The following is a 95,831-nucleotide window of genomic DNA, read 5'->3' as shown; positions in this document are numbered from 1 at the left end:
TTATTCGAACGCCCAGATTCTGAGCAACCTCACTCATACGACGATCAAGGGTAATCAGTGGGCATTTCAATGAAATCGCACAAACCAGGAAATAAGCATCATACGCATAGATATTATACTCAGAGGCGATTTCAAGTGCCTTACGAATATCAACCGGCCGTAAATCAACGGGTATCTGCCGAGTTGCATCCCAAATACCAAGGGCGTCATCAGGTGTAAGCTTGCGCCGTTTCACCATCGCAGACAACGCATTGCCCATTTCAAACGGCAAAACATCAGGGGCGATCAGCTCGTGACCCAGCGTAAGCCGGATGATGTCATCGCGTTGAGGCTCATGGAGCGTGACCGCCAGAAAGGTATTCGTATCGGCAACAATTTTCATACGTACAATTGTACTCATCGGCCTCCGTGATGTCAACGCATGAATTCAAAAGATGTTTTTTTTCCTGTTGAATGTCCGGAGGCGATGGCGTATACCTCCCTGCATGAAAGACTCATGGACCCTTACCGAAACCGATGCCGATCTTGTTTCCGAAATAGCGTTGAAAACAGGGCTTTCGCCTGTCCTGTCGAATATCCTGGTCCAGCGGGGGTTCGACACGCCGGAAGCGGTCAAGGCGTTCCTGACACCCTCACTGGGTGCCCTGCGCTCGCCCTTTCTGATGAAGGGTATGGACCGTGCCGTTGAACGCATCATCGCCGCCATCGACCGCCATGAAAAAATCCTCATCTTCGGCGATTACGACGTGGACGGCATCACCGGCACCGCACTGCTTTACAATTTTCTTAACGACGCCGGGGCCGATGTGACCTATTACATTCCCCACCGGATCAGGGAGGGCTACAGCTTCAAGGCCCACCATGTCCCGTCGGTGCTTGTGCCCCGGAAAATCAACCTGGTTATCACCGTGGACTGCGGCTCAGACAGCAAAAAAGCGGTATCAGACGCAAGGGCCCAGGGCATCGACGTGGTCATCACCGACCATCACAGCGTGCCCGACACGCCGCCCGCGGCCTTTTGCATGGTCAACCCCAAGCAGTCCGACTGCCCTTCGGGCCTCAGCCATCTGGCCGGGGTGGGCGTGGTCTTTTACCTGCTGATGGCCCTTCGAAAAACCCTGCGGGACAAGGCCTTCTGGACAGACCGTCCCGAACCCGATCTGAAAACCGCCTGCGACCTGGTGGCCCTGGGCACCATCGCCGACATCGTTCCTTTGGTGTCGGAAAACAGAATCCTGACCCGTCACGGCCTTTCGATCATCAACCGCGCCCCGAAAACCGGCATCAAGGCCCTGATCGACACCAGCAAGATCAACAAGCCCCTGCTCACCACCGAGGACATCGCCTTCAAGATCGCGCCGCGCCTCAACGCCGCCGGACGGATCGAGCATGCGGACCTGGCTTTCGGTCTTCTGTCCGCAACCAGCATGCAGGAGGCCAAACAAAGGGCCCTTTCGCTCGATCGCCTGAACAGCAAGCGCCAGTCCATTGAACAGCAGATCCTTGACGAAATCGAGCGCCACCTGACCGACCACCCCCATGTCCTCGAGCAGGCGGCACTGGTCCTTCACCGCCAGGGCTGGCACCTGGGCGTTTTGGGGATTGTGGCCGCCCGGCTGTGCCGCCGTTATGACAAACCCGTGGTCCTGATTTCGTTGGAAGGGGACAGCGGCAAGGGGTCGGGCCGCAGCGTTTCGGGTGTCGATCTGTATGAAGCCCTTGCGGCCTGCGAACCCTTTCTCGAAGGATTCGGCGGCCATTCCATGGCGGCGGGCCTTGAAATCCGGACGGCAAATCTTTCTGAATTCCAGAGAACCTTTAACCGTCATGTGAAAGGACTCGGACCCCAGATCAGCGAAAACCTTCGCCTGTCCATCAATAGCCGCATCGATTTCGACGACATCTGTCCCGAACTGATCGATCATCTGGAAAAAATGGAGCCCTTCGGCAGCCACAACCCCGAGCCCCTGTTCCTGACCGATGACATCAGCGTGGTCTCATCCACACCCGTAGGCACCCGTCACCGGCGACTGATCGTCCGGTCCGCCGCAGGCCGGACGGACACCAGCCTGATGGCCATGCATTTCAACATCGATCCGAAAGTCCCCTGCCCCAGCCACTTCCGCCACCTTGTCTTCCGGCTCCAGTGGAACCGCTGGAACAACGCCAAATCCGCCCAGCTGATCATCGAGGATTATCTCTGACACGCGTTTCGCACTGATCAGTAAATTGGGTATAGCGCCGAATGACGGCTTCGAACACACCCTTATCCGCGAGGGCTCGATAGGCTGCCTCAAGTCGCAGAAGCATTTCCGACTTTAAGGCTCTGCTAACACCGAAATAAACGGGATGGGGCTTAAAAAACGGTACCTTGACCATGACCAGGTCCTTATAAAGCGGGTCCGTCTTGATCTGATACCCTGTAAGAAGGCAGTCGCCGATACACCCGGTCAGGTGGCCCATCTTTACGCGTTTCAGGTTGATATCGATCTGAGGGACGGCAATGAAATGCTTTCGAAACGATGCATCCGAGGACAAACGGCTGTTGAAGTCCTCCGAATAAAAAAAGTTCTGACGGATTCCAAAAACGAAATCGTCTTTGACCAGATCGTCCAGCGTCTCCACAGCGATACCGGCATTTTCCTTCCGGACAAACAGAGCATAGGTTTGATAGGTCGAAACGCCAAGAAAATGTGTAAAAACTTCACGTTCCGGGGTTCTGGACATGGTCATCAAAACATCAAGCTTTCCATGTTTGAGCATCTCAATCGCTCTGTTCCAGGGATAATCGACAAATTCGGCCGCATAACCCGCCTCGTCAGCCAGAGCACTGGCCATATCAACCTCTATCCCCGAAATTGTGTCCCGACTGTCCCGGAATGTATAGGGCGCCATGGGAAAGGTGCAGATGGTCAACGTTTCGGGTTGTGCAAAAACAGACCCTGTAACAACCAGTGACATCAGCAAAACGACAGTCGGCCATTTCATCAATGTATATCACCCCGATTAAAAAAAATACGCATCAGCCTTGCGGATTCGCGAGCCTTGATCACGAACACATTATAAAGCCCTAAAACATGACTTTTTACGTGACCGTCATTATTGCAACGGCTACTCTTTTCATTTGATAGTCAACGCGACATCATCATAGTGACTTGCGGACGTTTGTCAAGGCAATAACCTGAAGAGGTTCATTTCATTGGATTCGGATCGGACCGATTTATTAACGGATGCGGGAAGAGAACACGGATCGGCCGGTGTCAGGCAACCTCTAAGCGACCTGTGCCGGAAAAAAAAAGGGTGAAAAAGAAACGAGCCGGTCACAAGCGTGACCGGCTCGAAATCAAGCATAAAAGACATATGAACCGGTGAGGCCGCCACCGGTTCATATGGACAAAACGCTATCAGATCACGCCGTAGGCGATCATGGCCTTGGCGACCTTGACGAAGCCGGCGATGTTCGCTCCGGTCACGTAGTCCCCATTTTTCCCGTAGGCTTCGGCGGCATCCAGACAGGATTTGTGAATGCCTTTCATGATATTGAGAAGCTTGCCGTCAACCTCGTCACGCGACCAGGACAGTTTGGAGCTGTTCTGGCTCATTTCCAGGCCGGAGGTGGCCACGCCGCCTGCGTTGGCGGCCTTTCCGGGACCGAAGAGGAAATTGCTCGCCTGGAACACACGAACCGCCTCAGGCGACGAGGGCATGTTGGCGCCTTCGGCCACGCAGAAGCAGCCGTTGTCGGCCAGACCCTGTGCGTTGGCTCCGTCGATTTCGTTCTGGGTGGCGCAGGGAAGAGCCACATCGATCTTGATGCCCTGTTCCCGAATGACATCCCAGACGTTCTTGCCTTCGAAGCAGTCGGTCTTGTATGTGTCGGCGTATTCACTGACGCGGCCGCGCCGGAGATTTTTCAGTTCCATCAGGTAGCGGAGCTTGTCATTGTCGATACCCGCTTCATCGATGATGGTGGCGCTGGAATCACAGACGGAAATGACCTTTCCGCCCAGCTGGTTGACTTTTTCGATGGCGAACTGGGCCACGTTGCCGGCGCCGCTCACGGCCACGCGCTTGCCTTTGAAATCATGGCCCCGGGTTCCCAGCATTTCCGCCGCGAAATACACCGCGCCGTAGCCGGTGGCTTCGGGACGGACCAGGCTTCCGCCGTATTCGATGCCTTTGCCGGTCAGAACACCCGTATGGTCATTGCGGATTTTTTTGTAATAGCCGTACATGTAACCGATCTCACGACCGCCAACGCCGATGTCGCCGGCGGGAACGTCGGTTTCAGGGCCGATATGACGGAAGAGTTCACGCATGAACGACTGGCAGAACCGCATGATTTCGGCATCGGATTTGCCTTTGGGATCGAAATCCGATCCGCCCTTGCCGCCGCCCATGGCCAGGGTGGTCAGGGAGTTCTTGAAAATCTGTTCAAAACCCAGAAACTTGATGATGCTCAGGTTCACCGAAGGATGAAAGCGGATGCCGCCCTTGAACGGTCCGATGGCGTTATTGAACTGAACACGGAACCCCCGGTTGACATGGACGTTGTTCTTGTCATCCGCCCAGGGCACGCGGAACATGATGGTGCGTTCCGGCTCCACGATCCGCTCGTAAATGTTGTTTTTCACGAATTCGGGATGGCGCTCGGCCGTGGGTTCGAGGGTTTCCATGACCTCTTCCACGGCCTGATGGAACTCTTTCTGTTCAGGGTCCATGTGCTTGACTTTCTCGATAACGCTTTTGGTGACGGACATGTCGCAAGTCTCCTTGGTTTTGCAGGGTTACAGGTTAAGGATTCAAATTCATCGTAAGATCAACGCGACGCAGGCGGCAGGAGTATTCACTTCACGCAGCGCCTTCGTTTTTTCTGAAATAATGGAAATCGTCCGGAGAAACGCCGTCGATCCCGACAAATTCCTTCCTGAGATCCTCCAGGCTGTCAAAGCCCGCCCCCAGAAAAGGAAGTTTCGAAAAAAACGGCCGATCGCTCTTTTGATTGGCAAGCACGGCGACATGGACGGGATAGCAGGGATCACCCACCACCAGAAGATAGGTCCCGTTGCTTTGGGTAATATGATAGTCGTCGGGAACGGCGTCTTCGCTCACGAGGGTAAACGAGTCTTTGAGGATCCGGGCCACCTCGAACCCATCCACATCATCAAAGGCCATCAGATCCGGACAGGCCGTCAGGCCGGCCGGGCAGCCCAGGGTGTAGAGGGCCACCGTGAAGGAACTGATTCGGTCGTAGATCGGATGGTCCCGATGGCACATCGAAAGGATTTCCTCCATCCGTTCAATGATTGAAAGACGTTCACGATTCATGACCAGCCCCACATGGACCATGTCCAGAGCCGTCGTGAAAAATGCACCGACTTCATAGAGAGAATGATGTTTCATCGATAAGACCTCCCTTTGCGTGAGTTGTGTGACCAGACAGCACCCATACCCATGTATGCGCTCTCACGAGGACATATCAAGACATGTGCCAACAACGGACGCCAGGGGTTTGTTTAATTTAACACTCTGAAATTAAATGAAAAAATCAATCATTATCCGGGGAGGGATCCGGCAGGCGAAGCGGCTTTTCGGTTCAACAATACACCACACGATTTTCAGGAACACCCTGTCGAATCATGGGAACCAATTGAAATTATGAAAGAAGTTCAAGAAAAAAGGGGCTGCTCAAACGTTGAACAGCCAGGCGGAAAAAACGGGGGGACACGTGCAAAACCAAGTCAGGCGGACTCGTCCTGATGTTTTTTCAGTCGCTGGCGCAGGGTGTTCCGGCTGATGCCGAGCAGACGGGACGCCTGAACCTGGTTTCCCTCGCACAGGGCCAGGGTTTTTTCAATCAGCTGACGTTCGACCAGATCCATGATGTTGGCATGGATATTCTGCTCGAACAGACGGCAGATATCGGGAAAAAGACGGTCGATCTTGCGTTCGATGCGGTCGATCAGCTGTTCGCGGGTCAGGGCCGGGGTCGCCTCGGCCTGAACGCCCGACTCGTCGATCATCAGATTGCCTTCGGGAATGATGTCTCCGGGGGTAAGAAGCACGGCCCGCCTCAGACAGTTTTCGAGTTCGCGGACATTGCCGGGCCAGGAATGATCCATCAGCTTGTCCAGTGCCTTTTCGGACAGATAGGACGGGCGGCCCTTGTATTCGGCGCTGTACCTTGCAAGAAAATAATCGCACAGCAGCGGTATGTCGTCTTTTCTTCGTCGCAGGGGGGGCAGTTCAAGGGCAATGACCTTGAGCCGCCAGAACAGGTCCCGCCGGAATCGTCCGGCGTCGATTTCCTGCTCCAGATTCGTGTTGGTTGCGGCCAGAATGCGGACATCGACCGTGATGGTCTGGCTGCCTCCGACCCGTTCAATCTCACCTTCCTGAAGTGCCCGCAGCAGTTTTCCCTGGACCGAGGGATGGAGTTCATTGATTTCGTCGAGAAAAAGCGTGCCCTTGTCGCAGCGTTCGATTTTTCCGATGACGGTGCGGTCCGCGCCGGTAAAGGCACCCCGCTCATGGCCGAACAGTTCGCTTTCGAAAAGATGCTCGGGAATCGCCGCGCAGTTCAGGGCGATAAAGGGCCGGTCCTTTCGAAGGCTGTGATGGTAAATGGCCCGGGCGGCAAGCTCCTTGCCCGTCCCGCTCTCCCCGGTGATCAGGACGGGAATATCCTTCTCGGCGATCTGGCCGATAACCTTGAACACGTCCTGCATCCCCTTGCTGTTGCCGATGATGCGGGTTTTCGTTTCGCCGGGGTTTTCGACATCGTGGCCGCAGGTCGGCAGATGGACGATTTCCTTCATCTGACGGTTGACCACCAGGGCCTCCCCCACGATCCGGGACAGGTCCCGACTGTCAAAGGGCTTGGTCAGGTAATCGTAGGCGCCCCGTTTCATGGTTTCGATGGCCAGATCGGTTGTGCCGTAGGCGGACATGACGATGACGGGTGTCTTGACCTCGATGGACCGGATCTGCGACAGGGTGTCCAGCCCGTTCATACCCGGCATTTTATAATCCAAAAGAATCAGGTCAAAATCGGTCGCACGGAGCTCTTCAAGGGCGTCGGCGCCTTTGAGGCAACAGGTGACCTCATACCCTTTTCGCTTGAAATACCGGCTCAGGAAATGCACCAGTCCTTCATCGTCGTCAATGATCAGTATCTTTTCCATAATCCTCGTCCGGGTGGTCCGGGGCACAGGGCAGAAACACGGAAAAGCATGCACCGGAACCCGTGATGCTGTTCACGTCCATAAAGCCGCCGTGGGCCTCAACGGTTTGTAGCACAAGGGGAAGGCCCAGTCCAGTTCCCGAGGCCTTGGTCGTAAAAAACGGCTCGAAAACATGGGCGATACGGTCCTCGTCAATGCCCTGGCCCGTGTCGTTCACATCGATCCTTACAAATCGCCCGTCTTGGTTCTCAACCACACCCACCTTCACACGGACCGATCCCTGGCCGTCGACGGCTTCGATGGCGTTGACCGCCAGGTTGATCAGGGCTTCGGCCAACTGTTTCCGGTCGCCGCGGACCGGGGGGATAGTCTCATCCAATGCCGTATCCAGCATACAGTCCTGCCGGTTGGCCAGGGGCTTGACCATCAGAAGCACCTCGTTGATCAGCCCCGCCACATGGATCGTCGCAACCACAGGATCACGGGGTCTTGCGTAATCGAGAAAACGGTTGATCGTCCCTTCCATGCGCCGGATCTGGCCCATGGCGATATGATAATCCTCCACATCCTCCCGGCTTGCTTCCACCCGGTTCTCCACCGATTCCAGATAAAGCTTAAGGGAGGTCAGAGGCGTCCGGATTTCATGGGCCACGGCCGACCCCATCCGCCCGAGGGCGGCGAATTTCTCAGACTGCTCCGCGATCGAACGGGTCTTTTGAAGGATGATGTCCGTTTCCTTGAGTTCCGCCTCTTTCCGTTCGACCTTCATCTCAAGAACGTTCTGGCGCTCCTTGAGCCGGGTGTACATGTGAGCGAAGGACCGCGCCAGCATGCCGATTTCGTCGTTCCGCCCCACGCCCTGGATCGCCCCGTCTTTCGGCAGTAGCCCGGCCTGTTCATCCCCGATGGCCGCCGCGTGACGGCTTAAGGTCCGGATGGGCCTGACGATGTGCCGGGACACGATGCCCGTCAGCATCATGGCGCTGACCATACCCAGACACAAGGTGACAAACACGATGAACTTGATCTTGGCCGAGTATTCGAGGATTTCGCTGAGATCCTGCTCGACCACGATATACCAGTCCGTCCCGCGAACACCCAAAGACGTCCCCACCACCTCGATGCCCCGATAATCGAGATAGGCCCGGGTCCCCTCTTTTTTTTCGAAAATATTCCGAAAGCTTCCGGTCTGGGTGATATTCTCCGAAAGAATGCGCGAAGGCTCACGATGGGCAAGAAAACGCCCTTCCCGGTCAACCAGATAACATTCACCGGTCCTGCCCAGGGACACATTGAGGATGATGTAGACAATCCGGTTGGTGCCCACCCGCCCGAACAGCGTACCCAGGAAGAGTCCGTCGTCGGAAAAAACCGGTACGGACAGGGTGAAGGTCGATTCCTTTTCCTGATCAATATAAGTGATATCCCACAGGGCAAGGGAATCCCCGCCGCATCCCCCCTCGGGAACGATGCTGTCTCCGCAGGTGGTAAACACAATCTCCCCGGACGCCGCCACCAGGGTAAAGTCTTTGTACACGCCGTATTCACGACGCATCAGATGAAGGTAGGGAGCGATTGTTTCAGCATCCATCGAACGGACCAGCGATGTTTCCGACACCACGGTCAAATCGGCCTTCCGTTCATCGAGCCAGTGCTCGAGAAGAGACATCTTGTCCACAGCCACATTCTGAATCTGCCGGATCACCATCCGCACCACCAGATCCTCGACGGCATTGACCAGAAACCAGCCGAACACCAGAAGCGGAACAAGCACCAGCACAAAAAAAATCAGAAGCAGCTTGGTTCTCAGCTTGAATGTAAACGATTCCAAAACGATCGGTGCCCTCCCCTTTCAGTGCGCCGCCCCGTCGATCAGATCAGATCACGGATTCAAATATTCGAACGATCAGGCAAAACACTACACCATTCGATGCGCCATGCCCACGCTTTTTTCCGACCCGCCCCCCGATCCGTTGATCGACGAACCGTTTCAGGCCTATGGCATCGGCTATATCGTGATGTTTCAGGATGTTCTCTCCGTCGTGACAGATAGTTGCACCATAAATTGCCTTGACTTATCGTTTCAAAAATTATAGTTTGCATGCGAAAGGTAATCAGACATGGATAATCGCATCAAATACAACGACTGCATTGTTTTTCTTATCGCCAAAGCCAACCAGAACGCCCAGCGAATTCTGAAAGAACGGTTGAAAAAATACGGACTGACCACGGTTCAGGGCCTTATTCTCGGTGAATTGTTCGAAGAGGACGGTGTGACGGCCAGCGACATCGGCAGCCGCCTCGTGCTGGACAACGCCACGGTGTCCGGCGTGCTCGACCGCCTTCTGGAAAAGGGATGGATCAAAAAAGTGGCGGACACCAAAGACAAGCGCGTTCAGAAAATCTATCTCACATCCAAGGAAGACACCCAGTTGATCCGACAGTTGTTCGATGCTCGCAAGCAGGCCAACGAAGCCGTGCTGAAAAAGCTCTCACTGGAGGAGCAGCTCCTTCTCAAACGTTTCCTGAAGGATTTGGCCTGAACCGTGACATTATTTGCGTACAACATAAACCGGGAAACCGTTCATGCGGATGACCGGGCATGTCAACCAAACATTATAAAGGGGTAAAATGGACTTCACTCTTTCACCACTCAACAAGATGATCATCAAGGCTGCCAAGGATTTCAGCGAACGAAAAATCCCGGCAATTGACGCGTACATGGCCAAGCACAACGATTACCCGCCGGATCTCATGCAGATCTACGCCAAAAACCGCATGCTGGGTTTCAACGTGCCCCGTGAGTACGGCGGCATCGGCACCTCGAACTTCAACATGATCCTTTACATCGAAGAGCTGGGTAAAACCGCCTCCACCAGCTTCCTTCCTTTCATGATGAACAACAGCGTGGCCGAAACCATCTGCCACTGGGGCAGCGAAGAGGTGAAGAAAACCTTCGTTCCGCCGCTGTGCGACGGCAGGGCCTGGGCCACCATGGCCTTCACCGAGCCGGACACCGGTTCCGACCCCCGCATGCTGACCACCACGGCACGCCCCGACGGTGACGACTTCATCATCAACGGGACCAAACGCTTCATCAGCATGGCCAACAAACCCGGATACGGTATTTTCATCTGCAAAGACCTGTCCGTGGAAAACCAGAAAAACAACACCACCGCCTTTATCATCGACAAATCCTCTCCGGGCATCACCTGCTCGAAGCACTACGAGCTGACCGGACTCGAAGGCGCAGATACCTGCGACATCACCTTTACCGACGTCAGGGTCCCCAAGGCGAACATTCTGGGCAAACAGGGCGAAGGGTTCAACATCCTCCTGCGCTGGATCGCGGGCGAGCGCATCCAGCAGGCCGCCGGCATGGTGGGCGTGGGCATGCGGGCCTTCGAGGAAGCCAAGAAGTACTCCCTCCAGAGAAACGTCAACGGCATGCCCATGGGCTACATGCAGGGCTTCTACTGGATGCTCGGCGAAATGAAAATCAAGGTCGACGCCTGCCGCCTGATGGTCTATCAGGCCGTCTGCAAACAGGATGCGGGAAAATCATTTGAGGTCGATTCAGCCGAAGTCAAGGTGTTCACCACCCCGATGATCCAGGAAGTCACCCGTATGGCCGTCCAGTTCCACGGCTCCTACGGCTATTCCAAGGAATACGTCGTCGAGAAACTGTTCCGGCTGGCCATGCATCAGGGCGTTGTGGCCTCGAGCCTTGAGATCAACAAGACCATCATCGGGATGACGGCGCTCATGTCCAGAAGCAAGTAGGCGAACGGACGTCTCGAAAACGATTAACCAGGCGAAACCTTCATGATTTTTCGAACCGACAAATCAAAGGTTTTTTAAATAAAGGAAAAACTATGAATATCATCGTATGCATCAAACAGGTTCCGAATGTCACCAAAGTCAAGTGGGACGCGGACGGTTCCCTGATTCGGACCGGCCTGCCGACCATCATCAACCCCGTTGACAAAAACGCCGTCGAAGCGGCCCTCCAGCTCAAGGAACAGCACGGCGGCAAGGTCACCGTCATTTCCATGGGGCCGTCTCAGGTCGAAAGCGCCCTGCGCGAAGCCCTGTGCATGGGCGTTGACGACGTCATCCAGTTGTCCGACAGAAAATTCGCCGGCGCCGACACCTGGGCCACATCCTACACCCTGGGCGCGGCCATCAAGAAAATCGCCGATTTCGATCTGGTGATCACCGGTGTGGAAGCCATGGACGGGAACACCGCCCAGGTCGGCCCCCAGATCGCCGAATACCTCGGCCTGCCCCTCCTCTCCTATGCCCTGGGAATCGAGGTGGACGGGAAGAACGTCCGGATCAAACAGAAGCTCGGCGACGTTTCCAGAAAGCTCGAAGCCGCCATGCCCGCCCTGATTACCGTTGAAAAAGAAATCAACGACTACCGGGTCACCCCCATCGACAAAGTGATTGATGCCTTCGACAAAGACATTCCCGTATGGGGCGTTGACGATGTCCCCGCCGATGTGGTTCACCTCGGCCTGAAAGGTTCTCCGACCAAACTGCGCAAGGTCTATTCTCCCAAGCTGGAAAAGGGCCAGGTCGAAATGCTCCAGGGAACCCCCGAAGAGATCGCCCGTCAACTGGTGGACAAACTTAACGCAAAATTTCTTATTTAGAGGTGAATCATGGCTGATAAAGCTGATGTGACAAAACATAAAGGTGTATGGGTTTTCGCGGAACAACAGGATGGCAAATTGGCCAAAATCGCTCTGGAAATGCTCGGCAAAGGCCGTGATCTGGCCGACAAGCTCGGCGTGGACCTGACAGCCGTTCTTCTGGGAGCCGCCGTCAAACCCCTGGCCGACGATCTTGTCGCCTACGGCGCGGACAAGGTCATCGTGGCCGAACATCCGGAACTTGCCGAATACCGGACCGAACTGTATACAAAAATCGTCTGCGAACAAGCAGACAAAGCCAAGCCCGAAGTCCTGATCATCGGGGCCTCACCCATCGGACGGGATCTCACGCCCCGGGTATCGTTCAGACTGAACACGGGCTGCACGGCGGACTGTACCGAACTGGATATCGACCTGGATGAACGTCTGCTCGTGTCCACCCGCCCGGCCTTTGGGGGCAACGTCATGGCCACGATCATCTGCCCCGAACACCGGCCCCAGATGTCCACGGTCCGGCCCGGCGTCTTCGCCGTTCCGGAGAAAAAAGCAGGCCGCACCGGCGAGATAACCGTCGTCGATGTGACCATCGCCCCCACAGATATCAACGTGACCGTCCTTGAAAGCAGCAAGAGCGACAAACACGGCACCGATATCCAGGACGCCGTCAAGATTGTCAGCGTGGGTCTTGGCGCCAGCGACGACGTCTCGTTCAAAGCCATCCAGGAAATCGCCTCCCTGATCGGAGCCGAAGTCGGCGGAACGCGCCCGTGTGTTGAAAAAGTGTTGATAGACCATGGTGTGCAGATCGGTCAGACCGGTAAAAACGTTCGTCCGGAACTCTATATGGCCTGCGGCATCAGCGGCGCTGTCCAGCACACCACCGGTATCTCCAACGCCAAATACGTGGTGGCCATCAACAAAGACCCCAATGCCGAAATCTTCAAGTTCGCCAACGTGGGAATCGCCGGTGACGCCAAGCAGATCCTGACCGCCATCGTCAAGGAAATCAAGGCGGTTCAGCAGAAATAGCCCGCTTTGGATGGTACAGATACAAAAACCGGTGGGGCCGTCGGGTTCCACCGGTTTTTTGTTGTGAGCCCCTGCCCTTGCCCGTCCTCAAGACAAGGCCCGGCGGTGTTACCCATCCCAGAACCTCTAAAATGCGGCCGTTTCCGCGAAGACCCCGACATTTTATGCTTTTCATCGGTTTCGTCTTGTGTTAATGCTTGAGATCACACGTTCCGTCCGGAATGTTTGATCATCTCGTAAAAACATGGGTTTACACACGACCTGAGAGGATGCCTTTCCATGAAGAAAATGCTTGGCGGTCTTATCAATTTCACCACAGCCGGAACTGCGTCGGGCTGGGAAACCTTTGATCATGGGCTCCAGGTTTTTAAAACCGGTGACTATGCCGAGGCCTGGAATATTTTTTTTAAACTGGCCAAAAAAGGCGACGCCGAAGCCCAGAACAATCTGGCCTTCATGTATTACAAAGGCGAAGGCGTTCCCCAGGACTATCACAAGGCGGCCCAGTGGTTTATGGCCGCCGCTGAAAAAGGCCACCCGGATGCCCAGTTCAACCTGGGCAATCTTTATTATTACGGCCAGGGCCTCGCCAAAGACTACAAGGAAGCCCTTCACTGGTATCTGAAAGCCTCTGAAAAAGGAAAAACGGCCGCCCAGACCAACCTGGGCAACCTTCTTTACAGCGGCAAGGGCGTTCGTGCGGATTACGAACAGGCCGCCCGCTGGTTCCGGAAAGCGGCTGAAAGCGGCGACGTCAAGGCCCAGCACAACCTGGCCCTGATGTATTACAAAGGCCAGGGGCTCAACCGGGATTATCATCAGGCCGCCCGCTGGTACCGAAAGGCCGCCGAACAGGGGGACACCAAGGCCCAGCACAATCTGGGCATCATGTACTGCAACGGCCAGGGCGTCATTGTGGATTACGTGGAAAGTTATGCCTGGTTCAACTGTGCCAATGCAGGGGGCCACAGCGGATCTCTGATGAACCTGAACCACGTCAAGAAAAAAATGACCCCGGAACAGGTCGCCGAGGCCCAGATGCTGTCCCGAAAAATTTGGGAAACCATTCAGGCGGCAAAAGATTGACCCCGGGGCACCGCTCCCGTAAAAGCAACTCAAAAACCATATCAAGCCGTCCCTGCGTTGGATATATCCACCTGTTATCAAAACCGATTATGATTTAGACCTTGACGTGTGACCTGCGGTTGTTTATATTGTTATCAGACTTGAATCAAACAGCTGCCGACGGTTTTTCACGTTCCGTTTCACTTCTCAGACCTCCCGTCCGGATTCTCGGTATTTAAAAGTCGCGCAGTTGATCGCCATCAATTATCAGGGCAAGGAGATCTATCCATGGACGTCAACTCAGTCAACGCATCGGTTCCTGTTGAACGACAGACGATGAATACGGAAAATCAGGAAACCAGAAGGCCGGAGCCGGCTCAAACAGCTCCCCCGGCCAATACGGAGGCCTATCGGGTCGAACTTTCCGAAGACGCCCGGACGGCACAGGCCACAGGTACGGTCACACCGCCGGAAGGCATGGGCGCGGGAAGTTCCGAAGCGGTCCAGACATACACTCGAGCCGGCCAGATCGCCGGCTGATTCAGCCCCATGAGCCGATACCCCCGTCTGCCTTAACCGACCATGTAAAGGCAGGTGATTATGAATAACACCATCATGATTGGGTCGGCGCCCACGGCGTATACGACGGGCGCCGCACTTTACGCAACACGTCAGACCGGTGAGACCGGAAATCCGACGAAAGCCGATATCCCGACGGATGCCGCCGTGGTCGGCGCTTACCGCGTCAGCCTTTCAAGAGAAGGCCTTGATCGCTCCCAGGCCCGGTTTGAAGCGGGCCTTGAAAATGAACGGCGCGGCCTCGAACAACGGTTGACCCGGGAAAAAAACGCCAAGGAACGCGAACTCGATGCGGAACTCCGCCGGTTCGAACACCGGCAGGCGGCAGAGCGAACCCGGTTTGAAAACAGCCAACGAATCGAACGGATGCGACATTCCCGGCAGAATCTGATGTAGGGCCTCATGATGCTGTTTTTCGAGACACATTCCCTGTCCTTATCTTGAACCCGGAACCCATGATGCGGAGTTGACATGCCCAGGGAAATCACGTCGAACCTGATCGGGGACGACACGATCAAACGGCTGAAGAAATTCAAAATCCTCAAAAACTTAACCCTTGACCAGCTCCGAACCCTGCTTGGGACCGGAGAAACCGCTTATCACAAGCGCATCGCCAAGCTCGTCCGTTATGCCCCCCGGGAACCCGTGATCCGTGAAGGGGATTTCGACAGCTGGATTTTCTGGGTGGTTCAGGGCGAATTCGCGGTCATGAAAAACAATGTGCTGATCACGGTCTTTACCGAACCGGGCGAGGTTTTCGGTGAGATGAGCAGCATGGGAGAAGACTCACGGTCCGCCTCGGTCATCGCCCGAAAAGAAGGGATCTGTGTGAGCATCGACATGTCCATTCTGGACACCCTCACGGATTCAACGGTCAAGGACAAAATAAGATCCGGCATTTATCAGTTGAAATCCGAACGCCTCAATGAGACCACCGCCAAACTGGTTGCCGAGCGTCAGCGAATGCTCGAACAGCAGAAAGACCTGCTGATCGAACAGTTGAAGCTGATGGAAAAGGAAGACCGTCTGAAAAAATGGGAAGCGGAGCTTCAACTCAGGGAACAGGCTCTCAATCAGGGGAACGGACGCTGACCATCATGAACCATCATCGTCCGGCCACAGGCCCGGCTGGGGATCATGCCCTTCCCGGGCCACCCGGCACAGGTTCCGGTCACTCATCCGGGGCACCTCACGCAGACTCCGACCCGGCACATCCACGGTAAATTCGATGGGAATGCCGTTGGGATCGAAGCTGTACAGGGATTTGAAGTATCCGTGGTCCACCGTATAGGAGGCCTTGAATCCGGCGGCGGTCAGTTTTTTTCGCATCTGTTCCATGGCCGCCTCGTCTTCAAGGCCGATGGCCAGATGGTCAAAGCACAGAGGACGACCGGTGGGTTGGCCGTGATGCTTCTTTTCGGGGTTGACCGCTTCGGGCCACTGAAAAAATGAAATGATGCAGTTTTCGCAGATTTCAAAAAAATATTGGCGATTTTTTCCGTCGCCGGTGGCCGCAAGCATCCTCATCCCCAGAAGATCCCGCCAGAACCGGATGGTTTTATCCATGTCATCGGTGATCATGGCCAGATGATGCATTCCGGTATAGCGCATCATGCCTGCTCCTTGCGGCCGACCAGATCGCACAGGGCGCTGTCGATATCCGGGTAGGTGAAGGGAAATCCCAGCCGACTCAATTCCCCGGACGCCATGCGCTGACCGGCCAGAACGACATCACCCAGCTCACCCATGACCATCCGAAGCACAAAACCCGGAATGCAAAAAAACGCGGGGCGGTGAAAGGCCCGGCCCATGGCCCGGGTAAAATCGGCATTGGTCACCGCATGGGGCGCACAGAAATTCACCGGTCCCCGGGCCTCCGCCTTTTCGATCAGAAATAAAACGGCGGAAACCAGATCGTCGATATGCATGAAGGACATCCATTGACGACCGCTGCCCAGTGCGCCGCCCAGCCCCAGTGAAAAAGGTGTCCGCATCATGGGAAAGGCCCCGCCGTCCGGCCCCAGAATCATCCCGAAACGCATCAGAACGGTCCGGATGCCCATGGCTTCGGCAGCCAGGGCCTTTTTTTCCCAGGTTCGGCAGACATCGGCCAGAAAGCCCTGTCCGCCTTCGGCCTCCTCGTTCAGGGTCTCATCACCCCGGTCTCCGTAAAAGCCCGAGGCCGAGGTACTGAGAAATACCCGCACGGCTCCGCCTGTCATGCCTTCGACCAGATGGTCCGTGGTCAGGAACCGGCTTTGTTCGATCTCTCGTTTTTTATCCTCGTTCCACCGGGTAAAAATATTCCGTCCGGCCAGATTGATCACCACATCCATATCGGCCAGATGCTTCTGCCAGTCGCCCTTGACCGTGGTGTCACAGGCAATGCGGGTCAGGTGTTTCGGCCCGTCGTTTTTTTTCCCGGCGGACCTGCCGGTGATGGTCACATGAAAGCCGCGATCAAGAAGGAATCGTGTCAGATGCCTGCCCACAAAACCTGTACCGCCCGTGATAAATACATTCATGGATAGAATCTCCTGATAGGGTTTGCGATATGAAAAACGTGCGTCATTATATCGTATGACGGCTGAGAAATCATTTTTTTTCATAAAAATTGTTTTGCATAAACCGACGGAGGGTTGCTATACTCACATCGATTTTTTCACGGCCTCCCGGAAACCACGTGCATGATCCGGCCTATGAGCTTGAATGAATTGAGGATTGACTCGGGAAGACAGTCTTTCCGGTTCCATAATTGTTTGGATATAGACGGGCGGGACCTCCGGTCATCACGACCGGTGTTCCGGCTCATTCACTGAACTCACTTAACAATGGAGATGATCATCATGGCAAAACGAGTTGTAATCGACGAAGAAGAATGCATGGGTTGCGAAGCTTGTATCGAATTTGCTCCGGACGTTTTTGAATTTGACGCTGACAAAGAAAAAGCCATCGTCATCAAAGCCGAAGGCGGCGACGAAGACGCCATCCAGGAAGCCATCGATTCCTGCCCCGCAAGCTGCATTGCCTGGGAATAACGATTCCAAACCCCGTTTCCGGAGGCTCTTCCGGCAACGGGGTTTTTTCATCATTAGACCAGATACCTCAGATCCCGTTCCGAAAGAAGCCCCTTGCCGTTCAGATAAAGAAGAAAACGAACCAGATGACGCCGCTTGCCGCTGACCAGACCGGTGGCCACATCGAAGAGCGCCCCGTCAAAGGCAAACAGCCCGGGAAACACCCCGAACAGCGGATAGGATCTGGTGTTCCAGGTGAGATGTGCGGCCTGATCGGGATCGAAGGAGAAGACCTCCGAAAGGATCTCCCCGTCACGTCCGGCGGAAAGGGGCACCTGGCAGACCGGTTCCAGGGCCGGCCCGCCCGCTCTGATGATGTTCAACACACTGCTGTGGGACAATTCAACCGACGTAAGCGTATCGGCCGTCAGATAAACGGCGTCGTGATACCCGCCCCTCAGAAAATCCAGACAAAACACCTCGTCGTACACATCGGCGGCGTCTCTCAGGGAGGCATCCACGACGGCATCATCGACGATAGAATCGCCGATGAAGGGGGCCGCATACTCACGGAACACAGGGTCACCGTCCGGGCAAAGGCGGGGATGGATCGCGGCGGCCAGGTCTTCGGGCAGTTTGTCTTCGGCCCCGATCAGCATCTGGAAGCCCAGTTCCCGATAAACGGCCAGGCCCTCATCGGTAAACATGTCATGGGGGCTGACCCGCTTGAACAGCGAATGACGCCCCAGGTTCAAAAGCCTGCGGGCCTCGAACATTGAGGGAATGTCGCCGCGTCCTTTTCGGATGATCCGGCCCGGCGGATCGTCGTAAAAGGTGAACCCGAAATGGGGAAAGACCACCCGACCCGTCATGGGACGAAGGGACCGGGCCAGCGCGTCGACCGGAGCTGCCCGGTACAGCCCGAGAAGCCGGCCGGGAGACAGATCCCGGTCGCCATCGAAGGTCTGGATGAAACGGTATTTTTTCTTGAACAGCGACATGAAAACCTCAGATTATCGGATGACAAATCAGTTCAAAATCTGTAATCTGTGACCGGTCACTATAGAAAAAAAATGCCGAAAACACCACTGATTAAAGGAAAACCGACATGAACATTCTCACGACCAACACGATTCTTTACTGCACACACTGGAAAGAGACCCTTGAGTTCTATCGGGATATTCTGAGACTGCCCATCATCTTCACCCGCTCCTGGTTCGTGGAATTTCGTCTCACCGACACGGCCCGGCTGAGCCTGGCCGACGAGAGGAGCGCCAGTGTCCCGAGCGCCCGGGGGCTGGGCACCACCTTGAGTTTCAAGGTCGACGATATCGAAGATATCCACCAGCATCTCGAACGCAAAGGCACCAAACCCGGCCCCATCAAACGCCACGCCTGGGAGGCCCGGGTCTTTTTTCTCCACGACCCCGAAGGCAACCGCCTTGAATTCTGGTCTCCCGTCCCCCAGGATTAAAGGTTTCAAACCGTCAAAGGAACCCTCCGATGAGCTCAGCGTTCAATCTGCGCGCCAATCCCATGTATCTTTTCCTGATGGTTCTGACCATCAGTTCCACGGCCGGTCTTCAGGTCTGGCGGACCCTGTTCGACAATTTCGCCGCCAACGTCATCGGCCTCGAAGGGCATCACATCGGCATGATCCAGTCGATCCGGGAGGTTCCCGGCTTTCTGTCCCTTCTGGTGGTCTATGTGATGCTTGTGCTCAAAGAGACGCGAATCTCGTCCTGGTCCATCGTGCTTCTGGGCGTGGGGGTGGCATCGGCCGGTTTTTTCCCGTCCTATGCCGGGCTGATGATCACCACGCTGATCATGAGCTTCGGGTTCCACTATTTTGAAACCACCAACCAGTCCCTGACCCTTCAGTACTTCGACGCGGCCACCGCCCCCATTGTCTTCGGAAAACTCCGGAGCCACGCGGCGGCGGCCAATGTGGGGGTGGGCGTGGCCCTGCTTGTCCTCGTTCCACGGATGACCTTTATCCAGCTGTTTCTGCTCTCGGGCGCTCTGGTCCTTCTCACCGGGCTGTGGAGTTTTTCGGTCAACGCCGAACGACCGGGCATGCCGGTCCAGAGAAAGCAAATGGTCCTGAAGAAGAAATACGGGCTGTATTATTTTCTCACCTTCATGGCCGGGGCCCGCAGGCAGATTTTCATGGCCTTTGCCGTTTTTCTGCTGGTCACAAAATTTTCATATTCCCTGTTCGATATCACCCTGCTCTTTCTGATCAACAACGTCATCAATTATTTTCTCAGCCCCCTGATCGGCAAGGCCATTGTCAGGTTCGGCGAACGGTCCGTGCTCACGCTGGAATACGCCGCCCTGTTCTTTATTTTCACGGCCTATGCCCTGGTTGACGACAGGTTGCTGATCGGCGCACTGTATGTCGCCGATCATATTTTCTTCAACTTCGCCATCGCCATCCGAACCTTTTTCCAGAAAATCGCCGACCCCGGCGACATCGCACCCAGCATGGCCGTGGGATTTACCATCAATCACATCGCCGCCGTGGTCTTTCCGGTCATCGGCGGACTCTTGTGGATGATCGACGATGCCATTCCCTTTTACTGCGGCGCGGTGTTCTCCCTGGTGTCCCTTTGTGCCGTTCAGTTGATCAGCGGGCAGCTTGAACGTCATGGGACGGGCGGTCAGCCCATGCAGAAAAACGGGGCGTGATTGGAACCGAACACCGGGGGATCACGGTGGACGATGGCGGCGATCCGGGGATGTTTTTTGAACTCTTTGTCCAGAAAACGCCGGATCAGGGGCCGCTCCCAGCCCAATGGATGTGTGAATTCGCGATACAACGACAAATCCCCGTCATAGAACAACCGGGTGTCCAGACGTTTTGCCTCATCGGCGAAATACGGCAGATTGAACAAAGCGATGTTCAGAAAGCCGATCCTTTCGCTGTGATCGATCACAAAAGCCATGGTCTTTTCGGCGGCGGCCTCGTCTTCGGCCGGGGTGCCGAAAAGAAGATACACGTAGGCGGCGATTCCCGCCCGATGAAGCTGCTCGAGAACCCGTGACGCCAGGGCCGGATCGATGCCCTTGTTCATCTGTTTGAGAACATGCGCATCACCGGATTCAAGGCCGAGTTTGAGCATCACGCAACCGGACTGTTTCAAAGACCGGCAAACATCCGGATCGGCCAGCTGGGGCGTCATGCGTGTAAAACCGTACCAGGGGGTCTTCACCTTCAGGTCCTTCATGGCCTTGAGCAAACCGGGGCTGAGGGCGTTGTCCGTCAGATGGATCAGGCCGGGGTCAACGGACCCGATCAGATCATCCAGCTGGTCCATCACGGCGGGGACGGTCATGGCATGATAGGGATTTTTTTCGGCCGTCTCCGGACAGAACCGGCATTTTCGCCAGTAGCATCCGCCCGAGGTACAAAACGGCAGAACCCGTCCGGGGGAAAGGTACTCGTTGTCCATGAAATCACGATAATCCGGGCAGTACCAGGCCCGGGTTTGTTCGATGCCGAATCGCGCAAGAAGAGGCCCCTCCCCGTCCCCGGCCACCCACTCGGCCAGATGGGCAAACGGATTGGACCAGAGGGGGTTGCGCATCCAGGACGTGACCAGCCCCCCGCCGACGATGATCCGGGTTTCTGGGTAATGCCGTTTCAGATGACCGATCATGGCGAAGGTGGAAAGGGCTTGGTTGAGAAAATTCAGGGAAAATCCCACCGTTCCAAGGCTCCGTCCCTTTCCGGCCAGTGATTTGAACCGGGCTTTGAAGTAGGGGAAAAACGCGTTGGTTTCCGGGTGTTCGGCTGCGGTCAAAAGATCCCGGCTTTTCACCGGAGACAATCGCCCCTGCTGATAATTGGCCAGGGACACCCGGGTATCGGCCGGAGAGGCCAGCTCCAGGACCCGGGTGATGTCCGCCGCGGCCCCGGCGTATCGATCCCGGTTTTCGTAACCGTTTGCCGATCGGATGAGTGCGAGGTTGCGGTCTTTCTTGGAAAGGGCCCGACGGCTCCACCGGTCCGCGGCCTCGACGGAAAGGCCATAGAGATAATAAAAACCTTCGACATTCATGTCCACCGCCGCGACATCGATGCCGTGGTGACGAAGAGCGCCGCAAAGCCTGGCAAGGCCGGGGGGCGGCTCGCCGGGTTTGGCACAGGGCGGATAAATCAGGATCATAATCGGCAGGCCGCCCCGGAGAAGCCGGAGAAGAATGACACCCGGCCTTCACGGTTTCCGGCGGCGAGCATCCGCGTAATCGCCCTGGCCGATAGAGCATAGCGGGCCCCCTCGGGATTCAGGGTACCCGGAATGTCCAGATTTTCAAGCCGGGCGAAGTCCTGTCGCCGGGAATCATTGACCTCAAAAAAGCAGCAGCCCAAAAAAGCCGTGAGCGGCCCGGCAAGGCCGGACCCGGTCCCCCGGATCATCGGCAGCAGTTTCTGAACGATCTGAATGTCCATGGCGGCCGACCAGGCATTCCAGAGAACGGGTCTCCTTGCGGTATCCCAGGCCAGGTACAGGTAGGTCATCATGTCATGGACCGTCCGGTGCCCGAAGGGCGTGCCCATCATGCTCATCAGGCGCTGAAGCAGATCGAATTCCGCAGCCGTCAGATCGTGGAACTGCCGGTGCTCGTCCTCGATCACGCGAACCCCGGCCATTTTTTCAAAAATATGGCTCTGAGCCATGGGCCCCATCCGGAGCAGCGGTGCCAGAGAGGGTTCCATGGGAAAACGGCTCAGGCCCCGATGCTGCAGGTCATAGTCGGCACCCGAAGGCTCGGCCAGATCGATCACCTGGGCACGGTCCACCAGCGAAGGCCCCGGTGCGCTTCCCGCATGGAGGGTTCCCACCACGCAGAGATTGGACGGCGGGACCAGCTGCCTGGGGATCCCCAGATATTGTTCCACCTCGTCACTGGTGTGCAGCGTCAGGGGTGCGCCGGATTCCATGGCGGACAAAAGCTCCGTCAGGTAATGATCCGGGGGCGAAGCGTTCATGCCGTCAAGGATCAGAAAAAACACGGTATCCCGCCCCCGTTTCTGAGCGTTTACGGCGTTCATGATCAACGACAGGGCGGGGGTCATGCGATAATCATCCATGGCGGCATCGTAGGCCCCCAAAAGATCATGGACGGTATCCCAGCCGTGGCCCACGGGCACCACCGCACAGGTCAAAGCCCGTTTCTCGATCCCCCGGGCGTCGATGCGGATGTCCTTGCCCGCAAGGTATTCGGCAAAACGGGCGACCTGCTCCCCGGTCAACTGATGGATCGTGTCGCCCCACATGCTGAAGGCCGGAATGCGGTGGTCCTCCAGATAAAAATCACTGATTTTAAGCGGCCCTTTGTATTGCCAGTCCACCCGGATGAAATTCTTGGTCGATTCGTAAAACGAGTCATAGGCGTCCCCCGAATCATCGACAAAATGGGGCTGGGTAACCACCCCGATGCCGCCCACGGTATACCCGCCCTGGTAGGCGATGATCACATCCCCTTCCTGGAGATCCTTCATCATCTTCTTCTGGTTCATGTCGATGTCTTTCTTGCTGTCCAGGCCCACCAGCGACATGATGCCGTCCTTCAATATGGTCCGTCGCACCAGGTTGATCTTCTTTCCCGGACCTTCGAAGGCGTTGACGATGGTTTTGTCGTTGAAACTCAGCTTGAACCAGCGTCGGGCGAGAAAATCCCCCTCGCTTTCTTTTTTTTCCAGTGTGCGGGCCCGTTCATCCAGATACCCTGCAAAAAGCTGGGCCAGTTTGGTCTTGCCGGTCCCCGGCGGTCCGGAAAGAATGACAAACGGCCGGGTTTTCAGCGACAGTACGTACCGTTCGATCAGACCGCCGGCGAAACTGAAGCCCCGTTCATAACAGTACCGTGAGAAACTCATATCGGTTCCCAGGCCCAGATAATTCGTGACGGCAAGGGGCAGCCGATCCCCGAACCGTCGGGTGAGGATCTCAAGACCTTCGTGGGAAAAATGAAACAGGTAACCCTGCTGAATGCCCTGGAAGTCATCAAAGGGTTTGTTGGCGTCAATGGTGGCGTTGATATCGTCCAGACAGGGTTTGAGTTCGTCGAAAGAAATGGGGTCGGGCAGGTCATGCACCTCCACGTCGACCCGGCGGCCCTCTTTTTTACGATTGGCATGACTGACTGCGGAGGACCGCGCGATGGACACGGCCACAATGGCCTTGAACCCGTAATTGATCACCAGGTCGCCGGGTTTGACCAGGGCCATGGCTTCCCAGTGGGGAAAGCTCTGGCCGCCTTCCGCCGGAACAGGGGCCCAGAGAAAACCGTCATCCTTGGCCCGGGCAAAGGTATGCCCCTGATTGACCCACCATACCTGAAAGGAGTTGCCGTCATCGGTCATAAAACCCTCCACACGATCTAAAAGGCTATAAAAACATACAAATTGTAGGAGACAAAGCAGCCGGCGTCAAACACTTAATGCGGGTTGCGGGCTTTGTCTTTCTGCGCCTCGCTCATCTTCCGCCGCTCGCTCTCAATCCAGTCGATCCGGCTCCAAAGCCCCTGAAGCACCCGGACGTCACGCTCGCTGAGCACAGCCCGGCCGAAAATCCGCCGAAAGGTCCGCAGGATATGGTCCGGGCTCAGCGGGTCGGAATAATCGATGTCCCGGAAGGTTTTGCGCATGTGATCGAACATGCGCAAAAGCTCCACACTCCCGCAGGGGGTGATGGCGCTGATCTGGCCGTCGTCCACGGTTTTCATGGCCCGGCTCATCTCGTACAGGCAGACGGCCACGGACTGGGACAGGTTCATCGACGCAAAGTCGTCGTGGGTGGGAATGGTCAGAAGATGTTGGCACAGATCCAGCTCTTCGGTCAAAAGCCCCCGGTCTTCCCGGCCGAAGACCAGAGCCGTCCGGCAGGATTCAGGAAAGGACACGGCGAGCCGGGCCGCCTGGTCAGGCAGCAGAAAGGCGCTGCGATTCTTACCAAACCGCCGGGTGGTTCCTAAAGCGTAGTTGCAGTCGGAAAGGGCCTCGCCAAGGGTCTGGAACACCCGGGCCTGGTCAAGAAGAGTCTCGGCCTTGAGGGCCATCTGTCTGGCCTGGGGCCCCGTGTGGGCCGTGCAGGGATTGACCAGCCGAAGATCCGAAAAGCCGAAATTCATCATGGTGCGGCACACCGAGCCGATATTGAGCGGGCCCTGGGGTTCCACCAGGACCACACAAAGCGATGTCGAATCCATCGGTCTCCTTCGTTCGTGAAATGTGGTCGGCACAAGCGTCAAAACCGTTTCTATGTATTCGGGAACCTGCCAAAGATCAACGATAAAAAAGTTTGACGTTTTGTGTACACCTGTATCAAAGGACTGTGCTATAAGAGCGACAACTTAATGTGATTAACGACTGCGGACGATAAAGACACGCCATGACCGATATCCTGCTCATTCAGTTGCCCATTCCCAAACTGAACTTCGGAAAGAAAACGGGCAACATCCCCATGGGGGCCGCCTGCCTCAAACAGGCCGCCTCGGGCCTTTCCGATGTCCGGATCGAGATTGTGCCCGAAAGCCTGGCCTCCTACATGGGCGACGGGGCGCTCCTTGACCTGATTGTTTCAAAAAAGCCGGATATCCTGGGTTTTACCGTATTTAACTGGAATGTGGAACGGACCCTCTATCTGGCCGAAGAAATCAAGACCCGCCTGGCCTGCCGGATTATTCTGGGCGGCCCGGAAGTGACGCCGGACAACACCCTGATCGTGACGGACGCGGTGGACGATTACGTTTACGGCGAGGGGGAGCAGGCCTTTGTCGATCTGATCCGGGGACTGCCCTCTTTCAAGGGCAAATGCCGGAGCGCCTGCGCCGAGGCGATTTTCCGGACCGCGCCCAGCCCCTACCTGAACGATTTTCTGGAACCGTTCATGGAAAACCTGATGCTGCTCGAAACCCAGCGGGGCTGTCCGTACAAATGCGGGTACTGTTTCTACAACAAATCCCGGGGCAGCCTCTCGTTCAAGGAACCCCGCCTGCTGCTCGACGGGGTCAGATGGGCCGTGGACCAGGGCATCGGTGAACTCTACCTCCTGGACCCGTCCCTGAACGCACGGCCGGACCTTAGGGACGTACTCAGGGAAATCGCCCGGATCAACAAAGGCCGGCATCTGGCCATCAACAGTGAGATCCGCGCCGAATGGATCGACGCCGAACTGGCGGACCTGTTCGAAGCCGCCGGGTTCACCGGATTTGAAATCGGCCTCCAGAGCACCAACAAAAACGCTCTGAAAATCATGAACCGGCCCACGGATCTCAAAAAATTCGTCCGGGGAGCCCATCTTCTGAAAGAAAGGGACATCCTGCCGCGCATCGACCTGATTTCCGGTCTCCCCGGCGACGATCTGGACGGGTTCAATCGCTCCCTTGGGTTTGTCGTCGAACAGGATCTGCACGACGATGTCCAGGTGTTCCCGCTGTCCGTCCTGCCGGGAACCCCCTTTCGCAAAAACAGCCGGGAACTGGGCCTGCTCTACGAACCCACGCCGCCCTACACCGTGCTTCAGACCGACGGCTTTTCCCCCGAAGACCTGATGCTTTCCTTTGATTACGCCGAATCCCTGTTCGATGTGGCCCTGTTTCCCCTGCCTGAATTAAACGTAGCCTGGGAAAAACCCAGACCCGACGGCTGTCCCGACATCCGTGTCCGGCTGGGCAGGGAGGTTTTGGTGACCAAACTGGTGCTGAACGAATACCGCCCCCTGGGAGAAATCGAAGCGCTGGCACGCCATATGACGTTCCCTTACCAGTTATTCGTCAATTCGAAAGTAAAATATGAGGAATATATATTTAAATGTTTGAATATATTGGTTTCAGCTAACCCGCATACGCCCTTTGAAATCGTGTTCATCGAGCCCGATTCCCTGCCGGACACCGCCCGGTACCTGAGGCGGATTCCTTTGAAGCGCCCCCACTATCTGGACAAGGATCTGCGCTACCTCTACGGAGCGCCGGGGAACCGGGCCATCCAGTTTACCGTGATCACCCGGGCGGATCAGCCGTCCTTTTCCGGAGAGATGAAGCGCCACGTCTACCACTGGACGGAAAAACGGCTGCCCGAACCCCATGAACTCGATGAACTGGGTGATTTTGACGGGATTCTGATTGACGGCCATGCAGAGAACCGGGAAATTCTCGAATGGCAAAACCATTTCGCCCCGTCGCTCCATTACATCCCCCAGATCAGTTTTTCCCGCCTGGACCAGCAACTGTGCTGGCTGTCCCACGCCCTGGACGAGGACTATTGTTTCAAGAGCATGATTTTTTTCTGATTCCCCCAAGGCCCCGATCGGCCGCGTTGGATTGCCCATCGACGGGCGACACCTTGGAGAGGTCATCGATGAAAGGCGGCAACCGTCTCACGCAAGCCCCCGCCACGCATCACACCGGGATGCCAGGTCCCTGTGTGTCAGGAAATCCTGATCCGGGCCTTCGGCGTCCCTTCCGCACAGGGCGTTGGCCACGTAAACGGCAGTGGCCGGGCCCAGGCTGTCTTCGTCGATGTTCAGGGGGTCGTGATGGTGAAAAATTGCGTTGACGATGGGCAGGGGAAACCCCCAAATTCCGGCCAGATAGGCTCCGATCGCGCCATGGCCTGTTTTGAAGGTCTCCTGCTCCAGGGCGTTATAGGATAATCCCCTGCCCGCTGTCTGATTGAGCAGCTCAAGGTATCTGTCCGGAAACTGACCGGCAAGGATCAGCTTGCCGAAATCGTGCAGCAGACCGCCCATGAAGGCCTGATCCACGATCGCCCGATCCTTTTTTTCATGCTCGGCGATCCGGCGGGCCAGATGGGCCACGTGAAGGTTGTGACTCGAAAGGCGTTCGAGAAAACGGTGCAGGCGTTTATCCACCCTAAAGGTTGAAAACAGTTCGCAATGAAGCACCAGGGCCCGAACCGTATCGGCCCCCAGAAGCATCACGGCCTGTTCCGGGCCTGCAATCCGACCCGGAAGGCCGAAAAACGCCGAATTGACCATCTGAAGAATTTTGGCGCTGATGGCCGTATCTTTGGCGATCAGCGCCCCCACTTTTTTCATCGAGGCCTCAGGCGATTGAAGCTCCCGGCTGATTTGCGCGTAAATCTCAGGCAGGCTGGGCAGGGAATCCATACCGGCCACCGTGCGGCGCAGCTCATCATCGGCAAGAAGCCCCTTCAGGTCGCAGGCCCGTGAAATGGTGGTTTTCAGAAGATCGGCCCCGGCGGGTTTGGCAATAAACTGATGGACCAGCCGCACGCTTTTCATGATGAAATTCCGGGTGATCTCACCGGACAGCATGATGCGGAGGGTTTCCGGATGACGGGCTTTCACCTCGCGAAAAAAATCCAGGCCGTTCATGCCCTGCATGTTGAAATCCGACACCACCACATCGGCCGGATCCTTTTCCAGAAGGGATAGCGCCTCCCGCCCGCTGCAGGTAAAGCGCATGTCCCAGGCCCCCTCCATGGGTCTCAGCATCCGGGCAATGCCGTCTAAAACTTCCTTTTGATCGTCCACAAACAGAATACGCCGACGGGAAGCGTCCTGATGGGCCGGAACAGCGCTTACCGACGATGACGGCAGGGCGGGTCGGTCTTCGGCCAGGGGAAGCGCGATCACAAAGGTGCTGCCCACACCGGGCCGGGTTTCAACGGTCAAGCGTCCCCCGTGAGCCTCGACAATGGCCCGGGAGATGGAAAGGCCCTGACCGGTCCCTTTCCCTTCTTTTTTTGTGGTGAAAAACGGATCGAAAATCCTCGGCAGTATCTCATCGGGAATGCCCGCCCCGTTATCACTGATCCTGACAATACCCATGTCCCCCTCCCGACCGGTTTCGATGATGATCCGACCTGACAGGGAGGCATCACGGGACCTGGCCTCGTCGACGGCATGGGCGGCATTGATGATCAAATTGACGGCCACCTGATTGAAGGCACCGGTGCGGCACCGCAGATTCGGAAGGTCCGGATCTAACCGGGTTTCCAGCTCGGCGGACTTTTTCCACTGGTTCCGGGTGAGCAGCACGCAGATGGAAAGAACCGATCTAACGTCCACGGAGGGGTTGTCGTCCAGACTGCGGCCCGACAGGTTTCGTATGGCCAGCACGATGCCTGAGATCTGCTCCACGCCCTGCAGGGACTGGCGGATGCTTTCGGGTATCTCTTTTTTGAGATAATCGCTATCGGCCTTGCGCCGTGCCGTTTGAAAGGCCTCGATGAGGGTTTCAGGCACCCTGCCCTGCCTTGCGGCCTCGCACAGGGCATCCGCCCGGTCAAGGACCTCGAACAGCCCTTCAATGCCGTCATCGAGAAAATGGAGGTTATCGCCCACATACTGCACCGGCGTGTTGATTTCATGCATGACCCCGGCGGTCAGACGTCCCAGGGTGTCCATGCTCCGGTCCTCCGGGGGCGTTTCCAGGTCCGCCTTTTTGCGGTGCAAGGCCTGCCGGAGTGCATGTTCAAGCAGAATGATCCGCCGGGCCCGTTTCAGCCGGAACATCACCTCGTCCGGGTCCAGAGGCCGGTCGATCACCTCGTCCACGCCTTTAAAAATCCGGGCCTCGCCCGGCGAACGGACGAGGATCAACTGGCTGTTCCGGCCATGAAGGGCGTTAAGCGATGCGGCACGGGACGCATCCGTTTCGGTCAGGGCGGCGTCATCGACCATCACCAGAGGAAATGTCTGACGACGGACAAGATCCGCTGCAGCGGCCGTGTCATCGACCACACGGGGGGCATATCCGGACGCAAGAACGCTCTCCAGAAGACCGGTGAGGTCTCTGGATCGGGTGATGACCAAAAGAGGAAGACGGGGCGGTTCAGGACGGGTCATGGGCCATCCCCCGGCCGGGCTGTGATTCGGATCGGCTGCGGACGTATTTTTCAAAATCCAGTTCGATCACCGGTGTTGACCCGGACCGTTGGACGGGCGTCTCAACCGGATCATCGACCGGCGTGCCCTGTCCCGCGATGGACTGACGCAGGGCGGCCAGCTCGCCGATGATCCGGTCCGTATTCCTTACCAAATGCTGAAGGGCCGTCAGCACCTCGGTGGCCAGCTCGTCCCGTTCGACGGTCTCGGGCGGCTCCAGGGTGTTTGACGGCTCGATGGCCCGGCCGGGGCCCGCCTGACCCGATTTCGGTACCGGGGAGATCACGCTGCCTATCCGCACCAGCACCTGCCGGAGAAAGCGACCCATGGAATGATCGCCTTTGCCCTTCGCATCCATGCGAACCAGACGGGCGGTGATGTCATCCAGCTGACGGGAAGCCGGTCCGTCGGGGTTGTCGATGACAAAGGGGATTTGACGCGCCGCGGCGTCGCCGACGCTCTCGTCGTTAACCAGCGCCCCAAGAAAACGGATGGGCAGAGGCAGAAACTTCGTGACCGTCGCGTTGAATTTCTCGAAAATCCGGCGCCCCGTATCCTCCGTTTTGCTTCGATTGACCAGAACCCGGACCGGGCGGTCATACCCGTTCTGATGGAGAACCTTGAGCAGGGAGTATGCATCGGTCAGCGAGGTGGCCTCGGGCACCACGGTGAGAATCACATGGGAGGCCGCCATACAGAACGCCGTCACCTGACGTGAAATTCCCGCCGCGGTATCAATGAGAATATAATCGTAGTCATCCAGGGCGGAAAGCTTCCGGATCAGGGCATCCACCCCCTCGGCATCGAGGTCGGCCAACCGGGTGACCCCGGTGCTGCCGGGGATGATATCGACCCCGTGGATATTCCGGATCACAAGATCCTCGAAGCGGCATGTGCCGTCAATCAGATCGGCCAGGGTGTATTCGGGAACCAGGCCGAGAAGGATGTTGATATTGGCAAGACCAAGATCCGCATCGAACAGACAGGTTTTGAACCCAAGGGCTGACAGCCGGATCGAAAGATTCACCGACACATTGGTTTTTCCCACTCCGCCTTTGCCGCTGGTGACGGCGATGATTCGTGACATGGTTCCCCCGTTTCGGATGATGGATTGCGCACGGCAGACTGAACGACCGGAGAGGCCTTGATGATCGGATCGCCCCGGCTGTCGTCGAACCAGACGGTTACGGCTCGGCATTGATAGGCCGCCGAAATCCGGTCGAACTGTTCTTCGATAAACCGGAAAAACAGCTCACGCCCGTTGTCGATGGGGCTACGGCCCGCATCGGCGCGAAGAGCGCAGTAACGATCGTAGAGATGGGCCAACAGAAAGGACTGGGCACGGGGATCGGTGATCACCCATGACCCGCCGTCCGCCGACGCGGCAGACGGACGTTCGGCGTCATTGTGACCGGAACGTTTCAGGATTTCGCCGTAGAGCATGGCGTAAAGCTGATCGAATTTCTCTTCGGTGATCAGGACACAGTTCATGGTCAGATGGCTGTACCGGGCCATCAGTTCATGCATGTTCACCAGTCGGGCCGGACTGGACACCGCAAGGGTCAGGTTGTTTTCGTTGAGGAAAATCGGTAGAATCTCATGCTCCCGGGCATAGGATTGACCCACGATATCCCGGAGCAGGCTTTGCTGCCGGCCGTTGAATTCATATCCCTTTAAATCCCTGAACGGGGTATTGAACTGAATGGACAGGGCAAAATAAAGCTGGGTCAGGGTAAGTCGTCCCCGCTCGATCAGGATCCGGCCCAGAGGGGCATGACTTCCCTTCTGCTCGGAAAGGGCGCTGTCGATGTCTGAGGCATAGGCGAGTCCCTGCATGATCAGAATCCTGCCGAGGGAGGGATTGTCGTCGCCCTCGCGGCAGACCCGGTTCAGTTCGGTAAGACTGACCAGGTTTTCTTCGAAAAGGACCTCACTGACGGATGGATTGTATCGTTTGATTCGAAGCACCGTTTCGAGATCGCTGCCCCGAATACGTTGTTTTCTCAAGGCCCGTTTCAAAAAGTCCTGAGTATTCATGGCCTTCTGAACGGCGTGCTGCATCACATCCGCCGTCACATGACCCTCGTTTACCAGGGAACGCAGGGAAAGATGCCGGGGCAGATCCCGATGGGTGCCCTCCCCCAGAATCCGGCGAATGTCGGCCTGGGTGTCGGGATCGGCCAGAAGCAGGCCCAGATCCTGTCTGGAGATCAGCTTGCGCGTGACCAGAATCATGCCCATGGGCTGTTCCTTAAGTTTCTGATGGGCGTTTTGGATGGCCTGTGCCCGCTCAAGGTCTTCGGGCCGGATCAGCTCCTGTTCAAGGAGAAGGGATTCGATCCGGGATGTGGGATGGCTGCTGTCCATGTTTTTTCACCCGTGGTTCAGATGGCGGCCGAATCGACAGAAGGACGATCATCGTTGAGCCTGGCGGCTTCCACCAGAATCTGCATCAGGGAATGGTGAATGCGCTTTTCCCGCTTCCGGCAGATGTCCTCGATCTCAATGGCGGCCTTGTTCCAATGGATAATATGGTACGCGGCGTCCTGGCCGGTAATATCGCCGGTCAGGGCATCCATCAGCCGGCCTTTAAAAAAATACATGATTCCGGTTTCACCGCCGGACCGGATGTTCAGGGTACAGGTTTTTTCTTCCATCTCGATCATCTGCAGAAACGCGGAAATGCTGATGCCGTCGATGACACCCTTGGGCCCCGACTGGAGCTCTTCGGTCACCATATCCCGGAACATATCGATCTCAAAGGGTTTTTCAAACCACCGACAGCCCGACCGACGATTGACCGCATCCACCAGGCGCTCATCCCCATGCCAGGTCATCATCATGACCGGGATCTCAGGATGTTCCGCCGTCACGGCGGCGAACAGATCGAGCCCGTCCACGTCGGGCATTTCACGGTCCAATACCGCCAGATCGATCTTGATGTTTTTCATCAGGCGAAGGGCGGAAGATCCCGTATCGGCGGTGATCACCCCCACATCCGGCCGGGCGTCCAGGGCATGGGCAAGCATGTAAAGAACGTCGGGATCGTCATCGACGATCAAGATGTTCCGCGTTCCTGGCGAAGCGTTTCCTCCAAAGCCTTCACGGCGGCGCTTGATATTCTGCGCATACTGGGAAAGGCCGGAGCTGACGGCGGTGGAAAGGGTGTCCATTTTGCAGGGCTTGGTCAGAAAACGAAAGATGTAGCCCTCGTTGACCGCCCGGAGGGAGGACTGGAGTTCCGCGTGGCCGGTGAGCATGATGCACAGGCTGTCCGGCGATCGTTCCTTGACCCTGGCAAGAAATTCAAACCCGTCCATGCCGGGCATGCGAAGATCCGACAGCACCACGCCAAAGGGGCCGTCGCTCTGAAGCAAAGAAAGCCCCTCCTCTCCGGAGGCTGCGGTCAGAATGTCAAAGAGTTTTCTCAGATTGCGTTTGTATGCGGCGAGGATATTGGCGTCGTCATCGACAAAAAGGATCTTTTCATGCATAAGCCCGATGCACCTTCATCCGTCGGAGCGGAAATGGGCGGATGAGGATCGATAGCGCCGCGGCCCTGAGGCGCAGGGGCGTCAGTCGTCCCCGTCCTTGCTGTCCTTGGTTTTATCCTGCGCCCCCATGGGGTAGGTGAACATGTTCATGAACGTCTTGAACGGAGACATTTCCGTCATGGTTTTCTGGGCGACCCCGGAGATTTCCGTACTGAATTCAAGCATTTTTCTGAACTGTTCGTCAAAGGCGGATTTCTGATTGATGTAGTTTTCGATGGTTTTGTGAAGGTGTTTGTCGAAAAAATCACTCAGAATATTGTCGCCGTACCGGATCAGCATGGTCAAAAGCGGCACGGGCATCAGGGCCTTCCTGCTCTTTGCCTCTTCAAGGACAATCTGGGTGAGAATGTAGGCCGTCACATCCTCGTCGGTATTGGCGTCGACGACCTTGACCTCTTTCATGGCCTTGATCATGTCGGAAACCTGGTTGACGGTGATGTACTTACTGGATTCCGTATCGTACAACCGTCTGTTGCTGTATTTCTTGATGATAATCGGACCGGGCAAAATACGCCTCCGTTATAGGTGTTCTGATAAAGCCGTCAGTGGATTCAAACCGACTGAAAACAAACACCGATATAGTAAATCAGAATTCTATTGCTTTGCAACATTTATCTTTTTGAGCATCAGGTCCACGGTTTCGGCGAATCCCTCACCGCCTTCACGGACGGTGACATAGGCCGGAAGGAAGGTCATGCGGTCGGTGAAAGCCAGGACGTTGCTGACCCCCACCGACAAGGGGAAATACCGGAACATGGGTTCGTCGTTCGGTGAGTCGCCCAGATAGATGAAGCGGCTTTTTTCCGCATCGAGATCCATGTCCCAGAGTTCACGGGCCAGGGTCCGGGTCATCTCCAGTTTGCTGTAATCGCCGAACCATCCGTTCACATGGATCGACGACACCTTGCACGTGGCCCCGTGCGCCGTAAATATCTGACAGATCCCGTCGACGGCGTCCCAGGAAAGCCGGGGAACGTCTTCGCAGAAATCGACAGCCAGATCGGCTTCCCGGTAATTCTGATCGGAAGCCAGGGCCGTTCCGGAAATTTTTCCGAGAATCTCCTCGCCGATCCGCTTGAGTTTTTCACGTTTCATGAGGCGTGTGTGATCGTCATCGATAAACCGCCTGACAAAGGACCCCGAGTCATGATCCACCCTGAAATAAAACGCGCCGTTTTCACCGACCACGCCGTCCACCGGCCACATCCGCGCGATATGATCACACCATCCCGCAGGCCGGCCCGTGATGGGAACCACCTTGTATCCCGCCTGTTTCAGGGCCCACAGGGCCGTATAGGCGGAAGCCGGGATCTTTCCCCGGTGTGAGAAGGTATCGTCGATATCGAAAAAAACACCGGTGACGTTTTGCAACCGGTCGATGGATAGCGTGTTGATGGAAGGGATCATACGGCAAACACTTTTTGGCCCATGGGTTAACAAAAAAAAACGTCGGCCTGACCGCAATCCGACCGACGTTCGCAAACTGAAGCGGTGCTGACCGTTTCCGCGCCCTATTTCACCTTTCGGTTTTCCTCGAGGGACACCGAAACGGCCGACGCGGCGTACTCCACCACCGAGGCGGCTGTGGCGAGGATCACGATCCAGGAGAACAGATGGATGGTCCAGGTTCCGGTCACTTTCCAGTACACGGGACCGAGCAGAATGAAAAACGCTCCGACACCCTGGACGATGGCTTTGATCTTGCCGCTTCGTTTGGCCGCCACCGACCGGTTGTTCCGGGTCAGGATAATTCGGGAATAGGCCACGGTCACATCGCGAACGGCCATGACCAGCGGCACCAGAAAGATGATGTAATTCACCGAGGCCATGGACCAGAAGACAATGAGACGGCTGACGCTGTCTGCATAGGGATCGAGCATGGCGCCCTGTTCGCTGACAATATTCAGACGGCGCGCACTGAACCCGTCGAGCAGATCGGAAATCTCGATCAGACCCAGCAGAATCAAAAGAAACAGAAGGACGCCATAGGACCAGTCGACAAAATTCAAGGTCAGACCGAAGACGACGGCCATGGGGATGCGGGACAGTGTCAGCAGCTGAACCAGTATAAAATTGAATTTCACGATTCAATTCCCTGAAATTGATGATGAACCCGTTTGGGTGGTAAGTTTTCAATAACCCCTTGTATTTGAAACACAAACACCCTTTATATATCTTTCAGGTTTTTTGTCAACAGGAAAGAACCCGTGAAACAGGGCAATCACATGTATGATCTTAAAACACATGAGCGTCTTGCTGAGGGACGGATTGTGCCGTTCACGCTTACGGTCACGAGCACGAGCACGTTCACGATGCCGGAAGGCAACACGTGAACGAACATGCCCAAGGGGCCCATTGAAACCCCGGGGGCCATGGCTCTCGATTGACGGCCGGTCAGTCTCAGGCGGCGCTGACCCGCTTTTTCTCTTTGCGAACTTCGGGCGAGAAGGATTCGAGGATTTTCAGCTTTTCAAGGAGGGGCGGCAGGCCTTTGTTCAACTGCCCGGCCAGATCATCGGCAATAGGCCGGATGCTCGAAATGGTCTTGAGACCGCCATGTGCCAGCAGCAGGGTTTCGACGTCCAGATTGCCGATGCGGCTCATCGTTTTGGCCATCTGCTCTTCCATGGGAACGGGGAACGGAAGAAGCATCTTCCCGTTGACGCAGAGAATCACGTCCGCCGCGTACAAAAGGCGCGCCTTGGCGTTGTAGATCACAATATCGTGGTTGGTGTGCCCCGGCGCCTCGATCACGGCCCAGTCCGGAAATCCGGGAAGCACCGTCTGGCCATCCAGGGGATAATCGTAATTCACCACACGCGGATAACAGATGTTTTCAAAGCGCTTGCCGGTGGCCCGGGCCACGTGGCAGCCGAGGATGGTGTCGATTTTATGCTGAATGCAGCCCGTCGCGCCGCGATACCAGTCGTTGATATGCCGCGGGGCGGCAAGGGGCAGGCCGTGCTTGCGACTGATAATCGGGGATCCCCCCGCATGGTCGGGATGGGCGTGGCTGGCCACCACCAGCTTCACCGACGAGATACTTCGACGAAGTTTCCTGGTGATATACTGTTCGATGGTCCGAACATCACAGCGGCAGCCGCCGTCGAGAATGAGGATCTTGTCCGGATACACGGCAAGATACATGGTGGATATATGCCCGCCCAAGACGTGGAGGGTGAAATCATCGAAAACCTTGTTCATGGCCATGCCTCGTTTCCCCGCGTTGAAGTTAAAGCTGACTTTAACATTAGGTTTATTCGCACCCCCTGTCAAGGATTATTATAATCTCATTCAATAAAATAATGACATTCAAGTCAAAGATTTTTTTGACATACCGTCGAACCGGCTTACTTTTTTAACAAGGTTACCTTCTCTCTCCCACGGCAGGCCGTCGCCTGAATCACCGTTCCTCGCCCGCATTGCAATCAACCACTATCCCAGGAGAGTATCGCAATGAATGAAAAACTAAGACACATCATCGAGCATATCGGACGTGAACATGCCGGGCATCTTTCAAAAGAGGCTCACCATTACCTTGAAGTGGATCTCGGACGACAGGCCGAATCCATGGGCTATGACGATCTGGGCCGGGCCTACCGCAACACCTGTGTGGTGGTCCCGCTCAAGGGACCGGTGGCGGGCATGAAGGTGATGATCGACGGCAGGGGATTCACGGGTTACGCGCAGTTCGAGACCGGTCTTGCCGTCCCCGAGGCCGTGGCCCGGGAGTCGGGACTGACCTATCGGCGGTTCGCACCCGGCGAAAGCATGATCCTGAACGTGTGTTAACGCCCCGGCTTTGCCGGAATGCCGTTTCGTCAATACGCTCTCAGCTTCAGCTCCAGCGGATGGGGATTCAAATAGATCTGATCACGGAGGTAGGGCTGGTCGTATTTCCGGACGAAATGATTGATCAGGGTGATGGGGACGATCAGAGGCAGAAGGCCGTTTCGGTAATGGTCGATCAACTCGAGCAGTTCCTGTTTTTCATCGGACGAAAGATGCTTTTTAAAGTATCCCGTCACATGATGAAGTACATTGACCTGCCGGGCCACCGTGGCCTTGACGGCCATGGCTTCGGCCAGCAGGGTTTCATAGACCGCGTAATCGTCTCCGATGGTGGTTCGACTGACGGCGGCCACGTGTTTGCCCATCTCTTTGTAATGTTTGGGGCTGTGGGACATGATCAGGTATTTGTGACGGGTGTGGAAGTCCATCAGGTGACGGGGATGCTTATCCTGTTCAAGAACCGTCCGCCATCGTCCGAGTACGAAAATCCTCTCGATGAAGTTCTCACGCAGACCGTCATCGGAAAGACGTCCGTCCTCTTCCACGGGAAGACTGGGAAAGGCACGGACAAAGGCCCGTGCGAACATGCCCACCCCGGTGTTGACCGGATTTTTCTTTTCGTTGTAGACCTTGACCCTGTAGAGTCCGCTGGAGGGGGATTTGCTTTTGAAGATAAACCCGCAGAGGCCTTCGGCTTCCAGTTCCCGCACGCGCCGCTCGGCCCATGAGGCCATGCGTTCGGTCATATCAATACCGCTCTGCCGGGTGATCAGGCGGGGATGCTCGGGATCACCCACCAGCCGGAGAGGCTCCCGGGGGGTGCCCAGACCGCATTCCACCTCGGGGCAGACCGGAACGAAGGTCATGAATTTTCCTAAAATGTCACGGATAAAATGATTGAGCTGATGTCCGCCGTTCCAGCGAACCTCCTGACCGAGAAGACACGAACTCACACCGATTTTCAAAGGGGTTTCAAGACTTGCGTCCATGGGGCGCCTCCGCTTGGATGACAGGTGGAAAAATCAGGCCGGCCCTGAAATGAGGCAGGCCGTTCGGGTTGGGTTGCCCCATGATAACAAACAGACACAAAAAAAACAGCTTGAAACCGATCACGCCCGTATTATGTTTCTAATTAGAACTGTGAATGGTAACGGAAGGATGGACCGGGATGGTCCCGGAACGACTTCGAAGCCGTCAAGCCTGGGGACAAAAAGGAGTGTTTTATGAGTCATACCACCATGAACTCACTGGTAGATCTTCGCCTGACCCTTGGCTGGGAAAAAAGCGGCATCCGTCATCGCGACACCTTTTTCGCCGACGAAGCCAATCTGTACCGGGACCTTTTTCCTCCGAGCGTCAGCGAACGGTTGCTTAACAAACCAAAGGGTGAGACCCGGACGTTTGACTTCGAACCCGGTGAACTTATCGAACCCTATTCGGAAAAACGGATTCACAAGGTCCGCCATGGGGACGTCGACCGCAAACGGATTCCCGTTCCGGCCACAGGCCTTCGAAAGGGCCGGGTCTATCCTAAGGGGCTTCTTCGCGGCCTTGTCGGGGTATTCAGTGAAAACGTCACCCCATTCCGGGTCCGGGATCTCGACGATCACTTTGTGTACGCGGATTTCAACCATCCCCTTTCCGGCCTTCCCCTCTCCCTTACCGTTGAGATTGTGGACGTCAAACCCAAACGGCCCGAGAGGGGCGGCATGGCCACGGACTGGCTGGAAACGGCAGGCACGGGACCCGGGATCCAGAGCCGGATCAACGGAGCCGGCACCGATTTTTTTTCAGACCGGCCCTTTGAACGGGACGATACGGCCCCGGATACGATTTTTTACGGAAAAAAAAGGCTGGTCAGCCATATCGATGAACTGGCCCGGCAAAACCTGGCCGACCTTTACGGCCGCTACCTGAAAAATGGAAGCCGTGTCCTGGACCTGATGAGCAGCTGGCAGTCCCACCTGCCCGACGACCTGGACTTTGAATCCCTTGACGGACTGGGCCTGAACCCGGAAGAACTCGAGCACAACCCCCGTCTGACCGGACGCCTCGTGCACGACCTGAACCTCAACCCGGTCACGCCGTTTGCGGACCGAACCTTCGATGCGGTCATCTGCTCGCTTTCCGTGGAGTATCTGACCCGTCCCTTCGAGGTGTTCCGGGATGTGGCCCGGATCCTGAAACCGGGCGGACAGTTCATCGTGACCTTTTCCAACCGGTGGTTTCCGACCAAGACCATCCGTCTGTGGCCGGGACTCCATGAATTCGAACGCCTGGGTTTGGTCACGGAATACATGCTGGAAACGGGCGCGTTCGACGCCGTCGAAACCGCCTCGTTGAGGGGCTGGCCCAGACCGTATACGGATGATTACTTTCCCGGAATCAAGCTTTCCGATCCGATTTATATGGTCCGGGGCCTGAAACGCTGATCGGCACCCGCGCATTTGGCATCGAGTCCTCCCTTTTGACCACAATCCTGCCGGGACGGTTTTTACGTTCCGGCAGGAACCCTTTCGTAAAATGCCTTATAGTCACGTAAAACGTCATCCCATGACGGCAAAGAAAAATACTCGAGTCAAAGCGTCGCGAATCCCTATGAATGCTGAGTACTTGGGTACGCCACAACGACGAGGGCTGACTCACAACGCTTAAAATCGGACGTTTTACGAAGCCGTCATCTTGACTTTCAGGGAAACATGTTGTTAACCTGTCCCGAAATCCGGGGGCCGGAGGGCTTGCGGCCACTGTCCCGGACACCGCCACGGCAATCGGATCGGATGCGCCCGTACCGGCAACCCTGCAACGCCGGTCCGCCGTGATGCCAGACCATCTGGACCCACACAACGGCCGGACAGGATGATGTCCCCATGTCACTAACCATTTTTCAGCGTCTGACGGCAGGCTATCTCGTGATCATGCTGATGATCCTGGGATTTGGCGGATACACCGGCTTTCAGCTGAACCGCCTGTCCCGGATCACCCATCGGGCCGCCGTAGCCGACAGTGACGCCATCACCCTCACCGAATCGTTGACCACCCGTCTTCAGGTCATGCCCGCCCTCGAAAAGAAGTACTGGATTTCCGGCGACCGTGATTTTATGAACCTTTTCATCAAACGCAACGGGGAATTCCAGGCATTGCTGAACGATTTGCGGCCCCTGCTCTCCCACGGCGACGCCGTCGACCACCTTCAGGCGGTGACGGACCTCAACCGGGAGTATCTTGAAACGGTGCGAACCCTGTCCGATGAAAACCACCCCGGCCCGTCACAGGACGATCATCTGATGCGAAACCAGAGGATCGACGCCATGTCCGCCCGCATCGACCTGATCCGCCTGTCCGTCAACCGGGCTCGGCACGAAACGATTATCCTGTCCCAGACCATCAGCACGCGGGTGTTCTGGGTGAGCATGGCACTGGCCGCCGTATGCATCGCCGTCGGCCTTGTCGTGTCCCTCCTGACCACCCGGAGCATCGTTCATCCGATCCTGGAACTTCAGCGCCGCACCCGGGATATCGCGGCCGGTCAGTTCCTTCCCATCCGATCTCCCTCAGCACCGCCGGAAATCCGGCACCTGGCCGATGATTTCAATGTTATGAGTGAAAAACTCAACGAAGTGGACATGCTCAAGGAAGATTTCATCAGCCATCTGTCCCATACCCTGAGAACCCCGCTGACATCGATCTGGGAAGCATCGGGTATGCTTCTTTGCGGAACCTTCGACCAGAACCCCGACAGCCGGCGACGACTTCTTACCATTGTCCGGGACGAATGCGCCCGGTTAATCGCTTCGGTCAACCGGCTTCTCGACCTTTCCCGCATGGAAGCGGGCATGATGGATTACCAGTTCGGGCGGGTCAGCCTCACCGATCTGATCAACACCGCAGTGAACAAATTGGGTCCCATCGCCCAGTCTGGGTCGATCGCTCTCGGCACCGACCTGACGCCGGATCTGCCCGAGGTATCGGGAGATCCGGAAACCCTTACCCAGCTTCTGGACAACCTCATCGGCAATGCCCTGAAGTTCACCGAACCCGGTGGAACCGTCACGGTGGCCGCCGCCCGGACCGACAGCCCGCCCGGCGGCATCTGCGTCTCCGTCAGGGATACGGGCTGCGGCATCGAACCGGAGTACCTGGAAAATATCTTCGAGAAGTTCAGACGCATCGAAAAACGAAAAAACACGGTCCGGGGCACCGGCCTCGGTCTTTCAATCGCCAAGCACATCGTGGCGGCCCACGGAGGAAACCTATGGGTGAAAAGCGAAAAAAACACAGGCAGCACCTTTTATTTTTCCCTGCCCTTGTCATGATCGCCGCGGTGCAGATCATGACCGGATGCCACAGTCTGTTCGAACGGCCGCGAACCGCCTCCTGTGCGATGACCGGGCCGCCTCCGTCCCGGTCGGCCGATACCGCAACGGCCCCGGTGCCGGCCGAGGTCCTCGGACCCTTTCACTGTGAGTCCCTGCGGCTCGATCTGGCCGAAGAGGCGCTGGACCGGGGGCAGGCCGACGCAGCGTTCAGTATCCTCGCCAAGGCCCTGAACAGTGAAGAAACACGCAAAGACGGTTTCGCGGATCGGGCGCTGGACCTCCTCGTCCGGATACTCACCCACCCCGGAAAAGATCCCGAAAAAAACGCCCCGTCGCTGACCTGCTTTACCGATCTTGCCGGCACACGGCCGGAAACAATCTTTGGACCGGCCTCGTCCTGCTGGCTGACGCTGGTAAACACCGCCGTGATACAGCACCAGGAACTCCAGAGGGTCAAACAGGCCCTTCGCAGCCGGAACCGGCGCATCCAGGGCCTGGTCAACCAGATCGAACAGCTCAAGGCCGTGGATCTCGAAGCCGTGAACCCCGAACCCCATGGCGCGACACCATGAATCAAATGACCCGACAAGACCCTCCGGCCACCGTCCTGACGGTCGATGACGACCCAAGTATCCTGAGCGTGATGGGCATGCGCCTTGCTTCCGGCGGCTTCCATGTTCTTTCCGCTTCAGGGGCAAAGGAGGCCGTCGCTCTGGCCCAAACCCACCGCATTGACCTTGCCGTCATCGATTACATGCTCGGCGACGACGACGGTGTGGCCCTGATGGAAAAACTCCACCAGCTCCAAAAAGGTCTGCCGGTGATCATCCTGACGGCCTACGGCACCATCTCGCGGGCGGTGGACGCCATGAAGCGCGGAGCCGTGAACTATCTGGCCAAGCCCTTTGACGGGGAAGCGCTGATCGACCTGATCACCCAGTGTCTGAAAGACAGGGCCGGAACACAGCCCCTGACCGACGCCCTCGATCCCGGTGACAGCCGTGGCATCTACCGTCGTATCATCGCCCGGAGCACGGTCATGGAAGACCTGATCGACAAAGTACGACAGGTGGCCCAAACCGATTCCAACGTCTTTATCGAAGGGGAAAGCGGCACCGGAAAGGAGCTGATTGCCCGATGCCTGCACGCTTCCAGCCGCCGCAAGGAGGGCCCCTTTATCGCCATCAACTGCGCCGCCATTCCTGAAAATCTGATGGAAAGCGAGCTTCTGGGTTATGAAAAAGGCGCCTTCACCAGTGCGGACCATCGTCGGGAGGGCCTGTTCGCCCGAGCCCAGGGGGGCAGTTTTTTCTTCGACGAAATCTCCGAACTGCCCATGCCCATGCAGGCCAAGCTTCTTCGTATCCTCGAAGAGCGGGAGTTTTATCCCCTGGGCGGAAACCGTACGGTCAAGGTCGACGTCCGGATCATCGCCGCGTCGAACCGCAATCTGGAAAATCGAATCAGCGAGGGGCTTTTCCGTGAAGACCTGTATTACCGGATCCGGGTGATCCCCGTTGTCCTCCCTCCCCTTCGGGAACGGACCGATGACATTCTGCCCCTGGCACGATTTTTCCTGGAAGAATTCAGCGAGAAGGCCGGAAAAACCATCAGGGATTTCGCCCCCCCGGCCATTTTAAAACTGATGGAGTCTCCCTGGCCGGGCAATGTGCGGGAGCTGGAAAACACCATCGAATATGCGGTGGCCATGGCCCGGGGGCCGGTCATCACGGCGGATTTGATCGATATTCCCATGGCGGGGAAATTCGCTCCGCCCTCCCTTCGCCGTGCCAAGGAAACCTTTGAAAAAGACTATCTGATCCGACTGTTGGAAATGAACGGCGGCAATGTCAGCAAAGCCGCCGATATGGCGGGCAAATACCGGGCCGATTTCTACGCTCTGCTCCGCAAGCACGGCCTGGCCCCCACGGACTTCCGGAAACGATGAGCGGGCCCTGACGGGCTAAAGGCCTTAATCCCTTGTGCCGATAAGATAACAAAACCATGAGGAGTGTGTCTTATCGGACCTTTTATTCAAAAAACCCTGCGAGGCCTGGTCACAGCGGCTGCCTGCCTTCTCCTGTCCTCCCCGGCCCAGGCCGTTCAACTGGGTGACCCCGGCGTGTTTTCTGGCCTGGTCGAAAAACTCTGTCCGTCCCTTCGGCCTGAGCGCTTCATCGCCTTCACCGATTACGACACGCGCCATGACGAAACCCTCCGCCATGCGGGCCTGACCTATTTCAACTCACACCCGGACCTGGTGGCGCGCATTCAAAAGGACCTTGACAGCCGGCAGGTCAACTGGCATCTGGAAACCCTGTCCCACCGTCTGGCCTACGCTCCCGAATCCCGCGCAGACGTGGCCGATGCCTTTACCCTGTACTGCCGGCAAGCCGTCGATGAACTGCTTCGGCTGACGGGCCACGACAATCCCATCAGCACCATCTCGGCCCTGACCGATCCCAAACCCGCCGTTTCCGACGGCAGGGGTATCCGGGTGTTCATTGTTCATGACCTGGTCCGGGAGTACACGGCCCAGTACCTGTTCAGCGGCGGTGACGACAAACAGGTGATGATCGATCTTTCGGGCCGCATCCCAATCAACGAGGTCGGGTCTTATTCCAGTTTTCTGGAGTATTCCGGCGAAACAAATCGATGGACCTTCAGCCGGTCGCCCTATTCGATCTGGAAAAGCGCCTCGTCAAACCCCTACACCGTTCTGATGACGCCCCTTGAAGAAACCCTGCACATCCTGCTCCGGGAACACACGGAAAAAGCCATCATCGCCGCCCTCAGCCGGAAGAACGGCCCCTTGGGAACAGACGAACTCAAGGCTCTGATGGAACCCTTCATGGCGGTGGAGGAAGCGGTGGTGGGAGGGCTGGCCTACGCCCTTATTCCCCAGGTGATCACCCCGCGCATTCCCGATCTCTCGCCGGAATGGATAACGGCCGATTTGACCACCAAGGCCGGATTCCATAAATACCGATACCTCGGCCGGGGTATCGAACTGGTCGCGCATCTGGGCCTCAAGGAAAGCATCGCACTGTATGCCCGGGATCCCGGCGCCGTCCGGGATCTGCTGATCTCACCCTCGACCCTCTAAGGCTCTGAGGTTAGGGTGATGGAAAAACCCTTCACCCTGAATGGCCGTCTGTCGGCCCGTTTCAAACATCGGACCTCTTTCCTTCACCCTGATTGAAGGGTTTTCCCTTCACCTCCGGATGTTACCCACCAATTGATAATATACAAGACACTGAAAACAAGACGTATTCTCATTCATGTCTTTCATGGCACACCTGTTGCTATTCTTTCGGCAATCCCTATGGACCCATGGGGCCGGGCGCATGAGGCGTCCGGTTTATCACGTCGAAACGACCAAGCAACCAAGGAGGATAACCATGAAACATTATCTCGCATGCACCCTGACCCTTTTCACCCTGATCCTGACCATCACCTTCGCAGGCACCGGTTTCGCCGGGACCGAAAGCGCGGACATCGACCAGCCCATGGTTCAGGCCCAGGACGACACCGCCGATCTCGATGTCGCCGGCATCACCATTTCAGGAACCATCAACGAGTCCAACCAGCTGATCGACCTCCAGGGCAAAGCCTTCGAGCTGTCCGACAACACCGATGAAGGCCTGGAAGTCAAGGCCCTGGTCGGCCAGAAAGTCGAACTCAAGGGTACCGTTCTTGACGAAGAAGGTCAGCAGATCATGGAAGTTCTGGAATACCGTCTTCTGGAAAAATAACACCCCGCCCTGCCCGGGAAGGGGTTTGCCCCTTCCCGGGCCTTTTCTCTCCCCCGTCCATTTTCCCTTCACATATGATCCGCCACGGATTCGATTCGGTCACAGAGCATGTTGACGTAGCTACCCATTTCGTTGTCGTACCAGCCGTAGATCACGGCCTGGGTGATGGGGACGCGGATCAGGGTATCGGGCAGGGCTGTCAAAAGCTCTTTGGGAATACCCTGGGCGTGGGAGAGGTTGATGGCGGCGGTGGCGGTGCGGGTGTGGGTTTCGTTGCCTTCGATGACGACGGCGGCTTTGGGCATGCCGATAATGTCCGATGAGACATTCTGTTGGTCTGAATAACGAAGGTAGCCGGCCGAATCCCTGTCGGCGGTATCCTGATAGATCCCGTTGATCATCTGTCGGCGGATTTCAGGACCTTCGGGTTTTTCCTGGAGGTTCACCACAAGGATGATCAGAGAGCCGGTGGTGGTGGGAATACGGACGGATTCGGCGATGAAGCCGATGCGGCGCATGTCCGGAATCACCAGCCCCAGGGCCTTGGCCGCTCCGGTGCTGGTCAGGATGATGTTGTTCATCACGCTGCGGCTTTTTCGAAGATCGGTTTTTCCCGCCTTGGGCAGGGTGTCCAGCACGTCCTGTGAGCTGGTGGCTGCGTGGATGGTGGCCATGGAGGCGGACAGAAGAGCATCCGCACCGAAATGATTGAGCAGGGGTTTGATCATATGGGCCAGACAGGTTGTGGTGCAGGAGGCGTTGGAAATCAGGGCATGGATGCGGGGATCATAATCGTCGCCGTTGATGCCCATCACCGTGGTCACCGCATCGTCCGGCATCTCGGTATTTTTGCCGGCAAGCTTGAAGGGGGCGGACACCACCACCTTTTCCACACCGGCCAGGAGGTGGCCCCGCACGGAGCCTTTGGGATGTTCCGGAGGCAGGGAGGGATCGAGAAACTGCCCCGTGGTGTCGACCACCAGCCGGACCCCGTGGCCGGCCCATTCGATGGCCGCCGGATTTCGCTGTGTTCTGAGAAAACGAACCGTAACCCCGTCCACAACCATCGTTCCCGACGCCTCATCCACATCCCGGATCACCGCCTCCGCATTGTAGCCGTGCAGAAACCCGCTCAGATGACCGTAAGTCGAATCCCGTTCCAGGTAATGCACGATATCACCGATGGACGTGCCCACCTGCCGCCCGAGGTTGACCACGATTTCATCGAACCGTTTCCGGTACACAGACTGCCAGAGCGTCAACTTGCCGATCCGTCCCAGACCATTGATACCCAGAATTCTCTTGTCCGTCTTCATCGTTTGCCGTCTCCTTGTTTGTCTGAATGCCTGTTCGACATATCGTTCAATGCCTCAGGTCAGGACGTAGAAAAAACCCTGATAAATCGAGCCTTCCTGACCGTCGATGCTGATAAACTCGCCGCTTTCAAACGTCAGATCCCCCAGGCGGGCGACCTTGTTCTGCTCGTCGCAGACCAGATCCCCGCAGCCGACCACGCAGGTTTTCTCCAGGCGGTGGGCCACCACCGACGCATGGGAGGTAATGCCGCCCCGGGCCGTCAACAGGCCGTCGGCCGCATGGATTTCCTTGATGTCATCGGGCACGGTGTCGTTTCGGATCAGAATCAGGCAGGTTTCGGGAGACTCGCTGCGGTACCGTTCGATCTCGTCGAGAGAAAAAACGATGCGGCCGCTCATGGCCCCGCCGCTGACGCCGATGCCGTGGGCCACGTAACTGTTCTGGAACCTTTGATCCTCCACATCGAACACCGGACGTTTTCCGCCGCTGTCAAACACCATGTCCCGGGTCTGAAGAATATAAAGATCCGAGGCCTTATCGCTCTCAAAGGTGAACTCAATTTCCTGGGGGTTCCAGCCCCGGTTACGGATCAAATCCGCGGCGTAATGCCTCAGGGCCTTGAAAATCTCGGGAAAATGGGTTTCAAGGACCATGTCCGTGTCCCGCTGTTCCATCTGCTTCTGGGCCAGGGTAATGGGAAGGGTATTGACCAGCCCCGCCGCCACATCCTCCCCCTGGTTGCCGATGGTGAAATCACCCCACAACCCCAGAGTGTCGCCGGGTTTTCTGGGATTGTGGGTAAAAATCACCCCGCTGCCCGACCCGCCGGCCAGGTTGCCGAACACCATACTCTGAATGTTCACCGCCGTGCCCCAGTCGTCTGAGATGCCCAGAATCTTGCGGTAGACCCTGGCCTTGGGAAGATTCCAGGATTCCAGCACCTTGAGAATACAGACCTTCAACTGCTCGAAGGGCTCGTCAATCAACGGTATGCCCGAGTCTTCGATGAAGGCCCGGTATCTCATGGCCAGATCACGCATCTGGTCCCCGGAAAGGGCCCGCTTGAGGTGAACACCGGTTTCCTCTTTGAAAGCCTGAATGATCCGGTCAAAGGCGTCCCGGGACAAATCGAAGGCCATGCCGTACCCCTGAAGGAACCGTCGATAATTGTCCCAGGCGAACCAGGGGTTTTGGGTGTCCCGGGCCAGGGCTTCGGCAATAACCGGATTGATCCCCACATTGAGGAGGCTGTCCATCATGCCCGGCTGGGACACGGATGATCCGCTTCGAACCGAAAGGAGCAAAGGATTTCGGGGGTCCCCGTACCGTTTGCCCGTCCGGGTCTCGATCTCCCGGATATGAACCGACAGCCGGCGGTTGAAGTTCCTGTCCGCGTCGGGGTAACTGCTGATGATACTCCGGCAGCGATAAACCTCGGTGGTGATAATGAAACCGGGGGGAACGGGCCAGCCGAACCCCGTTAAACGGCAAAGGTTGATGCCCTTGTTGCCAAGGGCCACGATGCCCAGGGCCTGGGTTTCCATTTTGCCCATGTCGGCCATGGCCCGCTGGGGGTCGTAGTTGAGCAACAGCCGGAGACAGTGTTCGGGAAGCAGTTCGGCCTGGTTGTACAAGGTTGACAGAATGCGCCCCAGAAACCGGTCGAGCTGCTGAAGTCCCAGGGCCTGGGAAATCTTTTCACGGAAAAACATCTCCGGGATAAGATGGCGGCGTCTGTCGTCGTCGAGCTGGACGGCGTCCCCCATGAACCGTGCCAGAATCCGCCGGGGGTCCAGTTGGGGCAGAATCCGGTCCAGGTTGTGGGCATGGACATTGTTGAAAAACACGTTGACGATATTGCGGACCGCCTGGACAAATCCCTTGATGATATCCAGATACTGGGTGTAGGTAAACCCGCTGGAGCCCAGGGCGATGATCATCAGATTCAACTGCTTTTCAAACTCCCAGGAATGAATCCCGTCGATCTTGAGGGCATTGTCGAACAGCATCAGCCGGTTGTAGATCTGAAAAAACGTGGCCTTGGTGACCAGAGACAGGTCCAGTTCGTCGATGTAATCCTCAAACAGCACGTTGACCAGGGCTTCGAGTCGAAACGTGAGCCCCATGGCATTGAACCGGTTTTCATGGTAGGTGCCGTACATGGAGGGGATGTCCACGGTGATATGACGTTTGTGGTAGATGTCTTCCCGGGCGTCGAAGGTCTGGTCCGAAAGAATCAGGCGCTTGAGGTTCTCAAGCACGTTCAGCAGCCTGTACAGGCGGCTTTTCACCTCGGTTTCGGCAAGGGCGTCCTGAAGATCGTCCATGCCGGGAAAACCCCGGGACGAAAGCGTCTCGATGAAGGCGTCAAGGTCCGACATATCCGGCCGGTATTTTCGGCAAAGCAGATGATAAAAATGAAAGGCCAGCAGAACCCGCTTCCGATCGACCGCGCTGCCCTCCCGGACTTTTTTCATCAACGATTCGATTTGACCCAAGGTCAGATGGGTCAGGCCCTCCGTCTCTGTTCCGGCCAGTCTGCACAGATCGACCATCACGTCATGGACCCCGTCGACATAGGGCCCTTCAGGAACGACGGAGGCGTAAAGGTGGTCGGGGAGCCAGGGTTTGAGCAGGCTTACGTCTTTCCGGAACCAGAAATCCAGAAGAGTCACAAGCAGTGCGGGCAGCCTGTTGCTGCTCTCCACATGGCTTTGCTTTCTCAGATAATGGACCAGAACATCCCGGCGTCCGCAAATCTCGTCGATGTCGGTGGACACGTCCCTCAGAAGGCCCTCGGCGCCGATCTCGTTGAAATAACATGGAAACAGGCGTGCGAGCTGTTTGGCCACATGGTAGACCGGTTCGATGGGACCGGAAAGGAATCGGCTGATGTCGCGGGGGAACAGGTCCGTATCCCGGATGACGGTGCCGCAAAGGCTCAGATGAATGATTAGGGCCGATATCAGACGGGATGACCACTTGGGATTCAGGTCGATGATGTGCATCCAGATCCGGATGTTCAACAGATGATTCCGGTTGATCCGGGTGACCTGATCGCCCTTGCTCGTCTCCGGTGAGGGCGGCTGAAAGCCCAGATCGATGACCCGGTCGATAAAGTAATTGACAAAATCCAAATCATCGGTCCGGTAGATGCCCTCTCCCATGCTCAGCACGCAGTTGAGGGCCGCATCCGGATACCGTCCGACCCATTTTTTCAAAATGGGAAAGGCCTGGTCGATCAGGGCAAGCACATCGGCCCGGTTTTCCGTCGCGATGATCATCTTCATGGTTCGGTTGATGTCCCGCAACACGTCCTCATGGATCTGGCCGAGGCCGTTGATCCCCATGATATGAAACAGAAACAGAAGTTTCCACCGATGGGAAGCATGGGTTTCGCGTCCGGCCTCGTAAAGTTTTCTGGGGACATTCCGATAATTCCGGACCATGTCCGGGAAGCCGGGCAGCGCCGCAAGAGCCGCCGTCAGTTCGCGAGAATCCGGAGAATGACGGGTGAGAGCGTCGTGATGATCACGGATCAGACCGTCGATGAACCCCCGGGACACCGAATTGAAAATATCCAGAGCCTCGGGGCTGTCGGACGGTTCGAAGGTATGCTCGTGAAACCAGGCCTGAGGATCCCGGATACTCCGGAAATACGAAAAGGTCGAGGTCAGGTAGCGGGAAAGAAGACCGTTCACGCTGCCGAACCCCTCAACCGGTTGCGGATTTGCGGCAAGAAACAACTCGACAATCCGGGTCAGGGAATAATAGCTTTTCACAATATCGTCGAACACCGGGTCATCAAGGGCTAACATGGCGCTGAACGCTTCGTCGAGAACCGGCAAAAACCGGGGAAAGGCACGGCCCGACTCGCGGATGATTTTCTGAAGATAAACCAGAAGGTTGTCGGCGGCATCGGTTCTCACCGGCCCCGCATCGGATCTGCAAAGCACGCCGATAAAAATCTCGATGTAACGCCTTACCCCTTCGGGGCCCATGGGATGGTCCCGGAACAGAAAAAAATATTCCAGGGCAAAACGTCGGGCTTTTTTGATGATAAACGCGTTGTTTTTGTAAGGATGGGACAACTCTTCGAGAAAGGAACGGAATTCCTCGCGCAACCCCTCATACACGGCCATCACCTGGCCCAGAACGTCGAACCGGGGATCTACGTCCACCTCCACATGATATTCCCCGAGGTTGACCTCGAGGGCTCTGGATCTGACAGTCATGGCGGTCCCGTTGCCTTGCGGGTGCTTTTTATGAAACAGTCAGCCGTCCCTTAAGAAACGGAGGTGTCGATAGGGTGCGTCGGACGGCGACAGGGTCGGCGGATGCGGGAGCATCCGGTACGGTTTAACACGCGTTGTATCGCCCTGGCTTCAAGGGGTGATGTTGGGTTTACCTTAGCAGGAATACCGGTCTTTGTCAAAACCAGACATGGGAAATCCCAGGGCAATCGCATGCCTATCCCGAAGACCCATGGGTCATGTCCTGTGGTGAGCGGTTCATGGAACGCGGTGTGTCAACGAGGGATGCCCCGTCCTTCTTCTTCGTGTCCTTCGTGTCCTTCAGGGAGCGCAGCGACCGGGTGGTTGAAGGTTTCACCACGAAGCTCACGAGGAACACGAAGAAAAAGAGCCCCGGCTCTTTACTGCCATGACATGCTCACAGGAGCCTTGCCGTCGGCATGTCCGACTTTTCTCCGTGCATTTGTGCCTCTGTGAGAGCATTAAAACGGCGTCTCCGAAGGGGACGGTCTAAATAATGTCTCACGGAGACACAAAGTCACAAAGAGGGTGTCGTGTGCTCACGTGGTGTCTTTCTTGCCGGCACGGATGACGTGTTTGAGTCCACAGGATTGATCTGAGATCAATCCACTGAGATTCTCACGAAGGCCTTTTTTTGCTTTTCTTCAAGGATATGAAACATGCGATTGCCCTGTGGGAAATCCCAGGGCAATCGCATGTTTCATTGGCATGCCGTCGTTTTTCGGATCGGGATCGCTATCGAGCGGTGTGGAACCGACAAAAAGACAACCGGAGACATTCTAACGCCTCTTCGTCATCAATCACGAACCGTGGCAAGACCGAGCTTGGCCATGGTGTCCCGGATTGCCGTGCGGGCCTGGTCCATGATGCGGGGAACCAGTTCGGCAACCGAGGGGATATCGTCGATCCGGCCCACGGACTGGCCGATGGTCAGCATGGCTTCCTCGGCGTTGCCCTCCTGCCAGACCGTCCGGGCCCGCTCCCCGGAGATAAGCGGCAGAAGCGCGGCAAGGTCCCCTCCTCCGGCCTCGATCTCTTCGATCTTGCGGATGATCTCGTTTCGGAGGGCGCGGACCTGGAGCCCCAGACCGCCGAGCAGCGTTCGAAGGGCAAGGACCGTGTCGGTCTCGTTCTTGTCGAGAAGGGTCTGGTAGATGTTGGGATGGACACCGCTTTCTTTGGTGGCCAGAAACCGGGTGGCCATCATGATGCCGTCTGCGCCCAGGGAAAGGGCTGCGGCCAGGCTCTTGCCGTCGACCATGCCGCCGGCCGCCAGGATGGGAAGGGACACCGCCTCAGCCACCTTGGGCAGGAGAATCATCGTCGATACGTTGTCCTTGTGGGGAAAGCCCCCTTCTTCGAAACCGGCCACGGTCACCGCGTCGTACCCGGCCTTTTCGGCATGGATCGCATGCTTGACCGTACCCACCTTGTGAACCAGTTTTACGCCCGCCGCCTTGGCCATGGGAATATATTCCGGGCCCAGAAACCGGTCCACCGGCGCCCCGGCGATCTCGACGGCCTTGACCTTCATGTCGCAGCAGATGCGGAAGAACTCCTGAAGCAGTTCCACGGGCAGGCGGATTGACGGCATGGTGGTGATGTTGACGATAAAGGGTTTGTCGGTCAGCGTCCGGGTCTGTTCGATGGCCCGGCGCAGCTCATCGCCGGTGTTGTAGTTGCCGGAGGTCAGGTTGCCCATGGCCCCCGTGTTGCTAATGGCCGCCGCCAGTTCGGGTTTGGCCAGCCAAAGCATGCCGCCGCACTGAATGGGATAGGTGATATCGAAAAGCTCGGTGATTCGTGTCTTCATGGCGTTCCTCATGATGGGTTGACAAGATAATGGGTCGCTATCCGGTTTCTGCATGACAAACAGATTACACGAATCCGAAGGGCGATCAAACATTTTTTCCCCGATGGCAGGCCTTGGATCGGGCGGTGGTCCTAGGGAAGGGATGTGCGGGGAGGCATGAACTATCAGTCAAAAATCCGACACTTCAGCCGTACCGGTGAAAGACCGCCCGACACCCACGGATCGATCAGCATGGGGGGCAGCCCGACAGGCTCCTGATCACAGGAAATAAATATAATCATATAAAACAATATATTGGGAAACATACTTAACACATGACTTTATAAAAATGCCGCGAACGCCTGATATGGCACAAAGGTTGCTCTTTGAAGAAATCACATTCGGCAACCCACTAACACGGAGGAACGGTTTCGATGCATACAGGTCTTGAATCCATAATAAAGGAATCCACCGCCCACAAGGCGATCATCATCGAAAAAAAACCCGATCTGAACGAGCATATTCTGTCAATCCATCGACAGGACAGCATCGAGAGCCTGGTGTGCCAGACCGCTAAAAGCTTGAAAGACATCCTTGATTATCAACTCTTCGCCTTTGTCATCGAAGAGGCCGACGGCCTGCACATCTGGTCCGACCCCTTGCTTCATAAATCCCGGCTCCGGGAAATGACGGCGAAGGATTATGCCGGGGCAGCGGTCAGTTGCTGGAACCATATCCACGAACCCTCATCCAAAGTAATCGACACCTTTTTCCATGAACCCGAATCGGTTGTCTCTTATGAATTTAAAAGCTCCGGTCAGACGGCCCGTCTGTATCTGAGCCATACGATGCCCCTCTGCCCGATGAAGAAAGGCTGGGAAAAAAGCCTGATCGCCTCGGTGGACAACGCCCTTGCCACCCTTCTGAAAATCAGGGATCTCGAACGGAGGGTTGCCACCGACCCGCTCACCGGCTGTTACAACCGGCGGGCCCTTGAAGGCATCCTGAACCACGATCTTCACAACGCCCATCGCCATCAGCGCCCCCTTTCGCTGATCATGATGGACATCGATCATTTCAAAACCATCAACGACACCCACGGTCATTTGGTGGGTGACGAAGTATTGCGCCGTCTTTCCGTCGAAATTCCTGAGGTCGTTCGGAAAAGCGATACCCTGGCCCGTTACGGGGGCGAAGAATTCGTGATCGTCCTTCCCGAAGCGTCCGCCGATCAGGCCGTGGTCATTGCCCACCGGATCCGAAAACGGATCGAAACCCTGACGATTTCCCTGACGGGCAGAAGAAACCTGACCTTCACCGCCAGCTTCGGTGTGGCCGAAGCCACACCCGACGACGACAGCATTTCCCTTCTGGCCGAGGCCGACGCCATGCTCTACGAAGCCAAACGCCGGGGCCGGAATGGCGTGGTGGCCCGCGAAGCCATGATTACCCAATGCCGGCAGTCCCTGGGCTGATCATCGTTTTATAATAAAACGCGCTTGATAGAACTCAGCGTCCGTGGCCGCCCCGGCCTCCGGTTCCGCTGTTTCCCCGTCCGCCAGGTCCGCCGGATGAACCGCCTTCAGCCTGAGAACCGCGCTCCCTGGCATTTCCCTGTCCGATGGTCGAGGACGTCCCAAGAGCGCCTATTCCCTCGCCCCGCTCCAACGCATCGGTGTAATCGCGGGCCACCATGGCCGCAGATCGGGATCTGGCCTGTTCCTGAAAACCGAGGCGCAGGGCCCGCATGTCCCTGGCATTGTACTGATGTTCCAGGGCGGCTGCGATCAATTCTCCGGTCATGTCGGAGGGCAAACCCATTCTGGCCATGCTGCGGATCGTCATCACACTCTGTTCGACCAATTCCTGGCCTCCTTCGCCACGCTCGTTTTCAAGGCGGCGCCTCAACCGCTCCACCACCTGTTTCATCTCCCGGCTCTCCAGACCGGCGCTCATACATTCAGCCATGGCATGACCGATTTCTATGTTCTTTTTATCGGAAAAAGCAAACGACCGGGCATACCTGAACGCCTCTGCGTAACGGGCCCGGACCTGTTCCATGGCCCGGACAACGGCCCTTTCCTGAACCTGCTTGGCCATTCCCTCGAGGGCCTTGTCCATGATGGGTTTTGTGGGAAGCCCTTCGTGCCGGGCCGCCTCAATGACCTTGCATGCCGCCATGACGGTTTCTTCTGAGAACCTACGCTGCTCCATCATGACGGTCATTCGACCTGTTTCATCGGACGCGCCCCCCGCTGTGACCGGAACCGAATCCGAAGCCCAGCAGACCGCCGTTCCGAGAAAGATCAACACCACCCCTTGTATCACTAATTTTTTCATCGTTCCTGCTCCTTGTCTGTCGTTATCCCTGACATTGAAACGTATTAAGCAGCCATCGGTTACAACATCTCCGAAAAAACACAGTTTTCACTGCCGAAATCATCCTTTTCCCTGAGCCTGCAAGGGGGCAGGTAAACCTCATCGTCAACGATGTAAAAATACACGAAGTCATTGGCAAACGTTACGCTGACCTGCCAGAGATCCGATTGAACCCGAACGGCCTTGTGGGGCTTGAATCCATCGTGGGAATACAGGAAACTGACCGCCTCCGCCTCAGGGCGTTTGAGATACACAACGAGCAGGTCCCCCTGTTTTTCATGGTAGTGATGAACACAGGCCGTCATCAGGAGACACACGATTGCCATCATGGGAACCAGCCTCAGCGCCATATCAGGACTCCGTCATCAATATGGTATTGATGCCCCCGAAATCATCCCGTTCGACCGTAAGGATTGTCGGATCGGCAAAGGGAACCTCCCCGTCGAGCAGATAGGTGAACCGATGAACGCCATCGGGAATATCAAGGGAGATTTCCCAGTACCCGCTTTGACCCACGGCGTCCAAAGGAATCGGTTCCCAGCCGGTGAAACTGCCGACGATGTCCACCCTGGACACGTCAGGCCGGTAAATCACGAAACGGTTTTCCCGATATGCCGCCTGCTGACCACCAGAGAGGGTGAACAGGACAACCATCAAAAGAACGGCCGCACAGGCCAGTCCCAAACTCAGAACCCGCCCTGCAAGCCGCCAATGGGGCCATACCACCACCGCCTCATCGAAGCCCGGATCGGGGAGATCACAAACCACATCACCCCTCAGCCGGACTTCAAGATCGAGAAAATCAAGCGTCTCGCGATAAAACACGTCCTCACCGTGAATCCGCTCGACAAACACCCGCTTGGATTCCAGGTCAAGGTCATTGTCGATAAATCGACTGCTCAAGTCACTCATCACGCATCCTTTCGCTTCAATCTGTCTTTCAGTTTGCACCGTGCACGATGCACTTTCACACGGACATTGCCTTCACTGATTCCAACGATGCCGGCTATTTCCCGGTAGGAAAGATCCGAACCGGACACCATGGCAATCAACTCCCGTTCAAGCTCATCCAGATGCTCCATAGCCTCCAGCACACTTCGATAGGACTCCAGGATCATCATGTCATGTTCAGGCTGGTGATCATCGGGTAGTTCCACGTCATCCACATGACGCTCAAAACGTTCTCTTCGCCTTACGTCAATCAGTGCATTCCGGGCGATCGTGAAAAGCAGCGACATACTCTGAACAGCCGGACCATAGGATGACAGCATACGCTCATAGCTACCCTGGAGGATGTCTGCGGAAAGCTGATAATCCCCGGTCATGCGCATCAGATAACCAAAAAGCCGGTCTTTGGTCTCAATGTAAAAATGTCGAAAGGTTTCCATTCTTCTTCCATAACGCAGATTCACCCGGATCGTTACAAAAAAACCGGCCGCCTGACAGTTCACCCTTTTTTTTTGACAATTCACCTGAAAACCGTTTGCGATATCATCCGAAACCAAAGATAATTGCACCAAAAAATCATGGGACGGACCAGGGCTGTCAGCCAGGAAAAGACGACCATGCCGCGCAAACCCCAAGAAACCGGCTTGAGCGTGCAGGATCGATCACACCCTCAACGAAGCCTGAACCAGATACGCCCACCAACGATTGGGAACTGATTTCATGAAAAACAGGTTCATCATTTCTCTGACAATCGTAACGGCATGCCTTCTCACATCCGTTTTCGCCCGGGCCCAGGACGCGCCGGAGCACCCCGGACGCCTGACGGGACGGGTCGAACTCGGCCTGGTCGGCATTGCCACGACAAGCCGGACCTCGGGTGTCGATCCGGACAGCTATTTCGGCCTGAGCGAGCGGTTCAGCCGCATCGACACCCTTGACAAAAACCGGTCTTTTGAACATTTCGGTTCGGCTCTTTTTCTGTTCGAGATAGACTATCTTCTTTCGGACACGGTGTCCATTTATCTGGGGACCCCGTTTCTGGATGATGACCGCGAAGGTCTCACAGCCGGACTTCAAACGGTTTACGATGACGGCAGCCTGCTTGATCTGTCAGTGTTCGGGGGCGGTGGCGAAGCCTGGAAGGACCCCTACCTCACCGGGGTGGACCGGGAAACCACCGACGTGGACGCCGCCGGTGTCGCCGTGGATTATGACGGCATCCTGGGAACGGGGCTTCACATGAGATACGCCTTTCGGGGCGACAAGGTGGACGATGACGTTTCCGGCAACGCCGATGCCGATCTGAAGCGCAGCGGGCTGACCCACACCCTAAAGGCCGGTTACACCCTCTTCCTGAACGACCGGTTCGACACCTTGCTGTCCCCCTCCTTTTACTATACCCGCCATGACGCCAAAGGCGGTGCATACGCCGCAGACGGGATCGGAATGGAACTCAGTTATGCCATGGAGCGGGGAGACAACGGATTTTCGCTGGCCGGCACCGTCGAATCCACCCGTTATGACAAACGGCATCCCCTGTTCGGTAAAACCCGGGAGGAAACCTGCTATACCCTGGAATGCTTTTACACCCGCAAGCACCTGTGGAACAAGAACTGGTATACCCGCCTGGGCGTCGGCATCAACCGGGTCGACGCCAATATCGGATTTTTTGATGAGACATCTGTCCTTTACGGGGTGTCACTGGGATATGCCTTTGAATAGAGCACCGACGACATATGGAATCAAGCTCTTTGTGGGTATCCTTCTTGTGATCGGGCTCACCCTGCCCCATCTTTCCGACCCGCCGGCAAAGACCGTTTCGTCCGACAGGACCGAGCTGCCCCCGTGTCTTGCTTCCTTCTTTCCGCGGCCCTCGACCTTTTCCCTGTCCCAGACGCGAAACCGTCTGACCCAGAAAACCATCGCCCGTAAAATTGAGGCCCTCAACACAAAACGCTACCTGTCCTTCCGGGACCGCGTGCAGCCCCTTCTTGATCTGATCCGAACCATGGAAACCCATGCCGATTCCTATGGAATCATCCTGGTCTATCGCCAGTTGGGGGAACAGATCGCCCGTGAAAAGACCACATACAGGGATAACGACGACTACCACGACCACCTGATCAAAACCCTGGCCCAGGATTCCGAGATCCCTCCCGATACCCTCATGACCATGGAACGGTTTTACCGGCTTTATCCCCGGGCCGCCATGGTTTCACCGCAGTTGACCTGGGACCATTATCGACTTCTCCTGACCATCGAAGACCACGGAACGCGGACGCGTTATGAACAGGAGGCCCGAGGCCTTTCATGGACGCCGGACCAGCTTGGTGCCGCGATCCGTGAAGGCCGCCAAAACCGAACCGACAACCCGACCGACACACCGGATCGGACAGAACGATCGGACTGACATGAACCGAATTTACGCACCGGTGATCCGGATCATCGCCGTCGTCATGGCCCTGTGGTTCCAGTTCTGCTTCATCCCACCACAGACGGCGACAGCAACCGGACCACCGATGGTGTTCGACATCGTGTCCCTGGACTACCACATCGGTTCTCCCGGAGGGCCGCCGGAGACAGCCGACGCCTGGTCCCCCATGACGTCCTTTGATTTCAATGACCTGACCGGAAGCCACGACATCTGGCTCCGGCTCCCCATGCCCGACGGAAACCGGGCCGAACCCATGCTCCTGGTTTCGGCATTTCTGAACGACCTCGACGTCTATCAAGGCGATACGCTGATTTACACCCATGGCAGGCCGTCCGATGGGGAACATCGAAATCACATGAGCCACCTCGTTCCCATCGGAAGCGCCAATGCGGGTGAATCTCTCTTTTTGCACAGCACCTACCCGGACCGCACAGGACTTGGAGATATTTTTTTGATCGCACTTGGGGAGGCCGACGACATCCTGGATATCATGATCGCCCAAAAGGAGGATCTCTATCGCAGCAGCCTTGTGGATCTCTGCCTGGGTTTCTTGCTTCTGGTCATCGGAGCAGGCTCGTTTTTTATCTTCCTGATCCGATGGAAAGAGCGCAGTTACCCCTTCTTTTCCTTCGGCATGTTCGCCCTTTTCGTGGCCTTGACCTATCTGGCCGACGCCCATGCCCTTTTTTTCCCGAACCTGTCACCGAAATCACACTATTATCTGAAATCCGTGTCCTTTTTGCTGGTTCCAGCGGGCCTTTTCGCCTTTTTCAATGCCGTGTTCACCCTGGGCCCCCGATCGAGGATGATGGTCCGTGGCCTGTGGATCATACATGCCGCCCTCGCCTGGACCACTGTGATGCCCGCATTCTCCGGCCCTGACCTCACAGTAGGCCTGCTTGTCCTGATGATTCTGAGCTGCCTTACCTGTATCGTGATCATTCAAAGGTCCCACCCGGCCGCGTCCGCGGATATCCGAAGGATCTTCACCGTCTTCTTTCTTCTTTTCATGCTCCTCATCCTGATCCATCTTCTGGAGCGTCTGGGCCTTGTTCCCATCACCTTCGATGTGTTTGGATGGAGCATGGTGGGGTTCGTCTTTGTCCTTGGCTATGTGATGATCCGGCATTACACCTCGACCTTTTACACCATGCAGACCGTCTCCCTCGAACTCGAAAAAAAAAGATCCGAGTTTCTCGAACTCCAGAAAGAAAACATCCTTTCCCAGTTTGAAGCCCTGAAAAATCAGGTGGACCCCCACTTTCTGTTCAACAGTTTCGGCACCCTTTCATCGATCATCGAAGACAATCCGAAGGCGGCCGTCTGTTTTCTCCAGGAATTATCCCGGGTTTACCGCTACGTGCTTCAGACCCGATCGAGTGCCCTGGTTTCGCTGAAGGAAGAGCTTGATTTCCTGGAGTCCTACCGTTTTCTCATGTCCAAGCGCTTTGGCGACAACCTGTCGATTGCCATAACGGTCCCCGACGCCTGCACCGGCAACCTTATCCTGCCGTTTTCTCTCCAGCTTCTGGTTGAAAACGCCATCAAACACAATATCGTCTCTCGAAAAAAGCCCCTGTCCATCAGGGTTTTCGTCAGGGATCAGTACCTGATCGTTTCAAACCGGCTCCAGAAAAAAACTCCGTCAATGCCGTCCACCCGTATCGGCCTTGACAACATCACCAACCGTTACCGCCTTCTCACGGACCGTGAGGTCCGGATCATGGAAACGCAATCCGACTTTTGCGTCTGGCTTCCCATGCTCGAAAACAAAGGACAACCCCATGAACGTTCTGATCATTGAAGATGAAACCGCCGCCGCCAAACAAATGACATCCATGCTTTCAAGGATCGATCCCGCGATCACCATCCTTGCCGTCATCGACAGCATCGACGACGCGGTGGACTTTCTGACGCACCACGACGAACCGGACATCATCTTCGCGGACATTCAGCTGTCCGACGGGGTCTGCTTCGAGATTTTCAGACAGATCCAGCCCGGGTGTGCGGTGATTTTCACCACCGCCTTCGATGAATACGCCGTTGAGGCCTTTAAGGTGAACAGCATCGATTACCTGCTCAAACCGATTCACCAGGAGGATCTGAAAAAAAGCCTCGACAAGTATCATGCCATGAAACGCGCCTTCGGTTCACCGTCCCCAGAAAGGCTCACCGCCCTTCTTTCCCTCCTCGATCAGGGCGACACATCGCACAAGACACGGTTTCTGGTCAAATCGGGGCAGACCCTTCGGCCGGTTCAGGCCCGTGACGCCGCCTATTTCCTGATAGACAGCCAGCTTGTTTTCCTGGTGACCCGAAGCGGCAGCCGCTTTCTTGTGGAGCACACATTAGATGAGCTGGAAGGCCTGCTCGACCCGAACGCCTTTTTCAGAATCAACCGGCAGATGATCGTCTCCCTCGATGCCGTTTCCGCCATCCACCCCTTCTTCAACAGCAGGCTTTCACTGGACCTCACCCCGCCCCTGCCGTCGGAGGTCCTGGTCAGCCGCATGAAGGTCAGCGACTTCAAAAAATGGCTGGACCGGTGATTGTTTCAGCGTCGGCAGTCGTTTAAAGAACCGGAACCGCCCCGAACCGGCACCCAGCCCCCCGCCTTGACCGTTCACCCACCCGATTCGTCAATTCACCGGATTTTGATATCCGCTGCCTGCGTTCTTCATTAATCTGCTTTCAAATGTTGATGAACTCGTAAAACGTCATCAAATGATGGCAAAAAAACGTTCCGTTTAAATGGGCCTCCGGCGGCCAGCTTTTGAAAAGCTGGACAAACGGGTTGGGTGCGTAAGACTCGAATAAAAGGAGCATTCTGACCCACCGGACTATCCAGAAAATCACGCTTGTTATGAACACGTGATAGTTTAAGACCTGACGGCTCCGTAAAAAGTCCGATATCTGCATTACGCGTCATCCCTCGTCACTGCGGCGTACCCTAAGTACGCCTCATTCCTTGGGATTCGCAAACCTTGATCTCGAACATTTTACGAAGCCGTCTGAAATTCGACTTTTTACGAGACCATCAAGACCTGTTTTGTCAAACTTTTACAAAAAGTTTGGCCCCCGGCAGGGCTGTCGGAGACGTGAATCGGAACAGACATATGACAACCACTATAAAATCGGACGTTTTACGAAGCCATCAATGTTCACCTATTATCACCCCATCAGAAGGAGAAACATCATGACACCCTATCGCTTGATCATTATCGCTTCATTCGGCTGCCTGCTGGCTTCAGGCTGCGCATCGGGCCCCAAACCCGTTCATCAGCGCGGCTGGATCGGAGGGACCTGCCTCGAGGCCGACACATCCTTTTTCAAAGCCCAATGCGCCAATTACTTTGAGCACGGCGCCGGTGTGATTCCGGCCCTGCCCGAAGCCATCCGCGACACAGGAGAAGACGCCCTCTTCGTATCCAGAGTCTTCGACCGGACGCCTCTTAAGGCCGCGGACATACGGGAGGGGGACCTGATTCTGTCCATCGACGGAGAACCCGTAAACGGGCTCACGCATTTCCGGAAAACAATCGACGGCGCATCGCCGGGTGACGGCCTTACCGTTGAAATCTTCCGCAACGGCCAACGGATTCATAAACAGGTGACGGTGGGCATGGAAACCTATCAGAACAGCCGCGCCTTCTCCCTGGGCTTCCGATTGAGCAGCACGCTCAACCCAATCCCCCTGCCTGGATTCAATCTTCTGGGGCTTCTGAGTTTCGAGACAAACAAAACCAGGCTGGAGCTTCATTCTCCGGAATTTCAATACGTCGACGCAACCTTCCCCAAAGGCGACAACAGCGACCCCATCGCCGAAAAAGATCCGGCCTGCTTTGAGGGATGGGACGCATGGTGCCTGATCTTCGGCTTCAGCGGGAAAAAAATCATTCTGGACCAGCGTCTGTCCGGCGATACCAACCCGCAATCGTGAGGTGAACCATGGGCTCATTTCAGGACAACCAAGACGAGATCATAACGGGCATCAATATCACCCCCCTTGTGGATATCATGCTGGTCCTTCTGATCATCTTCATGATGGTGTCGTCCATCGTGGATGTCCACGGCATCACGGTGGAACTTCCCCAGGCGGCCACCGGTGACGATGTTCAGGCGAAAACCGTCTCGGTCATGATCTCCCCGTCGGGCGATTATTATCTGGCCGGAGAGCGGCAGGACTCCTTCGAGGCCCTGACCGCCAACCTTGATGCCCGAAAGCGGAGCGAGCCGGATATCCAGGTGGCCATCAGCGCCGACCGGAAAACCTGCCATGGGGACGTGATCCGGGTCATCGACATGGTGAGAACGCTCGACATCGCCCGGTTCGCCATCAATGTGGAATACCTGGAGAACGCGCAAAGGCCATGAAAACATCACAGAACACCCTGGTTGCAGGCCTGATCGTTTCGATGACGATTCACCTCGCCCTGCTGGTTTATTTCCGATCCATGGAATCGACCGTCCCGTCCGGGGCCGTCGAAAAGACCTCGATCCTCGTTCCTGTGACGATGACGCCTTCGATCAGGACGTCCGAGCCCGAGGCGGTGACCCCCCCGCCTCCGGAGCCGCCGCCCGCCCGGAAAAAAGCACAACATATCGTGAAACGGACGCCGTCGAAGAAACAACCCCTGAAACCCGCTCCGGTACCGGTGTCCCATGAACAAAGCACGACCAAGCCCCCGACAAGCCCAGATGCGGTCACACCGGTTTTCGGTGTCAGCCGAAACTCTGTGGCCGAGGCGTCTCCAAGCGGGTTCACGGCCCGGGTGGGAAACACGCTGATGAAGGAGCAGGAGGAGGCCTTTACCCCGATCGAGAAGGTCAGGGATTATCGAACGTTTCCGGTGTTTGAACTAACCACCCTGCCGGAATTTTTGCTGAAAATCACGCCGGAATATCCCGTGCCCTTGAAAGACGAGGACCGCGAAGGCGAGGTTGCCCTGTCCGTCAGCATCGATGACGCGGGCAGAGTCACACACGTGAAAGTGCTTCGCGCCAGCCACAGGCTGTTTGCCCAGGCGTCGGTGGAGGCGGTTAAAAAAAGCCGGTTCAAACCGGCCACACGGAACGGGACCGCCGTGGGAACCGTTCTGGATGATCTTGTATACACCTTTATTTTGGACGAATGACACATGAGGAAATCATTATGATGACAACACACGTATCCCTGCTTGCTTTTTACGCAGCCCGGGTCATCCTGGGCATCCTGCTGGTTCTGAGCGTTTTGACCCTGGCCTTTTTCATCGAGAGGATGATCTTTTTCAGACGAAGGTTCCTGCGTCACGACACCCTTCTGCCGGAGCTCGAAAACGCCCTGTCCTTGAAGGAGGTTTCAACGATTCTCATGCAGCACGATTCGGCTGAAACGGCCGTGGTTCTGAAAGGATTGAACCACGGGCACCCCACCGCCAAGGGGTTTTCCCACCATGTTTCCGCCTGTTTTCATATGGAAAAACAAACCTGGGAGCGATACTCGAACTTTTTGGGTTCGGTGGGCAGCAATGCACCGTTTATCGGACTTCTCGGAACCGTTCTTGGCATTTTGAAATCCTTCGCCGATCTTGGGATGGCAAAGGCAGCGGGACCCCAGGTGGTGATGGCCGGCATCTCGGAAGCCTTGATCGTCACCGCAGTCGGCCTTGCCGTGGCCATTCCGGCGGTGGTTTTTTTCAACATCTGCAAAACAAAAATCAAAGCCGGAAGCGTCCGGGTCGAATCGATCATCGACATGATCTGTTCGAAAAACCTTTTCAGGGAAGGACGGTTATGAAACGGATATCCGCATCGATCATCGTGATCATCCTGTGCATTGCGACGATAAGTCAGGCCGGGGAGGCCCTTAGGCCGGGCCGAAAAGATTTGGCCAATGAAACAAAGCAAACGACACCGGAACACCTGCCGCTGATTTCCGGACGTGTCGCTGAAAAAGGAACGCGGAACCGCCTGGCCCATATCCGGATTTTCGTGAAAGACAAGGCATCCGGGGCCATGGTCTCCTCGGTGACGACCGATGGGGAGGGAAACTTTTCCGTCCCCGTCTGCCCCGGTGATTACACCCTGATCATCGCCGCCATGGGCTACGACACCTTCGACCAGAGTGTTTCCGTTGCAGACCGGGACATCGAGGGCCTTATGCTCCGGATCGTGCCACGGACCATCAACCCCTACCGGGTCGTTGTCCGGAACAAAAAACAAACCAGCGAGGTGTCCTCCCAAACGATTTCCATCCAGGAAGCCGTGGCCATTCCCGGCAGCAACCGGGATGTCCTGAAGTCCGTCACCAACATGCCGGGCGTCAACGCCGTATCGGTGTTCAACGGATACGGAAACGGCATCGTGATCCGGGGCTCGTCACAGGAAGACAGCCTCTTTACGGTAAACGGTCATGAAATACCGGCGTTTTACCACTTCGGGGGCCTTGAAAGCATCATCGAACCGGAAATGATCGAATCGGTGGATTACAATGCCGGGGGGTTTTCGTCCGAGTACGGGAATGCCATGGGTGGGGTGATCTCCATGAACATCCGGAATCCCCGAACCGATCGGATCGGGGGGTACATCAACCTCGGGCTCCTCTCATCGTCCTTCATGATCGAAGGCCCGGTCTCTGACACGGATTCCTTTTATTTCGGAATGAAACGGGGATTTCTCGATCAGTACCTCAAAGCGGCGGAACGTGTGGAAAAGGAAAGAAACCCGGACAATGATCTGGATTTCATCAAATACCCTGTCTATTACGACGCCTCGTTCATGTACAGCCACAAAGCTTCTCCCGGCAATGAATTCCGCCTGATCGGCATCAACGCCGTGGACAGCTTCAAGGTTACCGAGCCGGAGATTCCGGTTTCGGAGCGGTATTCGGATACCCTCAATCACAAACAGTGGTTTTCGACCCTCATCGGTGAATGGCGATTCAAAAACGGAACATTCAACTCGGTGCTTTCTCCGATGTTCACCGAATCGCGGTTCACCTGGGAACAGGGAGAGAGGGCCTATCACCGCCAGAGCGTCTCCAATTTTTCTTTGAACGAGAACGCCGAATACCGCCTGAACGACACCCATCACCTGAAAGCCGGTTTTCGCATGGATTACGCTGGAGTGAATCTGGATTCATGCACCCTCGTCCTCGACAAAGAAGGGGAGATTTCATACGACAACACGGATCTTGAACTGACCCTTGACAAGGATTTCAATTTTTTTACACCCTCGGTGTATGCCATGGACCGAATGCGTTTCGGGAAACTGACCGTCACGCCGGGGGTTCATTGTTTTCGGGATACGTACAATCACCACTCGGTGATCGACCCCAGGCTGTCGCTGAAATACCAACTGACCGACCGGACCGCCCTCAAAACCGCCGGGGGCCTGTATTCTCAGATGCCCCAGTACGACGAATTCCTGGAGCCCTGGGGCACCCGGGGGCTGAAGCCCGAGCGCTCCACCCATACAGTGGCCGGAATCGAACACGCCTTCACGCCGGACCTGTTTCTTGACATCCAGGGATACTACAAACGCTTTGACGATCTGGTCGTCCGTGACCGCGCGGATGATCCGACGTTCTACACCAATGACGGCAGCGGACGGTCCTACGGTGCGGAAATCCTCCTGCGCCGCTCCATGAACGATCGTTTCTTCGGCTGGATCGCCTACTCCTATTCGGTGGCCAAACGGACCGACGGCCCGGGCAAACCGGAACGATACTTTGATTCGGACATCCCCCACAACCTGGTCGGCGTCATGAGCTACAAACCCAACCGCTACTGGTCTTTCGGCCTGAAATACCAGTATGTGTCCGGCACACCCTACACCGACCTGCTCCATGTGGACACACGATACGATGTGGACAACAACGAATACATTCCTCTGTACACGGGACCTGTCAACGACAGACGGTTCAGGTCACACCACCAGGTGGATTTCAGGATCGACCGATACTGGCTGTTCAATGAATGCGTCATCAGCACCTACATCGATATCCGTAACGTCTTTCAAAACAAATACGTCACGGGCATCACGTACAACGAAGATTACACCGCAAAGGAGGAAGAGGTGTCGGTCGACTCCGAAATCCCCCTGATTTTTCTTGGAATGAAAGTTGATTTTTAACGGCCATGGGCCGGCCATGACGCGGTGCAACCGCCGACGTTCAAAAAAACAAGGAGACGATCTATGACACCCATCCGATATGCAATCCTCATGCTTTTGGCCCTGATGGCTTCGGCATGCGGCGACGACAACCTGCCTGAAGACCACGTTGTCGTCGATTATAAAATTCTTGCCGTACGCATCGAAGCCCCGGAAGCATCGCCCGGCGACACCGTATCCATGAAGCTTCTCATCGGCGGTTCCGCCATGGACCAGGATTCCGTGATGCCTGTCACATGGCGGATCAATGACCCGGACGGAGACGTCTTTCATGAGGAAATCGTGCCCTATAACGAGGAATTCGTGCTCGACCTGCCCGCGGGAATACTGAATGGCAACCCATGGCTGGACGTTCCGGTCACGTCCTCGGTCGCCCTGGGCTCCCGGTCCCTTTCCGCCCTCAAGCGTTTCCGGATAACCCCCGCACCCGTCGGCGCCAACCCTGTGATCTCCGGAATTTCGGCCGACTGGTTATCGGGCGACACCCATCACACACGATCCGTGATGACGGGGGACACGGTAACGGTCGACCGTTCGGTATTGAACATCGCCTTCACCGCCGAGATGGCCGTTCAGCCTGAGAACGCGATCGATTCACCGGTCTATTCCTGGTATGTGACCCGGTCCGATCCTCCGGGCGGAGAGCTTGAGGTCGACGATCGACAAACCGTGATCGAATCCCTGCTCGGTGAGGGGGCCCAGGCTGCGGAGTTTCGTCAGTCCGTGGTGTTCTCCCTGTACGGTGAAAACGCCGAAGGAAGCTTCCAGAAGGGCCGCTACACTGTCTACCTGGTGGTCAGGGACAATGCGGCCCGGTCGAGCGACGTGTCATCCGACCGGCTGGGCACGAACTTTTTCTATTTTTCACTGGCGGCGCAATGAACCCCTTGCGACAACGGTGCCCCTCCTGCAATGGCCTGTGTGAGCCGGAGGAGCACCTGCCAGCCGGTTTCAAGGGAATCGATGCGCAGGTATTCCTCACGGCTGTGAAACCGCCCTCCCTCACAAAGACCCAGGCAGATGGACGGCCAGCCTGCGGCAAGGGTGGCGTTGATGTTGGTGCTGCGGACCACGGACCGGGTGGATCTCCCGACGGATTCAAGGATGCGGCGCACCAGGGGTTCGGTCCGTTCGGGAAGGACAGGGCGTGCCGCCGGGCGCTGCCCGATCGGGGTGCACCGGGCCTTGACCCGGTGATCCTGGTTGACGAGGGAAATCTGTCGGTGAACCAGACGGTCGAGGGCCGTCAGAGGATCGGGGTCCACACTTCGAAATTCGAACCGGGCAAGGGCCGATCGTGCAATGGAGTTGATGCCCTCCCCGCCCGTTACGGTGCCGATATTGAACGACAGGTACTCACGCCGGCCTGCGGCCCGTCGCACGGTCTCCTGTTTGAGAGTGTCGAGAATCGCCATCATCCGGTCGATGGCCCCGGGAAGCCCGTAATCGCTCCAGCTGTGTCCGCCGGGGCACTGGACCTCAAGGGCATAGCGAAGGGATCCCAGACCCGCCACCGAATACTCGTCAAAGCAGAGATCAAAGGAAATAAAGGCATAGGGGGCCGAGGGATGATCCGCCACCACCTGCCGGACCCCGCAAAGGTCGCCCTCACCTTCTTCTCCGGTGCTGAAAAGAATCCGCACCGGCCGCTCCACGGCAACCCTTTGACGGATCAGGGTAACGGCCAGCATGGCCAGGAAGGTTACGGCGGTCAGGTTGTCCGTCACCCCCAGCCCGTACAGGCAGCCGTCCCGATGGTCAAGGGATTTGGCGCAGCCTTCCTGGACCACATCCATATGGGCATCGAGTACCAGGGTTTCGGACCAGGGGCCCTCCCCAACGCTGACCCACAGATTGCCGGCACCGTCCACACGGGAGGGCACCTTGTGGGCGGTGAGGAAACGTTCAAGGACCAACCGCCGGGGGGCTTCATTCAGGCTGGGCCCCGGGGTCAGGGCCAGCCGTTCGATCAGATCGAGAAACATCCGCCTGTCAAAATCTGGTGTCATGGTCTCACCCGCCTATAAATTTGACATCATGGTTACCGTGATTAAGTTAGTATAAACGGGCTTTAATTAAACAAAAAGCCCCGTAACATCAACGCTAAATGGAGGTATTTGACTGATCGCCGCGTAAAACGACAATGTTGACGAGAAGAGAGAATACATGTAATCCATGACGCGGGCGGTGCGACCGGGTTTCATCTTCCGGACGCGGTGACCGGCAATGATTTACGGCGCACGGCATGAGAGAACGCGTAACCGGTGCACAACAGGATTTCCTGTTGTGCACTTTTTTTTTGAGGGGAAGAACCGGGTTGCGGCAAATCACTTGCTGGTGAACCCGCCGATCAGAAGAACAACGACTCCCAGAACGATACAGGCCAGATAGAGAGGCGCGGACACCGCCGTATCGGCCAGGGTGTACATCAGGCCCTCGGCCATGGCGTCAACGGCATCGATCCGTTCCGGAGAAAGAACGTCCCGAAGGGTCAGATCGGGAAAGGTCAGGGTGGTTTTCGTGGCGGCGGAAATGCCCTTGAACACAAGCATGAACAGACCTGAAACAAGAGACACCAACCCGATCGCAGATACTTTTCCCATAAAAACGCTCCAATCGCGCATTGCCTGTGAGTTATTGTATGTCCGTCACCGCCGGTAAGAACGGCGTGCGGTCCGGCGCAGGGCCTCTGAAAAAACGTGAATTGTCACGGCTCAATCGTCATAGGCGAGCATAACGGCTTTGGTCAAATAATTCAAGCCCAGGCAAACCGCGGCAACCCGATCACTCCCAGAGACTGCCGATAAAACAGCGTCCGCCAAGCCCCCGGGGTTCCGGGGCAGGTTCGTATACCGTGACCTCGGCCACATCCCCTGTGGGTTGAATGATCTGGTGGGATGCCGAGAGGCGCTCATCGGACGGACGGCTGTCCTCATACCCGACAATCAGATTGCCGGCACCGTTGTCCGCTCCCTGATTGACGCCGCTGCCGTTGACGATCTGAAGATTGGCTCCGGTAAGAAGCAGGGTGTTGCCCCTGCGACTCACGCCGTCGAGCAGGGTCTGAAGATCGGCAAGCTTGCTGCTCAGGAGGCGTATCCGCTGTTCCTGCTCTTCGATGGTCCGGGCCATGCTATTCATCAGCTCAGGATCCAGGGCGGCTTCCCATTCCGTTCGGGCCTGGTGGTCCTCGGCCATGGCGACGGCGAGTTCATCGATCTTCCGATTGATCTCTAAAACCCGTCCGTCCAGATCGTCACCTTTGGCCTGAAGGGTTTTCACCGTCGCGCCGAGGGCCTCGACGGTTTTTCCCTGCCGTCCCAGCTGTGCATCGAAATCTTTTTTCCGAACAATGGCCGGGTCGATGTAGGCTTCCTTGACCACCCCCCGGGTAATCATGTCACCGCTGATCGCGCCGCCGACCGACACCTGAGCCGGAGCCGGAGCGGTGCGCCGGGGAGACGCGACGGCCGTCGCGGAGTCCTTGACCGGGAGACAGTCTTCCACCCCGGCCCGACGAAAATAATCACAGAAATCGTTGATCTGACTGGCACGGTATTCTTCCAGATCCAGCTCCCCGATCCATTTGATGTACCGGGAGGTGTATCGCCTTATTCCGTTCATATCGGTTCCCTCGAACAACAGGGCGAAAATGGCAGGATGCGTTGAAAAACGGGAATTTTCCATGGGCCTGAAAAACACTTCAAAACTGATCATCGTATAGGTGGCGTTCAGGAAGAAAATATCCACCGGCCGCTCGAATTTGATTTCTCGCCGCCGTTTTTCCGCTTCAAGGGCGCGAACCTCATCCTGGGCCGCTGTAATCAGGGCGAAGTTGGCGGCCTGTTTTTCCGTACCGCCCGGAAGAAGGCGAATGTAGGAAGAGTAGCCGGTCACCGGTTCGGCCTGGACGGATGAACCACCGACAAAAAACAGGAAAACAATGATCGCCGCCTTGATTGACCGCCAGGATTTCATGACCCTACCTCCAGGATGTGATACAAAAATTTTATCGTTTGTCATGGTGCTCGGTTCAGGACTCCGCTGCCCGTTTCCGTTCCAAATCTTTCAACAAGGGAAGCAGGATTTTTTCCTTTTCAAGCCTGATGTCTGGATTTTTTTCAAGTTCCACGGATTTCTGCAAAATGGCCGTGATGTCCACAAAAACAAACTCCATGGGCCGGACACCCGCTTCCTGGATCGCATGGACACGCACCGTGTCGGTAATGCGCACCTTCGTTTGGAAATCTCCAAGCCTGAACGCCGTGACCGGACCGGTTTCCACGCATTCCTGGTCCGAACAGACCCGATACCCCACAACGGGATCGGGGCTTGATTTCCATTTGATCCACCCGTGGCCTCCGTTTTTCATTTCATACCCCGAAAGGATACGGAATGCTCTCAGACGTTTTTCGCCCGAATCATCTTTAAGTTCGTTCAACAGGGCCAGATAGACACGGTCCAGACAGTCCGCGGGATCCACCAGGGCCAGGGCGTCCATGGCCGCCTCACGCACCACCGACGAATGGTCATGCTCATAGCGATCGAGCAGAACAGAGGCGACACCCTGACTCCCGATCTGTCCCAGGGTGCTCACCGCCTGACGCCGGATATCAAACCTGACGTCCTCCAGCTGGTCGATCAGGACCGGCACGGCCCGAATCGCTTCGGAGCCCATGCTGCCGACGGCTTTCATGGCCTCGATTTTCACATAATGGTAATGGATTCTGCGATTGGTCTTATCGCCGATGACATCGAGAAGCACCGGCAGGGCATTTTTTGCCGACACACCCATTCCGGCAAGGATTCGGGCGGCCTGACGGGCCGTGTTCACACTCCGTCCTTTAAGATCGTTGGACAGAAGCCGGACATAAAGGTCGTGCTGATCCTCACCAAGGGTGACGAAAAACTCCTGCCAGACCAGAGGGATCCGGCTCTTTTCACCCTCGAAAAGCACCGTCGGCGGAATGATCTGCCTGAGGGCCCAGGCCGAAGCGTCCCGGACCTCTTCGTCCCGGTCCTTGAGCCCGTCGGTCAGCATGGGAACGCCATGCACCAGAAGAAGATTGATGCTGCCAATGGCATCATGTGTCGCGTCCTTGAACTGATCGAGATTCAACTGGACCATGGGATCGGGAACGACGTTTTCCTGGGTCAGGGTGTCGGCGATTTCCCGGGGGGTATTGTAAAGGGGAACCAGGGCCACGGACAGCGGCTCCAGTATCTTACCCAGAGTGCGGGCGGTGTTGATCCGAATATCCCGGTCCACATCGGACATGCTTCGCCCTAACGAAACAATCGTCCGTTCCATTTTGATCGCACGGGAAACGATCATGCGTGTGGTTTCAGTGCGGATCCCGATGTCGCCTTCTTTGATGGAATCCACCTGACCGGGAATATCTTTCAATTCCCGATCCGCCAGGGCGCCGACGGAGATCAGGGCAAATTTTCGGGTTGAAAGATCAAAGCTTTCCATGCGGGCAAGCAGTGCATCCATCTCAGGAAAGTCGGCAACAGGCTCGTTTTCACCGGCCGGATCCGCGGCGTCTCCCAGACCGAACGCCAGGTCTTCTTCTCCGGTTTCTCCGGAGGCCAGGGCGTCTTCGAGGACAGGACAGGCAGCCGCAGGAACCGGTGTCGGCGCAGGCGCGGGACGAGGTTCAGGCTCTGGTTCAGGGTCTGGTTCGGGTTCGGGCTCGGGCTCGGACTTCGACGAACGAAATCCCAGACGAACCAGAAGGTTCTCGGCCGTTTCTCGGATATCCTTCTCTCCGTCATCGACCCGGCCTTCCAGGGCCCGGCCGATCTTGGCCGTCAAAAGCTGAATGTCCGTCAGGCATCGTGCGGCCCCGTCGACGGGCGGCCTGAGTTTTCCAAGAGAGGTCAACCGGGGGATCGGACGGGCCAGCTCGGCGCTGATCAGATCCAGCGAGGCCACAGACGCCCGCCGAACACCGGGGTCGATATCGCGGCTGCCGATGTAAAGGCTCTCAATCACGGGATTCAGCATGGTCACCAGGTCGTTCATGTCCGCCAGGGCCTTGGGGCGGCTATCGGCCTGATCCAATGCGGTAACATAGGCGGCCATGTGGCGATTGCGGATGGGACTCAGACGGCCCAGGGCGACGGCGGCATCCTCACGGACAGCGGGATCGAAGCTGTCCATCGCCTCGAGGGGTTTTTCTATGACGGGACCGGACGGTGACGTTTCGGATAAAACGGTCGTCGAGGAGGAAAGCATCTGACAGCCTGTGGAGACGACCCAAACGATGAGCGCCGAAAGTATTCCGGCCGTGAGGAACCCTCTGTGGAAAAAACCCGTTAAACCATCCAATGATAAACCATCCCCACGTTCACGATTCAATAGCATATCAGAAGCTGAAGGTCGCCTTGGCGCCGAACAGCATCCAGTCTTCTTTTTTGCGGTCATCGGGATTGTTGCCGTTCATCATGACCGCCGTTCCGTTCATGCTGTGGCCTTCCAGCTTGAGCACCCAGTTGTCCAGAAGATCGAAACGCATGGACAGACAGACGTCCTTGAGCCAGGCCGAATGATCCACGGCAAACCCTGACCCGTTCTTATCATCCTTGTCTGCATAATACACGGAATAATATCCGCCGACCTCGAGCAAGTTGTTGAACCGGTAGGCCAGGGAGGTGTAGTAGCCTTCGGTGTCCAGCTTCTGATCGGAAAAGATCGATTCCAGGGAAAAGTCGTATTTATTGAGAGAATATTCGGATACCAAAAGAAAATTGCCGTAGGCGTATTCCAGTGAGCCGGTGAGGGACTGGGCCCGGGTCGTGTATTCGAGAGGCGAGGTGCCTATGCCCTGAGCCATGCCGGTCATGGACAGGTCCACGGTCCAGAAAGTCGTGTTCAAACTGAGGCCCGATATCGGGGTTTCCCAGAGAAGACGCCCCACCAGGGCCGTTTCCTGATCGATGTCGTCAGGCTCGTAGGTAATGCCCGACTCCAGAAGCTGTTCCTTGGTTGTGGTGGCCACCCCGCTGTCCAGGGCGATATCGACCTTGCCCACCTGGACGTTGGTGCTCAGGCGCCCCAGTGAGGAACTGCCCAGACTTGAGTACAGCTCGAGCCCGCTGATCCCGGCAATGGTGGACCGCCAGGCCTCGTTATAGATGCTCTGGGGGAGCAGGATGGAGGTTCTCAGGAAATCTGCGTCACGTCCTGTATTGTACAGGCCGTGATGCAGCTTCATTTTACCGATCTTGACCCCCACCCATTCGTTGAAGGCATAATCACCGTTGGCCCAGTTGATGTGAATGCTCTCATCGCCGAACTCACCCATTTCATAGGCCATGATCTGGATGCCGACCCGGATGTTTCCCCGGATGTCGGTGGAAAAACTGATGCCGGTTTCCTTCATTTCGAAGCTGCCGTCTTCGGTGTCGGCAAAAAACTGGTTATCGGTGCTTTGCAAATAACCCTGGGAAATGAATCCGTGAATATGAATGCCGCCGGGCTCGGGCCCATCGATTTCGATGGCCCATGCCGAGGCGCTTATCAGACACGTTATGACCATCAGCCCCAGCCATGGAACCCTTTGCTTGTTCATGATTGACTCCTGTCGTCCTGAAAGACCGTCCCTTGCGTATTAAAAAAGGCCCCAAAGGGGTTAAACGGGTGTCCGTGGCGGACGCCCAAAGCCATCCCCGGCTCCCGGGAGGTAAAATAAAAAAATGGAGAATTCCTGTTTCGTTCGAGGCGATCGACAACGGAAATCAACAGAGGCACCGCCCATCGTTGTATGTCATGCAAGGGTGCTCAGTCAACATGCCGTTGTCGTCCAGGAAGCATGACCGCATTGACCTGCGTATCATGTTTTTGTTTTTAATTCTGTTTATTAAATGGCTTTTTCTTTGTCAACCTTATTCTCAGCGGAAAACCTTTATTGGCAGGCTGTTTCAAACAACAACGACCGCACCGGACAAACCGGAGCGGTCGTTTGTGATCCCTATGCGTTCACATGACCGTCAGGGAAGACGCCCCCAACGGCAATATCCGAAAGAAGGACCGGAGTTCTTACAGTCCGTTGATGCCCACGGCTCGTTTGACCACGGTCAGAATCATTTTGAAAGGCGTCACCGCGTGGAGTCAATCGTTCCGTTTTATTTTTTCATACGCATCCGTCCGTTTCCATGGGGACATCCGCGCCGCTCTGTGGTATGGTGGCGCTGTTGACAAAAACGGGCGCAAGGCCCCGAGGACAAACGATCTCCTTCAGCCGGACGATGCATGCCATGTTTGAATTCGCCAGAGAAAACAAATCCCTGATTTTTCTGATCGCTTTCTTCCTCCTCGCCCTGGAGGTCGAAATCTTTGTCAGTGCCGTTCTCAAATCGGGTGACCACTCGAAAATCCAGGTTCTCAATGACCAAAACGAGGTGATCTACGAAAGCCTCGAAAAAAAACTGTATCAGTTCAACAAGTACTATTTCGAGCAAAACTTCGGCCCCCTGACCAACTACCGGATTCGCCGGGTCGAAGAGATCAGGCCCTTTCCCTTCCGGGCCTGGCTGATCTCGGCCATCGGGCTGCCCATCGGATTCATGCTGGTCCTGGGTTTTCTGGTCAAGGCTTGGGCCGTTTTTTTCAAAGGGGACAGTCCGGTTTACCATGACGGTCACGTCCCGCCCCACCCCGAAGCGACGGGCAGGATCGGAGCGTTCATCGCCACCGTCAGTCGCCTCAACATTTTCGTTCTTGGTTTTTTCATCGTTGCGATCCTGTTCCTCTACTGGGTTCTACCGGACCTGATCCTTTTCATCAGCCGGACGGGCGTCGAAACCCTGATACGGTTCAAATGGTTTTTCATCGCTGCCGCCCTTGTCCTGACGGCTCTCGTCGTGTGGTTCATCTACCTGAAGTACCTCCTGGCAAAAAAAGCCATCGAAGGCCGCACGGAAATCGAAAAGATGAAGCTCCAGATCATCCACGACACCCATGACCGCGACCTGGCCATGCGCCTTATCGGTGACGGGACCGAGGCCGACATCCCCGGTGACATCACGGATGTCCACCGGACGTGAGGGGCCTTTTCACTGATCTGCCGAAGACGGTCTCAACAAAAAACTTTTCTTTGTCGCCGGACTGTCCTATACTGTTCTAAAAATTTTCGATTCCTGATGACGATCCGGTACCACGAACCGACATGCCCCGCGCATGAATGAAACGGACGTCCAAAACTACCCGATACAATCATTATTGCTGCGTCACTGACTATTTCCGACCACGGACCCAATCGCAATGCGCGATCCCGGTTGACCCGATGACCAACGCGACGCTTCGGCCCTGGACCGATGCGCCCGACAATCCCCGGGCCAAAGATTTGTACGCCGGGAATCAGACGCAGCGCATTCAAAGGAGTGCTCGATCATGAAAGTGCTGATTGCAGACGATCATGAAATCATCCGTGAAGGCTTGACCCGCCTGATTGACCGCCAGGAAGACATGCATGTGGTGGGCTATGCCGAAAACGGCCTGGATGCCGTGTTCAAGACCCGCTCCCTCACACCCGACATCGTCATCTTGGATACGGGCATGCCCGTTCTCAGCGGCCTTGAAGCCGTTCCGCTGGTCCATGAAGCCTCACCCGACACCAAGATCATCATTTTCTCGACCAACAAAAACGATGAATACGTTTACCGTTCCTTCACCCTGGGGGCCGCCGGCTATGTGCTGAAGCTCTCATCGAGCCGGGACGTTCTCGACTCGATCCGGGCCGTAAGCCGGGGAGAACGCTTTGTGAGCCCCGTGATCAAAACGCGCATCATGGGCATGCTCGATAAAAAAAAGGGGGACGCATTCAACCTGAATCGTTACGATTTGCTCTCATACCGGGAACAAAAGGTGTTCCGGCTCATAGCCGAAGGCTTTTGTCCATCGGAAATCGCCACCTTGTGTTCAACCTGCGAAACGACGATCCGTGCCATGGAAGCGACCATCTGCGACAAAATCGGAATTCACGACATGGAAACACTGGGCCGTTTCGCCGAACACATCGGCGTGATCCCGTCGTCGGGCCGGCATGACATGCCGCAAGCCGTCATGTAAGCCGACGCAGCATCCGTATCGCGATCGGGGTATGAATTCGCCTTTTGTTTTCGGAGGCCCGGCATGGGATTGACCCTGCCTTGCATCGAATTTTTCCTTGAACATTCTCAGGCCATGGATTATACTTCCGTAAAAAATCGGAGGCGTCGCCATGATAAAAACCTTTCTTGCCCACTGTGTCCTCTTTCTCCTTGTCGTCGGCCCTGCGCTGCCCCTGTATGCCGGCCCCACGGAACTCTCGGACAACCAGCTGACCGACATGGCCGTTGACGACAGTGTGTCCCCCGAGGCCAAAACCGACGAAAACGGCAATCCCCTCCCCCCCGCAAGCGATCTGATCAAAAACCCGGTGGATGATCCGGCCGAAATCAGCAAAACGGAAGTTCTCCGCCTTGAAAACCAGGCGGCCGACCAGCGGGTCATGGACCAGATCCAGAACACCCTTCAGGGCGTCGGCAACCCGGAATAGTATTCACCGTTCCATTGCCCGTCAAAAAGCGTTCCTTATTCCGCGAATTTTTGTTTCCAAATTTTCCTGAATTGTTTTATCGTTTCAAAAACAAACACCCGGTCACCCCCTCCGGTCGACGGCCGTGATCTGTCGCCGGCCGGCCTGCTGATTCAATGTTTACGAAGGCATTATGGATTTTTTCATTCATTTCGGAACCCACGAATATCTCAAGATCGGAGGCATCGTCATCCTGCTGTTGATTTCCGGCTTCTTTTCGGGATCGGAAGCCACGCTTTTCTCCCTGAATCTGGTCCAGAAAGAACGGCTCAGAAACCGGTCGAAATCCCTCGCATCGATGATCGATGTCCTGATCAACCATCCCAAGCAGCTGATCATCACGATCCTGGTCGGCAACGATATGGTCAACATCACCGCCTCCGTCATCGCCACCGGACTCTTCATCTCACTGTTTCCGAACATGGGGGAATGGATCACCATCGCCGTGATGACACCGATGACCCTGATTTTTGCCGAGGTCATACCCAAAACCGTGTCCGTTGCCCACAATGAAATCTTCGCCCCCGTAATTGCCGGCCCCTTGCGGCTGTTTCACCGGCTGTTCTTTCCGGTCCGCTGGTTTTTCGAGGTCACGGCCGAGGGCCTGATCCGGCTTTTCGGCGTATACAAAAAAGAAAAAGAACCGATGATCATGGAAGATGATTTCCGGGACATGGTGGATCTCAGTCACAAAGACGGTGAACTGCTGAACATTGAACGGGATTTCATCCACAACGTGTTCGAATTCAGCGACACTCTGGTCAACGCGGTCATGACGCCCCTCAAAAACGTCCAGTCCATTCCCGACGGCCTGACCTATCACCAGATCATCAAACGGGTGAAAAAAAACTGGCATTCCCGCATCCCCGTGTATTCCGGATCGAAAACCAACATCACGGGCATTCTCTATGTCAAGGACCTGCTCAAGCTCAAACCCGAAAAAAAGAACGCGCCCTCGTCCATCATCGAAATTCTTCGCCGGCCCATCTTTATCCTCGACACACGCAAGGTCGATGACATCTTTCACCTGCTGAAAAAAAAACGGACCCATATCGCCATCTGTCACGATGCCAACGGATCGATGACCGGCCTGATCACCATGGAAGACCTGCTTGAGGAACTGTTTGGAGAAATCTACGACGACTACGATCAGGAGGCACGATGAACACCCCAGCCACCGTTGCCGTTATCGTGATCTGCATTCTGATTCAGGGTTTTTTTTCCGGATCGGAGATGGTTCTTTTATCGTCCCGCAAAATCCGGCTCCGCCGGAAACGCAAACAGGGTTCCAAAGGCGCCGACCTGGCCCTCAGAATGATCGCCAATTCCAAATGGTATCTGGCCGCCACCAGCACCGGCACCAACATGGCCGTGGTGGTGGCCTCGGTGATCGCCGCCCTCTGGTTTGAAAAACGACTGGGCCCCTATGGCGAACTTGGAACGATTCTGGTCCTGTCCCCCCTCCTCCTGATGTTCGGGGAAATCATCCCGCGGACCGTCTTCCAGTACAGGGCCACGGAAATGGCCCCGGGGGTCTCTTACGGCCTGCTGGTCTTTTCCTATATCATCTCTCCGATCACCGGGCTCGTCTTCGGAATCAGCCGTCTGTTCTATCCGAAAGGCAACACTGAACCGCTAAAAAAACGCTCGTTCGCCTCCCGGGAGGAACTGGAACTTCTGCTGAACATCCCGGTCGCCGGCAGTGATGTGCACACCCGCGAGAAAAAACTGATTCAACAGATGTTCATGTTCACCAAGGCCGAAGCCTTCGAAGCCATGGTACCGCTGATCGCCGTGTCGGCTCTGCCCATCAACGCCACGGTGGCCGATGCCGCGGAACTGATCCGGAAAACAGGGTTTTCAAGAATCCCGATTTACCGGGACAATATCATCAATCTGGTGGGCATGGTGCGGGCCTTTGACATCATCGGACTGGAAGATCAGACTGTGCCGATCAGGAAAGTGATCCGTGATGTGCCCTATGTCCCCGAAATGATCAAGCTCGAAGAACTGCTGGCCTTTTTCCAGAAAAACCGCAAATCCCTGGCCGTGGTGGTCGATGAATACGGCGGAGCCACCGGCATCATCACCGTGGAAGATATTTTGGAGGAAGTGGTCGGTGAGATCCGTGACGAATACGATCATGAAGCCGACAACCTGATCAAGCTGGGGACCCGTACCTATAAAGTCAACGCCCGCATGGAGATCGACCACCTGAACGAACAGCTGAACATCGCCATCCCCAAAGACAATTACGAAACCCTGGGCGGATTTGTGCTGAAGCGGATGGGACGCATACCCAGACCCGGTGACAGCTTCGACTGGCAGGGCTTGACGTTCAGGGTTTCCCAGGCCGGGAAGCGGTCCGTCAACGAAGTCATCATCACCCGTAACAACACGGAAAACGGTTAAAAAGACGGTCCTCAGACAGGGGTGGGTTCTTTTTTCACGGGAAGGGAATCCGCATCCCGGTCCTGTCCGGCCTCCTGGGCCAGCTCAACCGGAAGGCATTTCGCACAGAACATTTCGACGGTCTTGTTCCTGCCCCGGTGGACCACATAGATAATATCACGGGAGCCACACCGGCATCTGTTGGTGCTCATAATCTCTCACAGGGATCGATAGGATGCGACGATCGGTTTTAACAAACGGTTAACTCTCAAACGGATGGGTCATCTTATCCCCTCACACCAATAATTCAAGGCCTTTTTCTTAAAAAATGAAAAAAAACAAACCGTCCATGGATAAGCGAACAATGTTCTCATTTCCGATCCGTCATAAAACAGGACGGTTGGACCGATTAAGGTTACAGGTCGCGCCGTATGCCCCAGGCTTTACCCTTGACAGCCGGGCCGCGTTTTCTTAAATTACGGTCATATCAGGGCCCCGGTTGACCGGGGTATCTTTTTTTGGGCGATTTTTTGTGGGGGTTCCGCATGACTGAAAAACCAAACGCTGTCCGGTCAATCGCCGCAGGCCTGACGGCACCGGTCCTTTTTTTCATGCTCTGCGTCTTCTACCCGACCCCCGACATCACTCGGATGCCGGCCGTCTTCTCCGACGGGCCGACGGTATTCTCCATGCCCTCGTTTGACACGCCATCCGACGCCGAGGCAAGAAAGTCCGCCTTTTTTCACTTTCTTCGCCCGATCATTGACAGTGAAAACCGGCGCATTCAGACCATTCGAAATACCGTCACGGCCCTGGCCGCCAGGGGAGCGGACCAACCCCTGACCCCGCAGGAAATACTGTGGCTGACCGTTCTTGCCGAACAATACGGCCTGAAACCCGCAGACGCCCATGCCCCTTCGTTGTTCGCCCGTCTGCTCAAACGGGTGGACACGGTGCCCGCGTCGCTGGCCCTGGCCCAGGCGGCCAATGAATCGGGCTGGGGCTCATCCCGCTTCGCCCGCAAAGGCAACAACCTCTTCGGCCAGTGGACCTGGGCCAAGGGCACGGGCATGGTTCCCAAATACCGTGACCGTGACAAATCCCATGAAGTGGCGAAATTCACTTCGATCAACGAATCGGTCCGCAGTTACATACACAACCTGAACACCCACCCCGGCTACCGGTCGTTCCGGGCTCTGAGACAGACCATGCGCAGCGAGGGAGCCCCCCTGTCGGCGCTCGCCCTGGCCGAGGGACTTCAAAGCTACTCGTCCAAAGGCAAAACCTATATCAAGCATATCCGAACGATTATCCGTGACAACGAAAAACACCTGAACATTCAAGGATAAACCATGAACCTTCACACCACCCCTTCCATGCCCGAAGGATTTACCTGTGCCGGCGTCAACTGCGGACTCAAGGAAAAAGGAACGGATCTTTCCCTGTTCATGTCCGATGTGAGTGCAAACGCCGCAGCCGTATTCACCCTCAATCGCTTTCCCGGCGCACCGGTCATCGTGGGCCGGGAAATTATAAAAAAGGGAAAACTTCGCGCCATCGTGGTCAACAGCAAGGTCAGCAATGTGGGGACCGGCGAGGAAGGCGTCGAAAACGCCAGAAGAATGGGGGCGGCCGTGGCCCGTGAGTTCGGCATCGATCAGACCGAAGTGCTGATGAGTTCCACCGGCGTCATCGCCAAACCCCTGCCCATCGACATGATCGAAAAAGGCATCTTGGGCATCGGCAGCCATCTGTCAACGGACCCTCTGGTGGGCGCACGGGGCATCATGACCACCGACACGTATCCCAAGGCCCTGTCTCTGTCCGTGGGACCGTCCACCCTGACCATGGTGGCCAAGGGATCGGGAATGATCGAACCCAACATGGCCACCATGCTGGTCTACATCTTCACCGACGCCGCCATCGACGCCAAAACCCTGGACACCATGCTGCGCTCGGCCGTGGACGTCTCCTTCAACATGCTGTCGGTGGATACGGACACCAGCACCTCGGACACCTGTGTGATCATGGCCAACGGGCACAAAGGCCCCGTCGATGAGGCGGTCTTTTCCGACGCCCTGAGGTTCGCCTGCCTCCAGATGACCGAAAAACTGGCCCGGGACGGTGAAGGGGCCACCAAACTGTTGACGGCCCGGGTCATCAATGCCTTCTCCAGGGCTGAAGCCCGAACGATCGCCAAATCCCTTGTCAACTCGCCTCTCATCAAAACCATGGCCTTTGGGGCGGACCCCAATATCGGCCGTATTCTCATGGCCCTGGGCAAATGCTTTGACTGCCGTGTGGATCCCCCGGTTATCGAGGCGACCATCAACGGCACCCTGGTCTACAAAGATCAGAAGCGGGTGGATTTCGACGAAAACAGGGTCCGAGCCCTTTTATCCGGCGACCGTGTGGATATCACCGTCAACCTGAACGCGGGATCCGACGAAGCCCTGGCCTTCGGCTGTGACCTGACCCAGGGTTACATCGAGGAAAACGCGGCCTATTACTCATCCTGATTCCCGAAAGGGGCCATCGTTGTTTTTACCGAGTACGCGACGGGAAATGGACAGCCTGGGCTGGGACCGGGCCGATGTGATTCTGGTCACCGGAGACAGCTACATCGACAGCCCGTATATCGGAGTGGCCGTCATCGGACGCGTGCTGACCCGGGCCGGGTTCAACACGGCCGTCATCGCCCAGCCCGACATGAACAGTACCGTCGACATCACCCGACTGGGCGAGCCACGCCTGTTCTGGGGCATCAGCGGCGGCTCGGTGGATTCCATGGTGGCCAATTACACCGCCGGCTTCAAAAAACGGAAAACAGACGATTACACCCCGGGCGGCCTGAACAACCGTCGGCCCGACCGGGCCCTGATCCGGTACGGCAACCTGATCCGCAGGCATTTCAAGAACACGGTTCCACTGGTGCTCGGCGGGGTCGAGGCCAGTTTGCGCCGCATCGCCCACTACGATGCCTGGTCCCGCAGCATTCGAAAATCGATTCTGTTCGACGCCAAGGCCGACTATCTGATCTACGGCATGGGGGAAAAAGCCGTGACGGCCCTGGCACGGGCACTCAGTGAGGGGCTGTCCCCCGAAACCGTCCCCGGGCTTTGTTACATCGCCCGTCACGTGCCCGACAGGTATATAGAACTGCCCTCCGTCGAGGCCGTCCTTGCCGACCCAAAGGCGTTCACCGCCATGTTCCGCACGTTTTACGACAACACCGATCCCATGACGGCCCACGGTCTGGTCCAACGCCACGACGACCGCTACCTGATCCAGAATCCGCCCTCGGCCTACCTGACCCAGGAAGAACTGGATGCGGTCCATGATCTGCCGTACACCCGGGATCTCCACCCCCATGACCGCCTGCGGGGCGATGTCAAGGCCCTCGACACCATCCGGTTCTCCATCCCCACCCACCGGGGCTGTTACGGGGAATGCCGTTTCTGCGCCATCGCCGTTCATCAGGGCAGAACGGTCCGCTGGCGAAGCGAACGATCCATTCTGGATGAAGCCGTGGCCATGACCCGTCATCCGGCCTTCACGGGCGTCATCCGTGATGCCGGGGGGCCCACGGCCAACATGTACGGTTTCGAGTGCGACAAGAAACTGAAAAAAGGGGCCTGCCGCAATCGAAGCTGCCTGTTTCCCTCACCCTGCCCGAGCCTCAAACCCGATCACGGCCCGCTGATCCGCCTGTTCCGGGCGCTCCGATCCGTCAGCGGGGTCAAACACGTGTTCACGGCGTCGGGCATGCGATGCGACCTGGTCTACGCCGATGAAAAAATGGGGGCGGCCTATGTGAAGGAGATGGTTGATCACCATGTGTCCGGGCAGTTGAAAATCGCCCCGGAGCATAGTGAGAAAGACGTGCTGGACCTGATGGGCAAACCCGGCATCGACGATCTTTTAAGGTTCAAAAAGGATTTCGAACAATTGAGCCGCAAGGCGGGAAAGAAGCAGTTTCTGACCTATTACCTGATGGCGGGCCACCCCGGCTGCACCCTGTCCCACATGGCCCGACTGAAACACTTCGCCCGGGAAAAGCTGGGCATCCTCCCCGAGCAGGTTCAGGTTTTCACGCCGACCCCGTCGACCGTTTCCACGCTGATGTATGTGACAGGACGCGACCCCGTTTCAGGCCGTCCGGTGTTTGTGGAAAAAACACGTGAAGGCCTGGAAAAGCAAAAAACCGTGATCACGGGTAAGCCCCGACAAGACAGACGCGACGCTCCATCCCACGGGCCGGTCAAACGAACCGGCCTGCCCACGAAAAAAAAACCACCCGGAAAGAAACGCTGATAATACCGGCCATAGAAAGGCCGTCTCAAACATGAGGAACCTGCATAACCGGGAACTATTTTTCCAAAGGCCCTTAGGTGGGCTCAGCCCCCTACTTTGTCCATGTCCAGCATGACGACGAAGGCCTGGGGCATCGGCGACGTAAACGTCAGTCCGTCGGGGCTCCCCGGCAGAATCAATTCCAGGCGATGAGCATGGAGGCCCAGCCGGTCGAAGCCGGCACGGGTTCGGACGAAATCCACGGCACGTTTGGAACCGTAGCGTTCATCCCCCAGAACAGGGTGGCCTCCCAGCCGGGCATGACGTCGAATCTGATGTTTTCGGCCGGTCAGGAGTTCACAGGCGATCAGGGCGTAATGGGGGCTTTGTTCGAGAACCCGGACCCGGGTTCGACAGTCCACCTTTTTCCCCTTTCCAGCAGGTTGGGTCCGGCCGCCGCCGTCGGGTGACAGCGGGGCATCCCAAAGCAGGTCCGGTTCGTCAAACTGCCCGTGGACCAGGGCCAGATAATGCTTGTCCACCCGGCGGGTTTCGAATTGCCGGGCGAAAAAGCGCAACATGTCCGCATGTAATCCGAACAGGATCACCCCGCTGGTGTCCCGGTCCAGGCGATGGGCGGGAGCAGGACGCATCCCCTCCCGGTATCCGACCCGATCCGCCAGACCGGAATCGGACCGTAACCGGTCGGCGACCAGGGACACCAGGTCACGTCCCGGCTCATTGTGGACACTGATGCCCGCGGGCTTGTCCACCACGATCCAGCCCGGCCCGCCATCGATAACACCAGGGGGCATCATGACCGATCCGATCTCCCCAGGGCTCGCTGATAAAGGGCTGAAATATCGTCGGCCGTGGGCCTGGGCACGGTGTTGTCAATGCTTCGGGTGGCCATGGCCTTTTCGGTGAACAGAGCCGTCCGGTCATCGGGCAGGGGCTCAAGGCGGCCGATCAGCCGATCGAACATCGCCTGAAGATCATCGATGGTCCTGACTCCCAGACGATTCAGGATGGTTTGAATCATGTCCCGGTTTGCCGCCTCACAAAATTTCATTGCCTCGCAAAGCAGAACGGCGTTGGCCTTCCCGTGATCCACGCCTTGGAAAAACGTCAGGGAATACCCCATGGCATGGACCATGGTGGTACCGGTCTGGGCAATGGCCGTCCCCGCCAGCATGGATCCGTAAAGCAGTCGTTCAAGACCCGCTTCATCCGGAGTATCGCCGCCGGCAAGCACCGTGAGAGCGGGGCCGACGGCATCGATCGCAGCCAGGGCGGCCAGGGCGCTCATTTCCCGGTTTCTCGCCGAAAGAAGACTTTCAACGGCATGAGACAGTGCATCCAGGGCGGTATGAATCATCACCGGCCTGGGCAGCGCCTCAAGATAGCGGGGGTCCAGCAGGGCCACCCTGGGAAACAGTCCCGGATGGGCCAGATTTTTTTTGGTCTGATCCGCTTCATCGGTCAGGATGGCATAGGGCGTCACCTCGCTGCCGGTTCCGGCCGTGGTGGGAACGGCCAGCACGGGAAGAGGCGCATGTGGATAGGGGCCGCTAAACAATGCGGCATCGTCGGGGTCATTGGTCGCAAGCAGGGCAACAGCCTTGGCCGCGTCCATGGGTGAGCCCCCGCCGATTCCGATCACGCCGTCCGCCCGGTGACTCCGGGCCAGAGACGCCGCGTCTCTTACGTTGTCCACCGTTGGGTTCGGCTGAATCCGGTCATAGAGCTCAAAGGGTACCCTAAGACGGTCGAGAACCGAACACACATCGGAAAGGGCACCGCAGGCCCGGGCCGACCTGCGACCGGTCACAATCAGCACCCGGCGGGAGAAACCGGCCCAGTCATCACCGTGCCGGACAACACAGCCCCGGCCGAACAACACCCGGGTGGGCATCAGATAGGAAAAATCCATATGTTTTATCCCTGACATCAGACAAAAAACCCGGTGCCGCCAGACAGCACCGGGTTTATGTTCAGACAGTCGAAAAACTAGTGTTTAACGGGTGCGTGCTCAGCCGCTTTTTCGGGCTGGGCGGCTTTTTTCGGTTCGGCCGCAGGAGCCTTCACGGCGGCAGCCGGTTTTTCACCGACCACCCAGGCACCGTTTTTCTTGACCAGCTTGATCTCTTCCTTGTACGTGATCTTACCCTCGATCACCACCGTGGCCGCATCGTCGCTCTCCTCGGTGATGGTGTAGTCGAGGTCGACCAGGTCACAGTTGATGTTTTCGAATTTCTTTTCGATGTATTTCTTGCCAAAGGTTTCGGGGGTGTCTTTGTCTCCACATCCGACCAGCGCAAGGGCTCCGGCGCAGGCCAGAACGACGAACAGCTTTTTCATGACTTCCTCCTTACTGCATTGAATAAAAGTTAATAATCGTTTTTTTAATGGTATGGAACCCGACGGGCCTTCGGGGACGCCCCGTCGCTTTCGCGGCAGGCTCCCGCAGACGCCGCGGAGGTATCACTGCTTTTCAAGGGCGCTCAGCTTGAGCCCTTCCCTCATGATCATCAGCGCCAGCTTGTGCATGTATTCACGCCGCTCAAGGGGCGTTTTCCCAGGATAATGCCTGAAGGTCATGACGATGCCCGCAAGGGAGGCAAAAAAAGCCTGGCTGTGGAAACGAAGCCCCGCCGCTCCTTCGGACTTGGACACCACCTCGTTGAACATCTTGGTAAAATACAGCATGACGGCGTTGAACTTCTTGAAGGCCTTCTTGTTCTCTTCCCCACGCATCAGAAAGTGGCACATCATCTGAAACGTGGATTCGTTGTCGATCATGTAATCCACCACGTCAACAGCCAGAGAATCGATGCCGGTTTTATCCGTCTGCTTTTCAAGCACACGGGCGCTCAACCGTTTTTCAATCTTGTTGATATCACGGATCAGGGCTTCGACAAACAGATCGTCCCGGCTTGGAAAGTAGCGGTAGATCGAGGCGGGAGAGACCCCGGCCTCGGCGGCGATATCACGCATTCCGATATCGTGAAAGGCCTTGTCCTTGAACAGATTCATTGCGGCGGCAATGATCAGTGTTTTACGCTTTTCGCGTTCGTTTTCCCTCAGTTGGATAAATGTTGATTTTTCAGACATCAACTCCCCCATAATTATATTGTAAACTCTTTTACGGCCCCACCGCGTTGCCATGGAGCCCCGGGCCGGACGGCTGAATCCGGCCCCGCTCAGTCATTCATTTCAGGACGGTCCTGATGCTCTCGGCCAGCTCCCGGTGATCGATGGGTTTTGAGATATAACCGTTCATGCCGGCGCCCAGACATTTATCCCTGTCATCGTCCATGGCATGGGCGGTCATGGCCAGAATGGGCACCCCTGCGTTCAGCACCCCGGAGCGGGGGTCACGAATCAGTTGTGTCGCCAAAAGGCCATCCATCACCGGCATCTGAACATCCATCAGAACCAGATCATAGGGTGTTGATTTAAGCGCCCTGACAGCTTCCACCCCGTTATTGACAATATCGGCGCTGTAGCCGAGTTTTTCGATAAACTTCAACGTCACCCGCTGGTTGACCACGTTGTCCTCCACAATGAGAATGTGGTTTTCCGAGCAGGTCATGACGCCCTTCGGTTTCGGAGCCGTCGGGACCGGACGGATGACGCCGGACGGACGCGGCGTTTCCCGGACGGCTGAAAGGGCTTCCGCGAGTTTCGAAAGCCGAACGGGCTTGGTAATATAGCCGTCAAAGCCCATTTGTTCAAGACAATCCTGGCCCAGATTCCGGCAGGCGGATTTCAGAACGATCATAAACGGCCGGGTTTCCGGATCGGCTGCCGAAACCATCCGGCCGAACAGGGCGCTGTCCATCACCGGCGATGAAAGCCCGACCAGAACGATCTGATACGGATTACCGACCTTCGCCGCATTTGACAGAATCTCGAGGGCCTGCCCCCCCGTTTCAACGCCGAGGGCGGTACATTCCAGGGACTCAATCTGGCGGATCAGGGCCTTGCGGCAGGAGTCGTTGTCCATGACCGCCAGAATCTTAAGACGGCGGACATGTTCCGGCACGGTGATGTGCCGGATTGACGGAGACGGCTGCTTTTTCAGGACCAGTTCAAACCAGAACGTCGATCCCTGCCCCGGCCGGCTGACGACCCCGATGCGGCCGCCCATCATGTCCGTCAGCTGCCGGGAGATGGCCAGTCCCAGACCGGTCCCTTCATACTTCCGTGAAAAACTCAGGTCAACCTGGGAAAACGACTGAAAGATGCTCTCAAGCTTGTCTTCGGGAATGCCGATGCCGGTGTCGGTCACCTCAAACCGGATCCGTGCCTCATCGTCGCCCTGATCGACGAGGGTCACGTGCAACCGGATTTCGCCTTCTTCGGTAAACTTGACGGCGTTGCCCAGAAGGTTGATCAGGATCTGACGCACGCGGCCCGGATCACCGATCAGGGCCACAGGGACCGTGGGCTCGATTTCAGTCAGGCATTCGATATTCTTCTCATAGGCCCTGACGGCCAGAAGGTCCAGCGCATCCTCGATCAGAGTCCGAAGATTGAAATGCTCGGACTCCAAAGTCATTTTCCCGGCATCCATCTTCGAATAATCCAGGATGGCGTTGATCAGCGATATAAGTGATTTACTGCTGCTTTTGATGATCTGGACGTATTCTTTCTGCTCGGTGTCCAGATCAGTGCCCAGAAGCAGTTCGGCCATGCCCAGAACGCCGTTCATCGGGGTCCGGATCTCATGACTCATGTTGGCCAGAAATTCCCCCTTGGCCCGATTGCCCGCATCGGCTTCGCGGACCAGAGCTTTCACATGCCGGACCACATCCTTGAGTTTCCGGTTGGCGGCCTCCAGCTCCAGGGTCCGTTCGGCCACACGGTTCTCAAGGCTTTTATTGAGGGCCCGGATATTGTCCCTGTCCCGCCGTCGCTCATCGAGTTCCCGGGCCAGCCGGCGGTTCAGATCGAATGCCGTCTGGGCGGTTTTGAACGCCCTGAGCGACGCGATGACACAGAGAAACAGCTTCTCATTGGTCAGTTCGAGTTTGGACTTGTAATCGTTGATGGCGTAACGAAGGATAATGTCCTGCTCGGGAATCCGGCCGGACTGACCGGTCCTGAGAACAATCTGTACCCGCTGGTTGCCCAGCTCTTCCCGAATGAAGTGAACCAGGTCGAGGCCTGCATGGTCCGTTTCCATAACCACGTCGAGCAGCACCATGGCGACGTCCGGATGGTGGCGGATCAGGTCGCGTGCCTCCAGGAAAGAATGGGCCGAGACAAAGGTCAGCGGACGCCCTTCGAAGGTCACATCGCCCAGCACAAGCCGGGTGAGTTTGTGAACCTCGTCATCATCGTCCACGATCAGCACTTTCCAGTGCCCGACCGGCTCGCTGATATCTTCCGATATTGAAATGGTGTAAACCCGTTGGTCACTCATGGTCAAAAATGGATGTCCCCGCTGATCATTCATGAGAACGGTGTTTCCCGAACATGACCTGTCTCACCGCTACAAATCATTGACACCTGAAACGAATGGATGCTGGGCATGACAGGATGTAAGGACGGTTCGGAAGCCATCGAATCATGACAATTCATGTTTCTGGGATATTATATAAGCGGCTTACGGGTGTCAACACTAAAGCCGCGTTTCACCAAAAACACGCCAATGGCAAAACCGTGACCTGACAAACCACTGAAACCGTGCTTCCTCCGGGAAAGCTCCCTGCGAGCCGAACAGCTGCCGCGCCCGCCGGGATCCGCTCTATTTGTGTATTTTGAACCAGAACCTTTCTTGACAGCCTTTCCCTCATCCATTATCATAGCCCACGAATATCGACAGTAAGGACCGGCCCAGTCCATATTGTTTGTCATGACCGTCAATACCGGATGAAGGCTGCACCATGATCATCACCTCCCTTTTGGACACCGATCTCTATAAACTGACCATGATGCAGGCCGTGTTTCACCAATTTTCCGACGCCCGTGTGGAATACCGGTTTTCCTGCAGGACACCCGCGATCGATTTTACGCCGGCCGTTCCCGATATAACGCCCGAAATCGACCACCTGTGCACCCTTGGGTTTTCTTCATCCGAGCTGGATTATCTGGGCTCTTTGCCCTACATGAAAAACGATTTCCTTGATTATCTCAAATCCTTCCGACTGCCCCGGACGGCCCTTAACCTGAAGGTCCGAAACGGCGAACTGGACCTTTCCATCACCGGATCCTGGCTGGACACCATCCTCTTCGAGGTCCCCGTTCTGGCCGTCATCAATGAGTGTTACTTCAAAACCCTGTATCCCGATCCGGACTGGGACACCGGGCGGCGCAAGCTTCAGGCCAAGATCGAGCAGATCCGGCAGACCGACGCTGCGAACCTGGGACTTTCCGTGGTCGATTTCGGAACCCGCCGCCGTTTTTCAAAATCCTGGCAGGAGGAAGTGCTTTCCACCCTCAAGCAGTCCATTCCCGCCCGTTTCACCGGAACAAGCAACGTGGATCTTGCCCGACGTTTAGGCCTCAGGCCCGTGGGCACCATGGCCCATGAATGGCTGATGGCGGCCCAGGTCCTGGCGCCGGTCCTTCGCAGCAGCCAGGCCTTTGCTCTGGACCGCTGGGTCGACGAATACCGGGGAGACCTGGGCATCGCCCTGTCGGACACGGTGGGGTTTACGGCTTTTCTGAATGACTTCGACATGTATTTCGCCAAACTCTATGACGGGTGCCGCCATGACAGCGGTGACCCCTTTTCCTGGGGCGACCGGCTGATCGCACACTACCGGCGCCTGGGGATCGATCCCTGCTGCAAGCGGGCCGTCTTCAGCGACGGCCTGACGGTTGAGCGGATCATCGACCTTGCCCGGTATTTCAAAGGCCGCATCGGCACGGCTTACGGCATCGGAACAAACCTGACCAACGACGTGTCCGGCACGGCCATCCAGATCGTCATCAAGATGACCCGGTGCCAGGGCCTGCCCGTGGCAAAGCTGTCCGACTCCCCGGGCAAACAGATGTGTACGGACAAGGCTTACCTCGATCATTTGTCAAACGTATTCAAAGGAGACCATTCATGAACCCCGAACGGGTTATCGACACCATATGCAAAGACATCCGCCGCCATGTGGACACGGCGGTGGTGGGACTGAGCGGAGGCGCGGATTCCTTTCTGGTCATGCTTCTGTCCAGTGAGGCCCTTGGCAGGGAAAACGTCTATGCCTACAGCCTTCCCTATGCCGACACCGATATGAAAACCTTCAACAACCTGAGCCGGATGTATGCCGAACACGTGGGCGTGCATCATCGGACCGTCAGCATCAAAGCCGTTGCCGACGCCCTGACAACCACGATCGGGGGGATTTTCGATCCGGCAGGCCCCGGGGTTCTGTCCACCCTGAACGCCGGAAACGCCAGGTCCAGGGCCCGGATGTGCGTGCTTTACGGGGCGGCCCATCACCTGAACGAAACCCTGAAAAACAGGGTCCGGGTCATGGGGACCGGCAACCTGTCCGAGGATTTCATCGGCTACGACACCAAGGGCGGCGACGCCCTGGCGGATATCTTCCCCATCGGCCAGCTGTTCAAATCCGAAGTCTACGCCCTGCTCGAGTATTACCGGGACCGGGGAAAAATCACCGAAGCCATGATCAACCGGGTTCCCTCGGCCGGCCTCTGGGAAGACCAGACCGACGAGGATGAACTGGGCTATTCCTACAACGACATGGAACCCGCCATCCGTTATATTCTTGAAAAAAAATTCCAGGTCGACGTCGAAAAGCTGGATACTGTCCAGCGGTTCGTCTGGGACCGTCACCAGGCCCACAAGCACAAACACGAGGCGCCCCGGGTGACCCGGTTGAGAGACGAAAAAGGAAATCTGGAATGAAAAGCCATCTGCTTGTCATCGATCCCCAGAATTCGTTTTGCAGTCCCGAAGGTGAGCTGTATGTGCCCCGGGCCGACGGGGACATGAACCGCCTGGCCGACTTCATCCGCACCAACGAAGATGCCGTGACCTGGATCACGGTCACCCTGGATTCACACAACCGCATGAACATCTCCCATCCGGTCTGGTGGATCGACGACCAGGGCCGCCACCCCGAACCCTTCACCGTGATCGGTGTCGAGGATCTGAAATCCGGAAGGTACCGGACGGCCGATCCCCGGGATCACGCCTGGTCCATGCGCTATCTTGAAAAAACGGTGCCCCATGTGATCTGGCCCATGCACTGCCTGACGGGCACCTGGGGTCACCGGGTCTTCAAACCCCTGAACCTGGCCCTCACGGCCTGGGCCGACAAACACATCTACCTGGATTACGTGTTCAAGGGGTCGTCCCGTTTCTCCGAACATTTTTCCGCCATCCGGGCCTCGGTTCCCGTGCCGGACGATCCGACGACCGACACGAACCGCATGCTGGTCCGAACCCTGGGACAGGCGGACCGGATCCTGGTGGCCGGAGAGGCCTCGTCCCATTGTGTGGCCCAAACCGTCAGGGACATGGTCGATGTCGATCCGGACCTGGCCGGAAAAATCGTGCTGCTCAAAGACTGCATGAGCCCCGTGAAAGGGTTTGAATCCCTTTCGGACGATTTTTTCAGCGTCATGGAAACGATCGGTGTCCGCATCAGCGACACAAAACGCGTCATGCTGAAGGACGACAGCGCTTCCGGGGAGGCGCCATGATCAAGATCGGCATCGACGTACACGGGGTGGCTGACGCCCTGCCCCACTTCTTTTCAGAACTGTCCCGGATTCTGGTGGAAAACGGCCATGAGGTCCACATCCTGACGGGGGCCGAACACACCGAAACCCTGGAGTACGAAATCCGGCACATCCTGAATCTGACCTATACCCATTTTTTCTCGACCACCACGTACCACAAGAACGCCGGCACCGAGATCACCTACATCGACGGCAACCCCTACATGGACAACAAGATCTGGAACCGGGCCAAATCCGAATACTGCCGAGCCCACGGCATCCATCTGCACATCGACGATTCGGATGTCTACGGCAAGTACTTCATGACGCCCTACGCCCTGTTCCAGTGCCCCCTTGTCCGGGAAACCCCCGAGTCTCCCGACCCGGAGGACCTTCCCGACGCCCCTCATAGAGAGAGTGTCGACACGCCGTCGGGCCCATACGCCGTCACCGGACGGCGGCCCATCGTCCGGGTCGATATCGCCATCTGCACCATCATCAACGCAAGCCTCAAGGTGCTTCTGGTCAAACGCAAAACCCCGCCCTTCGGCAACCATTGGGTTCTCCCCGGGGGGTTCATCGACGTGGACCGGAAAGAAAGCCTCGAGACGGCGGCGGCCCGGGAACTGACCGAAAAAACCGGCCTTGAAAACCTGTACATCGAACAGCTCAAAACCTACGGCGACGTGAACCGGGATCCCCGGGACCGGGTGATTTCCACCGCCTATTTTTCCCTGGTGCCCTATTCGATGATCGAAAACCAGCGTATCCGGTTCAAACCCGAAACCAAGGAGGCCCGGTGGTTTTCCCTGAAAAACCATGAGGCGGAACTGATCCGCGCCGGGGAATCTTTGGCCTTCGACCACGATGTGATGCTCAAGGACCTGCTCCGACGGATTCAGGGCAAAATCTCCTACACGCCCATCGCCTTCGAACTGGTTGGCCATGCCTTCACCTGGTCGGACCTGAGAACCGTTTATGAGGCCGTGCTCGACAAAAAACTCGACCCGGCCAATTTCAAGAAAAAAATCAAATCACTATACAGTATCAAGGAACTGAAAACCCGGAAAAGCATCCACGCGGCGGGGCGCCCTCCGGCGTTCATCGCCTTTGAGGGCGTCAAGGATCAATACATCTGATCCGGTCATCAACCACCAAAGGACGGTCATGAAGCTTGTCTGTCGCACTCGATTCCGGAAAAAGTCAAACCTTCTCGGCCTGATACTCTCGTCCCAGGGCATCCGGTACACCCTGGACAGGTATGTGGGCGGATACCGGATCTGGGTGAGCGACGAGGAGCATGAACGCGCCCGTTCCGCCATTCATCTGTACATCGAGGAAAACAGAGGGACAAAACCTAAGGCGACCTCTTTTGTCGAGCGATTTCATCACACCTACAGCGGCCTGTTCGCCGCCCTTTTGATCTTCTGGGTCCACACCCAGCTGCCGCCGGGACAGGCCCGCGAGAGCGTCATCGAGCAATACGGGGCATCGGCGTCGGCCATTCTGGACGGAGAGGTATACCGAACGGCCACGGCCCTGTTTCTCCATGTGGACGACATTCACCTGGCGGGCAACATGGGCGGTCTGCTTCTGTTCGGAACCTCGGTGGCCGGCATCACGGGGACCGGCCTCGGCTGGTTCCTGATCCTTGTGACCGGCATGCTGGGCAACGGCATCAACGCCTGGTTTTTCCAGACCCGCCACCTGTCCATCGGGGCTTCCACCGCCATTTTCGGGGCCCTGGGCATTCTGGCGGGGTACCGAACCGTAAGGTCCTTCGAGGAAAAAGGGTTTCACCCGTCGATCATTCTCCCCGTCGGCGCAGGCCTGGCCCTCCTGGCCCTTCTCGGGGCCGGCGAGCGCAGCGACCTGACGGCCCATCTGTTCGGTTACCTGGCCGGACTGGGTTGCGGAGGTCTCTATGCCCGGCTGGTCACGAAACGTCCTCCTGAACGGGTTCAGATTCTGTTCCTCGGGCTCACCGCCGTTATGGTGGGTCTCTGCTGGCTGCCTTTTCGATAAAACAAGGAAAAACACGGAGCGTGTACCGACGTCATGATACCCTTTGAAGAAGTTGACCGGGCCGCCATACCCGGACAGAATAACGACATCATCCTCCACAGAAGGGGTGATGAATGGTCGATACGAACCGGCGGCACCGAACTGATGAACAGCCGGGTCCACGGATCGGAAGAGGCCCTGGCCCGGGAGACCTGCCGCCGTCTCGAACCGTCTGCAGAGCACCGCATCCTCATCGGCGGCCTGGGCATGGGCTTCACCCTTTCCAAGGTCCTCCGCCACGTGGGTCCTGACGCCGCTGTCATAGTGGCCGAGCTGATTCCCGACGTGATTCGCTGGAACCGGGAATACCTGGGTCATCTTGCCGGACACGCCCTTAAAGACCACCGGGTGTCGGCGGTCACGACGGACGTGGCCCGCATCATCGACCGTGACCAGTCTGCCTGGGACGCCGTCATCCTTGATGTGGACAACGGTCCTGCGGGCCTGACCCAGACATCCAACAACCGACTGTACAACGAAACCGGCCTGGCCCTCTCCTTCGCCGCCCTTCGGCCCCGGGGCATTCTGGCCGTCTGGTCCGCCGGAGACGACCCGGCCTTTACAAAGCGCCTTACCCGGTGCGGATTCATCACCGAAATCCTGACTGTCCGTTCACGAAAACCCGGTAAAGGTGGACGCCACACGATCTGGCTTGGGAAAAAGCCCTGAACGGACGCCGCCTTGACACTGAGCAATCAGGTATTGTCCACGGTGAACCCCGCAAAGGTAATGGCGTTTTTCACCTTGTCGACAAAGGCGTTCTCCCGGATATCGAAGACCACGCGTTTGGCAGAGAGATCCACATTGACGTTGGAGGTTCCCTCCACGCTTTCCACCGCTTTTTTTACCGAATTCGAACAGTGCATGCAGTTCATGCCCGATACGCTCAGGACAACTTTTTCAGCCATATTCACCTTCCTTTTCCTAAGTGCGGCAAGCACCCGGGTGTCCAGATAATACCAGATCAGCATGGCAGCCAGAATCGCCGACCCGGTGAGCTTGAGCCAGGACGGCAGCATGCCCTGGTGATGGAGCGTGATCACCCGGCTGAAGCCGAAATACCCCACGAACAGATTCAACACATAGCCTGCGGTCAGGCTGGCCACACAGATAACAGTCAGATAAATGCCCACGGAACGTTTGCCCACGACCTTGGCGATCGTCGTAATGCCGATGGCGTTGGTGGCGGGGCCGGTCAGCAGAAAGACCAGGGCCGCCCCGGGGGACATGCCTTTCATGATCAGCGAGGCGGCGATGGGTGTGGAGGCCGAGGCGCAGACATACATGGGAATCCCGATGACCAGCATCAGGAGCATGGACAGAAAGTCGCTTCCCATGTACCGCTCGAAAAAGCCCTCGGGAATAAACACGGCGATGAGCCCCGCGATCAGAAACCCCAAAAGAAGCGGATTGGCAATGGAACCCAGAAGTTCGTATTCCAGATAACGCGGCGTATTGCGAGCCCGGTCTTTCATGGATTCTTTTTTTTCCATGACCGCCATGGGCAGCATGGTTCCCTCGTCGTTTTTCCCGAAAAGGTTAACCAGAAGTCCGGCGAAGAAACCCGTCACGATGGACGAGACCACACGGAACACCCCGAACACCCACCCGAGCAGGGAGTAGGTGACAAGAAAACTGTCGGCCCCCACTTCCGGCGTGGTAATCAGAAACGACACC

The 95,831-nt window shown here is 56.6% G+C and carries 86 protein-coding genes (1 of these 86 only partly in view); 46 read left to right on the top strand and 40 right to left on the bottom strand.

Annotation, left to right across the window (positions count from 1 at the left end):
* A partial coding sequence (locus ACYQ11_RS06320) for a type II toxin-antitoxin system VapC family toxin (protein ID WP_459922916.1) occupies window positions 1–400 on the bottom strand: 400 nt, incomplete at its 3' end.
* An 85-nt stretch (window positions 401–485) separates the two neighbouring features.
* Here ACYQ11_RS06320 and recJ point away from each other — a divergent pair.
* Window positions 486–2,204 carry a single-stranded-DNA-specific exonuclease RecJ gene (gene recJ, locus ACYQ11_RS06315; RefSeq protein ID WP_459922915.1) on the top strand — a complete coding sequence of 573 codons (1,719 nt, stop codon included), beginning with the start codon at window positions 486–488 and terminating at the stop codon, window positions 2,202–2,204.
* Here the strand turns inward: recJ and ACYQ11_RS06310 are convergent.
* From ACYQ11_RS06310 to ACYQ11_RS06290, 5 genes are all read right to left on the bottom strand, one after another.
* A complete protein-coding gene (locus ACYQ11_RS06310; RefSeq protein WP_487247215.1) occupies window positions 2,185–2,895 on the bottom strand; it encodes a substrate-binding periplasmic protein in 711 nt (236 codons plus the stop codon). The genes recJ and ACYQ11_RS06310 overlap by 20 nt on opposite strands.
* 509 nt (window positions 2,896–3,404) lie before the next feature.
* On the bottom strand, window positions 3,405–4,760 hold the full coding sequence (gdhA, locus tag ACYQ11_RS06305) for an NADP-specific glutamate dehydrogenase (protein ID WP_459922914.1): 1,356 nt from the start codon (window positions 4,758–4,760) through the stop codon (window positions 3,405–3,407).
* A 91-nt stretch (window positions 4,761–4,851) separates the two neighbouring features.
* Window positions 4,852–5,403: a hypothetical protein gene (locus ACYQ11_RS06300; protein WP_459922913.1), complete on the bottom strand. Its 552-nt coding sequence runs from the start codon at window positions 5,401–5,403 to the stop codon at window positions 4,852–4,854.
* A 338-nt stretch (window positions 5,404–5,741) separates the two neighbouring features.
* Window positions 5,742–7,184, bottom strand: coding sequence for a sigma-54-dependent transcriptional regulator (locus tag ACYQ11_RS06295; protein WP_459922912.1), 1,443 nt, complete (start codon window positions 7,182–7,184; stop codon window positions 5,742–5,744).
* Complete coding sequence (locus ACYQ11_RS06290) at window positions 7,162–9,015, bottom strand: cache domain-containing protein (protein ID WP_459922911.1); 1,854 nt, start codon at window positions 9,013–9,015, stop codon at window positions 7,162–7,164. Before ACYQ11_RS06290 ends, ACYQ11_RS06295 begins: the two co-directional genes overlap by 23 nt.
* Window positions 9,016–9,304: 289 nt before the next feature.
* Here ACYQ11_RS06290 and ACYQ11_RS06285 point away from each other — a divergent pair, with 289 nt between their 5' ends.
* The 8 genes from ACYQ11_RS06285 (at window position 9,305) to ACYQ11_RS06250 (ending at window position 15,607) form a co-directional block, all read left to right on the top strand.
* Window positions 9,305–9,727, top strand: coding sequence for a MarR family winged helix-turn-helix transcriptional regulator (locus ACYQ11_RS06285; protein ID WP_459922910.1), 423 nt, complete (start codon window positions 9,305–9,307; stop codon window positions 9,725–9,727).
* 88 nt (window positions 9,728–9,815) lie between these two features.
* Window positions 9,816–10,967 (top strand): acyl-CoA dehydrogenase family protein, encoded by a 1,152-nt coding sequence (locus ACYQ11_RS06280; RefSeq protein ID WP_459922909.1) that lies wholly within the window; start codon window positions 9,816–9,818, stop codon window positions 10,965–10,967.
* A gap of 92 nt (window positions 10,968–11,059) precedes the next feature.
* Window positions 11,060–11,842, top strand: coding sequence for an electron transfer flavoprotein subunit beta/FixA family protein (locus ACYQ11_RS06275; RefSeq protein ID WP_459922908.1), 783 nt, complete (start codon window positions 11,060–11,062; stop codon window positions 11,840–11,842).
* 9 nt (window positions 11,843–11,851) lie between these two features.
* Window positions 11,852–12,871: an electron transfer flavoprotein subunit alpha/FixB family protein gene (locus ACYQ11_RS06270; RefSeq protein WP_459922907.1), complete on the top strand. Its 1,020-nt coding sequence runs from the start codon at window positions 11,852–11,854 to the stop codon at window positions 12,869–12,871.
* A gap of 279 nt (window positions 12,872–13,150) precedes the next feature.
* Complete coding sequence (locus tag ACYQ11_RS06265) at window positions 13,151–13,957, top strand: tetratricopeptide repeat protein (RefSeq protein WP_459922906.1); 807 nt, start codon at window positions 13,151–13,153, stop codon at window positions 13,955–13,957.
* 267 nt (window positions 13,958–14,224) lie between these two features.
* Window positions 14,225–14,476 (top strand): hypothetical protein, encoded by a 252-nt coding sequence (locus ACYQ11_RS06260; protein WP_459922905.1) that lies wholly within the window; start codon window positions 14,225–14,227, stop codon window positions 14,474–14,476.
* Window positions 14,477–14,536: 60 nt separating this feature from the next.
* Window positions 14,537–14,911 carry a hypothetical protein gene (locus ACYQ11_RS06255; protein WP_459922904.1) on the top strand — a complete coding sequence of 125 codons (375 nt, stop codon included), beginning with the start codon at window positions 14,537–14,539 and terminating at the stop codon, window positions 14,909–14,911.
* Between the two features lie 75 nt (window positions 14,912–14,986).
* Entirely contained in the window at window positions 14,987–15,607 is a 621-nt protein-coding gene (locus ACYQ11_RS06250) for a cyclic nucleotide-binding domain-containing protein (protein WP_459922903.1), read from the top strand.
* Between the two features lie 3 nt (window positions 15,608–15,610).
* On the opposite strand, the gene ACYQ11_RS06245 is transcribed toward ACYQ11_RS06250, so the two are convergent.
* Window positions 15,611–16,129 carry a VOC family protein gene (locus ACYQ11_RS06245; RefSeq protein WP_459922902.1) on the bottom strand — a complete coding sequence of 173 codons (519 nt, stop codon included), beginning with the start codon at window positions 16,127–16,129 and terminating at the stop codon, window positions 15,611–15,613.
* Window positions 16,126–17,040, bottom strand: a complete 915-nt coding sequence (locus ACYQ11_RS06240; protein ID WP_459922901.1) for a TIGR01777 family oxidoreductase — start codon at window positions 17,038–17,040, stop codon at window positions 16,126–16,128. The genes ACYQ11_RS06245 and ACYQ11_RS06240 overlap by 4 nt, the downstream gene beginning before the upstream one ends.
* A gap of 321 nt (window positions 17,041–17,361) precedes the next feature.
* Here ACYQ11_RS06240 and ACYQ11_RS06235 point away from each other — a divergent pair, with 321 nt between their 5' ends.
* Complete coding sequence (locus ACYQ11_RS06235) at window positions 17,362–17,553, top strand: ferredoxin (RefSeq protein ID WP_459922900.1); 192 nt, start codon at window positions 17,362–17,364, stop codon at window positions 17,551–17,553.
* A 53-nt stretch (window positions 17,554–17,606) separates the two neighbouring features.
* Here ACYQ11_RS06235 and ACYQ11_RS06230 read toward each other — a convergent pair whose 3' ends face one another.
* Window positions 17,607–18,533 (bottom strand): hypothetical protein, encoded by a 927-nt coding sequence (locus tag ACYQ11_RS06230; protein ID WP_459922899.1) that lies wholly within the window; start codon window positions 18,531–18,533, stop codon window positions 17,607–17,609.
* Between the two features lie 107 nt (window positions 18,534–18,640).
* Here ACYQ11_RS06230 and ACYQ11_RS06225 point away from each other — a divergent pair, with 107 nt between their 5' ends.
* Together ACYQ11_RS06225 and ACYQ11_RS06220 are read left to right on the top strand one after the other, a co-directional pair.
* Window positions 18,641–19,006, top strand: a complete 366-nt coding sequence (locus tag ACYQ11_RS06225) for a VOC family protein (protein WP_459922898.1) — start codon at window positions 18,641–18,643, stop codon at window positions 19,004–19,006.
* A 29-nt stretch (window positions 19,007–19,035) separates the two neighbouring features.
* Complete coding sequence (locus ACYQ11_RS06220) at window positions 19,036–20,223, top strand: MFS transporter (protein ID WP_459922897.1); 1,188 nt, start codon at window positions 19,036–19,038, stop codon at window positions 20,221–20,223.
* Here the strand turns inward: ACYQ11_RS06220 and ACYQ11_RS06215 are convergent.
* The 3 genes from ACYQ11_RS06215 to ACYQ11_RS06205 all read right to left on the bottom strand — a co-directional run bounded on the left by ACYQ11_RS06215 (window position 20,196) and on the right by ACYQ11_RS06205 (window position 24,750).
* Window positions 20,196–21,704, bottom strand: a complete 1,509-nt coding sequence (locus ACYQ11_RS06215; RefSeq protein ID WP_459922896.1) for a B12-binding domain-containing radical SAM protein — start codon at window positions 21,702–21,704, stop codon at window positions 20,196–20,198. The two genes, ACYQ11_RS06220 and ACYQ11_RS06215, sit on opposite strands and share 28 nt — an antisense overlap.
* On the bottom strand, window positions 21,701–23,905 hold the full coding sequence (locus tag ACYQ11_RS06210; protein ID WP_459922895.1) for a hypothetical protein: 2,205 nt from the start codon (window positions 23,903–23,905) through the stop codon (window positions 21,701–21,703). Before ACYQ11_RS06210 ends, ACYQ11_RS06215 begins: the two co-directional genes overlap by 4 nt.
* A 74-nt stretch (window positions 23,906–23,979) precedes the next feature.
* Complete coding sequence (locus ACYQ11_RS06205) at window positions 23,980–24,750, bottom strand: RNA methyltransferase (RefSeq protein ID WP_459922894.1); 771 nt, start codon at window positions 24,748–24,750, stop codon at window positions 23,980–23,982.
* A gap of 182 nt (window positions 24,751–24,932) precedes the next feature.
* Between ACYQ11_RS06205 and ACYQ11_RS06200 the strand changes: the two genes are divergently transcribed.
* Window positions 24,933–26,831, top strand: a complete 1,899-nt coding sequence (locus tag ACYQ11_RS06200) for a B12-binding domain-containing radical SAM protein (protein ID WP_459922893.1) — start codon at window positions 24,933–24,935, stop codon at window positions 26,829–26,831.
* An 87-nt stretch (window positions 26,832–26,918) separates the two neighbouring features.
* On the opposite strand, the gene ACYQ11_RS06195 is transcribed toward ACYQ11_RS06200, so the two are convergent.
* The 8 genes from ACYQ11_RS06195 to ACYQ11_RS06160 form a co-directional block, all read right to left on the bottom strand.
* On the bottom strand, window positions 26,919–29,375 hold the full coding sequence (locus ACYQ11_RS06195; protein ID WP_459922892.1) for an HDOD domain-containing protein: 2,457 nt from the start codon (window positions 29,373–29,375) through the stop codon (window positions 26,919–26,921).
* Entirely contained in the window at window positions 29,362–30,501 is a 1,140-nt protein-coding gene (locus ACYQ11_RS06190) for a MinD/ParA family protein (RefSeq protein WP_459922891.1), read from the bottom strand. The genes ACYQ11_RS06195 and ACYQ11_RS06190 overlap by 14 nt, the downstream gene beginning before the upstream one ends.
* Window positions 30,438–31,781 carry a cyclic di-GMP-binding domain-containing protein, MshE-related gene (locus ACYQ11_RS06185; RefSeq protein WP_459922890.1) on the bottom strand — a complete coding sequence of 448 codons (1,344 nt, stop codon included), beginning with the start codon at window positions 31,779–31,781 and terminating at the stop codon, window positions 30,438–30,440. The genes ACYQ11_RS06190 and ACYQ11_RS06185 overlap by 64 nt, the downstream gene beginning before the upstream one ends.
* Window positions 31,782–31,798: 17 nt before the next feature.
* The gene (locus ACYQ11_RS06180; protein WP_459922889.1) at window positions 31,799–32,908 is read right to left on the bottom strand and encodes a response regulator; all 1,110 of its coding nucleotides are present in this window, start codon (window positions 32,906–32,908) and stop codon (window positions 31,799–31,801) included.
* A gap of 81 nt (window positions 32,909–32,989) precedes the next feature.
* Window positions 32,990–33,475 carry a polyhydroxyalkanoate synthesis regulator DNA-binding domain-containing protein gene (locus ACYQ11_RS06175; protein ID WP_459922888.1) on the bottom strand — a complete coding sequence of 162 codons (486 nt, stop codon included), beginning with the start codon at window positions 33,473–33,475 and terminating at the stop codon, window positions 32,990–32,992.
* An 87-nt stretch (window positions 33,476–33,562) separates the two neighbouring features.
* Window positions 33,563–34,375 (bottom strand): HAD-IIB family hydrolase, encoded by an 813-nt coding sequence (locus tag ACYQ11_RS06170; protein ID WP_459922887.1) that lies wholly within the window; start codon window positions 34,373–34,375, stop codon window positions 33,563–33,565.
* 104 nt (window positions 34,376–34,479) lie between these two features.
* Complete coding sequence (locus ACYQ11_RS06165; RefSeq protein ID WP_459922886.1) at window positions 34,480–35,052, bottom strand: CDP-alcohol phosphatidyltransferase family protein; 573 nt, start codon at window positions 35,050–35,052, stop codon at window positions 34,480–34,482.
* 316 nt (window positions 35,053–35,368) lie between these two features.
* Complete coding sequence (locus ACYQ11_RS06160; RefSeq protein WP_459922885.1) at window positions 35,369–36,178, bottom strand: MBL fold metallo-hydrolase; 810 nt, start codon at window positions 36,176–36,178, stop codon at window positions 35,369–35,371.
* A gap of 246 nt (window positions 36,179–36,424) precedes the next feature.
* Between ACYQ11_RS06160 and ACYQ11_RS06155 the strand changes: the two genes are divergently transcribed.
* Window positions 36,425–36,760: a hypothetical protein gene (locus ACYQ11_RS06155; protein ID WP_459922884.1), complete on the top strand. Its 336-nt coding sequence runs from the start codon at window positions 36,425–36,427 to the stop codon at window positions 36,758–36,760.
* Window positions 36,761–36,789: 29 nt separating this feature from the next.
* Here ACYQ11_RS06155 and ACYQ11_RS06150 read toward each other — a convergent pair whose 3' ends face one another.
* On the bottom strand, window positions 36,790–37,749 hold the full coding sequence (locus ACYQ11_RS06150) for a YbgA family protein (RefSeq protein ID WP_459922883.1): 960 nt from the start codon (window positions 37,747–37,749) through the stop codon (window positions 36,790–36,792).
* Between the two features lie 234 nt (window positions 37,750–37,983).
* Between ACYQ11_RS06150 and ACYQ11_RS06145 the strand changes: the two genes are divergently transcribed.
* The 6 genes from ACYQ11_RS06145 (at window position 37,984) to ACYQ11_RS06120 (ending at window position 44,834) form a co-directional block, all read left to right on the top strand.
* A complete protein-coding gene (locus ACYQ11_RS06145; protein WP_459922882.1) occupies window positions 37,984–39,192 on the top strand; it encodes a methyltransferase domain-containing protein in 1,209 nt (402 codons plus the stop codon).
* A 438-nt stretch (window positions 39,193–39,630) separates the two neighbouring features.
* Entirely contained in the window at window positions 39,631–41,076 is a 1,446-nt protein-coding gene (locus ACYQ11_RS06140) for a sensor histidine kinase (RefSeq protein ID WP_459922881.1), read from the top strand.
* A complete protein-coding gene (locus tag ACYQ11_RS06135) occupies window positions 41,016–41,651 on the top strand; it encodes an ACP S-malonyltransferase (RefSeq protein WP_459922880.1) in 636 nt (211 codons plus the stop codon). The genes ACYQ11_RS06140 and ACYQ11_RS06135 overlap by 61 nt, the downstream gene beginning before the upstream one ends.
* A gap of 5 nt (window positions 41,652–41,656) precedes the next feature.
* Window positions 41,657–43,027 (top strand): sigma-54-dependent transcriptional regulator, encoded by a 1,371-nt coding sequence (locus ACYQ11_RS06130; protein WP_459922879.1) that lies wholly within the window; start codon window positions 41,657–41,659, stop codon window positions 43,025–43,027.
* Window positions 43,028–43,090: 63 nt separating this feature from the next.
* Entirely contained in the window at window positions 43,091–44,185 is a 1,095-nt protein-coding gene (locus ACYQ11_RS06125; protein WP_459922878.1) for a hypothetical protein, read from the top strand.
* Between the two features lie 295 nt (window positions 44,186–44,480).
* A complete protein-coding gene (locus ACYQ11_RS06120) occupies window positions 44,481–44,834 on the top strand; it encodes a hypothetical protein (RefSeq protein WP_459922877.1) in 354 nt (117 codons plus the stop codon).
* A gap of 68 nt (window positions 44,835–44,902) precedes the next feature.
* On the opposite strand, the gene ACYQ11_RS06115 is transcribed toward ACYQ11_RS06120, so the two are convergent.
* The 3 genes from ACYQ11_RS06115 to ACYQ11_RS06105 form a co-directional block, all read right to left on the bottom strand.
* Entirely contained in the window at window positions 44,903–46,150 is a 1,248-nt protein-coding gene (locus ACYQ11_RS06115) for a type I glyceraldehyde-3-phosphate dehydrogenase (protein ID WP_459922876.1), read from the bottom strand.
* A gap of 54 nt (window positions 46,151–46,204) precedes the next feature.
* On the bottom strand, window positions 46,205–50,386 hold the full coding sequence (locus ACYQ11_RS06110; RefSeq protein ID WP_459922875.1) for a PEP/pyruvate-binding domain-containing protein: 4,182 nt from the start codon (window positions 50,384–50,386) through the stop codon (window positions 46,205–46,207).
* 835 nt (window positions 50,387–51,221) lie between these two features.
* On the bottom strand, window positions 51,222–52,238 hold the full coding sequence (locus ACYQ11_RS06105) for an NAD(P)H-dependent flavin oxidoreductase (RefSeq protein ID WP_459922874.1): 1,017 nt from the start codon (window positions 52,236–52,238) through the stop codon (window positions 51,222–51,224).
* Window positions 52,239–52,651: 413 nt separating this feature from the next.
* Between ACYQ11_RS06105 and ACYQ11_RS06100 the strand changes: the two genes are divergently transcribed.
* Window positions 52,652–53,692, top strand: a complete 1,041-nt coding sequence (locus ACYQ11_RS06100) for a GGDEF domain-containing protein (RefSeq protein WP_459922873.1) — start codon at window positions 52,652–52,654, stop codon at window positions 53,690–53,692.
* Window positions 53,693–53,726: 34 nt separating this feature from the next.
* Here the strand turns inward: ACYQ11_RS06100 and ACYQ11_RS06095 are convergent, their stop codons facing one another.
* The 4 genes from ACYQ11_RS06095 to ACYQ11_RS06080 are packed head-to-tail and all read right to left on the bottom strand — an operon-like array spanning window position 53,727 to window position 55,984.
* Window positions 53,727–54,557: a hypothetical protein gene (locus tag ACYQ11_RS06095; protein WP_459922872.1), complete on the bottom strand. Its 831-nt coding sequence runs from the start codon at window positions 54,555–54,557 to the stop codon at window positions 53,727–53,729.
* Between the two features lie 59 nt (window positions 54,558–54,616).
* The gene (locus ACYQ11_RS06090; RefSeq protein WP_459922871.1) at window positions 54,617–54,946 is read right to left on the bottom strand and encodes a hypothetical protein; all 330 of its coding nucleotides are present in this window, start codon (window positions 54,944–54,946) and stop codon (window positions 54,617–54,619) included.
* A 1-nt stretch (window position 54,947) separates the two neighbouring features.
* On the bottom strand, window positions 54,948–55,508 hold the full coding sequence (locus tag ACYQ11_RS06085; RefSeq protein ID WP_459922870.1) for a glycogen-binding domain-containing protein: 561 nt from the start codon (window positions 55,506–55,508) through the stop codon (window positions 54,948–54,950).
* Window positions 55,508–55,984, bottom strand: a complete 477-nt coding sequence (locus ACYQ11_RS06080) for an RNA polymerase sigma factor (protein WP_459922869.1) — start codon at window positions 55,982–55,984, stop codon at window positions 55,508–55,510. Before ACYQ11_RS06080 ends, ACYQ11_RS06085 begins: the two co-directional genes overlap by 1 nt.
* A 280-nt stretch (window positions 55,985–56,264) precedes the next feature.
* Here ACYQ11_RS06080 and ACYQ11_RS06075 point away from each other — a divergent pair, with 280 nt between their 5' ends.
* The 10 genes from ACYQ11_RS06075 to ACYQ11_RS06030 all read left to right on the top strand — a co-directional run bounded on the left by ACYQ11_RS06075 (window position 56,265) and on the right by ACYQ11_RS06030 (window position 67,011).
* Complete coding sequence (locus ACYQ11_RS06075) at window positions 56,265–57,266, top strand: DUF2860 family protein (protein ID WP_459922868.1); 1,002 nt, start codon at window positions 56,265–56,267, stop codon at window positions 57,264–57,266.
* Window positions 57,259–57,954 carry a DUF1016 N-terminal domain-containing protein gene (locus ACYQ11_RS06070; protein WP_459922867.1) on the top strand — a complete coding sequence of 232 codons (696 nt, stop codon included), beginning with the start codon at window positions 57,259–57,261 and terminating at the stop codon, window positions 57,952–57,954. The genes ACYQ11_RS06075 and ACYQ11_RS06070 overlap by 8 nt, the downstream gene beginning before the upstream one ends.
* Before the next feature lies 1 nt (window position 57,955).
* Window positions 57,956–59,782, top strand: a complete 1,827-nt coding sequence (locus ACYQ11_RS06065; RefSeq protein WP_459922866.1) for a sensor histidine kinase — start codon at window positions 57,956–57,958, stop codon at window positions 59,780–59,782.
* Entirely contained in the window at window positions 59,763–60,527 is a 765-nt protein-coding gene (locus ACYQ11_RS06060) for a LytR/AlgR family response regulator transcription factor (RefSeq protein ID WP_459922865.1), read from the top strand. The genes ACYQ11_RS06065 and ACYQ11_RS06060 overlap by 20 nt, the downstream gene beginning before the upstream one ends.
* A gap of 647 nt (window positions 60,528–61,174) precedes the next feature.
* On the top strand, window positions 61,175–61,918 hold the full coding sequence (locus ACYQ11_RS06055) for a PDZ domain-containing protein (protein WP_459922864.1): 744 nt from the start codon (window positions 61,175–61,177) through the stop codon (window positions 61,916–61,918).
* A gap of 8 nt (window positions 61,919–61,926) precedes the next feature.
* Complete coding sequence (locus ACYQ11_RS06050; RefSeq protein ID WP_459922863.1) at window positions 61,927–62,352, top strand: ExbD/TolR family protein; 426 nt, start codon at window positions 61,927–61,929, stop codon at window positions 62,350–62,352.
* Window positions 62,349–63,113: an energy transducer TonB gene (locus ACYQ11_RS06045; protein WP_459922862.1), complete on the top strand. Its 765-nt coding sequence runs from the start codon at window positions 62,349–62,351 to the stop codon at window positions 63,111–63,113. Before ACYQ11_RS06050 ends, ACYQ11_RS06045 begins: the two co-directional genes overlap by 4 nt.
* 17 nt (window positions 63,114–63,130) lie before the next feature.
* Complete coding sequence (locus ACYQ11_RS06040) at window positions 63,131–63,754, top strand: MotA/TolQ/ExbB proton channel family protein (RefSeq protein ID WP_459922861.1); 624 nt, start codon at window positions 63,131–63,133, stop codon at window positions 63,752–63,754.
* Window positions 63,751–66,090 (top strand): TonB-dependent receptor, encoded by a 2,340-nt coding sequence (locus tag ACYQ11_RS06035; protein WP_459922860.1) that lies wholly within the window; start codon window positions 63,751–63,753, stop codon window positions 66,088–66,090. Before ACYQ11_RS06040 ends, ACYQ11_RS06035 begins: the two co-directional genes overlap by 4 nt.
* Window positions 66,091–66,153: 63 nt before the next feature.
* Window positions 66,154–67,011: a hypothetical protein gene (locus ACYQ11_RS06030; RefSeq protein ID WP_459922859.1), complete on the top strand. Its 858-nt coding sequence runs from the start codon at window positions 66,154–66,156 to the stop codon at window positions 67,009–67,011.
* Here the strand turns inward: ACYQ11_RS06030 and ACYQ11_RS06025 are convergent.
* The 5 genes from ACYQ11_RS06025 to ACYQ11_RS06005 form a co-directional block, all read right to left on the bottom strand.
* Window positions 66,987–68,138 (bottom strand): M20 family metallopeptidase, encoded by a 1,152-nt coding sequence (locus tag ACYQ11_RS06025; RefSeq protein WP_459922858.1) that lies wholly within the window; start codon window positions 68,136–68,138, stop codon window positions 66,987–66,989. The genes ACYQ11_RS06030 and ACYQ11_RS06025 overlap by 25 nt on opposite strands.
* Before the next feature lie 318 nt (window positions 68,139–68,456).
* Complete coding sequence (locus tag ACYQ11_RS06020; RefSeq protein WP_459922857.1) at window positions 68,457–68,732, bottom strand: hypothetical protein; 276 nt, start codon at window positions 68,730–68,732, stop codon at window positions 68,457–68,459.
* Window positions 68,733–68,913: 181 nt separating this feature from the next.
* Window positions 68,914–70,107 carry a hypothetical protein gene (locus ACYQ11_RS06015; RefSeq protein WP_459922856.1) on the bottom strand — a complete coding sequence of 398 codons (1,194 nt, stop codon included), beginning with the start codon at window positions 70,105–70,107 and terminating at the stop codon, window positions 68,914–68,916.
* Between the two features lie 55 nt (window positions 70,108–70,162).
* The gene (locus ACYQ11_RS06010) at window positions 70,163–72,370 is read right to left on the bottom strand and encodes a HEAT repeat domain-containing protein (protein WP_459922855.1); all 2,208 of its coding nucleotides are present in this window, start codon (window positions 72,368–72,370) and stop codon (window positions 70,163–70,165) included.
* A gap of 130 nt (window positions 72,371–72,500) precedes the next feature.
* Window positions 72,501–73,706 (bottom strand): hypothetical protein, encoded by a 1,206-nt coding sequence (locus tag ACYQ11_RS06005; RefSeq protein ID WP_459922854.1) that lies wholly within the window; start codon window positions 73,704–73,706, stop codon window positions 72,501–72,503.
* A gap of 32 nt (window positions 73,707–73,738) precedes the next feature.
* Between ACYQ11_RS06005 and ACYQ11_RS06000 the strand changes: the two genes are divergently transcribed.
* From ACYQ11_RS06000 to ACYQ11_RS05975, 6 genes are all read left to right on the top strand, one after another.
* The gene (locus ACYQ11_RS06000) at window positions 73,739–74,332 is read left to right on the top strand and encodes a hypothetical protein (protein ID WP_459922853.1); all 594 of its coding nucleotides are present in this window, start codon (window positions 73,739–73,741) and stop codon (window positions 74,330–74,332) included.
* Window positions 74,333–74,391: 59 nt separating this feature from the next.
* Window positions 74,392–75,180, top strand: coding sequence for a hypothetical protein (locus tag ACYQ11_RS05995; protein WP_459922852.1), 789 nt, complete (start codon window positions 74,392–74,394; stop codon window positions 75,178–75,180).
* Window positions 75,181–75,526: 346 nt separating this feature from the next.
* Complete coding sequence (locus ACYQ11_RS05990) at window positions 75,527–76,204, top strand: response regulator (protein ID WP_459922851.1); 678 nt, start codon at window positions 75,527–75,529, stop codon at window positions 76,202–76,204.
* 151 nt (window positions 76,205–76,355) lie between these two features.
* Window positions 76,356–76,673, top strand: a complete 318-nt coding sequence (locus ACYQ11_RS05985; RefSeq protein WP_459922850.1) for a hypothetical protein — start codon at window positions 76,356–76,358, stop codon at window positions 76,671–76,673.
* 172 nt (window positions 76,674–76,845) lie between these two features.
* Window positions 76,846–77,877, top strand: coding sequence for a hemolysin family protein (locus tag ACYQ11_RS05980; RefSeq protein ID WP_459922849.1), 1,032 nt, complete (start codon window positions 76,846–76,848; stop codon window positions 77,875–77,877).
* Window positions 77,874–79,124: a hemolysin family protein gene (locus ACYQ11_RS05975; RefSeq protein ID WP_459922848.1), complete on the top strand. Its 1,251-nt coding sequence runs from the start codon at window positions 77,874–77,876 to the stop codon at window positions 79,122–79,124. Before ACYQ11_RS05980 ends, ACYQ11_RS05975 begins: the two co-directional genes overlap by 4 nt.
* A gap of 11 nt (window positions 79,125–79,135) precedes the next feature.
* On the opposite strand, the gene ACYQ11_RS05970 is transcribed toward ACYQ11_RS05975, so the two are convergent.
* The gene (locus ACYQ11_RS05970; protein WP_459922847.1) at window positions 79,136–79,315 is read right to left on the bottom strand and encodes a hypothetical protein; all 180 of its coding nucleotides are present in this window, start codon (window positions 79,313–79,315) and stop codon (window positions 79,136–79,138) included.
* 333 nt (window positions 79,316–79,648) lie between these two features.
* Between ACYQ11_RS05970 and ACYQ11_RS05965 the strand changes: the two genes are divergently transcribed.
* Genes ACYQ11_RS05965 through ACYQ11_RS05955 form a run of 3 tightly spaced genes read left to right on the top strand, consistent with a single transcriptional unit; the run spans window position 79,649 to window position 83,417 of the window.
* Window positions 79,649–80,452 (top strand): glucosaminidase domain-containing protein, encoded by an 804-nt coding sequence (locus ACYQ11_RS05965; protein WP_459922846.1) that lies wholly within the window; start codon window positions 79,649–79,651, stop codon window positions 80,450–80,452.
* Window positions 80,453–80,455: 3 nt separating this feature from the next.
* Window positions 80,456–81,622, top strand: a complete 1,167-nt coding sequence (argJ, locus tag ACYQ11_RS05960; protein ID WP_459922845.1) for a bifunctional glutamate N-acetyltransferase/amino-acid acetyltransferase ArgJ — start codon at window positions 80,456–80,458, stop codon at window positions 81,620–81,622.
* 19 nt (window positions 81,623–81,641) lie between these two features.
* The gene (locus tag ACYQ11_RS05955) at window positions 81,642–83,417 is read left to right on the top strand and encodes a YgiQ family radical SAM protein (RefSeq protein ID WP_459922844.1); all 1,776 of its coding nucleotides are present in this window, start codon (window positions 81,642–81,644) and stop codon (window positions 83,415–83,417) included.
* Between the two features lie 83 nt (window positions 83,418–83,500).
* On the opposite strand, the gene ACYQ11_RS05950 is transcribed toward ACYQ11_RS05955, so the two are convergent.
* From ACYQ11_RS05950 to ACYQ11_RS05930, 5 genes are all read right to left on the bottom strand, one after another.
* Complete coding sequence (locus ACYQ11_RS05950) at window positions 83,501–84,214, bottom strand: RluA family pseudouridine synthase (protein ID WP_459922843.1); 714 nt, start codon at window positions 84,212–84,214, stop codon at window positions 83,501–83,503.
* Window positions 84,211–85,329, bottom strand: a complete 1,119-nt coding sequence (locus ACYQ11_RS05945) for an iron-containing alcohol dehydrogenase family protein (RefSeq protein ID WP_459922842.1) — start codon at window positions 85,327–85,329, stop codon at window positions 84,211–84,213. The genes ACYQ11_RS05950 and ACYQ11_RS05945 overlap by 4 nt, the downstream gene beginning before the upstream one ends.
* Before the next feature lie 77 nt (window positions 85,330–85,406).
* A complete protein-coding gene (locus ACYQ11_RS05940) occupies window positions 85,407–85,757 on the bottom strand; it encodes a hypothetical protein (RefSeq protein ID WP_459922841.1) in 351 nt (116 codons plus the stop codon).
* 123 nt (window positions 85,758–85,880) lie between these two features.
* Window positions 85,881–86,510 (bottom strand): TetR/AcrR family transcriptional regulator, encoded by a 630-nt coding sequence (locus ACYQ11_RS05935; RefSeq protein WP_459922840.1) that lies wholly within the window; start codon window positions 86,508–86,510, stop codon window positions 85,881–85,883.
* Window positions 86,511–86,607: 97 nt separating this feature from the next.
* Window positions 86,608–88,827: a response regulator gene (locus ACYQ11_RS05930; protein WP_459922839.1), complete on the bottom strand. Its 2,220-nt coding sequence runs from the start codon at window positions 88,825–88,827 to the stop codon at window positions 86,608–86,610.
* Between the two features lie 463 nt (window positions 88,828–89,290).
* Here ACYQ11_RS05930 and pncB point away from each other — a divergent pair, with 463 nt between their 5' ends.
* Genes pncB through ACYQ11_RS05900 form a run of 6 tightly spaced genes read left to right on the top strand, consistent with a single transcriptional unit; the run spans window position 89,291 to window position 94,823 of the window.
* Window positions 89,291–90,463 (top strand): nicotinate phosphoribosyltransferase, encoded by a 1,173-nt coding sequence (pncB, locus tag ACYQ11_RS05925; RefSeq protein ID WP_459922838.1) that lies wholly within the window; start codon window positions 89,291–89,293, stop codon window positions 90,461–90,463.
* Window positions 90,460–91,272, top strand: a complete 813-nt coding sequence (gene nadE, locus ACYQ11_RS05920) for an NAD(+) synthase (RefSeq protein ID WP_459922837.1) — start codon at window positions 90,460–90,462, stop codon at window positions 91,270–91,272. The genes pncB and nadE overlap by 4 nt, the downstream gene beginning before the upstream one ends.
* On the top strand, window positions 91,269–92,072 hold the full coding sequence (locus tag ACYQ11_RS05915; protein WP_459922836.1) for a cysteine hydrolase family protein: 804 nt from the start codon (window positions 91,269–91,271) through the stop codon (window positions 92,070–92,072). The genes nadE and ACYQ11_RS05915 overlap by 4 nt, the downstream gene beginning before the upstream one ends.
* Window positions 92,069–93,229 (top strand): NUDIX hydrolase, encoded by a 1,161-nt coding sequence (locus tag ACYQ11_RS05910; protein WP_459922835.1) that lies wholly within the window; start codon window positions 92,069–92,071, stop codon window positions 93,227–93,229. Before ACYQ11_RS05915 ends, ACYQ11_RS05910 begins: the two co-directional genes overlap by 4 nt.
* Before the next feature lie 28 nt (window positions 93,230–93,257).
* Window positions 93,258–94,115, top strand: a complete 858-nt coding sequence (locus ACYQ11_RS05905) for a rhomboid family intramembrane serine protease (RefSeq protein WP_459922834.1) — start codon at window positions 93,258–93,260, stop codon at window positions 94,113–94,115.
* Window positions 94,116–94,148: 33 nt separating this feature from the next.
* Window positions 94,149–94,823 carry a spermine/spermidine synthase domain-containing protein gene (locus ACYQ11_RS05900; protein ID WP_459922833.1) on the top strand — a complete coding sequence of 225 codons (675 nt, stop codon included), beginning with the start codon at window positions 94,149–94,151 and terminating at the stop codon, window positions 94,821–94,823.
* A gap of 26 nt (window positions 94,824–94,849) precedes the next feature.
* On the opposite strand, the gene ACYQ11_RS05895 is transcribed toward ACYQ11_RS05900, so the two are convergent.
* Window positions 94,850–95,831, bottom strand: the 3' portion of a protein-coding gene (locus tag ACYQ11_RS05895; RefSeq protein WP_459922832.1) for a permease. The gene runs 260 nt beyond the window's last position; 982 of the gene's 1,242 nt are visible here — the last part of the coding sequence; its start codon lies beyond the right edge, outside the window; its stop codon occupies window positions 94,850–94,852.

The organism is Desulfatiferula olefinivorans (genome assembly GCF_054657895.1).
This window is presented reverse-complemented; position numbering and strand designations above follow the sequence as displayed.

Excerpts from the sequence above, each read along its gene's own strand:
- recJ (WP_459922915.1), top strand. The coding sequence starts at position 486 with ATGAAAGACTCATGGACCCTTACCGAAACCGATGCCGATCTTGTTTCC.
- ACYQ11_RS06310 (WP_487247215.1), bottom strand. The coding sequence starts at position 2,895 with ATGGCGCCCTATACATTCCGGGACAGTCGGGACACAATTTCGGGGATA.
- gdhA (WP_459922914.1), bottom strand. The coding sequence starts at position 4,760 with ATGTCCGTCACCAAAAGCGTTATCGAGAAAGTCAAGCACATGGACCCT.
- ACYQ11_RS06300 (WP_459922913.1), bottom strand. The coding sequence starts at position 5,403 with ATGAAACATCATTCTCTCTATGAAGTCGGTGCATTTTTCACGACGGCT.
- ACYQ11_RS06295 (WP_459922912.1), bottom strand. The coding sequence starts at position 7,184 with ATGGAAAAGATACTGATCATTGACGACGATGAAGGACTGGTGCATTTC.
- ACYQ11_RS06285 (WP_459922910.1), top strand. The coding sequence starts at position 9,305 with ATGGATAATCGCATCAAATACAACGACTGCATTGTTTTTCTTATCGCC.
- ACYQ11_RS06280 (WP_459922909.1), top strand. The coding sequence starts at position 9,816 with ATGGACTTCACTCTTTCACCACTCAACAAGATGATCATCAAGGCTGCC.
- ACYQ11_RS06275 (WP_459922908.1), top strand. The coding sequence starts at position 11,060 with ATGAATATCATCGTATGCATCAAACAGGTTCCGAATGTCACCAAAGTC.
- ACYQ11_RS06270 (WP_459922907.1), top strand. The coding sequence starts at position 11,852 with ATGGCTGATAAAGCTGATGTGACAAAACATAAAGGTGTATGGGTTTTC.
- ACYQ11_RS06265 (WP_459922906.1), top strand. The coding sequence starts at position 13,151 with ATGAAGAAAATGCTTGGCGGTCTTATCAATTTCACCACAGCCGGAACT.
- ACYQ11_RS06260 (WP_459922905.1), top strand. The coding sequence starts at position 14,225 with ATGGACGTCAACTCAGTCAACGCATCGGTTCCTGTTGAACGACAGACG.
- ACYQ11_RS06255 (WP_459922904.1), top strand. The coding sequence starts at position 14,537 with ATGAATAACACCATCATGATTGGGTCGGCGCCCACGGCGTATACGACG.
- ACYQ11_RS06250 (WP_459922903.1), top strand. The coding sequence starts at position 14,987 with ATGCCCAGGGAAATCACGTCGAACCTGATCGGGGACGACACGATCAAA.
- ACYQ11_RS06245 (WP_459922902.1), bottom strand. The coding sequence starts at position 16,129 with ATGATGCGCTATACCGGAATGCATCATCTGGCCATGATCACCGATGAC.
- ACYQ11_RS06240 (WP_459922901.1), bottom strand. The coding sequence starts at position 17,040 with ATGAATGTATTTATCACGGGCGGTACAGGTTTTGTGGGCAGGCATCTG.
- ACYQ11_RS06235 (WP_459922900.1), top strand. The coding sequence starts at position 17,362 with ATGGCAAAACGAGTTGTAATCGACGAAGAAGAATGCATGGGTTGCGAA.
- ACYQ11_RS06230 (WP_459922899.1), bottom strand. The coding sequence starts at position 18,533 with ATGTCGCTGTTCAAGAAAAAATACCGTTTCATCCAGACCTTCGATGGC.
- ACYQ11_RS06225 (WP_459922898.1), top strand. The coding sequence starts at position 18,641 with ATGAACATTCTCACGACCAACACGATTCTTTACTGCACACACTGGAAA.
- ACYQ11_RS06220 (WP_459922897.1), top strand. The coding sequence starts at position 19,036 with ATGAGCTCAGCGTTCAATCTGCGCGCCAATCCCATGTATCTTTTCCTG.
- ACYQ11_RS06215 (WP_459922896.1), bottom strand. The coding sequence starts at position 21,704 with ATGATCCTGATTTATCCGCCCTGTGCCAAACCCGGCGAGCCGCCCCCC.
- ACYQ11_RS06210 (WP_459922895.1), bottom strand. The coding sequence starts at position 23,905 with ATGACCGATGACGGCAACTCCTTTCAGGTATGGTGGGTCAATCAGGGG.
- ACYQ11_RS06205 (WP_459922894.1), bottom strand. The coding sequence starts at position 24,750 with ATGGATTCGACATCGCTTTGTGTGGTCCTGGTGGAACCCCAGGGCCCG.
- ACYQ11_RS06200 (WP_459922893.1), top strand. The coding sequence starts at position 24,933 with ATGACCGATATCCTGCTCATTCAGTTGCCCATTCCCAAACTGAACTTC.
- ACYQ11_RS06195 (WP_459922892.1), bottom strand. The coding sequence starts at position 29,375 with ATGACCCGTCCTGAACCGCCCCGTCTTCCTCTTTTGGTCATCACCCGA.
- ACYQ11_RS06190 (WP_459922891.1), bottom strand. The coding sequence starts at position 30,501 with ATGTCACGAATCATCGCCGTCACCAGCGGCAAAGGCGGAGTGGGAAAA.
- ACYQ11_RS06185 (WP_459922890.1), bottom strand. The coding sequence starts at position 31,781 with ATGGACAGCAGCCATCCCACATCCCGGATCGAATCCCTTCTCCTTGAA.
- ACYQ11_RS06180 (WP_459922889.1), bottom strand. The coding sequence starts at position 32,908 with ATGCATGAAAAGATCCTTTTTGTCGATGACGACGCCAATATCCTCGCC.
- ACYQ11_RS06170 (WP_459922887.1), bottom strand. The coding sequence starts at position 34,375 with ATGATCCCTTCCATCAACACGCTATCCATCGACCGGTTGCAAAACGTC.
- ACYQ11_RS06160 (WP_459922885.1), bottom strand. The coding sequence starts at position 36,178 with ATGGCCATGAACAAGGTTTTCGATGATTTCACCCTCCACGTCTTGGGC.
- ACYQ11_RS06155 (WP_459922884.1), top strand. The coding sequence starts at position 36,425 with ATGAATGAAAAACTAAGACACATCATCGAGCATATCGGACGTGAACAT.
- ACYQ11_RS06150 (WP_459922883.1), bottom strand. The coding sequence starts at position 37,749 with ATGGACGCAAGTCTTGAAACCCCTTTGAAAATCGGTGTGAGTTCGTGT.
- ACYQ11_RS06145 (WP_459922882.1), top strand. The coding sequence starts at position 37,984 with ATGAGTCATACCACCATGAACTCACTGGTAGATCTTCGCCTGACCCTT.
- ACYQ11_RS06140 (WP_459922881.1), top strand. The coding sequence starts at position 39,631 with ATGTCACTAACCATTTTTCAGCGTCTGACGGCAGGCTATCTCGTGATC.
- ACYQ11_RS06135 (WP_459922880.1), top strand. The coding sequence starts at position 41,016 with ATGGGTGAAAAGCGAAAAAAACACAGGCAGCACCTTTTATTTTTCCCT.
- ACYQ11_RS06130 (WP_459922879.1), top strand. The coding sequence starts at position 41,657 with ATGACCCGACAAGACCCTCCGGCCACCGTCCTGACGGTCGATGACGAC.
- ACYQ11_RS06120 (WP_459922877.1), top strand. The coding sequence starts at position 44,481 with ATGAAACATTATCTCGCATGCACCCTGACCCTTTTCACCCTGATCCTG.
- ACYQ11_RS06115 (WP_459922876.1), bottom strand. The coding sequence starts at position 46,150 with ATGAAGACGGACAAGAGAATTCTGGGTATCAATGGTCTGGGACGGATC.
- ACYQ11_RS06110 (WP_459922875.1), bottom strand. The coding sequence starts at position 50,386 with ATGACTGTCAGATCCAGAGCCCTCGAGGTCAACCTCGGGGAATATCAT.
- ACYQ11_RS06105 (WP_459922874.1), bottom strand. The coding sequence starts at position 52,238 with ATGAAGACACGAATCACCGAGCTTTTCGATATCACCTATCCCATTCAG.
- ACYQ11_RS06100 (WP_459922873.1), top strand. The coding sequence starts at position 52,652 with ATGCATACAGGTCTTGAATCCATAATAAAGGAATCCACCGCCCACAAG.
- ACYQ11_RS06095 (WP_459922872.1), bottom strand. The coding sequence starts at position 54,557 with ATGAAAAAATTAGTGATACAAGGGGTGGTGTTGATCTTTCTCGGAACG.
- ACYQ11_RS06090 (WP_459922871.1), bottom strand. The coding sequence starts at position 54,946 with ATGGCGCTGAGGCTGGTTCCCATGATGGCAATCGTGTGTCTCCTGATG.
- ACYQ11_RS06085 (WP_459922870.1), bottom strand. The coding sequence starts at position 55,508 with ATGAGTGACTTGAGCAGTCGATTTATCGACAATGACCTTGACCTGGAA.
- ACYQ11_RS06080 (WP_459922869.1), bottom strand. The coding sequence starts at position 55,984 with ATGGAAACCTTTCGACATTTTTACATTGAGACCAAAGACCGGCTTTTT.
- ACYQ11_RS06075 (WP_459922868.1), top strand. The coding sequence starts at position 56,265 with ATGAAAAACAGGTTCATCATTTCTCTGACAATCGTAACGGCATGCCTT.
- ACYQ11_RS06065 (WP_459922866.1), top strand. The coding sequence starts at position 57,956 with ATGAACCGAATTTACGCACCGGTGATCCGGATCATCGCCGTCGTCATG.
- ACYQ11_RS06060 (WP_459922865.1), top strand. The coding sequence starts at position 59,763 with ATGAACGTTCTGATCATTGAAGATGAAACCGCCGCCGCCAAACAAATG.
- ACYQ11_RS06055 (WP_459922864.1), top strand. The coding sequence starts at position 61,175 with ATGACACCCTATCGCTTGATCATTATCGCTTCATTCGGCTGCCTGCTG.
- ACYQ11_RS06050 (WP_459922863.1), top strand. The coding sequence starts at position 61,927 with ATGGGCTCATTTCAGGACAACCAAGACGAGATCATAACGGGCATCAAT.
- ACYQ11_RS06045 (WP_459922862.1), top strand. The coding sequence starts at position 62,349 with ATGAAAACATCACAGAACACCCTGGTTGCAGGCCTGATCGTTTCGATG.
- ACYQ11_RS06040 (WP_459922861.1), top strand. The coding sequence starts at position 63,131 with ATGATGACAACACACGTATCCCTGCTTGCTTTTTACGCAGCCCGGGTC.
- ACYQ11_RS06035 (WP_459922860.1), top strand. The coding sequence starts at position 63,751 with ATGAAACGGATATCCGCATCGATCATCGTGATCATCCTGTGCATTGCG.
- ACYQ11_RS06030 (WP_459922859.1), top strand. The coding sequence starts at position 66,154 with ATGACACCCATCCGATATGCAATCCTCATGCTTTTGGCCCTGATGGCT.
- ACYQ11_RS06025 (WP_459922858.1), bottom strand. The coding sequence starts at position 68,138 with ATGACACCAGATTTTGACAGGCGGATGTTTCTCGATCTGATCGAACGG.
- ACYQ11_RS06020 (WP_459922857.1), bottom strand. The coding sequence starts at position 68,732 with ATGGGAAAAGTATCTGCGATCGGGTTGGTGTCTCTTGTTTCAGGTCTG.
- ACYQ11_RS06015 (WP_459922856.1), bottom strand. The coding sequence starts at position 70,107 with ATGAAATCCTGGCGGTCAATCAAGGCGGCGATCATTGTTTTCCTGTTT.
- ACYQ11_RS06010 (WP_459922855.1), bottom strand. The coding sequence starts at position 72,370 with ATGCTTTCCTCCTCGACGACCGTTTTATCCGAAACGTCACCGTCCGGT.
- ACYQ11_RS06005 (WP_459922854.1), bottom strand. The coding sequence starts at position 73,706 with ATGAACAAGCAAAGGGTTCCATGGCTGGGGCTGATGGTCATAACGTGT.
- ACYQ11_RS05995 (WP_459922852.1), top strand. The coding sequence starts at position 74,392 with ATGTTTGAATTCGCCAGAGAAAACAAATCCCTGATTTTTCTGATCGCT.
- ACYQ11_RS05990 (WP_459922851.1), top strand. The coding sequence starts at position 75,527 with ATGAAAGTGCTGATTGCAGACGATCATGAAATCATCCGTGAAGGCTTG.
- ACYQ11_RS05985 (WP_459922850.1), top strand. The coding sequence starts at position 76,356 with ATGATAAAAACCTTTCTTGCCCACTGTGTCCTCTTTCTCCTTGTCGTC.
- ACYQ11_RS05980 (WP_459922849.1), top strand. The coding sequence starts at position 76,846 with ATGGATTTTTTCATTCATTTCGGAACCCACGAATATCTCAAGATCGGA.
- ACYQ11_RS05975 (WP_459922848.1), top strand. The coding sequence starts at position 77,874 with ATGAACACCCCAGCCACCGTTGCCGTTATCGTGATCTGCATTCTGATT.
- ACYQ11_RS05970 (WP_459922847.1), bottom strand. The coding sequence starts at position 79,315 with ATGAGCACCAACAGATGCCGGTGTGGCTCCCGTGATATTATCTATGTG.
- ACYQ11_RS05965 (WP_459922846.1), top strand. The coding sequence starts at position 79,649 with ATGACTGAAAAACCAAACGCTGTCCGGTCAATCGCCGCAGGCCTGACG.
- argJ (WP_459922845.1), top strand. The coding sequence starts at position 80,456 with ATGAACCTTCACACCACCCCTTCCATGCCCGAAGGATTTACCTGTGCC.
- ACYQ11_RS05950 (WP_459922843.1), bottom strand. The coding sequence starts at position 84,214 with ATGATGCCCCCTGGTGTTATCGATGGCGGGCCGGGCTGGATCGTGGTG.
- ACYQ11_RS05945 (WP_459922842.1), bottom strand. The coding sequence starts at position 85,329 with ATGGATTTTTCCTATCTGATGCCCACCCGGGTGTTGTTCGGCCGGGGC.
- ACYQ11_RS05940 (WP_459922841.1), bottom strand. The coding sequence starts at position 85,757 with ATGAAAAAGCTGTTCGTCGTTCTGGCCTGCGCCGGAGCCCTTGCGCTG.
- ACYQ11_RS05935 (WP_459922840.1), bottom strand. The coding sequence starts at position 86,510 with ATGTCTGAAAAATCAACATTTATCCAACTGAGGGAAAACGAACGCGAA.
- ACYQ11_RS05930 (WP_459922839.1), bottom strand. The coding sequence starts at position 88,827 with ATGAGTGACCAACGGGTTTACACCATTTCAATATCGGAAGATATCAGC.
- pncB (WP_459922838.1), top strand. The coding sequence starts at position 89,291 with ATGATCATCACCTCCCTTTTGGACACCGATCTCTATAAACTGACCATG.
- nadE (WP_459922837.1), top strand. The coding sequence starts at position 90,460 with ATGAACCCCGAACGGGTTATCGACACCATATGCAAAGACATCCGCCGC.
- ACYQ11_RS05915 (WP_459922836.1), top strand. The coding sequence starts at position 91,269 with ATGAAAAGCCATCTGCTTGTCATCGATCCCCAGAATTCGTTTTGCAGT.
- ACYQ11_RS05910 (WP_459922835.1), top strand. The coding sequence starts at position 92,069 with ATGATCAAGATCGGCATCGACGTACACGGGGTGGCTGACGCCCTGCCC.
- ACYQ11_RS05905 (WP_459922834.1), top strand. The coding sequence starts at position 93,258 with ATGAAGCTTGTCTGTCGCACTCGATTCCGGAAAAAGTCAAACCTTCTC.
- ACYQ11_RS05900 (WP_459922833.1), top strand. The coding sequence starts at position 94,149 with ATGATACCCTTTGAAGAAGTTGACCGGGCCGCCATACCCGGACAGAAT.